The organism is Thermosynechococcus sp. QKsg1 (genome assembly GCF_031586415.1).
Taxonomy (GTDB): domain Bacteria; phylum Cyanobacteriota; class Cyanobacteriia; order Thermosynechococcales; family Thermosynechococcaceae; genus Thermosynechococcus.
Genome location: NZ_CP134200.1, coordinates 1 through 114,194 on the forward strand (window position 1 = coordinate 1; position 114,194 = coordinate 114,194).

Annotated in this window: 105 protein-coding genes, 3 tRNA genes, 3 pseudogenes and 1 riboswitch (1 of these 112 running past the window's edge); of the genes and pseudogenes, 48 read left to right on the plus strand and 63 right to left on the minus strand. The window is 53.1% G+C overall.

Annotated elements, in window-relative coordinates; all coding sequences use genetic code 11:
• Nucleotides 1-1,362 carry a chromosomal replication initiator protein DnaA gene (gene dnaA / locus RHP47_RS00005; protein WP_149816991.1) on the plus strand — a complete coding sequence of 454 codons (1,362 nt, stop codon included), beginning with the start codon at nt 1-3 and terminating at the stop codon, nt 1,360-1,362.
• A gap of 51 nt (nt 1,363-1,413) precedes the next feature.
• Nucleotides 1,414-2,121, plus strand: a complete 708-nt coding sequence (gene ispD / locus RHP47_RS00010) for a 2-C-methyl-D-erythritol 4-phosphate cytidylyltransferase (protein WP_149816993.1) — start codon at nt 1,414-1,416, stop codon at nt 2,119-2,121.
• Here the strand turns inward: ispD and RHP47_RS00015 are convergent.
• Together RHP47_RS00015 and RHP47_RS00020 are read right to left on the minus strand one after the other, a co-directional pair.
• A complete protein-coding gene (locus RHP47_RS00015) occupies nt 2,118-2,507 on the minus strand; it encodes a hypothetical protein (RefSeq protein ID WP_149816995.1) in 390 nt (129 codons plus the stop codon). The two genes, ispD and RHP47_RS00015, sit on opposite strands and share 4 nt — an antisense overlap.
• A 100-nt stretch (nt 2,508-2,607) precedes the next feature.
• The gene (locus RHP47_RS00020) at nt 2,608-3,789 is read right to left on the minus strand and encodes an aldo/keto reductase (RefSeq protein WP_302680072.1); all 1,182 of its coding nucleotides are present in this window, start codon (nt 3,787-3,789) and stop codon (nt 2,608-2,610) included.
• 154 nt (nt 3,790-3,943) lie between these two features.
• Between RHP47_RS00020 and RHP47_RS00025 the strand changes: the two genes are divergently transcribed.
• The 5 genes from RHP47_RS00025 (at nt 3,944) to lipA (ending at nt 8,915) form a co-directional block, all read left to right on the plus strand.
• Entirely contained in the window at nt 3,944-4,978 is a 1,035-nt protein-coding gene (locus RHP47_RS00025) for a PstS family phosphate ABC transporter substrate-binding protein (protein ID WP_286626034.1), read from the plus strand.
• A 95-nt stretch (nt 4,979-5,073) separates the two neighbouring features.
• Nucleotides 5,074-5,778, plus strand: coding sequence for a helix-turn-helix domain-containing protein (locus RHP47_RS00030; protein ID WP_286626035.1), 705 nt, complete (start codon nt 5,074-5,076; stop codon nt 5,776-5,778).
• Between the two features lie 71 nt (nt 5,779-5,849).
• Nucleotides 5,850-6,995 (plus strand): NDP-sugar synthase, encoded by a 1,146-nt coding sequence (locus RHP47_RS00035; RefSeq protein ID WP_286626036.1) that lies wholly within the window; start codon nt 5,850-5,852, stop codon nt 6,993-6,995.
• A 16-nt stretch (nt 6,996-7,011) separates the two neighbouring features.
• A complete protein-coding gene (locus RHP47_RS00040; RefSeq protein ID WP_310840697.1) occupies nt 7,012-8,016 on the plus strand; it encodes a permease in 1,005 nt (334 codons plus the stop codon).
• Between the two features lie 2 nt (nt 8,017-8,018).
• Nucleotides 8,019-8,915 carry a lipoyl synthase gene (gene lipA, locus RHP47_RS00045; protein WP_310840699.1) on the plus strand — a complete coding sequence of 299 codons (897 nt, stop codon included), beginning with the start codon at nt 8,019-8,021 and terminating at the stop codon, nt 8,913-8,915.
• 136 nt (nt 8,916-9,051) lie between these two features.
• Here the strand turns inward: lipA and RHP47_RS00050 are convergent, their stop codons facing one another.
• Entirely contained in the window at nt 9,052-9,582 is a 531-nt protein-coding gene (locus tag RHP47_RS00050; protein ID WP_310840701.1) for a ferritin-like domain-containing protein, read from the minus strand.
• Between the two features lie 105 nt (nt 9,583-9,687).
• Between RHP47_RS00050 and RHP47_RS00055 the strand changes: the two genes are divergently transcribed.
• Entirely contained in the window at nt 9,688-9,954 is a 267-nt protein-coding gene (locus tag RHP47_RS00055) for an Asr1405/Asl0597 family protein (protein ID WP_149817010.1), read from the plus strand.
• Here the strand turns inward: RHP47_RS00055 and RHP47_RS00060 are convergent.
• From RHP47_RS00060 to RHP47_RS00085, 6 genes are all read right to left on the minus strand, one after another.
• Nucleotides 9,951-13,358, minus strand: coding sequence for a right-handed parallel beta-helix repeat-containing protein (locus RHP47_RS00060; RefSeq protein ID WP_310840703.1), 3,408 nt, complete (start codon nt 13,356-13,358; stop codon nt 9,951-9,953). The two genes, RHP47_RS00055 and RHP47_RS00060, sit on opposite strands and share 4 nt — an antisense overlap.
• Nucleotides 13,359-13,743: 385 nt before the next feature.
• Nucleotides 13,744-14,904 carry a PQQ-dependent sugar dehydrogenase gene (locus RHP47_RS00065; protein ID WP_399381635.1) on the minus strand — a complete coding sequence of 387 codons (1,161 nt, stop codon included), beginning with the start codon at nt 14,902-14,904 and terminating at the stop codon, nt 13,744-13,746.
• Between the two features lie 28 nt (nt 14,905-14,932).
• A complete protein-coding gene (locus tag RHP47_RS00070; RefSeq protein ID WP_286626042.1) occupies nt 14,933-15,265 on the minus strand; it encodes a hypothetical protein in 333 nt (110 codons plus the stop codon).
• Nucleotides 15,266-15,275: 10 nt separating this feature from the next.
• Nucleotides 15,276-16,451 (minus strand): RNA polymerase sigma factor RpoD, encoded by a 1,176-nt coding sequence (gene rpoD / locus RHP47_RS00075; RefSeq protein WP_286626043.1) that lies wholly within the window; start codon nt 16,449-16,451, stop codon nt 15,276-15,278.
• Between the two features lie 486 nt (nt 16,452-16,937).
• Entirely contained in the window at nt 16,938-17,711 is a 774-nt protein-coding gene (locus RHP47_RS00080; protein WP_190278123.1) for a hypothetical protein, read from the minus strand.
• 9 nt (nt 17,712-17,720) lie between these two features.
• The gene (locus tag RHP47_RS00085) at nt 17,721-18,770 is read right to left on the minus strand and encodes a PstS family phosphate ABC transporter substrate-binding protein (protein ID WP_286668808.1); all 1,050 of its coding nucleotides are present in this window, start codon (nt 18,768-18,770) and stop codon (nt 17,721-17,723) included.
• 723 nt (nt 18,771-19,493) lie between these two features.
• On the opposite strand from RHP47_RS00085, the gene pstS reads away from it, so the two are divergent.
• The 4 genes from pstS to pstB all read left to right on the plus strand — a co-directional run bounded on the left by pstS (nt 19,494) and on the right by pstB (nt 23,356).
• A complete protein-coding gene (gene pstS / locus RHP47_RS00090) occupies nt 19,494-20,573 on the plus strand; it encodes a phosphate ABC transporter substrate-binding protein PstS (protein WP_310840708.1) in 1,080 nt (359 codons plus the stop codon).
• Nucleotides 20,574-20,668: 95 nt separating this feature from the next.
• Complete coding sequence (gene pstC, locus RHP47_RS00095) at nt 20,669-21,637, plus strand: phosphate ABC transporter permease subunit PstC (RefSeq protein WP_310840710.1); 969 nt, start codon at nt 20,669-20,671, stop codon at nt 21,635-21,637.
• Between the two features lie 8 nt (nt 21,638-21,645).
• A complete protein-coding gene (gene pstA, locus RHP47_RS00100) occupies nt 21,646-22,533 on the plus strand; it encodes a phosphate ABC transporter permease PstA (protein ID WP_149817025.1) in 888 nt (295 codons plus the stop codon).
• A gap of 22 nt (nt 22,534-22,555) precedes the next feature.
• Nucleotides 22,556-23,356: a phosphate ABC transporter ATP-binding protein PstB gene (gene pstB / locus RHP47_RS00105; protein WP_310840712.1), complete on the plus strand. Its 801-nt coding sequence runs from the start codon at nt 22,556-22,558 to the stop codon at nt 23,354-23,356.
• Nucleotides 23,357-23,359: 3 nt separating this feature from the next.
• On the opposite strand, the gene gatA is transcribed toward pstB, so the two are convergent.
• Nucleotides 23,360-24,808 carry an Asp-tRNA(Asn)/Glu-tRNA(Gln) amidotransferase subunit GatA gene (gatA, locus tag RHP47_RS00110; RefSeq protein ID WP_286626048.1) on the minus strand — a complete coding sequence of 483 codons (1,449 nt, stop codon included), beginning with the start codon at nt 24,806-24,808 and terminating at the stop codon, nt 23,360-23,362.
• Nucleotides 24,809-25,011: 203 nt separating this feature from the next.
• Here gatA and RHP47_RS00115 point away from each other — a divergent pair, with 203 nt between their 5' ends.
• The 4 genes from RHP47_RS00115 (at nt 25,012) to RHP47_RS00130 (ending at nt 29,294) form a co-directional block, all read left to right on the plus strand.
• Nucleotides 25,012-25,395 (plus strand): hypothetical protein, encoded by a 384-nt coding sequence (locus RHP47_RS00115; protein ID WP_310840715.1) that lies wholly within the window; start codon nt 25,012-25,014, stop codon nt 25,393-25,395.
• Entirely contained in the window at nt 25,392-26,948 is a 1,557-nt protein-coding gene (locus RHP47_RS00120) for a DUF697 domain-containing protein (protein WP_286626050.1), read from the plus strand. The genes RHP47_RS00115 and RHP47_RS00120 overlap by 4 nt, the downstream gene beginning before the upstream one ends.
• 85 nt (nt 26,949-27,033) lie before the next feature.
• A complete protein-coding gene (locus RHP47_RS00125; protein ID WP_302679639.1) occupies nt 27,034-28,509 on the plus strand; it encodes a hypothetical protein in 1,476 nt (491 codons plus the stop codon).
• 41 nt (nt 28,510-28,550) lie between these two features.
• Complete coding sequence (locus RHP47_RS00130) at nt 28,551-29,294, plus strand: hypothetical protein (protein ID WP_286668812.1); 744 nt, start codon at nt 28,551-28,553, stop codon at nt 29,292-29,294.
• Here RHP47_RS00130 and RHP47_RS00135 read toward each other — a convergent pair.
• From RHP47_RS00135 to RHP47_RS00155, 5 genes and pseudogenes are all read right to left on the minus strand, one after another.
• On the minus strand, nt 29,291-30,433 hold the full coding sequence (locus tag RHP47_RS00135) for a GNAT family N-acetyltransferase (RefSeq protein WP_310840719.1): 1,143 nt from the start codon (nt 30,431-30,433) through the stop codon (nt 29,291-29,293). The genes RHP47_RS00130 and RHP47_RS00135 overlap by 4 nt on opposite strands.
• A 105-nt stretch (nt 30,434-30,538) precedes the next feature.
• The gene (gene petF1, locus RHP47_RS00140; RefSeq protein WP_011056851.1) at nt 30,539-30,835 is read right to left on the minus strand and encodes a ferredoxin PetF1; all 297 of its coding nucleotides are present in this window, start codon (nt 30,833-30,835) and stop codon (nt 30,539-30,541) included.
• A 198-nt stretch (nt 30,836-31,033) separates the two neighbouring features.
• Nucleotides 31,034-34,414 (minus strand): glycosyltransferase, encoded by a 3,381-nt coding sequence (locus RHP47_RS00145; protein WP_310840721.1) that lies wholly within the window; start codon nt 34,412-34,414, stop codon nt 31,034-31,036.
• 156 nt (nt 34,415-34,570) lie between these two features.
• Nucleotides 34,571-34,675, minus strand: a pseudogene (locus RHP47_RS00150) (IS630 family transposase); the annotation flags it as partial.
• A 108-nt stretch (nt 34,676-34,783) separates the two neighbouring features.
• Complete coding sequence (locus RHP47_RS00155) at nt 34,784-35,236, minus strand: type IV pilin-like G/H family protein (RefSeq protein WP_310840723.1); 453 nt, start codon at nt 35,234-35,236, stop codon at nt 34,784-34,786.
• A 234-nt stretch (nt 35,237-35,470) separates the two neighbouring features.
• Here RHP47_RS00155 and RHP47_RS00160 point away from each other — a divergent pair, with 234 nt between their 5' ends.
• The gene (locus tag RHP47_RS00160; RefSeq protein WP_286626067.1) at nt 35,471-35,749 is read left to right on the plus strand and encodes a hypothetical protein; all 279 of its coding nucleotides are present in this window, start codon (nt 35,471-35,473) and stop codon (nt 35,747-35,749) included.
• A 111-nt stretch (nt 35,750-35,860) separates the two neighbouring features.
• Here the strand turns inward: RHP47_RS00160 and psaC are convergent, their stop codons facing one another.
• Nucleotides 35,861-36,106, minus strand: a complete 246-nt coding sequence (gene psaC / locus RHP47_RS00165; protein WP_011056855.1) for a photosystem I iron-sulfur center protein PsaC — start codon at nt 36,104-36,106, stop codon at nt 35,861-35,863.
• Nucleotides 36,107-36,420: 314 nt separating this feature from the next.
• Between psaC and RHP47_RS00170 the strand changes: the two genes are divergently transcribed.
• From RHP47_RS00170 to RHP47_RS00180, 3 genes are read left to right on the plus strand one after another with little or no spacing between them, the layout of a single operon-like run.
• Nucleotides 36,421-36,840, plus strand: coding sequence for a DUF4168 domain-containing protein (locus tag RHP47_RS00170; RefSeq protein WP_310840725.1), 420 nt, complete (start codon nt 36,421-36,423; stop codon nt 36,838-36,840).
• A 4-nt stretch (nt 36,841-36,844) separates the two neighbouring features.
• The gene (locus tag RHP47_RS00175) at nt 36,845-37,612 is read left to right on the plus strand and encodes a glycosyltransferase (protein WP_310840727.1); all 768 of its coding nucleotides are present in this window, start codon (nt 36,845-36,847) and stop codon (nt 37,610-37,612) included.
• Nucleotides 37,567-38,547: a glycosyltransferase family A protein gene (locus RHP47_RS00180; RefSeq protein WP_310840729.1), complete on the plus strand. Its 981-nt coding sequence runs from the start codon at nt 37,567-37,569 to the stop codon at nt 38,545-38,547. The genes RHP47_RS00175 and RHP47_RS00180 overlap by 46 nt, the downstream gene beginning before the upstream one ends.
• Here RHP47_RS00180 and RHP47_RS13075 read toward each other — a convergent pair.
• A complete protein-coding gene (locus RHP47_RS13075; RefSeq protein WP_399381638.1) occupies nt 38,460-38,666 on the minus strand; it encodes a permease in 207 nt (68 codons plus the stop codon). The genes RHP47_RS00180 and RHP47_RS13075 overlap by 88 nt on opposite strands.
• A gap of 93 nt (nt 38,667-38,759) precedes the next feature.
• On the minus strand, nt 38,760-38,927 hold the full coding sequence (locus RHP47_RS00185; RefSeq protein WP_206200560.1) for a metallothionein: 168 nt from the start codon (nt 38,925-38,927) through the stop codon (nt 38,760-38,762).
• A 117-nt stretch (nt 38,928-39,044) separates the two neighbouring features.
• Here RHP47_RS00185 and RHP47_RS00190 point away from each other — a divergent pair, with 117 nt between their 5' ends.
• Nucleotides 39,045-39,437, plus strand: a complete 393-nt coding sequence (locus RHP47_RS00190; protein WP_286626074.1) for a helix-turn-helix transcriptional regulator — start codon at nt 39,045-39,047, stop codon at nt 39,435-39,437.
• On the opposite strand, the gene RHP47_RS00195 is transcribed toward RHP47_RS00190, so the two are convergent.
• Together RHP47_RS00195 and RHP47_RS00200 are read right to left on the minus strand one after the other, a co-directional pair.
• On the minus strand, nt 39,411-39,884 hold the full coding sequence (locus tag RHP47_RS00195) for a type IV pilin-like G/H family protein (RefSeq protein WP_286649746.1): 474 nt from the start codon (nt 39,882-39,884) through the stop codon (nt 39,411-39,413). The two genes, RHP47_RS00190 and RHP47_RS00195, sit on opposite strands and share 27 nt — an antisense overlap.
• Nucleotides 39,885-39,960: 76 nt before the next feature.
• A complete protein-coding gene (locus RHP47_RS00200) occupies nt 39,961-43,290 on the minus strand; it encodes a tubulin-like doman-containing protein (RefSeq protein WP_310840732.1) in 3,330 nt (1,109 codons plus the stop codon).
• Between the two features lie 274 nt (nt 43,291-43,564).
• On the opposite strand from RHP47_RS00200, the gene RHP47_RS00205 reads away from it, so the two are divergent.
• Entirely contained in the window at nt 43,565-44,902 is a 1,338-nt protein-coding gene (locus RHP47_RS00205; protein ID WP_286649748.1) for a MotA/TolQ/ExbB proton channel family protein, read from the plus strand.
• 3 nt (nt 44,903-44,905) lie between these two features.
• On the opposite strand, the pseudogene RHP47_RS00210 reads toward RHP47_RS00205, so the two are convergent.
• The 4 genes and pseudogenes from RHP47_RS00210 to RHP47_RS00225 all read right to left on the minus strand — a co-directional run.
• Nucleotides 44,906-45,213, minus strand: a pseudogene (locus tag RHP47_RS00210) (ATP-binding cassette domain-containing protein); the annotation flags it as partial.
• 212 nt (nt 45,214-45,425) lie between these two features.
• Complete coding sequence (locus RHP47_RS00215) at nt 45,426-45,770, minus strand: histidine triad nucleotide-binding protein (protein WP_149817064.1); 345 nt, start codon at nt 45,768-45,770, stop codon at nt 45,426-45,428.
• A 29-nt stretch (nt 45,771-45,799) separates the two neighbouring features.
• Complete coding sequence (gene ispG / locus RHP47_RS00220) at nt 45,800-47,008, minus strand: (E)-4-hydroxy-3-methylbut-2-enyl-diphosphate synthase (RefSeq protein ID WP_149817066.1); 1,209 nt, start codon at nt 47,006-47,008, stop codon at nt 45,800-45,802.
• A 121-nt stretch (nt 47,009-47,129) separates the two neighbouring features.
• The gene (locus tag RHP47_RS00225) at nt 47,130-47,495 is read right to left on the minus strand and encodes a helix-turn-helix domain-containing protein (protein ID WP_190278126.1); all 366 of its coding nucleotides are present in this window, start codon (nt 47,493-47,495) and stop codon (nt 47,130-47,132) included.
• A gap of 164 nt (nt 47,496-47,659) precedes the next feature.
• Here RHP47_RS00225 and RHP47_RS00230 point away from each other — a divergent pair, with 164 nt between their 5' ends.
• The 5 genes from RHP47_RS00230 (at nt 47,660) to RHP47_RS00250 (ending at nt 51,515) form a co-directional block, all read left to right on the plus strand.
• Nucleotides 47,660-47,875 carry a helix-turn-helix domain-containing protein gene (locus RHP47_RS00230; RefSeq protein ID WP_286626078.1) on the plus strand — a complete coding sequence of 72 codons (216 nt, stop codon included), beginning with the start codon at nt 47,660-47,662 and terminating at the stop codon, nt 47,873-47,875.
• Nucleotides 47,876-48,017: 142 nt separating this feature from the next.
• A complete protein-coding gene (locus RHP47_RS00235) occupies nt 48,018-49,004 on the plus strand; it encodes a GGDEF domain-containing protein (RefSeq protein WP_310840735.1) in 987 nt (328 codons plus the stop codon).
• 91 nt (nt 49,005-49,095) lie between these two features.
• Nucleotides 49,096-49,293, plus strand: a complete 198-nt coding sequence (locus RHP47_RS00240) for a hypothetical protein (RefSeq protein WP_225901602.1) — start codon at nt 49,096-49,098, stop codon at nt 49,291-49,293.
• Nucleotides 49,294-49,308: 15 nt separating this feature from the next.
• On the plus strand, nt 49,309-50,700 hold the full coding sequence (gene argH, locus RHP47_RS00245) for an argininosuccinate lyase (RefSeq protein WP_310840737.1): 1,392 nt from the start codon (nt 49,309-49,311) through the stop codon (nt 50,698-50,700).
• 98 nt (nt 50,701-50,798) lie between these two features.
• A complete protein-coding gene (locus tag RHP47_RS00250; protein ID WP_310840739.1) occupies nt 50,799-51,515 on the plus strand; it encodes a heme oxygenase (biliverdin-producing) in 717 nt (238 codons plus the stop codon).
• A 1-nt stretch (nt 51,516) separates the two neighbouring features.
• Here RHP47_RS00250 and RHP47_RS00255 read toward each other — a convergent pair whose 3' ends face one another.
• Entirely contained in the window at nt 51,517-52,839 is a 1,323-nt protein-coding gene (locus RHP47_RS00255) for a TldD/PmbA family protein (protein ID WP_399381641.1), read from the minus strand.
• Between the two features lie 138 nt (nt 52,840-52,977).
• Here RHP47_RS00255 and RHP47_RS00260 point away from each other — a divergent pair, with 138 nt between their 5' ends.
• The gene (locus tag RHP47_RS00260) at nt 52,978-53,850 is read left to right on the plus strand and encodes an SDR family oxidoreductase (RefSeq protein ID WP_286626084.1); all 873 of its coding nucleotides are present in this window, start codon (nt 52,978-52,980) and stop codon (nt 53,848-53,850) included.
• On the opposite strand, the gene RHP47_RS00265 is transcribed toward RHP47_RS00260, so the two are convergent.
• Nucleotides 53,847-54,713 (minus strand): peptidoglycan recognition family protein, encoded by an 867-nt coding sequence (locus tag RHP47_RS00265; protein WP_310840743.1) that lies wholly within the window; start codon nt 54,711-54,713, stop codon nt 53,847-53,849. The two genes, RHP47_RS00260 and RHP47_RS00265, sit on opposite strands and share 4 nt — an antisense overlap.
• A gap of 69 nt (nt 54,714-54,782) precedes the next feature.
• On the opposite strand from RHP47_RS00265, the gene aroF reads away from it, so the two are divergent.
• Nucleotides 54,783-55,814, plus strand: coding sequence for a 3-deoxy-7-phosphoheptulonate synthase (aroF, locus tag RHP47_RS00270; RefSeq protein WP_286649754.1), 1,032 nt, complete (start codon nt 54,783-54,785; stop codon nt 55,812-55,814).
• Between the two features lie 9 nt (nt 55,815-55,823).
• Complete coding sequence (locus RHP47_RS00275) at nt 55,824-56,324, plus strand: GNAT family N-acetyltransferase (protein ID WP_310840745.1); 501 nt, start codon at nt 55,824-55,826, stop codon at nt 56,322-56,324.
• Here RHP47_RS00275 and RHP47_RS00280 read toward each other — a convergent pair.
• Together RHP47_RS00280 and RHP47_RS00285 are read right to left on the minus strand one after the other, a co-directional pair.
• Nucleotides 56,305-56,631, minus strand: coding sequence for a hypothetical protein (locus RHP47_RS00280; protein ID WP_206200573.1), 327 nt, complete (start codon nt 56,629-56,631; stop codon nt 56,305-56,307). The genes RHP47_RS00275 and RHP47_RS00280 overlap by 20 nt on opposite strands.
• A gap of 3 nt (nt 56,632-56,634) precedes the next feature.
• Nucleotides 56,635-57,183: a thioredoxin family protein gene (locus RHP47_RS00285; protein ID WP_149817090.1), complete on the minus strand. Its 549-nt coding sequence runs from the start codon at nt 57,181-57,183 to the stop codon at nt 56,635-56,637.
• A gap of 203 nt (nt 57,184-57,386) precedes the next feature.
• Here RHP47_RS00285 and RHP47_RS00290 point away from each other — a divergent pair.
• Nucleotides 57,387-57,459: transfer RNA gene (locus tag RHP47_RS00290), tRNA-Val, on the plus strand.
• A gap of 11 nt (nt 57,460-57,470) precedes the next feature.
• On the opposite strand, the gene RHP47_RS00295 is transcribed toward RHP47_RS00290, so the two are convergent.
• From RHP47_RS00295 to RHP47_RS00310, 4 genes are read right to left on the minus strand one after another with little or no spacing between them, the layout of a single operon-like run.
• A complete protein-coding gene (locus tag RHP47_RS00295) occupies nt 57,471-58,169 on the minus strand; it encodes an OB-fold-containig protein (protein ID WP_149817092.1) in 699 nt (232 codons plus the stop codon).
• Between the two features lie 4 nt (nt 58,170-58,173).
• The gene (locus tag RHP47_RS00300) at nt 58,174-58,962 is read right to left on the minus strand and encodes a TIGR03943 family putative permease subunit (RefSeq protein ID WP_149817094.1); all 789 of its coding nucleotides are present in this window, start codon (nt 58,960-58,962) and stop codon (nt 58,174-58,176) included.
• A 33-nt stretch (nt 58,963-58,995) separates the two neighbouring features.
• Nucleotides 58,996-59,448, minus strand: coding sequence for a diheme cytochrome c (locus RHP47_RS00305; protein ID WP_226971977.1), 453 nt, complete (start codon nt 59,446-59,448; stop codon nt 58,996-58,998).
• Between the two features lie 37 nt (nt 59,449-59,485).
• Nucleotides 59,486-59,860, minus strand: a complete 375-nt coding sequence (locus RHP47_RS00310) for a DUF4346 domain-containing protein (RefSeq protein WP_149817099.1) — start codon at nt 59,858-59,860, stop codon at nt 59,486-59,488.
• 119 nt (nt 59,861-59,979) lie between these two features.
• On the opposite strand from RHP47_RS00310, the gene RHP47_RS00315 reads away from it, so the two are divergent.
• Nucleotides 59,980-60,052: transfer RNA gene (locus tag RHP47_RS00315), tRNA-Met, on the plus strand.
• Nucleotides 60,053-60,071: 19 nt separating this feature from the next.
• Here the strand turns inward: RHP47_RS00315 and RHP47_RS00320 are convergent.
• From RHP47_RS00320 to RHP47_RS00365, 10 genes are all read right to left on the minus strand, one after another.
• Nucleotides 60,072-62,741, minus strand: a complete 2,670-nt coding sequence (locus RHP47_RS00320) for a DEAD/DEAH box helicase (RefSeq protein ID WP_310840747.1) — start codon at nt 62,739-62,741, stop codon at nt 60,072-60,074.
• Entirely contained in the window at nt 62,738-67,030 is a 4,293-nt protein-coding gene (locus tag RHP47_RS00325; RefSeq protein ID WP_310840748.1) for a response regulator, read from the minus strand. Before RHP47_RS00325 ends, RHP47_RS00320 begins: the two co-directional genes overlap by 4 nt.
• Nucleotides 67,031-67,048: 18 nt before the next feature.
• Nucleotides 67,049-70,219, minus strand: a complete 3,171-nt coding sequence (locus RHP47_RS00330; protein WP_310840749.1) for a methyl-accepting chemotaxis protein — start codon at nt 70,217-70,219, stop codon at nt 67,049-67,051.
• Nucleotides 70,220-70,418: 199 nt separating this feature from the next.
• Entirely contained in the window at nt 70,419-70,949 is a 531-nt protein-coding gene (locus RHP47_RS00335) for a CheW domain-containing protein (RefSeq protein ID WP_310840750.1), read from the minus strand.
• A gap of 4 nt (nt 70,950-70,953) precedes the next feature.
• Nucleotides 70,954-71,319, minus strand: coding sequence for a response regulator transcription factor (locus RHP47_RS00340; RefSeq protein ID WP_149817109.1), 366 nt, complete (start codon nt 71,317-71,319; stop codon nt 70,954-70,956).
• Nucleotides 71,320-71,399: 80 nt separating this feature from the next.
• Entirely contained in the window at nt 71,400-72,590 is a 1,191-nt protein-coding gene (locus RHP47_RS00345; protein WP_149817111.1) for a response regulator, read from the minus strand.
• A 57-nt stretch (nt 72,591-72,647) separates the two neighbouring features.
• Entirely contained in the window at nt 72,648-73,283 is a 636-nt protein-coding gene (locus RHP47_RS00350) for a MerR family transcriptional regulator (RefSeq protein WP_149817113.1), read from the minus strand.
• Between the two features lie 321 nt (nt 73,284-73,604).
• Entirely contained in the window at nt 73,605-74,927 is a 1,323-nt protein-coding gene (aroA, locus tag RHP47_RS00355; RefSeq protein ID WP_149817115.1) for a 3-phosphoshikimate 1-carboxyvinyltransferase, read from the minus strand.
• Nucleotides 74,928-74,975: 48 nt separating this feature from the next.
• Nucleotides 74,976-75,518: a hypothetical protein gene (locus tag RHP47_RS00360; protein ID WP_310840751.1), complete on the minus strand. Its 543-nt coding sequence runs from the start codon at nt 75,516-75,518 to the stop codon at nt 74,976-74,978.
• Nucleotides 75,519-75,532: 14 nt separating this feature from the next.
• Nucleotides 75,533-76,384: a hypothetical protein gene (locus RHP47_RS00365; protein WP_149817119.1), complete on the minus strand. Its 852-nt coding sequence runs from the start codon at nt 76,382-76,384 to the stop codon at nt 75,533-75,535.
• Nucleotides 76,385-76,457: 73 nt separating this feature from the next.
• Between RHP47_RS00365 and RHP47_RS00370 the strand changes: the two genes are divergently transcribed.
• Complete coding sequence (locus RHP47_RS00370; RefSeq protein WP_310840752.1) at nt 76,458-77,474, plus strand: alpha/beta fold hydrolase; 1,017 nt, start codon at nt 76,458-76,460, stop codon at nt 77,472-77,474.
• 15 nt (nt 77,475-77,489) lie between these two features.
• Here the strand turns inward: RHP47_RS00370 and RHP47_RS00375 are convergent.
• The 3 genes from RHP47_RS00375 to RHP47_RS00385 form a co-directional block, all read right to left on the minus strand.
• A tRNA-Cys gene (locus tag RHP47_RS00375) sits at nt 77,490-77,561 on the minus strand.
• Between the two features lie 59 nt (nt 77,562-77,620).
• A complete protein-coding gene (sir, locus tag RHP47_RS00380; RefSeq protein WP_310840753.1) occupies nt 77,621-79,525 on the minus strand; it encodes a sulfite reductase, ferredoxin dependent in 1,905 nt (634 codons plus the stop codon).
• A gap of 108 nt (nt 79,526-79,633) precedes the next feature.
• Entirely contained in the window at nt 79,634-79,804 is a 171-nt protein-coding gene (locus RHP47_RS00385; RefSeq protein ID WP_190278128.1) for a hypothetical protein, read from the minus strand.
• A gap of 158 nt (nt 79,805-79,962) precedes the next feature.
• Between RHP47_RS00385 and zds the strand changes: the two genes are divergently transcribed.
• Nucleotides 79,963-81,402 carry a 9,9'-di-cis-zeta-carotene desaturase gene (gene zds, locus RHP47_RS00390; protein WP_310840754.1) on the plus strand — a complete coding sequence of 480 codons (1,440 nt, stop codon included), beginning with the start codon at nt 79,963-79,965 and terminating at the stop codon, nt 81,400-81,402.
• Entirely contained in the window at nt 81,399-81,848 is a 450-nt protein-coding gene (locus RHP47_RS00395) for an SRPBCC family protein (protein ID WP_149817129.1), read from the plus strand. Before zds ends, RHP47_RS00395 begins: the two co-directional genes overlap by 4 nt.
• A 7-nt stretch (nt 81,849-81,855) precedes the next feature.
• On the opposite strand, the gene RHP47_RS00400 is transcribed toward RHP47_RS00395, so the two are convergent.
• The 3 genes from RHP47_RS00400 to RHP47_RS00410 form a co-directional block, all read right to left on the minus strand.
• On the minus strand, nt 81,856-82,845 hold the full coding sequence (locus tag RHP47_RS00400) for an inorganic phosphate transporter (RefSeq protein WP_149817131.1): 990 nt from the start codon (nt 82,843-82,845) through the stop codon (nt 81,856-81,858).
• A 3-nt stretch (nt 82,846-82,848) separates the two neighbouring features.
• On the minus strand, nt 82,849-84,231 hold the full coding sequence (gene thiC / locus RHP47_RS00405; RefSeq protein WP_190278284.1) for a phosphomethylpyrimidine synthase: 1,383 nt from the start codon (nt 84,229-84,231) through the stop codon (nt 82,849-82,851).
• A gap of 10 nt (nt 84,232-84,241) precedes the next feature.
• Nucleotides 84,242-84,340, minus strand: a riboswitch (TPP riboswitch).
• A gap of 34 nt (nt 84,341-84,374) precedes the next feature.
• Entirely contained in the window at nt 84,375-85,310 is a 936-nt protein-coding gene (locus RHP47_RS00410) for a septal ring lytic transglycosylase RlpA family protein (protein ID WP_310840755.1), read from the minus strand.
• 519 nt (nt 85,311-85,829) lie between these two features.
• On the opposite strand from RHP47_RS00410, the gene RHP47_RS00415 reads away from it, so the two are divergent.
• From RHP47_RS00415 to RHP47_RS00440, 6 genes are read left to right on the plus strand one after another with little or no spacing between them, the layout of a single operon-like run.
• Nucleotides 85,830-87,635, plus strand: coding sequence for a DUF2339 domain-containing protein (locus RHP47_RS00415; RefSeq protein ID WP_310840756.1), 1,806 nt, complete (start codon nt 85,830-85,832; stop codon nt 87,633-87,635).
• Nucleotides 87,632-88,267 carry a pyridoxamine 5'-phosphate oxidase gene (gene pdxH, locus RHP47_RS00420; protein ID WP_149817140.1) on the plus strand — a complete coding sequence of 212 codons (636 nt, stop codon included), beginning with the start codon at nt 87,632-87,634 and terminating at the stop codon, nt 88,265-88,267. Before RHP47_RS00415 ends, pdxH begins: the two co-directional genes overlap by 4 nt.
• Nucleotides 88,268-88,303: 36 nt before the next feature.
• Nucleotides 88,304-88,609: an urease subunit beta gene (locus RHP47_RS00425; protein ID WP_302680048.1), complete on the plus strand. Its 306-nt coding sequence runs from the start codon at nt 88,304-88,306 to the stop codon at nt 88,607-88,609.
• A 33-nt stretch (nt 88,610-88,642) separates the two neighbouring features.
• Complete coding sequence (locus RHP47_RS00430) at nt 88,643-89,398, plus strand: HEAT repeat domain-containing protein (RefSeq protein WP_149817142.1); 756 nt, start codon at nt 88,643-88,645, stop codon at nt 89,396-89,398.
• A 12-nt stretch (nt 89,399-89,410) separates the two neighbouring features.
• Nucleotides 89,411-90,208: an ABC transporter ATP-binding protein gene (locus RHP47_RS00435; RefSeq protein ID WP_190278129.1), complete on the plus strand. Its 798-nt coding sequence runs from the start codon at nt 89,411-89,413 to the stop codon at nt 90,206-90,208.
• A 29-nt stretch (nt 90,209-90,237) separates the two neighbouring features.
• Nucleotides 90,238-91,401: a glycosyltransferase family 4 protein gene (locus tag RHP47_RS00440; protein ID WP_149817146.1), complete on the plus strand. Its 1,164-nt coding sequence runs from the start codon at nt 90,238-90,240 to the stop codon at nt 91,399-91,401.
• A 6-nt stretch (nt 91,402-91,407) separates the two neighbouring features.
• Here the strand turns inward: RHP47_RS00440 and prmA are convergent, their stop codons facing one another.
• The 9 genes and pseudogenes from prmA to RHP47_RS00485 form a co-directional block, all read right to left on the minus strand.
• The gene (gene prmA / locus RHP47_RS00445) at nt 91,408-92,307 is read right to left on the minus strand and encodes a 50S ribosomal protein L11 methyltransferase (protein ID WP_286626109.1); all 900 of its coding nucleotides are present in this window, start codon (nt 92,305-92,307) and stop codon (nt 91,408-91,410) included.
• Nucleotides 92,308-92,315: 8 nt separating this feature from the next.
• Entirely contained in the window at nt 92,316-93,899 is a 1,584-nt protein-coding gene (gene serA, locus RHP47_RS00450; RefSeq protein ID WP_149817151.1) for a phosphoglycerate dehydrogenase, read from the minus strand.
• Nucleotides 93,900-94,068: 169 nt separating this feature from the next.
• Nucleotides 94,069-94,737, minus strand: a complete 669-nt coding sequence (locus tag RHP47_RS00455) for a J domain-containing protein (RefSeq protein ID WP_310840757.1) — start codon at nt 94,735-94,737, stop codon at nt 94,069-94,071.
• Between the two features lie 18 nt (nt 94,738-94,755).
• Entirely contained in the window at nt 94,756-96,675 is a 1,920-nt protein-coding gene (locus RHP47_RS00460) for an RAMP superfamily CRISPR-associated protein (RefSeq protein WP_310840758.1), read from the minus strand.
• Nucleotides 96,676-96,687: 12 nt separating this feature from the next.
• Nucleotides 96,688-97,077, minus strand: a complete 390-nt coding sequence (locus tag RHP47_RS00465) for a hypothetical protein (protein ID WP_286668826.1) — start codon at nt 97,075-97,077, stop codon at nt 96,688-96,690.
• A gap of 2 nt (nt 97,078-97,079) precedes the next feature.
• Nucleotides 97,080-97,877 (minus strand): type III-B CRISPR module RAMP protein Cmr4, encoded by a 798-nt coding sequence (gene cmr4 / locus RHP47_RS00470; RefSeq protein WP_310840759.1) that lies wholly within the window; start codon nt 97,875-97,877, stop codon nt 97,080-97,082.
• Nucleotides 97,878-97,949: 72 nt separating this feature from the next.
• Nucleotides 97,950-99,071, minus strand: a pseudogene (locus RHP47_RS00475) (type III-B CRISPR module-associated Cmr3 family protein).
• Between the two features lie 47 nt (nt 99,072-99,118).
• Complete coding sequence (gene cas10 / locus RHP47_RS00480; RefSeq protein WP_310840760.1) at nt 99,119-102,169, minus strand: type III-B CRISPR-associated protein Cas10/Cmr2; 3,051 nt, start codon at nt 102,167-102,169, stop codon at nt 99,119-99,121.
• A 375-nt stretch (nt 102,170-102,544) separates the two neighbouring features.
• Nucleotides 102,545-103,069, minus strand: a complete 525-nt coding sequence (locus RHP47_RS00485) for a hypothetical protein (RefSeq protein ID WP_286668830.1) — start codon at nt 103,067-103,069, stop codon at nt 102,545-102,547.
• Between the two features lie 110 nt (nt 103,070-103,179).
• On the opposite strand from RHP47_RS00485, the gene gshA reads away from it, so the two are divergent.
• Complete coding sequence (gene gshA, locus RHP47_RS00490; RefSeq protein ID WP_286669088.1) at nt 103,180-104,319, plus strand: glutamate--cysteine ligase; 1,140 nt, start codon at nt 103,180-103,182, stop codon at nt 104,317-104,319.
• A 2-nt stretch (nt 104,320-104,321) separates the two neighbouring features.
• Complete coding sequence (gene lpxB, locus RHP47_RS00495; RefSeq protein WP_149817168.1) at nt 104,322-105,509, plus strand: lipid-A-disaccharide synthase; 1,188 nt, start codon at nt 104,322-104,324, stop codon at nt 105,507-105,509.
• A gap of 50 nt (nt 105,510-105,559) precedes the next feature.
• Here lpxB and RHP47_RS00500 read toward each other — a convergent pair whose 3' ends face one another.
• The 3 genes from RHP47_RS00500 to RHP47_RS00510 form a co-directional block, all read right to left on the minus strand.
• Nucleotides 105,560-106,000, minus strand: a complete 441-nt coding sequence (locus RHP47_RS00500) for a Spy/CpxP family protein refolding chaperone (protein ID WP_149817170.1) — start codon at nt 105,998-106,000, stop codon at nt 105,560-105,562.
• Between the two features lie 71 nt (nt 106,001-106,071).
• Nucleotides 106,072-106,392: a hypothetical protein gene (locus RHP47_RS00505; protein WP_286668831.1), complete on the minus strand. Its 321-nt coding sequence runs from the start codon at nt 106,390-106,392 to the stop codon at nt 106,072-106,074.
• A complete protein-coding gene (locus RHP47_RS00510; protein ID WP_310840761.1) occupies nt 106,389-106,994 on the minus strand; it encodes a sigma-70 family RNA polymerase sigma factor in 606 nt (201 codons plus the stop codon). The genes RHP47_RS00505 and RHP47_RS00510 overlap by 4 nt, the downstream gene beginning before the upstream one ends.
• A 158-nt stretch (nt 106,995-107,152) precedes the next feature.
• Between RHP47_RS00510 and RHP47_RS00515 the strand changes: the two genes are divergently transcribed.
• The 3 genes from RHP47_RS00515 to RHP47_RS00525 all read left to right on the plus strand — a co-directional run bounded on the left by RHP47_RS00515 (nt 107,153) and on the right by RHP47_RS00525 (nt 109,417).
• The gene (locus RHP47_RS00515) at nt 107,153-107,812 is read left to right on the plus strand and encodes a MotA/TolQ/ExbB proton channel family protein (protein WP_190278133.1); all 660 of its coding nucleotides are present in this window, start codon (nt 107,153-107,155) and stop codon (nt 107,810-107,812) included.
• Between the two features lie 105 nt (nt 107,813-107,917).
• Nucleotides 107,918-108,319, plus strand: a complete 402-nt coding sequence (locus tag RHP47_RS00520; protein WP_149817176.1) for a DUF3110 domain-containing protein — start codon at nt 107,918-107,920, stop codon at nt 108,317-108,319.
• The gene (locus RHP47_RS00525) at nt 108,320-109,417 is read left to right on the plus strand and encodes a glycosyltransferase family 2 protein (RefSeq protein ID WP_149817178.1); all 1,098 of its coding nucleotides are present in this window, start codon (nt 108,320-108,322) and stop codon (nt 109,415-109,417) included.
• Between the two features lie 60 nt (nt 109,418-109,477).
• Here RHP47_RS00525 and RHP47_RS00530 read toward each other — a convergent pair whose 3' ends face one another.
• Nucleotides 109,478-109,852: a DUF4278 domain-containing protein gene (locus tag RHP47_RS00530; RefSeq protein ID WP_310840762.1), complete on the minus strand. Its 375-nt coding sequence runs from the start codon at nt 109,850-109,852 to the stop codon at nt 109,478-109,480.
• A gap of 173 nt (nt 109,853-110,025) precedes the next feature.
• On the opposite strand from RHP47_RS00530, the gene RHP47_RS00535 reads away from it, so the two are divergent.
• The gene (locus RHP47_RS00535; protein WP_310840763.1) at nt 110,026-112,344 is read left to right on the plus strand and encodes an ATP-dependent helicase; all 2,319 of its coding nucleotides are present in this window, start codon (nt 110,026-110,028) and stop codon (nt 112,342-112,344) included.
• On the opposite strand, the gene RHP47_RS00540 is transcribed toward RHP47_RS00535, so the two are convergent.
• Together RHP47_RS00540 and RHP47_RS00545 are read right to left on the minus strand one after the other, a co-directional pair.
• Nucleotides 112,325-112,963, minus strand: coding sequence for a hypothetical protein (locus RHP47_RS00540; RefSeq protein ID WP_149817184.1), 639 nt, complete (start codon nt 112,961-112,963; stop codon nt 112,325-112,327). The genes RHP47_RS00535 and RHP47_RS00540 overlap by 20 nt on opposite strands.
• A gap of 47 nt (nt 112,964-113,010) precedes the next feature.
• Complete coding sequence (locus RHP47_RS00545; RefSeq protein WP_149817186.1) at nt 113,011-113,703, minus strand: HAD family phosphatase; 693 nt, start codon at nt 113,701-113,703, stop codon at nt 113,011-113,013.
• A gap of 350 nt (nt 113,704-114,053) precedes the next feature.
• Between RHP47_RS00545 and RHP47_RS00550 the strand changes: the two genes are divergently transcribed.
• A protein-coding gene (locus RHP47_RS00550) for an ATP-dependent Clp protease ATP-binding subunit (protein ID WP_149817189.1) crosses the window boundary here: on the plus strand, nt 114,054-114,194 show its 5' portion. The gene runs 2,334 nt beyond the window's last position; 141 of the gene's 2,475 nt are visible here — the first part of the coding sequence; its start codon is at nt 114,054-114,056; the stop codon falls past the right edge of the window.

Genomic DNA, 114,194 nt, shown 5'->3' on the forward strand with positions numbered 1-114,194 from the left:
GTGATTAGCTCTGCCGAAGATCTCTGGCACCAAATTTTGGAGCGGTTGCAACTGTTGCTCAGTCGCCCGACGTTTGAAACTTGGATTAAGACAGCAACGGTGCAGTCCTTTGATGGCCAGACCCTTACGATTTGCACCCCCAATCCCTTTGCCCGCAATTGGCTGCAAAAGTACTATTTGAAAACCATTGCCGATGTGGCACGGGAAATTGTCGGTGAGGCGGTGGAGATTGAGCTGGCGATCGCCCAAGGGGCAGAGCATGACACCAGTATTCGCCCCACCAGTCGTGCTGAAGTAGAGGCCACCACCCCGCCCGCTCGTCATCGCGGCAGTGAACTGAATCCCAAGTATGTCTTTTCCCGCTATGTCGTTGGCCCCAATAATCGCATGGCCCATGCGGCCTGCTTGGCAGTGGCAGAATCACCGGGGCGGGAGTTTAATCCCCTCTTTCTCTGTGGCGGTGTTGGCTTGGGCAAGACCCATCTGATGCAGGCGATCGGTCACTATCGCTTGGAAATTGACCCCAATGCCAAGATTTTCTATGTCTCGACCGAGCAGTTTACGAATGACTTGATTGCCGCCATCCGCAAAGACAGTATGCAGAGCTTTCGCGAGCACTATCGGGCGGTGGATGTCATGCTCGTGGATGATATTCAATTTATTGAGGGCAAGGAATACACCCAAGAGGAGTTTTTTCACACCTTCAATACACTGCACGAGGCCGGTAAGCAGGTGGTTTTGGCCAGCGATCGCCCCCCCAGTCAAATTCCCCGCCTGCAAGAGCGCCTCTGCTCCCGCTTTTCCATGGGTCTGATTGCCGATATTCAACCCCCCGATCTCGAAACGCGCATGGCCATTCTCCAGAAAAAAGCGGAGTACGAAAATATCCGCCTGCCCCGCGATGTGATTGAGTATATTGCCGCCAGCTACACTTCCAATATTCGGGAACTAGAGGGGGCACTGATTCGAGCGGTGGCCTACATTTCCATTTCTGGGTTGCCGATGACGGTGGAAAATATTGCCCCCGTTCTGAGTCCAGCCATCCGCAAAATTGAGACCTCCCCAGAGGTGATTCTGAATGTGGTCTCTGAAGCCCTGAATGTGTCCATTAGTGATCTCAAGGGCAACTCCCGCCGTCGCGAAATTAGTATGGCGCGTCAAATTGGCATGTACCTGATGCGCCAATATACTGGCCTCAGCTTGCCGAAGATTGGTGAAGAATTTGGCGGCAAGGATCACACCACCGTCATGTATAGCTGTGACAAGGTGGCCGAACTGCAACGTACCGATCCAGAAATGGGCAGCCTGCTGCGACAACTCAGCGATCGCATTAACTTGGCCAGCCGTCCCACAGAGCCATAGTGCCCAGAGCCTTCCTATGCCAAGATAAAAACAGTCTTAAAAGGGGTATGAATGCACATCCTCATTCCCGCCGCCGGCATGGGTAAACGCATGGGGGCAGGCCACAATAAACTGCGCTTGCAACTCTTGGGTAAACCCCTTTTGGCATGGACATTGGCAGCGGTGGCTGCTGCGGAAGCGATTGAATGGATTGGCGTTATTGGCCAGCCAGAGGATTTTCCCACTTGGGAAGCACTCCTTGGGGACTTGAACCTACGGCAGCCCGTCCAGCTTATCCAAGGGGGTGAGACCCGTCAAGCCTCCGTTTTTAATGGGTTACAGGCACTTCCCGAAAGGGCTGAGCAGGTGCTGATCCACGATGGTGCCCGCTGCCTTGCCACCCCCGATCTGATCAACCGCTGTGCCCAAGCCCTAGAGACCTATGCCGGACTCATTGCCGCCGTGCCGGTCAAAGATACGATTAAAATCGTCAACCGTGAAGGGGTTGTCGTCCAAACCCCAGAGCGGGACTCCCTGTGGGCGGCTCAAACTCCCCAAGGCTTTCGCGTCGAACCCTTGCGTATTGCCCATGAAATGGCGGTGGCCAGAGGCTGGGAAGTCACAGACGATGCTGCCCTCTTTGAACGCCTAGGCTATGCCGTGCACATTGTTCTAGGCGAAGAAACCAATCTCAAGATAACCACTCCCAGCGATCTCCCCCTTGCAGAACGAATCTTGCAGCATCGCCAAGAGCAAGGCCAAAGGGACACGATGCCCTAGGCCAAGGTTTCGGGACAGTAGCCCAAGCCTTGAATGAACTGCTTGCGAAACGCTTCAATGTCGTCGTAGTTGGGGTAGCCATGGGAGACAATCGCCACTTGATAACGGCGCATCACATCCACCATTGACTGTCCGGTTTCCAGTGCCCACAGTGCCATTTTCAGCGAAATCCCTGGTGTGTAGGGGAATCCCAATTCGTTCAAGAAGGCGCGGAAATTCCCTGCTTGTTCGTCGGAGAGGGGCGAATGCATTTTAATGCGAATCACCCACCCATCCACTTGATGAATGACTGTAACAAACTGTATTGGTAGCTTGGCGTATTCATGCAAGAATTGCACAACCCGCAGGGTAAGGCTGGCATTGCTGAGGTGATAGATGAAATCCATGGTGTTGACCTCTTACCCTTGATACTTTTATTGTCGGTGGCACCTAGAGCGATCCCCTAGGGGAATTGTCCGCGATTTACTGGGGAAAACTCCCCTATCCTTAGGATTGAGATAAGCGCTGCTGCGGAGTACCACTGAGCAGATCATGGGCTGCCTGCAAAATCCTTGGAATCTTCTGCCGATGGGGACTCTTTTGCAAACAGGGGTCTAAATCCAAGTGCTTGACCTGTGCTGCATTCGCCCCCGGAAACCAGTGGCCACCGTTGCCAAGCAAGTTATAGCGCATACGGGCGTACTCAAGCAAATCGTAGGCCTGCACCAGATTCCACAGCCAGAGAATGGTGGGGATATTCACCTCACCGGGGGTGTGGCGATAGTCTGGCAGTCCCTGATGCCAAGTGTGGTACCAGTCTTCCCCCAAACGCTCAATGGCGGCTTGCTCCAGCCGTACCAAGATCGGCGGCAAAATTTCATCGGCCCGATCCAACAGATCGAGCACCTTGAGATGCTCATCAAAATCACTGGGGCGAGCAGCACCGACACTCAGGGTATGCACTTGGGGATGGGAGAGGCAAAACAGATCGTTAAAGACCAGCGGGCTGAGGGGGGCACACAGTTCCACAAGGCGTTGGGGTGGTTTGTAGAGCATCCCCCCCTTATCCGCAGGGCTAATGATGAAGACGCCCATATCACGGGCTTGGGCATCGAGAATCGCCGGCCAATTCTGCTGATTGATGTAGTACCAATGTAGGTTGACATAGTCAAACACATCGCTGGCGATCGCCTGCCGAATCACCTCTAGGCTGCCGTGGGTAGAAAAGCCAATGAAGCGAATCTTTCCTGCCGCTTGCCAGTCCCGTGCCACCTCTAGGCAGCCCCCCGGTCGCAGCACCTGTTCCAGATGCTCTGGCAAATTAAGGCCATGAATCGCCAGCAAATCGATGTAGTCCAGCCGCAGATTGCGCAGCGAGGTTTCCAAGGTTGCCCGAAACTCCTTGGCGGTGGGTCGCGGCCCCACTTTGGTTTGCACAATCAGCTTTTCGCGAGGCAGCCGCGGCAGAATTTTGCCCAACTGCACTTCTGAGGTGCCATAGCCCCGGGCGGTTTCAATATGATTAATGCCTAGCTCCACGGCTCGGCAAATCGTCGCCTCTAAATTGCGTTGATTCTCTTCTGGAATCGTACTCGGACTGACATCCTGCCATGAAAACTGATAGCGCATGCCGCCACAGGAAAAGACAGGCATCGGTAATTGGGTACGACCAAAGCGACGGTAGCGCATGTTGAACTCAATGAACGCTTCTTCATCATTGTCGCGGAATTCCCGATCCTTCGCTAACGGGGGCATGAGGGGCTGAGGCAGCGTCACTGAAGAGAGTATCCACAACATCCCTTGGTTTGGGCTAGGCTAGAAAAAATGACAGCAATTATTTTGTATGTTCCAAGGGAAAAGCAATTCTCTCCTGCCTCTACTCCTTTCCCTGCTGGCTACCCTCGGCCTTTTGGGCGTTGGTGCAGGGCTGGTGCTTCGCCTCGTCAATAACGGCGAAATCATTGGCAATGGCGGTCTCAATCTCGGAACCGAGGGTCGATCTACGTTTAGCCAAGTCAAGAACGTCCCCAGTGGCCTTTTTAATTATGGCGGTAGCACCACTTGGGCACCCATTCGCCGCGATGTGGATCCGCTGCTGCAAGCGGCTTGGCCCAATTTTCAACTGCGCTATGTGGATCCGCCCACAGGAACGCCGGGGTCGGGCAGTGGGATCCGCATGTTATTGAATAATCAACTGTCTTTCTCCCAATCTTCCCGTCCCCTCAAAGACGAGGAGTTAGCCAAGGCGGCGGCTCAGGGTATTAAATTAACTGCCATTCCTGTTGCCATTGATGGGCTAGCGATCGCTGTCAATCCGAGGCTAGAGATTGCCGGCCTCACCGTGCAACAGGTGGTGGATATTTACACCGGCAAAGTGACCAATTGGCAGCAGGTGGGCGGCCCCAACCAAAAGATTACCCCCTTCTCTCGCCGCCCGGAAGATGGTGGTACCGTTGAATACTTTATTCAGGAAGTGCTAGGGAAGCAGCCTTTTGGTCGCAATGTGGTCATGGTTCGCGATACCACCGATGGCCTACGGCGGGTCGCCGCGACACTGGGGGGGATTTACTATGCTTCTGCCCCAGAGGTGGTGGGTCAGTGCAGCATCCACCCACTTCCCCTTGGCCGCCAAGCCAATCAATACGTGCCTCCCTATCAGGAACCCTACGTTCCTCCGGAACGCTGTCCCCAAGAGCGCAATCAACTGAATCACCAGGCATTTCGAGAGGGGACGTATCCCATCACCCGCCGCCTATTTGTCATTACCAAGGAGGACAATAGCCTCGATGCCCAAGCAGGACGTGCCTACGCTGCACTCTTGCTCACGGATCAAGGGCAAGCCGCCATTGAAAAGGCAGGATTTGTGCGCCTGCGCTAGCGATCGCCCCTTGAACAGGGCTTTGGCCAAAATCAACATTCTGGCACCGTCACCCCAGATAATAGATCTGGCCACCTGCTTCTTAATCTGGATCCATGACCTACAAGCGACTCAGTGACAGCGAACGCCAGCGTGTCTTTCAACAGTACACTGTCGGACAAACCATCAAAGCTCTGGCTGCAGAATTTGGTGTGAGTGAAAACACCATTCGGCGTGTGATCAAACAAATGGAAGAAGAAGCGGCTGCCCCTGAAGCTCCCCTATTGGCCATGGCTACAACGGATGACATGCCAGAGGAAGAGGATCTAGAAGATGTAGAGACGGCAGAGGCCGTTGTCCTCGATGAGGATGACTACAGTGATGCAGAGGATGACGATCTCGAAGATGACGATGACGAGGAACTTGAGGGGGACATTCCCTTACCGGATCTCGCCGATGTAGAAGTGGTGCAGTCGGTGGAGGTCATTCCCCTTGCCGAAGCGGTGCTGCCCCGTCCCTGTTATGTTGTGGTGGATCGGCGGGCGGAACTGCTCACCCGTCCCCTAGAAGCCTTTCGCGGTTTAGGTGCCCTTTCCAGTGAAGAAGCGCAACAAAGTACTCTACCGATTTTCGATAGCCGCCCCGTGGCTTTACGCTATTCCCAGCAAAATCAACGCCTCTATAAGGCCAGTGATGTCCAATGGCGCAAGACCGTTGTTAAGGTGCCTGACGGCGAAATGTTGCGGAAAGTGCGCAGCTATCTTCAGTCAAAAGGGATTACCCGCTTGCTTTACCATGGGCGGGTGTATGCCCTGGATTGAGGTAAGCTAGGGGGGATAATCATAAGCGGGGATGTCTCCCTTGCAGTGTTGGTAGATTGGGTAAAACCGATATGAAAGCAATGATCTTGGCGGCTGGAAAAGGCACGCGGGTACGCCCGATTACATACACCATTCCGAAGCCAATGATCCCAATTCTGCAAAAACCGGTGATGGAGTTTTTGGTGGAACTTTTGCGGCAGCATGGGTTTAACCAGATTATGGTGAATGTGAGCCACCTCGCCCATGAAATTGAAAGCTACTTTCAGGATGGGCAGCGGTTTGGGGTGGAGATTGCCTACTCCTTTGAGGGCTATATCAAGGATGGCGAACTCGTCGGTAAAGCCCTAGGCTCTGCGGGGGGGATCAAGCGGATTCAAGATTTTCACCCCTTTTTTGATGACACCTTTGTGGTGCTGTGTGGGGATGCCCTGATTGACTTGGATTTGACAGCAGCCGTGGCTTGGCACCGCCAAAAGGGGGCGATCGCTACCGTCATTATGAAGACAGTGCCCAAAGAAGATGTCTCGAGCTATGGCGTTGTTGTCACCGATGAGAGCGATCGCATTGTTGCCTTCCAAGAAAAACCCAGTGTCGAAGAGGCTCTAAGCAACAATATCAACACGGGGATTTATATTTTTGAGCCAGAAATTCTCGACTACATTCCCTCCAATCAAGAATACGACATTGGCAGCCAGCTGTTCCCTAAATTGGTGGAAATGGGTGCCCCCTTCTATGGCCTAGCGATGGACTTTGAATGGATTGATATTGGTAAAGTCCCCGACTACTGGCAAGCGGTGCGTGGCGTTCTTGAGGGCACAATTAAAAATGTCTCGATTCCCGGCCATGAGCAGTCCCCCGGCATTTATACCGGGCTGAATGTGGCGGTCAACTGGAATAAAGTCACAATTCAAGGCCCCGTGTACATTGGCGGCATGACCAAGATTGAAGATGGGGCAACGATTATTGGGCCGACGATGATTGGCCCCAATTGCCACATTTGTAGCGGTGCGGTCGTCGATAACTGTGTGATTTTTGAGTATTCTCGCCTTGGCTCTGACGTTCGTCTTGTGGATAAGCTGGTCTTTGGCCGCTACTGTGTTGATAAAACAGGGACAACGATTGATCTGAAGGCCGCTGCCCTTGATTGGTTGATTACCGATTCACGGCAAACGGATATTCAGCCGAGTCCCCTCGAGTTGAAGGAGATTGTGTCCTAGACCCCGCTATACACCCATGGCATTTGCGAATCAGTTGCAAAGCGGTTTTACCCTTTTTCTGAGCCTACTGGTGGAGGCAGTGCCGTTTCTGCTGCTGGGCATTTTGCTCTCTAGCGCACTGCTGCTGTTTGTCGATGAGCAGGCACTGATTCGTCGCTTGCCGCGATCGCCCCTCTTGGGGGCCTTGGTGGGCAGTTGCATTGGTTTTCTTTTTCCCGTGTGCGAGTGTGGTAATGTGCCGGTGGCGCGGCGATTATTGGTGCAAGGACTGCCTACATCCGTGGCCATTGGTTTTTTGTTGGCGGCACCGACAATCAACCCGATTGTGATTTGGGCAACGTGGACGGCCTTTCGTGATCAACCGGAAATTGTCGTCTTTCGTGTCCTCTTCTCACTGGCGATCGCCACCATTATTGGCTGGGTTTTTAGTTTCCAAAAGGATCTAACCCTCTTTTTGCAGCCCACCGTCACCAGTCTCATGCGTCGTCCCCAGCCTCAGGCAGCCACTATACCGGCCTTGCTCCAGTCAGGCACCTACCTGTTGGGAACCCCCGGCCAACCCCTTGCCATGGAAACTCTCACGCTTGCGCCACCGACTGCAACGATGCCTTGGCAGCAGCGTCTGCCCCAAGTCCTAGAGAATGTGGTGCAGGAATTTCGTGAACTGGGGGGAATTTTAGTCCTCGGTAGCCTAGTGGCGACTATTATTCAGGTGGCCGCCCCCCGCGAACTCATTCTCAGCCTTGGCCAAGGGCCGGTGATCTCGATTGTGGCAATGATGATCTTGGGCACAGTGATTTCCATTTGCTCGACGGTTGATGCCTTTTTTGCCCTTGCCTTTGCTGCCACGTTTACGCCGGGGTCAATTCTTGCTTTTCTTGTCCTCGGACCGATGGTGGATCTCAAGGGGCTGGGATTACTGCTGACGATTTTTCGCCCCCGTGCTCTAATTTACCTCTTTCTGTTGGTGGCACAATTGACGTTTTCCCTTTGTTTGTTTTTGAATTTGCAGTGGAGTTAGCCGTGGTTGTTAAGCCAGAGTGGTTACGGGTCAAAGCACCCCAGTGGCAGCGGGTGGGTTCCGTCAAGGAACTGTTGCGGGACTTAAACCTCAATACCGTTTGCGAAGAGGCCTCTTGCCCCAATATTGGTGAATGTTTCCATGAAGGAACGGCGACATTTTTAATGATGGGGCCAGCTTGCACCCGCGCTTGTCCTTACTGCGATATTGATTTTGCGAAAAAGCCACTGCCCTTGGATGCCACTGAACCCCAGCGACTGGCGGAAGCAGTGGTGCGAATGCAGCTCAATCATGTTGTCATTACCTCGGTAAATCGGGATGACTTGGCTGATGGTGGTGCTTCTCAGTTTGTGGCCACGATTCAGGCTGTGCGGGCGCGATCGCCCCAAACAACCATTGAAGTGCTCATTCCCGATCTCTGTGGCAATTGGCAGGCCTTAGATCAAATTCTCGCCGCCAGTCCCGAAGTGCTGAACCACAACACCGAAACCGTGCCCCGTCTCTATCGGCGGGTGCGTCCCCAAGGCAACTATCAGCGCAGTCTGGAACTGCTGCAACGGGTGCGCGATCGCGCCCCTTGGATCTACTCAAAGTCAGGCATCATGGTGGGTTTGGGAGAAACCCCTGAGGAAGTGGCGGCAGTGATGGCGGATCTGCGTCAAGTGGGCTGCGACATTCTCACGATTGGCCAGTATCTGCAGCCGAGTCCGAAACACTTACCCGTGCAGGCTTTTATTCCACCAGAGCAATTTGAAGCATGGCGGCAGCTTGGCGAATCCATGGGCTTTTTGCAGGTGGTCTCCTCTCCCCTCACCCGCAGTTCCTACCATGCCGAGCAGGTGCGTGCCCTGATGCAACAGTATCCCCGCCAGCGTCCTGCAACAAACCTCCTCGGATAAATTTATTGCAATTTAATCGCAACTAAGCTAGGCTAAGCAATAGGAAAAATCTGCATTAAAAAACCCCCTTGGGTGGGGGCGTTTTATGGACAACCGTAATCTTGCATTAAGGTTCGTTAACCTAAATTGCGAAAGACTACGCCTTCAGGCTGTCATTGGCCAAGAAATGACCAATGTGGTAGGCTCGCTCCTCCGTTTGCAGCAGGATTTGGTCATAGAGGTAGGCAGTGGCGCGATCGCCCAAACTCTCTGCTTGGGTAGCCTGTTGCCGCAGAACACTAATGATTGCCTGTTCGGCCTGCAAATCATTAGTGAGCATTTGGCGGCAGTGAAAAGCCCCCTCCGGTTCAGGGGTAAAGCAGCAGAGCGTGGCCAACTGTTGAAAACCGGCGGCGGGAACACCCCCCAGCCCATTCAGACGCTCACCCAAGTCATGGACGTGACCTTGCACCTGTTCGTAGCAATTTTGGAAAAACTGATGCAGTGGATAAAACTCTGCCCCCTCAACCACAAAATGATGCTTTTGGTACTGCAAATACAGGGCTTGAAAACTGGCCAAGAGGCGATTCATCCCCTCACAGATGGGCGTGGTTGTGGCTTTCTCCAGCAGTACAACCGTATCTTTCATCTCGCCAAAGGCTTGGCGGGGCAATGCACTGGTCGTCATGGCACGATGCTCCTTTGCGGACACTAGTGAGCTAACTAACTTAGCTCTGACAGCCCGATCCTAAACTACCTTTCTGTACATTTTCAATAGTGGAGTGCTTATTGAATGTCTATAAACCCCCACCTTATTGCAGTTCAGTGGCAATTACGCTGGCCAATCTACCAACGGTTGATTGATCTAGAGGTGCCCTGTGACTATGCTCCCTATCAACCCCTGAGGGTCGAGGTCAACTCCCCCCTAGCTGCCTTACAGGTGTGGTCAGTGGTACGCCAAGTCTCTGCCCCTCGCGAGACCTTGATCAATTGGCTCGAACACTGTTGGCAGTGCTCTTTGACCACCTTGAGTGAGTATCACAATCCTGCTGAGTCCTAGGGGAACGTACAACCCGCAGGTGGTGCAGCACTGAATGTGGCAGGCGTGATATTGGTAACTGTTCCAGTTATGTTGATGGCCACATTACCATTGTTCAGGCTGAGATTAAGAGAATCAACAATACGGAGGCTGCTACTACCACTACGTAGTAACTCGAAACCTGCACCACTTGTTTGGACATTACTAAATACGTTTGCACACAGGGTTGCACTATTAACAGCCCGCAGCTGTAAACTTTTCGTGGTAGAATTCCCTTGAGTGAGGGTGTTATTGTTGACTGTGGCATTGAGGCGAGAAGTATTCTGAGCACGCAGTCGCACTGCTTCACCACCAGCTGTTGCTTGGATACTGTTATTGCTAACCTCAAGTTGCAAGCTAGCATTGTTAGTGGTATCGATTTCTATCCCGCGATCGCTGACACCAGAAAGCTGATTGCCAACAATTCTGACCCGTGCCGGTGTTGGACTTGCAGCCGTTGTTGTGAACTCGATGTCAATGCCGTCATTACTATTGCCAATATTTTGGATCACATTATTTTCAATGTTTAGTACCACCTGTCCCGCACTATTCGACTCTAGGGTGATGGCATCATCATTCAGGATATTGCGTATCTCATTGTTGCGAATTGTAATGTTTGCGCTGGGAGGTGCAATTGGAGCCGCACTGCTGACAACATCAAACGTCATCCCCGCATCAGAAATATTGTTAACCACGTTATTTTCTAGAACGGCTGTGAGGTTGGCACCATCGCCAATATTGAAGTCAATACCATCACTGCCATCAGTCCCTGTACCAATGTTGCGAATCTGATTGTTCCGAACGGTCACCGTTGCACTTGCAGGGGCAGCACAATTGGCAAACTGATTGTCACTGAAACGGTCAGCCACAGCAAAGCTATCGCCACGGCAGAGGTTGAATTCAATTCCATCCACACGATTACCTGCCGTCAAGTTGTTTTCAGTCACGTTATCTTCGATGGTAATGTTGGCGTTGCCACGATTGTTGCGAATGAAGATGCTAGCTTCAAGGTTAGTATCTGTTGCTGTTTGGCCAACATTACGGACAGTGTTGCCACGAATAGTTACATTTCCAAGGGCATTATCTAGGCCAATTCCCTCACCAATCCCCCCATCAACAGTGTTATTTTCAATCGTTGCGTTGGTGCTTTCAGTAATGCTGATGCCACGGCGGTTAAAGGCAGGGGCAGTTGTGCTCGTAATTGTAACATTATTATTGCGAACCACAGGGGATTGTACATTTTGCAAGATAATACCTGCGGCATTTGTAACCGTGATGGTATTGTTGTTAACCGTAGGCGTCAATACAGAGTTATTTTGACCACGTAAGCGAATTGCTTCGCCTGTATTGGTTAAGGTGTTGTTGCTGATTTCAATTGCTAAGCGAGCATTATTAGTGGTGTCCACTTCAATCCCGCGATCGCTAATGTTATTCAGTTGATTCCCCACAATTCTGACTTGTGCAGGGGTTGGACTTGCAGCCGTTGTTGTGAACTCGATGTCAATGCCGTCATTATTATTGCCAATATTTTGGATCACATTATTTTCAATGTTTAGTACCACTTGTCCCGCACTATTCGACTCTAGGGTGATGGCATCATCATTCAGGATATTGCGTATCTCATTGTTGCGAATTGTAATGTTTGCGCTGGGAGGTGCAATTGGAGCCGCACTGCTGACAATATCAAACGTCATCCCCGCATCAGAAATATTGTTAACCACGTTATTTTCTAGAACGGCTGTGAGGTTGGCACCATCGCCAATATTGAAGTCAATACCATCACTGCCATCAGTCCCTGTACCAATGTTGCGAATCTGATTGTTCCGAACGGTCACCGTTGCACTTGCAGGGGCAGTACAATTGGCAAACTGATTGTCACTGAAACGGTCAGCCACAGCAAAGCTATCGCCACGGCAGAGGTTGAATTCAATTCCATCCACACGATTACCTGCCGTCAAGTTGTTTTCAGTCACGTTATCTTCGATGGTGATGTTGGCGTTGCCACGATTGTTGCGAATGAAGATGCTAGCTTCAAGGTTAGTATCTGTTGCTGTTTGGCCAACATTACGGACAGTGTTGCCGCGAATAGTTACATTTCCAAGGGCATTATCTAGGCCAATTCCCTCACCAATCCCCCCATCAACAGTGTTATTTTCAATCGTTGCGTTGGTGCTTTCAGTAATGCTGATGCCACGGCGGTTAAAGGCAGGGGCAGTTGTGCTCGTAATTGTAACATTATTATTGCGAACCACAGGGGATTCAGCATTGACTAAAATGATGCCACTGCCATTGGTACTCGTAATTTGGTTATTGGTAATTTGTACACCAGTACTATTCGTTATACTGATGCCGTTGGCATTGATGGTTGTAATTTGATTGTTGAGAATACGCGGTGGATTGACGTTATTACCAATAATCGCAGGTTGGCCGGCAGGCGGTGTAATATTGAAGCCATCAATTGTATTATTCCTAGCTAAAACAATAGTGGCAGCTATAATAGGCTGTTGGTTACTCGGTGTGAGCGCAGGAATCGTAATGGTTCCTACTGTACTTGGTAGTTGCCGATTGACAGTTGTCGAGAGGAGTTGGACGCCATCTCGGAGATTAATTGTGCCCTGACCTGCGGTATTGCCATCGGTGTCAGCAACGCCAACTAAGACAATATCGTTTTGAGTGAGGGGTAAATCATTAATACGAGCCGCGCTGCCAGCGCCGGTATCAACTGTGAAAACGCGATAAGGCTGACCTGTAGCAGGGTTAATTGCCGCAATTTGATCCTCAACAAGTTCGTTATCAACGGTAATAAAGCTGAGACGCTCTGGAGATTCACCTAGACGGGCTGCTACATTTTGACCCTGTTCTGGAGTACGGCGGCGACTACCTGCGACACCGGGAAAAGAAACCCCAATTCCAAACCAAGCTTTCGTGCCAAAGCGATCATCATTTTGCACTGTTGCACTGAGGCTGAGGTACTCAATAGGGCGGGTAGCTAAACGGGCACGGACGCCCACAAAATCAGCAATACTCTCACCGCTGTAGTAGTATAAACCTGCGTAACCCCGCAGATAGTCTTTACCGACTGGAACCAATCGGGTTCCTACTTCAAAGTCAAAACCCGTCAGCGCTTCTTGGAAAAGGCGATCGCGATCAAGAAGAATCTGGTTGTTTTGAATGGTGCCGATTGAACCCACTGCTTGATTGAGAAGGACTTGCCGAGTCCCTAGGGGGATATAGCCGTTTATACGGACATCAACATCTCCCAAGAGTTCCAGACCAAGCCCAAGCTGGTTAAAACCTGCATCTCCCGTGTTGCGAAAATCGTAGGATAGGTAGCCACCAAGGGCAAATTTCTGATTGCCTGTCAGGGCACGGTAGCCAAGGGTCAAATTGTACCCCAAGGCTGTATTGGGCGTGGCCATGAGGAGTTTGCCTTCAAAGAAGCCGACGCTAGCACCCTGCTGTTGAAAGAACGGAATAAATGTTTCTGCACTGAGGTAGTTATCAAAACCAGCGCCTTCACTATTGAAGCGAATCGTTCCACGGGGCTGGATTCGAGGCCCTAAAATTTCCTCTGCTGATGACTGGCCAACGGCTGCATTGTTCAATCCTAAAATGACGCCCAAGCCAACTAGGCAGCTTCCTAGAAGCTTCCCCCAAGAACGCATATACACTCCTCAACACCTAAACTGGCGGTAGCCGATGATGTGCGACCGCCTTGATAAAGATATTGGTTTGCATTTAAGGAGCGATAAAGAACTGCTTAGCTCAACATTAAGGAATCAGCCGCAACAGTCGGCCATTTTGGGGGTCATCCGTGAGAACATATAGGTAGCCATCAGGGCCTTGGCGCACATCCCGTACCCGCTGACCGATGGGGATGCGCCCTTGGCTTGCAACAGCATTATTGGTATTGACTCGAATTTTGCGCACATCTTGGGAAACTAGGCCACCAGCGAAGAGGGCACCTTGCCACTGGGGAGCGCGATCGCCCCGATAAACTGCTAGCCCCGAAGGCGCAATGGCCGGTGTCCACACCACCAAAGGATCCACCATCCCCGGCCGGCGCCGCTCTGGGGTAATTTCTGCGCCCCAATACTCACGGCTATAGGTGACCACTGGCCAACCGTAGTTGGCACCGCGCTGAATGCGATTGAGTTCATCGCCACCGAGGGAGCCGTGCTCCGTTGACCACACCGTTTCTGTGACTGGATCAACCACCAATCCTTGAATATTGCGGTGGCCGTAGCTCCAGAGTTCGGGGGTGGCTGTGGCGTCGCCGACAAAGGGATTGTCCTTTGGCACAGTGCCATCGTCCCGCAGGCGAATAATTTTGCCCAAATGACTGCGGCGGTTTTGGGCTTGCTCGCGAATTAATTTGCCCTCCAGTTCAATTGGGGGATTGCCGCCATCGCCAATGGCCATGAGCAATGTGCCGTCGGGGAGCCAAGCCAAGCGGGAGCCAAAATGCTGTGCCCCAGTTTTCGCTTGCGAGACTTCAAAGAGAACTGTCACCTCTTCAAGGCGATCGCCCACCAGACGCCCCCGTGCTAGACGAGTACGATTCGCGGATGCTGTGCCATGGGCATAGGTAAGATAAACCCAATTGTTTTCAGCAAAGCGGGGGTGAAGGGCGACATCCAATAAGCCCCCTTGGCCTTGGGCAAAGACCGGCGGCACGCCACGAATAGGTGAACCCAAACGCCCTTGGTGAAATCGCCGCAATCGTCCGGGGCGCTCAGTAATCAACGCACTGCCATCCGGCAGCCAAGTTACTGCCCAAGGATGCTCTAACTCTTCAACAACGGTTTCAATGCGTACCGCCAGTGTTGGTGGTGGCTGCGATTCTAACAGGGGTTCAGCGGTTGATAAGGGTAACGGGGTATCCGACTGCGCAATGGGACTACAGCCTAGGAATACCCCGATCGCCCCCATGAGGGGGAGTAATTTGACAAATCGATAACTAGGCAATGGGTGTCACATCTTCAGAACGCTCTGCACCTTCAGACTCCGGCAAGACCACCGGCAGTTCCAAAGAGGTAGCATCAGAAGCAGGGGTCGGGGCATCCGTTTGCTGCTGCCGTTGCCAGAGGGTCACCCCCACTGCCGCTGCTGTAATTGCACCTGCACCCAGTCCAAGGGCGATCGGCAGCTTGCTGCTATCGAAAAATGAGGAATTACTCAGACTTTGACTTAACCCTTTGGCATAGGCACAGGCTTGGGCAGAACTGGGTTGCGGCATTGCCACCAGAGTGGCAGACAGACCAACGGTCAGGGCAATGAGGGGACGCAACATAAACGACTCCTTAACGAATGTATTCTTTGAGGACACTGTTGCGGTTGGGATGGCGCAGTTTCCGCAGGGCCTTGGCCTCAATTTGGCGAATGCGCTCACGGGTGACATTAAAGAGTTGACCAATTTCCTCCAACGTTTTCATGCGACCATCGTCCAAGCCATACCGCAGTTTTAACACATCTCGCTCGCGGGGGCTAAGGGTACACAATACCGTTTCTAAATCTTCGCGCAGCAGGTGCTTGGACACTTGATCTTCAGGGGTTTCACCGTCGGATTCGATGAAGTCCCCCAGACGGGAATCCTCTTCTTTACCGATGGGGGTTTCTAGGGAAATGGGAAGTTGAGCCGATTTGGCAATGAAGCGCAGCTTTTCAATGGTCATTTCCATGCGATCGGCAATTTCTTCCTCAGTGGGTTTGCGCCCCATTTCCTGTGAGAGGAGCTTGGTGGTTTTCTTGATCCGCGAAATGGTTTCGTACAGGTGCACAGGCAGACGAATGGTGCGGGATTGATCGGCAATGGCGCGGGTAATCGCTTGGCGAATCCACCAGGTGGCGTAGGTGGAAAATTTATAGCCCTTTTCGTGATCAAATTTCTCGGCAGCACGGATGAGTCCTAGGCTGCCCTCTTGAATCAAGTCCTGAAAGGATAGCCCCCGGTTCATGTATTTTTTGGCGATCGACACCACCAGTCGCAGGTTTGACTGCACCATTTTTTCCTTGGCTTTGCGACCGACAAAGAGACGATGCCGAAATGCCTGCACCGTCATCCCTAGTTCTGTGGCCCAAGGTTCGGGATTGCGCTCTAGTTCTTCAGGGGTACAGCCCAGTTGTTCGCACAGGCGATCGCGCACTCGCTCCATTTCTAGGAGATCAGCAATTTTGCGCGCCAGTTCAATTTCCTCATCAGCACGCAACAGACGAATGCGGCCAATTTCTTGCAAATAGAGGCGAATCGAGTCCTCAGTGTAATGTTTCTTCTTGACTTGTGTCCGTCGTCGGCTGGCACGACCTTTTGTGGGCTTGCCGTCAAGATCATCGCTGACCTCCTCAAAGTCTTCGCTCTCCTCTTCCTCGATCTCTACAGCCTCTACACCATCAAGGCCATAATCACTGAGCAGAGCCACCTCGTCTTCAAGGGGGGCTGTTGCGGGGTCGTAAACGTCAAGTACATTCACTTGGGTCATGCCGTTGTCCTCGTAAAATCTCCCTAAATGTGTATTGTCAGTGTGTTGTCGACAACCGTTGCCTTTGGTGACGCTAGAATCGTCAGCCACATTTCAATCATGGAATGTAGCCAAGGAAAGCGGTTGGACGGGGGCATAGGCTCTAGATTCCACATCCTCAGGATCTCTGCCGCTGGATCATCTTGAAAAATTTCCTGTGTGACCCACGGGGTCAGGGAGCAGGCAGTAGCGAGCGGTTGAGACTGTGCAGGAATCTTTTGACTAATTTTAACTAAAACCTCATTGATTGTAGCCTTTCTAACAGAAATCGCCCACAGCAGAGGGATAAATTTTTCGGGAATTCAGGGCTAGCGATCGCTCGCGTCAACAACCGCTAACAAATTCTAATTTGCTGTTCTCAGATAAAATTTCTATCCCTGCTGAGGGAAATTTCTTGCTTCTAGCCTAGCTAATTTATCGCCGTTCCGCCGTACCCGTTACGTTTGATCACGAACGATCACGAAACGCCCGAATCGTGGCTTGCAGTGCCTGAGTGCCCCTGACATCACTGCTGTAATAAAACCGCAGGGGAATTACCTGCCCATTCTGCAACTCCAAGGCCAAACGAGCTGATAGTCTACCCTTCTGACCACGGGAGAGCTGTACGACGACATCCTTGAGGTCATGCCAAGGGAAGGTTTTCTTTTCTGTCCTGAGAAGACTGCTATATTGCAGCGATACCACCCCTGCACTTTTATCAAAAACCAGCACCAGCACCTTGGCTCCGATAAAGATCAGGGGTAAGCCTAGGCCCCAGCCAACAGCTAAGATCAAAAATCCCCACCAGTGGTTGTCTTCCACTAATGTCAAAGGGGGATGTTGCGGCTGCTGCAAAAAGCGACGGATGCGTTCGGCAACGGCTTCCCGATTCTGGCGATCGCGGGTAAATTCACCAAAGGCAATAGAACCCGCGGTGGTTTGTAGGTGCACCTGATAGACACGGTAGCGTTGTCCGCGACTAGAGCGCCACTGCTCGATAATGCCCACCCCTTGGAGCCGATTCAGGGGAATTTGGGTGATCTGTACCCCCGTTGCCCCAGAGCGCACCCAGCGACAGCGACTATCAATAACGCGAACCTCATGGCGGCACACCAGCTCATAGCGGGCTGCAAACCAAATCGGTACAGCAGCACCAACACAGAATATCAGACCTGCCAGCCACACCCCCCAAGGGCGACTGCGCAAAATCAGCCGCTGCTGAGACTTCTCGATAATTTCCATGCCCCTATTCTAGGGGGTCGGATTATTGGCATGGGCCTCTTGGAAGATCACCTGACGCCGCAGCACCTCTTCAATTGTTACATCAGGTTCAGGCACCCCCTTGAAGGCAGTCCCCACCTCTAGGCGAATAAACTGAATGCCTGCCAAGCGATAGCCTTCGGGCGTAAGGGGGACATACCCAACCTTGGGAACGACCGTCGGTGCCTGCTGGATGTAATACTCGACAAACTGTCGCAGCAGGGGCTTGTCTTGGGCATATTTGGCATTGACATAGAGGAAGAGGGGGCGCGAGAGGGGCTGATAGGTACTGTTTTGCACCGTTTCCACTGAAGGTAGAATGGCGCCTCGGTCATCACTGACCGGCACAGCCCGCAGCCGATTCTGGTTGGCCATGTAGTAAGCATAGGGAAGGTAACCAAGGGCATTCACATCCCCGGCAATACCCCCTACGATTTCGTTATCGTCTTCGCTGGCTTTGTAGTCGGTGCGAGAGCCGCGCTGATTGCCAAGAATCGCCTCGTTGAAATAATCAAAGGTGCCTGAATCTTGACCCGGTCCCCAGAGCACAATGGGTGCATTGGGAAAGTCGGGACGTAATTGGTTCCAGCGAGTGAGCTTTTTCTCCGCCGCTTTTTCCCAGAGTTTTTTCAGCTCAGCCACAGAAATTTCCTTGAGCCAAGTATTTTGGGGATGGACGGCGATCGTCAGCGCGTCAAAGGCAATGGGCAATTCAATAAAGGGGACACCATTGGCAATGCACTCATTCATTTCGGTAATGAGGATCGGGCGAGAGGCGTCACTAATATCCGTTTTGCCGCTACAAAAGGCGCGAAAGCCAGCAGATGTCCCTGAAAAAGCAACAGCAATATCGGCCTCTTGACCATTGGGCGTGGTCTTAAACTCTTCGGCGATCGCCCTGGAAATCGGATAAACCGTACTCGAGCCATCCACCCGAATCACCTTCAGCATCGGATCATTAGATGCCGCCTCCATGGTGCAGCCCACAAGGGTGATGGCCAAAAGGGGTAAGACGCCACGTCTCAATTGCTGAAACTGCATAACTCAAGCCTCACTCTAAAAATACAGGTATTGTATCAATTAGAAAATTGGCGAATTTAACTACTTTTCCACTAAAGCAAAATCACTAAAAACAATGAAGAACTGGTCAAAAATATTTATAGATAAAATATGCTTCAAAGATGAGTTGATAATATAAATCCTTCTAAGGTTAGTAACTTGAATTCAAAGACTTGGGAATTAAAAAGTATTATCTTAAGGCATTTCGTTAGCTCTTCTCCCCAGAGAAAGTATTGCTGAGAACACCCTAGCGATAATCTTAGGCTGCCTTTGGTCTCAGGAACCTAGAGATTAAGAAAATTTTTATAAATTGCTTCCTTGAAAGTATTCCTCACTACACTTGGCAATAAATCAAACTTAGACTATCCTACCCAAGCTTTGGTTCGGAGCGACAGGCGCTGCAAAATAATAAAAAAACTTAATTAACAGATGGAGTCGTTCTTAACCTAACCTTTACATCGTTCCAGTATTATCGCCCTAGCTTGTTTTTGAGTTGCGATAGATTTGTCGTTGCTATCGAGCAAGCTGTCATGCAGCCCTTGTTCTGAAAACTTATGGAGTACATGAACGGGGATGAGATCCTCGTGCCTGCTGTCAGTGCACAGTAGTTCTAACTACTTTGAGCAGTCTCAATCCTCACGAGAGGGGCTGTAAACACTGATGCATCAATGCATTTGTTCATTGTTCTTACTTGCGATCGCGCTTATGATCTTCAAACTCAGAAAATCTCGAATTCTCATTGCTGTTTGCGCCATCCTCACCGCTGGCATTGTTGTTGCCTGTGGCCCTCAGGGAGGGGGTGGCCCAAATCAAGCGGGCGAGCCGATAAACATTAATGGTGCCGGCGCCAGTTTTCCAGCCCCCCTTTACCAAAACTGGTTCAAAACCTACGCCCAGCAGGTTGATCCCAACGTCCAAGTCAGTTATCAATCCGTTGGCAGTGGAGCAGGCCTCGAGCAATACATTAACGGTACAGTGGATTTTGCTGGTTCCGATGCCCCAATAGCCGGCGATCGCCTGAAGTCCTTTCAGGAAAGATACAAGGCTGACCCCATCCAAGTTCCCATGGTCGGTGGTGCCGTTGTCTTTGCCTATAACCTGCCCGGTGTGGATGAACTGAAATTACCGCGGGCGGTCTATTGCGACATCGTCATGGGCAAAATTACCCGCTGGAATGATCCCAAGCTGGTTGCTGCAAATGAGGGTAAAACGCTTCCCGATAAACCAATTACCTTTGCCCACCGCTCTGACGGCAGTGGCACCACATTTATTTTCACAAACCACATCAACACCGTGTGTCCTGGCTGGCCGGCAGGGGTTGGCACCTCCGTCAATTGGCCTGTGGGTGTTGGTGGCCAAGGCAATGAAGGCGTGGCTGCCCAAATTCAGCAAAACGAAGGCACCATTGGCTACGTCGAGTATGCCTATGCCAAACTCAACAACTTGCCCCGCGCCCTACTGGAAAACAAGGCAGGTAACTTCGTCTATCCTTCCCCGGAAGCTGCCTCCAAAGCCTTTGAGGGCGCTGACGTTCCCGAAGATTTTGCATTGCTAGTGCCGGATCCCGAAAATCCCGAAGCCTTTCCCATTGCTGGCTTGACATGGATCTTGGTGTACCCTGAGTACCAAGATGGCAGAAAATGGCAAGCCCTTGAAAATGTGCTGCTTTGGGCACTGGGCAATGAGGGCAAAAGCATTGCCGAACAACTGGACTATGTTCCCATGCCTGACGACATCGTCGCGCGAGTCAAGGCAACCCTCGATAAGGTGAAAGTTAAAGGCTAAATCATTTAACTGCAGGGGGAGTGTTTCCCCCTCGCAATCCCCTAGGATGAAAAAGAGTCAGTTATGGCAATTGATCAATATTACCCGTGAAACCTATGGCTGTTACCAGCACCCCCCCTGAATTACCGGATTTGGCTGCGATTGAGGCACGGAAAAACCTACGCTACTACCTCGATCAATCCTTCTACTATCTGACAATGGTCTTTGCCCTAGCGGTGGCTGTTGCCCTGCTCTGGATTGTGATTCAAATTGGCCTTGCGGCTATACCTGCAATTACACGATTTGGCCTGCGCTTTCTGGCCAGCACTACATGGGACCCGGTGCAAAATATCTACGGCATCCTACCCCAAATCTACGGTACCCTTGTGAGTGCCCTCATTGCCCTACTGGTGGCAGTTCCCCTAGGAATCGGTATTGCAGTCTTTTTAAGTGAGGACTTTCTACCGACATACCTAAGTACCCCCATCGCCTTTGCTATTGAGTTATTGGCAGCGATTCCCAGTGTGGTGATTGGTCTGTGGGGGATTTTTGTTCTCATTCCCTTTTTGCAACCCGTTTACAGTTTTTTGCATCAGCACTTTGGCTGGATTCCCTTTTTTGGTACCAGTCCCCGTGGTAACAGCCTCCTCACCCTAGGTTTAGTGCTGGCCTTCATGATTTTGCCCTTGATTAGCTCCATTTCACGGCAAACGCTGGTTTCTTTGCCCCCTTACTTACGCCAAGGAGCAATGGCTCTGGGAGCCACCCGTTGGGAAACCATTTTGCGGGTTCTCATTCCGGCTGGCTTTTCTGGGATTGTCGGTTCAGTGATGTTGGCTTTGGGGCGAGCCATGGGCGAAACAATGGCCGCAGCGATGCTAGTGGGAAATGCCAACCGCATTAGCCTCTCAATCCTTGAGCCGGGTTCGACGATAGCGTCATTGATTGCCTCCCAGTTTGGTGAAGCAGGGCGAGAGCAAGTGGCTGCACTGCTGTATGCCGGTTTGGTGCTCATGATCCTGACGCTGCTGGTCAATATCTTGGCGGAAATCATTATTAAGAAGTTTCAAAACGTTGAGCGATAGGTTGCACCATGACAGAGATCAGTAACCGCCCTTCTGCCGCAGAGATTCAACTAGGCAAGGTCTGGACTTCGGCACGAAACCTCTTTGGTCTGTTGATGACAGGTGTGACGGGACTGTTTGCTGTCATTGCGGTGATTCCCTTGGCAGCCATTGTCATCAATGTGGCGTCCCAAGGACTGCTTCGGATCAACTTAGATCTGTTTACAAAACTCCCACCACCACCGGGTCTGGGTGGGGGGGGCTTAGGTAATGCCATCGTTGGTACGTTAATTGTGCTTGCTGTTGCCATGGCGATTAGTGTTCCCATTGGGGTTTTGGGAGCCGTCTGGCTGTCGGAATTCGGGCGCGGCAGCAAAATTGCCTATTGGGTGCGGTTTTCGGCGAACGTTCTCAGCGGGGTGCCCGCTATTATCGCGGGTTTATTTTCCTACACGATTGTGGTCATGACCATGGGCACCTTTAGTGCTTTTGCCGGTGGGGTTGCCCTTGCAGTGGTCATGCTGCCCATTGTGATGCGAACCACAGAGGAGGGGTTAGTCCTCGTTCCTGAAGAGGTTCGTCTGGCGGCATTGGGGTTGGGGGCGACTCGTTTTGAAACCGTCAGTCGAGTGGTGCTTCCTGCGGCGCTACCCTCTATTGCTACTGCGGTGACTCTAGCGGTGGCACGGGCGGGGGGTGAGGCGGCTCCTCTACTCTTTACAGCACTGAATAATAACTTCTGGTCAACGGATTTGTTTCGCCCCATTTCCACGCTTTCAGTACAGGTTTATTTCTTTGCCATCATTCCCTACAAACCCCAGCAGGAACTGGCATGGGCAGGCGCGTTGGTGTTGCTGAGCATCATCTTGCTCGTCAGTATTGTCTCGCGTCTGCTTACCCGTAAGAAACGCTACTAAGGACTTAAAAGGTAACTGTTCTATGACGACTCATCCTAAACCCACTCCCAAAGTCGTTCTCCAAGTCCAAAATGCCTCGATTTTTTATGGCTCATTTCGGGCAGTGCGGGATGTAACGATGGACATCTATGCCAATGAAGTGACGGCTCTCATTGGCCCATCGGGTTGTGGTAAAAGCACACTACTGCGCTGTTTTAACCGCATGAATGACCTAGTGCCAGGTGCTCGGGTAGAGGGCAAGATTACCTACCACGGCAAGGATCTCTACGCCAAGGAGGTAGATCCAGTAGAAGTGCGGCGGCGTATTGGCATGGTGTTCCAAAAGCCCAATCCCTTTCCGAAATCAATTTATGACAATGTGGCCTTTGGAGCGCGGGTCAATAAGTATAAGGGGGATTTGGGTGAGCTAGTGGAAACGGCGCTACGGCAGGCGGCTCTTTGGGATGAGGTGAAGGACAAGCTCAAAGAAAGTGGTCTATCGCTCTCTGGCGGACAACAGCAACGGCTATGTATTGCGCGGGCGATCGCCACCAAGCCCGAGGTCATCCTCATGGATGAGCCCTGTTCTGCCCTTGACCCCATTTCTACCCTCAAGGTGGAAGAACTGATCCATGAATTGAAGCAGAACTACACGATTGTGATCGTGACCCACAATATGCAACAGGCAGCACGGGTCAGCGATCGCACTGCCTTCTTTAATGCCGAGGCCACAGAACGGGGCAACCGGGTGGGCTACCTTGTTGAGTATGATTACACTAGCGTCGTCTTCAATAACCCCAAAGAGCAAGCCACGATGGATTATGTCAGTGGCCGCTTTGGTTAAAGCCTAAAGCTGCGGCTGCTGCTGGTGCCAAGGGGTCGCCTGTTCATAGGCATAGGCCACGTGAAAGAGGGTCTCTTCCCCTAGGACGTTGCCAATCAATTGCAGACCAATGGGCAGCCCTTCCTGATCAAAGCCACAGGGGAGGCTCAAGCTTGGTAGCCCGGCAAGGTTGACGGGAATGGTCATCAGATCTGACAGGTACATACTCAGGGGGTCGGCGGTTTTTTCCCCAACTTTGAAGGCAGTGGTGGGGGTGGTGGGGCAAACCAAGACATCCACCTGTGCAAAGGCTTGGGCAAAGTCTTCTTTGATCAGGGTGCGTACCTTTTGTGCCCGTAGGTAGTAGGCATCATAGTAGCCAGCGGAAAGGGCGTAGGTGCCAATCATGATCCGCCGCTTCACCTCAGCCCCAAAGCCTTGGGCGCGGGTTTTCATGTACATTTCAAGGAGATCGCTGGCTCCTTCAGCGCGAAAACCAAAGTTCACGCCATCATAGCGGGCTAGGTTTGCCGAGGCTTCCGAGGGGGCAATGATATAGTAGGTGGGCAGGCCGTAGGCAAAGCGGGGACAGGAGAGTTCAACAATCGTGGCCCCCAATTCCTGAAGGGTTTTTAGGGCGGCTTCAAGGGCGGATTTCACCTCTGGTTGCACGCCTTCTGCTAGAGTTTCTTGAATGACGCCAAGGCGTATGCCTTTGAGATCGGGTTTGAGGGCTTGGGTGTAGTCGGGAATCGACACGCTGAGACTGGTGGCATCTTTGGGATCATGCCCCGCGATCGCCCCCAAAAGAATCGCAGCATCAGTAACTGTCGGTGCCAAAGGCCCAATTTGATCCAATGACGACGCATAGGCAACAAGGCCATAGCGCGACACCAAACCATAGGTCGGTTTGAGGCCGACCACCCCACAAAAGGCGGCGGGTTGACGAATGGAACCACCCGTATCGGAACCAAGGGCAGCCGCACATTCCCCGGCAGCAACGGCGGCAGCAGATCCCCCAGAAGACCCCCCAGAGACCCGCTCTGGATGCCAAGGATTGGCGGTGAAACCAAAGGCAGAATTTTCAGTAGAGCTGCCCATGGCAAATTCATCGAGATTGGTTTTGCCCACCATAATCGCGCCAGCGGCCTGCAATTTTTGGGTCACGGTGGATTCGTAGGGGGGGACAAAGTGCTCCAGCATCTTAGAGGCACAGGTGGTGCGCACACCGTAGGTGCAAAGGTTATCCTTGATGGCCAAGGGAATCCCTGTGAGCACACCAATCTCTTCACCGGCAGCAATGCGCTCATCCACGGCGGCCGCTTGGGCAAGGGCGCGATCGCCCGTCACGGTTAAGAAGCTATGGAGTGTTGGCTCCACTTGGGCAATGCGATCTAAGTAAGCTTGGGTAATTTCAGTGGCGGAGCGTTCTTTGCGAACGAGTTGACGGTGGAGCTCCTGAATCACTGACATAAATGCAGATTCCCTAGTGACAATGCAACACTGGCGATCGCGGGCATGGCCGCAAACAGGCCAATCTTAAGTTTAGCAATGTGGCTGATCATTTATCGCCCCAGATGCAGCGCTTTGGCACGGCGCTGTCTCTTAATCAATCAGCGATATATTAGGAATCAAGAAGCCCTGACGACGGTGCTCATGCCCTTGGGGAGTATTCGATGGAACCGCTCGACCCCGTGGATCGGGAAGCCTTTACCAACCCGACAGTGCAGCGATTGTGGTTCTTTGTCTATTTGCTGCCCATTTTTGGCATGATTCCAGCACTGTGGCAGTTGAGTCGCCGGGGGAGCGATCGCCAGACCCGTCAAGTCAGTCGTCTTGCTCTTCTCATTGGTCTCATTTGGCTGTTGGGCTATGGCCTGCTGAATGGGGCGGTCAGCGTGAGTGAAGCCCAGTCTCTGCATCATGGCCTATTACTCTTTCTCAATAGTCTCTGGGGATCCGCCTACTTTTTGGTGAACTTGGGGCTAATGGTGCGCCTATGGCGGGGGCGATCGCTGAAATTGCCCGTCTTGCAGCGTCTGATGAAATACCTGCCATGACCCCTAGGCGTTGGTTTTGGCCCCTGTTAGGATTCAGCGCCATTCTGGTGCTCATCCTCTGGTTGATATCGGCACTCACGTGGCTCTATGTGCAGGTGGCCTTTACTGCCCCCTTTTTGGCCAATCTCTTGGTGCTGATTTTCATTGGTCTATTGGGGGGGCTGCTCTATACCTTCTTTCGTTACCTGTACTTACTTGAGCGCAAGGGCAAGCCCAAGCCCGCTACCGCTACGCCCCAAGCCCCCCTTGATAAAACGGAAGCCGCCGCCGAAAACCTCAAAGCCCTACGGCAGCAACTGAGTCAAATTGAAGATGAGGTGGCACGGCAAGCACTGTTGGCACGGGCACGGGAGCTGGAGGAGGATTTTTACCGCCAAGAATTGCGCATTGTGGTCTTTGGCACCGGTTCAGCGGGTAAAACCTCTCTCGTCAATGCCCTCCTTGGTGAAATGGTGGGGGAAGTGGCACCAACAATGGGCACCACCGCAGTGGGGCAAACCTATCGTTTTTGGCTACCTAATACAGAGCGGGAAATTCTGATTACCGATACCCCCGGCATTTTGGAGGCGGGTGTGGCTGGAACCTACCGGGAACAATTAGCGCGACAACTGGCCGCAGAAGCAGATCTGCTGCTTTTTGTGCTCGATGATGACCTGCGCCAGTCGGAATATCTGCCCTTGGTCAACTTGGTGGAAATGGGCAAGCGATCGCTCTTGGTCCTCAATAAAATTGACTTGCGCTCCGAGGCCGATCAACTGGCTCTTTTGCGCCATCTACGGCAGCGAGTTAAGGGGTTGATTCCGCCCCAAGATGTCGTGGGTATTGCCGCCCGTCCCCAACCGATTCGCCTCGACACAGGAGAGTGGTTAGAACCCGAACCCCATATTTGGCCATTGATTCGGCGGCTGAGTGCCATTCTCCGCGAGGAAGGGGATGACCTCGTGGCAGATAATATCCTCTTGCAGTCTCAACGCCTAGGGGAGCAGGCTCGCAAAATCATTGATCAGCAACGGCGCCGCCAAGCCGATAAGGTGGTGGAGCGCTACCAGTGGATCAGTGCGGGTGTGGTCTGTGTCACGCCGATTCCCGGCGTAGATCTACTGGCTGCCGCCGCCGTGAATGCGCAAATGGTGATGGAAATTGGCAAGGTCTATGGCTGTGACCTGAATCGCGATCGCGCCCGCGAATTAGCCCTTTCCTTGGGCAAAACCCTGGTCAGCTTGGGCATTGTTAAGGGAGCCATGAATCTCGTCGGTACGGCCTTGCAATTGAGCATGGGGGGGCTGGTGGTGGGCAAAGCCGTCCAAGGGATTACAGCTGCCTACCTCACTCGCATTGCTGGTAAAAGTTTTATTGAGTATTTTCGCCACAACCAAGACTGGGGCGATGGTGGCATCAGCGAAGTAGTTCAACAGCAATTTGAACTCAATCGCCGCGATGAATTTATTCGCTCCTTTGTGCAGCAGGCGATCGCTCGCTTGCCATCGCAACTTGGAACCGTGATTCCTGAGGCGATGAAAACCCCTTTATCCCATGAGGAAGAGCTATCTTAAGCGATCCTAACAATTGCCCCAAGGACATCGGCAAAAACCGCTACTATGTTGAGTAATTAAATTATTTTCACGTTGCCGATTTCGGATGAGTCTCTCGACCCGCAGTCCTGATCTTGAGGTGGAACAACTGCCGCAGTTATTGCAGGCAGCTCGGTCTCGTTATTTAGCCGGGGAGCGATCGCCCGCTGTGACGAAGCCCCTCTCTCAAGCCCTGCGAGCCATCCTCGAGCGCAACATTGATACCCATCTGAGTCAACGCGGCGGCTATCTCCAACGCCTAGTGGAAGCCTATTTTCGCCTCTTTCCTCGCTGCCTAGAAAACCTGAGCCGCGATCAACTTCAACAGCAGGCGGTGCAAAAAACGGTGCAGCGATTACTGCAAATTCCCGCCACCGTCATTCAAGATGAGTACGATCGCCTCAATCGTGGCCAGTACAATCAACCCCTGAAGCAACTGGTGCTTGCCTTTAGTCGCCCAGTCCTAGCCAACCGCAATCCCTCCCCCGAACTGACAGAGGCCGAGTGTTTCCTCGCCTTCTTTATCCAGTGCCTACGCCAAGAACTCGGCGCAACAGTCCTCCTATCCCCCCAGTTTCGCCACGAGTACCGCGATCTCCTGCGTACCGTATGTCTGGGGAGTTCTGATCCCGAGCAATGCCAAAGTAACCTCACGGGCTGGCTCTGGGAAGCAATGAAGTCCTTTGACCCCCTCAAGCCCTTTGGGGCCACTGGTCATGGTCGTCCCACCTTTGAAGCATGGGTGCGCACGGTCATCAGCAATAAACTGGCGGATGAAAAACGCAAACTCCTCAAGCGCGAGGCTGATGAACTGCTCTTCTATGACAACCGCGCCCTGCAAGTCTTTCAAGATCGTTATCAAGCAGCACCCCCTGAGGTAAAACGGGAGATTGATCCCAAAGCCTGCGCTCAGTTGATTACGATTGTCCAAACGGAAATTACCGATCCCCGTATCCGTGCTTCGACGGCTCGCTTGCGCCAGCACATTGCCCAACTCTTGGGCTGGACGATCGAGTACACCCGCGACATTCATCAACAGGTACGGCGTATTCTTGGACGTTATGTGCAGTCCACTCGCTCTCTGAACATTTGCTCCACCGACAGCAACCAAGAATGGATTGACAACTATCCCGATACCCGCACCCTACCCACCAGCAATGGCCAAGGGGTGGAGTCCATGGTGGAGTTTCTCAATGATCCGCAGACGCCGACATGGGTCAGGGATTGGTGTGAGCGTCGCCGTACCCAAGCGGAAATTGCCCGTGAACTCTTTGTCAGCCAGCCCACGATTTCTCGCTGCCTCGGTCGTGAATATCGCCTGTGGCTCTACCGTAAATTCTTTCAAGATCCCCAGATTCCGCAATGGATGAGGCGATGGTATGAAACCCAATCAATCCCCAGCCCCCATCAACGACGGCAAACCCGCCGTGAAATTCACCCTGACTATGCCCGTGGCCTCTGCACCGCAAAACAAATTGATGAGCAAATAGAGGCCAAACTTGCGCAGTGGTGTGAGCATAACGATATTTACTACCTCCCCTAGGCAGCCTCGCTTTTTCGTACTTGGTTTGGATGACGACGGCTATGACTTCCTTTTTGGCACCGACTGTTCCCATTCGTTCCCTGATATTGGATGCCGCCCATGGGGTGCTTCAGGGATGTCGTCCCAGTCGGCAACGGCAGGTTCTGCCCTATTTGGTTGCCCTCTACTCGTTCATAGACTGGTGGGAAAATGAGGGTGTTCCCAGTAAGCAGGATGATCTGGACGATCTGCCCGATGATCTGACCTTGAGTACCACTTGGTGTGAGCGGCCAGAGGTTCTTGACCTTGTGGACATTGCGGATCTCAACTTGGAAGGGGTGCAGTTATCTATCTATCCTGTCGAGGCGGGAGAGTCTGTGCGGATTCATTGCCCGACATTTTTGGGGGTGATCAACGCCGATTTGGCGGTTGCTGTTGGTTTGGATCGCGATCGCCGTCAGGCACAGATGCTGGGTTTTTGCGATCGCCAGACCCTTCTTGACTACTGGCAACACCATCCAGCGGATGCCCAAGGCTATGGCACCTTTCCCCTAGAGCACCTGCAACCCATCTTCTACTTGCCTGAGCAAATTAGCTTCCTCAACCCGCTGCCCCGAAGCACACCGCTGGCCACCAAGGGCAATACCTACGGTCAACCCCTCGAAACTCTACCGCAGCTCACCCAGCACACGGCTGTTGCTGAACCTGAACGGTTACCCCTCGACAATGAAACCGCAATCCAACGCCTTTTACAAGCTCTCCAAGGCTACACTGAAACCTCAGAAATTTCCCTCTCCCAAGATTAGGATTGGGCTTCTGGGGGCGATGTGTTTTCGGGTGGGTGCTCGCGGTAGTAGGCCTGTGCTCCCTCTTTGGTATGAATCTGACCGGGTTGAGGGCGGCGATGGGTTTGCAGGCCTTGCAGCACTTCTGATAAGGTCAGGCCTTCCGGCAGGGGCGATCGCACTTCCCGCACCTTGTGCCACACCGAGCGCGACATCATTAAACTGCGGCGGATAGGTTCAGCCCAGCTTTCAAGGTAGGCTTCTCGCTCCCCTTGGTAATCCGTCGAAGACAGCAGTAGAGGTACGGGCGGATAGGCCTGCACCAAGCGAGCAATGTGGGTCAGTACCCCTGGATACAGATTTGTATAGGCAGGATGTACTGTTAAGTCTAGCCAGTGGGGCGTGTGTCCATCTTGGCTGGTATGGAGTGTATAGGAGGCGATCGCCACCTTCCGCTGTGGTTCAAACACATAAGCACGATGCACTTGTACCTGTTGCGACCAACTGGCCAAACCGTGGTGTAGCCAATCCAAAAGACTCGTTTGAAAGTCCCGATAGTGGCGATTAAAGACTTGGCGCACCAGTGCCGGCATCGACATCGTATCCAACTCATGCAGCAACCGTGCATCGGCATTCGTGACCTTCAGCAAATTAGGCAAGCAAGGCGTGCCCTGTGCCAGTTCTGCCAACTGATCCGCTGAAATTTGCCAGTAGGTGAGATGCGCCAAGGGTTGAAAGCCATTTTGGCGGTAGAGGTCTAGTGCTTCACGGTGGTCAATATTGATTTCAACCATCCAAGTACGGGCTTCCACAAGGGTACTAAAACAGTGGCGCAGGAGTTGTGTCCCCACCTCCGTAAACTCTTGGGCGGCCAATTGCTGCACCTGCCATGTGGTGCGACTTTCATTAAAGGGAGCCACTTGCACAACGCCTAACACTTGGTTGTCCCGCTCCGCGACATAAATCCGCAGCTTGCTCATCCCCGTTAGCCACTGCAATAGATGCAGCGGTGAGGTCATCAGGCCACCCGCCAAGGACGGCAGACCAAAGGGTTGATCATGTACCCCTTCATGGCACAGCCGCTGTTCCACCACCTCCACATCCCGATAGGCCAAGGGACGGATAATCAAATCACCAGTGGGGGGCAAGTCGGAAACCATCAGCGGGCACCAATCACTACTTCCATCTTAAGGACTCCGTCACCAAAATAAAGGGGCGCTGCCCCACGACAACCGCCCCAGCAAGATAAATTGTGCAAAATCGCCTTAGTAAAGTTCTTCCTCTTGGTTGGTGAGGATTTTACAATCAGAGCGGGGATAGGCGACACAGGTGAGCACAAAGCCCTTCTCGATTTGGTCATCATCCAAGAAGGACTGATCCGACTGATCCACTTCCCCTTCCAGCAGCTTGCCGGCACAGGTCGAGCAAGCACCAGCACGGCAGGAGAAGGGCAGGTCTAAGCCTTGCTCTTCAGCCACATCCAGAATGTACTCATCTTCGGGCACATCAATGGTTGTTTCGCTTCCATCAGGACGCACAAGCGTTACTTTGTAGGTTGCCATGAATCTTGTCCTCTCTTATATGGAAAAGGCAGGGAGCCATCACGCTCCAATTTAGATACTAGGGGAAAACCTCAGCCTTGATTGGCAACTGCAAACCCCTCCTTGTATCGTTTTCGTAATCTAAGGCTTCCAAGGTATCTGAAATACTTATAGACATTGAACTCTATGGAGAAAATTAAGCAAACTCGATGACTGGCTCTATTCTCCGACTCGATGGCGCGGGGGCACAACCAACTCCCCTGTCCGATACCGATTCACCATGGCCGTTAGGGCTTGCTCCATCTCACGGCTAAAGCGTTGGGGATTCCACAGGGGGGCATAGCGTTTAGCTTGCCGCAGTTTCCAGCTGACCTGTTGCCGCAGGTCTGGCTCCGTCCCGAAACGAATTCCCCAATTCACATACTCCTCATCATTGAAGGCAATCCCCTCCTCAACGCCAACATTTTTGAGGAAAGTGTAGGTGTGCCGTGCCACAAACTGCTGACCCACCTTCGTCACAATTGGCACCTCCATCCATAGCGCCTCTAGGCTCATTGCCCCCCCCACATAGGGATAGGTATCGAGTACTACATCTACATCGTAAAGATTGGCACGGTGGATCTCTGGCGGATTTGATGTCAAGAAATAGAGTTTGCTTAAATCAAATCCGGCAGCTTCAGCAACACTACGGCACCACTCCTCAAAGATGGGACTGCTACTGTGATATTTCACAATGAGTACAGCATTTGGCACCGCTTCAACAATGGCAAATTGCAGCTTGAGCATTTCCGGTTGAATTTTACTGGCTCGCTGGGCACAGAGAAAGATTACCGTATCGGCACTCAGCCCCAATTGATCGCGAATCCCAGTTTTGTTGGCCACCTCATAGCCATCAAGGGAGAGATAACAATCCGGCAGGCGCCACAGGGTTTCTGTGTACCATGCTTGCGCTCCCTCAGGCAGAATGTAAGGGTCAACAATAAAGTAATCTACTGTTGGCAAGCCAATGGCATCAAAGCCCACCCATGTCGCTTGTACAGGTGCTGGCTTGAGGGTGAGAACTTGATAGGTAAGGTCACTGGTGCAGCTATCTAAGTCAATGAGAACATCAATTTTATCGTCATAAATCTGCTGAGCAATCTCATTGACTTTTGTGTCACAACTGCGAAAGTAATCGAAACTAACTTGAAACCAGCGAGAAAGTTGGTCTTCCTTACTGGTACGAAACCATGGATTATAGCCATAAAATTCAAACTGCTGGCGATCGTACAACCGAATAAAGGCACGAACCTGATGACCCGCAGGATGCTCGTGAAAACAAGTGCCAATAAATCCAACTTTAATTTTCTCAGTAGATGAACTCTCTATAGAAGAATGTAAAGATAGTTGATGATTAGCATAGTAATTATTGACGGGTAGAAAGTACTGAGCATTTTCATAAAAGACTTTATTACGCCTGTTATAGATTGGTTTAATTTTAGAAGGTTCATCAAATTGATGTGTCAGATGAAAGTAAGAAGAGATAGCATAAAAGATGCTGCCAAAGTCAATTTGTTGACTGCTGATATTCTCTACAAGAAATTGATTACAGCGATCGACGTTCTCAAACCATCTCTTCCACAGATTTGCAACTTCTTCAGAATAATTGAGATCATACTTAAACGTTTGTAGCACGTGCAGTTTAGAAGTGGGGCTGACATCCTCCCCCAAAAGTGTCAGTGGATAATCAAAGAGCTTATTTGCACAGTAAAGTGCCAACTCATGTAACTTGCTCTTAGCACAAATACGGGAAATAAACTCGTACAATCCCCATTTTTCCTCAGCAATTTTTAGGCAAACCTCAGCTAGGGAAGGAGCTAGGCTAGCAGGATGATTATTGAGCATTTCAAACACTGCCTTCTCAAGCGCAGGTTGCAGTGATGGATATTGGCCTAGCGCTTTGATAAACTCAGGCAACCCCTCTAGCTCACTGCTGTAACCTACCAAGTGCTGCACTGTATTAACAACATCATTAGGGTTAATTTCCTCTAAGCCTTTATTTGGTGTCAATAAAGCAGTGAGTTGATGTAACAAGTGAGTAATTTCTTCTGTGCCAAATCGTAATTCAAGTGAGAGGTTTAGTAATTTCAACCCTATCTTGAAGTTAGGGGTAAATTCGTAGGCGTAGCTTGTGAGAGCAAATTGCAGCTCTGAGGTGTTGCGGGGTAAATTTGCAAGCTCCAATAGGATCGGTGCCCATGTTGCGGTAATTTCTGCTTGCTCTTCTTCAGTAAAGTCACTGAGATACACTGACCACAGCAGCTGTGCCTCTGTCTCTTTGTCCTGAAAAATGTACGTGGCGCCTTGATAGGCAACCCAGTAGTGCTCTGCAGGAAACTGCTCGCTCAATGTCTCGCAGGCAGCTAGTACATCCTCATATCGTCGCTGTTCAAGATAATAGCGAAGTCGCTGCTGCCAGTTGCCCAACATTACCACAGACTCTGTCAACACCTGTTCTAGGAATGCTTCCCATTCGCGGGCACGAACTGACCATGTGCAGTGGCGATTGATGTAGTCCACTTGAGCACGGAGATGGGCATCGAGGGCGGCATGGGCTTGAGGGTCTTTAAACCGTTGAATCACCCGATCAAGCACGCAGCCATAGGCAGCTAGATAGTCCTCGTGGGGAAGAGGGATGAGGTCAGCAAAGCCCGCTGTTGTTTCAGGGAGGGCACCCAGTTCACTAGTAATGACGTAGCAACCGCTGGCCATAGCCTCCATTGCGGCAATGCAGGAGGTTTCAGCAAAGGTATTCGTATAGGCCCAAATGGCAGTGGATTTGAGGGCTTGAGCTAGTTCTGGTTGGGGGAGTGACCCAATATAATTGACATTGGCCAAGTCATGGCAGCGTTGGTAGAGGTTTCCATACCGCTGTTGATCCTCAGCCTCGCTGGCTTGATAGACCTTCATGCTGGAATAGACATTGAGACGTACTGAGGGATGGCTCGCCTGCAGCGAAGGCATGAGATCAAGAAGTAGATGCAAACCGCGAAAGGGGGTACTCGTATAGGCCAGTGTCAAAGGTTGCGCCTTTGCCTTAAGGATAGATTCTGTAGGATCAAAAAGGTTTTCAAAACAAGGGGCAATGGCATTACGCAGGACAGCGGTTTTCTCAACAGGAATTTTGAATACTTCAATATATTGCTCTTGCTGCCACTGACTAATTAAGATAATCCGTTGATAGACCTCCTGATGTTCGGATGAATGTAAAGATTGAACATCAAGTTGATCGGCAGCGTGTTGTGTCCATAGTAATAGGGGAGTCTGGGGTGGCAACACTAAACGAAGCTGGTCAGCCGCAGCGGTACTATTCAAAATAATGGCCACATCAGGTTGCAGTTGCTCAAGGAATGGCAGCGTCAGCCAAGCTAGGGGCAGATGGGGAACCTGCCGAATACATTCAATGTGCCGCGTGTTATTGAAGAGCCAAACCTCGTGCCCTCGCTGTTGCAATTGCTCCGCCAGATAACACAACGCCGACTGTGACCCCCCTAAGGGAGCTTCATAGGGTGTGTTGAGTGTGTACTGCCAACCAATCCGATCAATAAAGAGAATGCGCATAGGAGCAGAGGGTAACTGACCAGACTAATTTTCTCTTAAGGTAATAGTTTTTGGTGAAAAAAGCCAAGAATACCTCGTTTTAGCTCTAATTTGGTTTGACTTAGTAAAGCCAACTTTGACTTAAAACTTATAGCTATTCCAATAAAGAATGAGACATTATCCAGCACAATACTTGCGAATCAACTCATCAATCGAACTGTTTGACCCCGTATACATCCGCGCTTGCTTCAGCGCACTAAAGTCATGCTCAATCACATTCAAAATAAAATCTAGATATAAATAAAAGGCCAAGAATACAGAATTCTTGGCACTTCAGCTTTGATCAGTAAAACTCTGCAAAAAAAACTTAGGCAGTCCTACTGCATTGACCTAAGAGCAGTCAGGAGCATTAGCACCGGTGCCTGTCACAATTGTAGAGGTCGTGATACCCTCCTTCACCGTCACACAACCTGTGACCCCTGTTCCTTGGTTGTCAATAGAGGTTGTTTGGGCGATAGCATGTGCCCCAGCATTAGTCGTAATTCCAGGTGTCTTGTATCCATCAGGTGTCGAGACCCCTAGCTTCAGGAGTGTGACATTAGGGGCAAACTCAGTGTTTTCTAGACGGTAGGCCTGTTGGGCACGGTTGATGGCACCGATCGTGTTCTTGGCGCTAGAGAGACGAGCTTTAGCGGCTTGGTTGAGCATGGAGGGCAGGGCAATGGCGGCCAAGATACCGATGATGATCACCACCACCAGCAGTTCAATCAGGGTGAAGCCTTCGTTGGCTTTTTTCTTGGCCAGCAGGTGCTGGAGGAATTTTGCTTTCAGTTCGGTTTTCATATTTTTGAGACTCCTTAGGTCAAGACATATTCGCCTCTAGGCATAACATACCCACCCCCTGCAGCAAAATTAACACCCCTTCCAAAAAGTTTCCGATTTTTTCCTGCTACTACTGGAGTGCCCTCGGTAGGCGTCATTCCCAATCTGCTAAATTTGCGGTAGCTTGCTCCTGTGGTATCTTCGCATGGTGTGCAGTAGGCTAGTCTATAGTTATCAAGCCTGATCAGTCTCTTTATGAATAACCGTGGCAATGGCTTTGGCTGGGGATTTCTAGCAGGTGCCCTCTTTGGTGGCATTGCGGGTTCCCTTGTCACGCTTTTAGTTAAGGATCGATTGAGCGAAGCAATCACCAGTGACTCTGGGCGGCTGAAGGGGGATAAAACTGCTCCCCTCAATGGCAGTGATGACAACTTAATGGAGTCTATGCGCCTAGAGCTAGAGGCCAAAATTGCCCAAATCAATGAAGCGGTGGATGACCTGCAAAACCGCCTCAGCAACGAGGATCAGTCCTGAGCCGTAAGTGAGTATGGGTTGGTTGGTGCTGCAGACAACAAATAAAAGACTTGAGACGTAGGGATATTGCCTCAAGCCCAATCAAGAATTCGAGGAAGATTACACAGGGAACTAGTAGGCTAGGCCCATACTGCGGGTGGTTTCGGCACCCAGATAGACGCGAATACTCAAAAAGTCCGTCGGACAGGCCGTTTCACAGCGTTTGCAGCCAACGCAATCTTCCGTGCGGGGGGAGGAGGCAATTTGACCCGCTTTGCAACCATCCCAAGGCACCATTTCCAGCACATCGGTGGGGCAGGCCCGCACACACTGGGTGCAGCCAATGCAGGTATCGTAGATTTTGACAGTGTGAGCCATGGAATAACCGCTCCTAAAACGATCAGGATGACAGGTGGATGCCCTGCCGCCAACTCAGGAAGCCCCTAAGCTACGACAATAAGGGCAGTCTGGAGATAAATACCGAGATTTAGGATACCGCAGTGGTTGGTTGCGCGGCGGAGTGGATGGGCAAACTTCAAAGAATGTAACTTTTTTGTAAAGTCTGGTAAATTTACCTACTGTGGGGTCAATCTTAGTCATTTAATCCGTGGCGCTTGCCTGGGTTGCGGAACTTGAAAGGGTTCTAGGGATTCCAAGTACAGTGTAGTCGGATGCGTTGTGTGTGGTGGTCAATGTCTTGGAAGTGGTTGCCCCTTGCTGTGTGTAGTGCAGGCCTACTGCTGGTGCCTGTGCCTTCACCTCATTCCTTGGCTCAAACTTCCCCGCGCACAGATGCGATCGCTCCGTGGGAGATCATGAACTATGCCCGCGTGGTTCTGGAAATTGAACCCATTCGTCAAAAATACTACCGTCAAGCTCAGGTGGCTTTCCAAGGTCAAGTGCCCCGCAATTCTTGCTTTGGCATGAATCCCCAAAATATCCCCAGTGGCTTGGAGACCATCTGTGCTAACTATGTGCGTGAGGCAATGCAGGTGCTGAGGAAATATAATATGTCTTTAGAGCAATTCAATGCGATTACACTGCGAGCACAGCAGGACAGCGCCTTGAGTCAGCGTATTCAGGCCGAAATGTTGCGATTGCGGAGACCTTGAACCCATGAAACCCACTCAACCAACTCTAAGTATTATTACTGCGACCTATAATGCTGAGGAACACCTGCCACGGTTGATTGCGTCGCTGATTGCTCAAACCGATCAAGACTTTGAGTGGGTCGTTGCCGATGGTGGCTCTACAGATCGCACTTTAGAGCTAATAGAAGCAGCAAAAGCTGAACTAAAGGCAGTCGTTGTCGACTCGCGACCCGACTTTGGGATCTATGATGCCCTCAACCGTGCTGTTTGCCTAGCCTCAGGAGACTATTATGTGGTGATGGGTGCAGATGACGAGCTCTTTCCTGAGGCAGTTGCCCAATACAAGATCGCTTGCGAGGAAACAGAGGCGGATTTTGTTACTGCTAACTATTACATAGGAGAGCGTGACATAGCGCCTGTTTGGCAGCCAGCATGGGAATGGTTGAAGGGCATGCAGGCTCACGTAACTAGTCATGCTGTTGGCTTGGCAATTCGACGCACACTACATCAAAGGGTTGGTCAATACTCCCACCATTTTCCTATCGCAGCGGATCAGCTTTTTGTTATGCAAGCAATTCGTGCAGGCGCAAGGGTTGCTAGGAGAGATTTTATTGCTGGGCGTTTCCATCCCCATGGAACCAGTGGTAGCGATCCTTTGGGATCGATTGTTGAGTCGTATCGGGTTCAAGTTCGTTTAGGACACTCCCTCCTTGTCCAAACCTTGCTACTCTTTTATCGGATTATCAGATGTTGGCCCCGCATTCAACAACAGAGATCAAAATTTCTGTGGTAATTCCTTTGTATAACAAAGCTAGGCATATTGCTCATACGCTGAGGAGCGTTTTGCAGCAAACCAGCCCAGCAGCTGAGATTCTTGTGGTTGATGATGGGTCAACTGATGCTAGCGCTGAAATTGTTCGCGGCTTTTTGGATCAGGGTGTGCGTTTGATTCAACAGCCAAACCAAGGGGTGAGCGCCGCCCGTAATCGCGGATTACAGGAAGCCAGTTATCCCTACGTCGCATTTTTGGATGCTGATGATGAGTGGCTGCCCGAGCACTTGAGTACTCTTCAAGCATTAATCACGGAGTTTCCGCAAGCCGCTTTGTGGAGTACATTTTGTCTAATTCGGCAACGTGGGGACTACTATTTGCCGCCAAGCGGGTTGCCATACGGCTGGCGAGGCATGGTGGAGCGGTTCTTTGAAACCCATGCCCAAGGACTGAGTATGGTTAATTCCTCAACTGCCTGTGTTTGCAAGGAGGCGCTACTTTCTGTTGGGGGCTTCCCCGTGGGTGTCAAACTAAATGAGGACTACATCGCTTGGTGGCACTTGGGGTACCAATACCCTGTAGCTCATGCAGCAATAGTTACTGTTATCTATAACCAAGATGCAGAGAATCGCTGCAGTAAACTCCCTCAAGCTGCACTCCCTGCTTCATTACCCTTTTTAGTAGAGTTGTTACACTCTCAGCAAACTCCTTACCACCACCGCCGAGGGATTAAGGCCTGTTTTCGCCGAATTGCCATAGCCACATTGATAAACACCAAAATTAATGCAGAGACATTGGATACGAAAACTCTTCTTCGCCTCACATGGCGCAGTGGGTGCTATGAGTTGCTCCTGATCCTTGTTGTCCTTTATTTGTGTCCCAGAAGTTTTCTTGGGTTCCTTAAGCATAGACGCCATCGGCAACAGCGACAGCAGGCTAAGGATCTGTTAGGCTGAGATAGCATTAAATAAATAACCAACCCAGCTTTAACAAAACCGATAAATAAAGGCACGGCAGAACAAGAACAAAATGGTGTTACTGCTCCTAAACTTGCTGCTAAAATATGCCGCTTAATTTGCGTTTTCCCTCTAAATAAACTCTAACTTTTTCAGGTTCTAAGGTGGCAAAGGGCGGAGTTCCCCGCCCATTCAGCTAAAAATTGCGAGCCTTAGCTACAGCCACAGCCTGTATGGCCACAACCACCGCTTTCTTTGCAGGTGCCGTTGGCACAGGCTTCGGAGCAGTAGGGTTTGCCCTCAACCATGATGGCCTCGCTGAGGGAGACAATGCAGAGGCAGTGGGGGCAGGCACATTTCATTTGGGTAACGGTTGTCATGGCTTTTTCTCCAAATGGGTGACACAAGGGAGGTATGCTTCACCTCTCCTTTAATATATCTGAACAGTTGTTCAAACGTCAATTAGTTAGCACCTGATCAACGCCTATGATGGAAGTATGAATACTAAAATTTTTGCTCCTTCTCATCCTCATCATCCAGAGGCTTTGGCACGAGCCAGCGATCGCCTGCTCTCTACGGAGAAAGCCCAACGGATGGCGCAATTTTTTGGCCTCTTGGCGGATGCCAACCGACTGCGGATTGTCGCCTTGCTCGCCCAAGGGGAGTTTTGTGTTGGCGATATTGCCGTGGCACTGGAAATGAGCGAGTCTGCCGTCTCCCACCAATTGCGGATGCTTAAGGCCATGCGACTGGTCAAGTTTCGTCGCCAAGGGCGGCATATCTTTTATCAATTGCTAGATCACCATGTCCTCGCTCTTTATGAGGCGGTCGCAGAACACTTAGATGAAGACGCATCAGACACTTCAGGGAGTGGGAACGGGGCAAGATGAGGGTGAGGCAATTCCTGAACCAGCGGGGGCAGCTTCTAAAATTTGGGTTGTGGTTAGTGTTGTAAACGTAGCATAGGTGCAGCCCGTAAATGCTTTCAATTCTGAACGCTCAGGGGTGGCTTGGAATTCAGCATAGTTACTATTCGCAGCGGTGATTGCGTAATTATAGTCGGGCGTATCACTAAAGCCGATTTGTAAACTTGCAATGTCAGTGGTGAATGTGGGATTGGCCAAACGGTAGGCCTGTTGCGCACGGTTGACCGCACCAACGTTTGTTTTGGCTTGGGATTCGCGGGCTTTTGTAGCCTGATTTAACATGGAGGGGAGGGCGATCGCCGCCAAAATCGCAATAATAATGACAACGACGAGCAGTTCAATGAGGGTAAAGCCTTTCGAGAGGATGAGCGATCGGTAGAACCAAGGCAAATTAAGACGGTAAGGAGACATAGGGCGACTCTCAGGTTAGACTCGTCTTCACTCTCAAGTGTTCCCACAGATCTCTGTGAAATTACAGGGAGCTCCTCTATAGCCCCAGTAGTTTTTTCTTGGCCGCTTGGAACTCCGCTTCTGAGAGTAGCCCCTGCTGATACATGGCCATGAGTTGTTGCAGTTGCTCTAAGCCAGAGGAACTCGCCGAAGCACTGGTTTCAGGTGTTGGTTCGGGTTGCGATGGAGGTGGTTCAGGAGCAGGGGACGTTGGTGTGGGGCTAGGGGCTGGTGTGCCTTGAGCCAATTGATAGGTTTGGATCACCTCTTGGAGAATGGCGGCTTCTCGCTTATATTCAAGGCTGTCGCGTCCCCCAGCTTTGTGGAGTTCTTCCTCGCGTCGCTTCAAGTAGTTCAGTAGATGCTCATAGAGGGCTTGCTTTTCTGCTGGGGTTTCGGCTGCTTTGAGAATGACGGTCACTTGGCGCTGAATTTCCTCTAAGTCGGGACGGCAGGCCAACACCTCTAGGACTTGGGTCACTTCCTCCCAGTTGGCGGCAATGTCCACATCTTCAAGACCAACGGCGGTATGGCGGGTGTAGCGGATGGTGGCTTCGCGGGTGGCGCGGTTTTCTGCTTGTTTGAGGACATCAAGGGCGCGAGCAATCACCACCAGTTTTAGAATTTGGGGGTTTTCTGGAAAGACATCCCAGAAGGGGGGATCCTTTTGCAGATGTACGGGGATGGGCAAATCGCGGTTTTCGCCCCGCAGGCGGGCGCGTTTGGCGGTAATCATTTGGCCTCGCCAATCTTGGTAGGACTGGCGCAGTTCGGGCATGCCCTCAATACAGCGTAGGGAAAAGCCCCCCATCTCTTGGACAAAGACAATGCGGTGGCGTTCGCGATCGCCCAAGGGCTTAATGTCATCACTGGTAATGCTCTGGCCATTCGGTTTGACGAGGTTCTTGAGCAGGGGAATCAGTTTTTTGGCAGCCAAATCAGCCGTATTTTCACCGCCAACAATGGCGATATTGGTATTCACTGAAGGAGTAAAGCCAGCATCACGACCACTCATGACCGCTTGGGAGAGCAATAGCAGTGGCTTTGATTTTTGGTAAGCCATGCGCAGGGCATTGAGGATCTCCGCTTCATCATTGCGATAGAACTGCAACAGGCGATCGCAGGCGGTGAGATCCCGCACAAGGCGGCTCTCTTCTGGGGCATTTTGCACGGTGCGCCGTACGGTTTCTTGGATAATCTCCCGCAGGTCACTTTCTTGGACATCCGCTAGTTGTGCCAAATCCAAGAGACGCATCACCTCATTGGCGGCGCGGGTTTCCTTCCAGAGGGGACTCGCCTCCTGCAACACCGTTGCTGCCGTTGTGGTACAGAGTTGGTTTAGACCAATGGCAAATGTGGACTGCACCCCGGTATTGGCACCCGCATAGCGTTCCACCAAGTCTTGATAGAGGCCATTGAGTTCTTGGCGATCGTAAAGCTTCACCCCATTGATTCGCAGGGCATCGGCACTATCCGCTTGACTATCGGCCATCGCCTTGAAACTATCCCGTAAATTGAGGAGCCGCTGGTTGAGCTTGGCAAGACGTGCCTCCATCCCTTGCAGCCATTCCTCTAGTTTGTCCATCACCTCCTTGGCCAGAAAGCGGGCTTTAGCTTGAATGATGGCATTGAAACTGCCCTCAATGCCTTCTAGAGCCTGCTGGCAGAATTCCTCCATTTTCGCTTGCTTGGAGATGCCAAAGAGAGTGCTAAAGTGCTGGATATCCTGCAGGGCATTTTCGTATTGCCGCTGACGATTGGTGATATTGGGTTGCCAAGTTTGCTGAATTTCGCGGTCATATTTTTCCTTCTGACTGACAAAAATTTGGCGAATTTGCAGCAGAAAGGCATTGGCAAACTTGGGTCCGCGATTGCGATCTTCAACAATGCGGTAGAACTCCTCCTCAAGACTTTGGCGAGCCTGCTGGATAATTTGATTGCGGTTGTCGTACATGCGCTGCAAAAAGTCACCGTGGAGACGCTCATCGGGGCTAAGTTCGCGCAAGTGGGCAGCACGGTAATTGTCCACCTGTTCACTCAGCCAAGGCACAAATTGCAAAATTTTGCCTCTTTCGGCACCAATCATGCCCCCTACCCCCTGTTGGGTACATTCAAGGCGGTTTTCACGGCTAATTTGATTGCGTAGATCATTCACCCAGCGGGAAATTTCCTGCATGTAGGGGCGATCGCCCGCTGCTGCTAAGGCCAGTACCAAATCCACATCCAGCAAGTTCATGGGTTTCAGGAGACTCTGGGTCACCTCTAAAAGCTGGGGTGGCAATTGCACCGATTCGTTCAGCCACCAGTGAATAAAGTCTTGGCAAAGGCGATAGGTCAAGGAGGCGCGAATTTGGGCAATGGGAATTTCGACACTGGAGAGGCCAAAGGCCATAAAGCTCTTGGGATAGCCCCGCCCCCCGGCATCCTGAGAGGCCCAAGCCGCCTTAATGTTGTCGCGAATCGAGCGTTTGTGGGGCGCAAAGTCAGAAGTGAGATCCAAAAAGATATTTTGGGCAATCATCTCACGGATCTCATCGAGCTTGAATTCATTCTCGCCATTTTTAGTGCCCACGAGGTAGGTAAAGTCAAAGGGAGGACAGTTGTAGCGCACTTCGTCGCTGAGGCTGCTACTAAATTGCGCCACGTACTCGGTGCGGTAGTCGGCAAAGTAACTGAGTTCCATGAGGGCGGCATAGCCATTGGCCAGCACGCGATCGCCGACACTAATGGCTGCAAAGGCATTGGGCATGGGCACAATTGCCGTGACGAGGGGACTCGACTGCCCCTTGAGCCAATGGCGCACACAATAGCCCAAGTCAATGAGCATACCGCTACCCGTGCCCCCAGAGAGGGAACCTGTAATAAAGACATTGAGGCTACTATTGTTGACCTTGAGGCCATAGCGGCTTTGCATATAACTTTCGTGGCCTTTAACGCGATCGCTGGCCGCTTGGAACTTTTGTTGAATCGCATGGTAGTTGCAAAAGAAGGCAAACCGACCACAGGCACGGATTTGACCTGCCCCAGCCTCTAGGGCGGTAATGTTGCGCTCCAGTTCCTTGGGAAACCAAGAGGCAATCCACGGGTAGTTGTCGAGGTTTTGAATGATTTGCTGCACGTTTTTGCCACTGACACTGGCCCAGTGCTTTTCGTTGTCCTTGAGGGGAGAGCCAGCGGCGAGGGGGTTACTCACTTTGTAGTCGCGATCGGTGTCAATGGCGAGGAAGCTAATCACGGGAAACTGCTTCAGGCTGCCGTAGGTTTCTTCCACCAGTCGCCGCACCCGCGATAGCACCTCAATGCCTGTACCTCCCACGCCAACAATTACTGTCGGAACAATCGACTTTTCCTCCACCTGTGCAGGCATGATTCCCGTCTCCGTGACCAGTCATCCCCATCCTAGCAAGGATGTCCGCCAAGTCTGGAGTGGCCTGTCCATGAATACCATCCCTCAGGAGAGCAGAGGACCGTGGTAGTAGGAGACTCATTGACTGGGAACTGGTGCGAATCCTCTCACGGCAGTACCCTGTGGATTTCGGGGCTGGTTCATTCCCCGATAGGCAGCAGGGAGCAGCAGCAGTTGCCAAAATTTGAGGCGCCTTCACGATAGATTGAAAAATGTTTGCGCCCTGAGTATTGTCATGACAGCTTCTTCTTCCGTTTCGACAACAACTGCCCCTTCCCTAACACCGGTGGCGGTACCCCGCCGGGATCTCACTGTGCCGCTGTGGTTAGCGCTGGCGATCGCTGCCGTTGCTACGGTGATCCTTTACATTTTCTTTTTGCCCCTTCAGGGCACCTACCTTGGCCAACTGCTCCTCAATCGTGGCTGGACGCAACCCGTGGCTGTCTTTTTTGCGTGGACAGTTTTGGTGTTTACGATTTTGAAGGCGATCGCCCTCGTTCAACAAGCACCCAGCCTGCGGCAAATCTGGATTCCCGCCAACTACCCCTTCACCTCGATGCGGGATATTTTGCAACTGCAGCAAACCCTTGCCCAACGGCGGACGCTGCTGCCCAATCGCTGTGCCCGTGTTTTAGGCGCGTTTCTCAGCAGTGGCCAGCGAGAGATTGCTGTTGAAGCCGCCGCAGAAGAGAGTGGCAGTGCCGCAGCCGCCACCGATGCCTCCTATACGATTCCCCGTGTTCTCGTCTGGGCGATTCCCCTGCTGGGCTTTATTGGCACCGTGGTTGGGATTAGCCAAGCGGTCAGTGGCTTTTCCAGCTTTTTGGAGACGGCTCAGGACGTGAACCAAATCAAGGAGGGGATTGGCGGTGTAACGACGGGGCTAGCAGTGGCCTTTGATACGACCCTCGTGGCCTTAGTGCTGAGTGTGCTGGTGATGATTCCGATGGTGATCGTTGAACGCTGGGAGAATAAGCTGCTGCTGCAAATTGACACCTACATTAACGATCAACTGCTGCCTCGCCTCCCCGTTACGCATACGTCCGCAGGGGTAGATCGCAACACTCTCCAAGAAGTGATTCAGGAAACAATTCGCACGGAGCTGCCCACGCAGGAACGGCTGCAACAACTCTTGGACAACTTAAATCAACTGGCCCGTGCCGTGGTCAGGGATCGGCAGCAATTTGTGGCCACACTGGAGGAGCGCCAGCAACAGTCCATTGAGCAGTTTGAGCGCCTCGTGACCCAGATTCAGCACAGCCAAGGGGAACTACTGGCGCACGTCAATCGGGAACAGACCGCCATTGCCCAAGAACTGCGGCAACAGAGTCAGTACATTGCTCAACTCTTGGCCGAGAGCGATCGCACCCTGCAACAGCGGTTACAACTGTTAGAAACCCTCAACCAAGCCCTGCAAGCCCTCGCCGATACGGGTAATCTGCAACTGCTCCTCGATAGCCTCAACCACACGCTGGGGAATCTGCAACCGGTGCTACGGCAACTGGCACAACCTCGACGGGTAACGCTAGTGGAGCAGCCGAGTTCCTTGGATGGGGGCGATCGCCCGATTTAGAGGTTAGACCGCGAGGAACCGCTGAATCACCTCTTGACTGAGATCACGGGTGGGGCCAGAGGCAACAATGCCCCCTTTTGCATGGCATAGTACCAGTCTGCCTCACGGACAAAGTGGAGGTGCTGCTCCACTAGGAGGACAGAAATGCCTCGGACGGCAATAATGCGACGAACTGCCGCCTCAATCTCAAAGATAATCGAGGGTTGAATTCCCTCGGTGGGTTCATCCAATAGGAGAAGCTTGGGTTCGCCCATTAGGGCGCGGGCGATCGCCAACTGTTGCTGCTGCCCGCCGCTGAGATCTCCGCCCATGGGGTGGAACCTGAGCCATACACCAAAAATTTCGGTCGTCCGAGTCCAAATTGTTGAGCAGTGGGGGCTTGCTGTCTCGTAATAAGCAATAATCCCCCATAGGTTCAGAGGACGTTATTGGCGCAAACTGTATCCTAGGCTACAAGGTTTCAGCGATCGCTCCCCACGGCTAATTACCTTTTGTAAAAAAGTGTATTGACTGCTACGCAACTTCAACCCGGTGGCCACTGCATGGCTCGCCCGCCCAACAGGTGCAGGTGCAGATGATAGACGGTTTGACCGCCATCGGGGCCATTGTTAATGACAATCCGATAGCCATTGGTTAAACCCTCTGCCTCAGCAATGCGTTTCGCCGTCAGCAGCAGGTGCCCCAGCACACGGTGATCTTCCGGTTCTGCCAAGCTGAGTTGGGGAATCGGCTTTTTGGGGATGACCAGAATATGCACGGGGGCTTGGGGGTTGATGTCACGAAAGGCCAGACACAGCTCATCCTCGTGAACAATATCCGCTGGAATCTCGCGGCGAATGATGCGGCTAAAAATGGTTTCCGTGGTCATGGTTTCACTCCTCACACATGTCTAATGGTTTAGGGATCCACCCAGCGGCCATCGGCTTTGATTAATTCCACAAGGGCAGCCACCCCTTCAGATTCCGGCACCTTTTTCACTTCCTCACGACCGCGATAGAGCGAGATGTAGCCAGGTTGTTTGCCCACATAGCCATAGTCGGCGTCGGCCATTTCCCCTGGCCCATTGACAATGCAGCCCATGACAGCAATATTCAGACCCGTGAGGTGTTTGGTGGCTTCGCGGACTTTGTGCAGCACTTCCTCAAGGTTAAAGAGCGTGCGCCCACAGGAGGGACAGGCCACATACTCCACCATGGTTCGCCGCAGACCCAAGGCTTGTAAAATGCCGTAGCAGACAGGAATTTCTTTTTCGGGGGCTTCGGTGAGGGAGACACGAATCGTATCGCCAATACCTTCGGCAAGGAGGGTGGCAATGCCAGCAGTGGATTTGATGCGGCCATACTCGCCATCGCCGGCTTCAGTGACTCCCAAGTGGAGGGGGTAGTCCATGCCCAGTTCGTCCATGCGCTTGACCATAAGGCGGTTGGCGGCAATCATCACGGGTACCCGTGAGGCCTTGAGGGAAATTTCAAGATTGTAGAAATTCAAAGACTCGCAGATGCGGATAAATTCTAGAGCCGATTCCACCATGCCTTCTGGGGTGTCCCCATACGTAAAGAGCATCCGCTCAGCAAGAGAACCGTGATTGACGCCAATGCGCATGGATTTGCCCTGATCCCGCAGCGAGATCACCAGTGGCTCAAGGGTTTCGCGAATTTTGGCACCAATTTCCTCAAACTCGGCTTGGGTGTATTCAGTGCGATCGGGCTTGGGTTTCTCAAAGACGTATAGCCCCGGATTGATGCGTACATTGTCCACATACTTGGCGACTTCGAGGGCAATTTTCATGCCGTTGTGGTGGACATCGGCAACCAAGGGCACAGGTTTGTAGGTTTTGTAGAGGCGATCGCGAATCTCTTCCATGGCTTTAGCATGGGCAAGGCTAGGCACTGTCACCCGCACAATTTCACAGCCAATTTCATGGAGACGACGAATGGCGGCTACTGAGCCTTCAATATCTAGCGTGTCTTCATTGATCATCGATTGCACCGCCACAGGATGACCGCCCCCAATGATGACAGAGCCAACGGGCACAGGACGGGTTTTGCGACGGACAATGGCGGTTTCTGTCGGAGTAGCTTGAACAGGACTCGGCAGCGTTTGCATAGGATGTAAGTGGCCAAATTGCGCAACTTCTCCCTTTCAGGATGCCATAGAAGCGGCAAGCTGCGGCAGGCGATCGCCCCCCAAGAGATTTGCTATAATTCTTTTGGAACCTAAAAAATACTCAAATGTCCCCTTCATTGTTAGCAGCAGCCTTTAACAACCCTAACGCTGTTTCTAGCACCCGAACTGCTGTCGCCGGAGGTAAGTGACGCAATTTGGCAAGAATCTCAGTCACCAGTTGTTCTTCTTCGCGGTTGGTGACATCCGTTTGGTTGAGGTAGGCGATAAAACTTTCTAAATCCTCAAAGCCAAAAACACGACACAACTTTAATAGATTTTCAGTATTTGGAAATGAGGCCATATTTTCCCATTTTTGCAAGCAGGTATAGGAGATTCCCAGCTCGGCGGCAAAGGCACGTTGACTGCGTATCCCCCGTTTTTGGCGTAGCAGCCTAGAGAGTTGTTTTCGAGAGAGTGGACTAACCATGCGGAACCTAAATAGACCCTTGGAAAGGGCACTGCGTCTTTCAATAACTTTACATGTCAACCTCACCAATGAATACTCCCACTACCTTGTCAAAAGTTGTCGCTTGACAACCTTATTGCCCGCAATTAGCATTGAACTGTTGGGCACAGATTTATAACAGCACTATGCATCCTGAGGACATTAAGGCAGAATTGCGAAAACGGGGCTGGAATGGCGCCAAAATTGGCCAAAAGCTAGGGGTTTCCCGTCACTGTGTATCGGCAGTGATTCGTGGCCGCTCCCGCTCGGCAATGATTGAGAAGGAAATAGCAACGATTCTTGAAAAGCCTCTTTACGTTGTTTTCCCTGATTACTATAGTTGTCAATCGCCTCCTGATTAATTTTTTCTATTTAGCAACTATCTTTAGTATAGTCTGATAATTAAAAAAATTTTATTTTGGCAATCAATCTTCACCTAGCCAGTGTGTTCCTGAAATACTGCTTCGTAGCGTAAACGTTATCTTTCACTTTTGAGGAAATTTGATGTCAGAAATAAGGGGCACACTTGTTGAATATATCCGCCTCTTTCCTGAGCCGATCGCGATCGTGAATAGTAGCGGTGAAATTCTAGCAATCAACGATGGTGCCTCGCTCTTTTGGCAACAGGATGCAGAAGCCTTAATTGGTAAATCCCTCGCAGCGCTGCTGCAACAATCGCCGGAGCAGGTAGAGGCATGGTTAAAGCTCTGTCAAAGCAATGCCCAGATGTTGGCTGCCCATTTTCCGATTCCCAAGCCTGAAACGGATCAGTGGGTTATTGAAGGCATTGGCGTCAATCTGGATGATGAACCTGCGATTTTGACGCGGATTGTTCCTAGCTTTTGCCACAATCAGCAGTTACTCGCTGCCCAGTTGCAACAACTACAGGCCGAACTGGCTCAGCAAATCGTCCTTGTGAGGGAATTGCAACAACGCCAACAAACCCTAGAGCAAGAAAAACAGCATTTACAGATCCTTGCAGAACGGGATCCCTTAACGGGGTTAGGTAATCGTCGTTTTCTGGATGCAGCGTTGAATCGTCTTTGGCAGGAGGCACAAGTCCAAAGCCATGCCTTGACACTAGCGTTAATTGATGTTGATGATTTCAAGGCCTATAACGATTGTTGGGGTCACTTAGCGGGCGATCGCGTGCTGCAACAGGTGGCTCAAACCCTTAAAGCCCATCTGCGCTCCAATGATATCATTGCTCGCTACGGCGGTGAGGAGTTTGCCCTTGTGCTCTCCCATGTTTCTGCTGATACGGCTCTACACATTGTTGAACGAATACTCCATCATGTTCGAGAGATGAAAATCCCCCAAGGGGAGAGGGCGCACCATCCCTACATAACCGTCAGTGCTGGGTTATGCTTTGTTCCTGCCAAGGCAAGTGAGGGCACCTTAACGGAGATTTTTGCCATTGCTGATGCCGCCCTTTATCAGGCCAAGCAACAGGGGCGCGATCGCTGTATTCTGCTTGAGTGGTCACAATAATGGGTCTTCTAATCCTCAGTGCTGCGATACTGGTTGGCGATCGCCCCCGCCTCCGCTAGGATAAACTTGAGTTGCGTTTCCGCCAATGGCTATGAATACTGCACCGAACTACTTTATTGCCAGCCAAATGACGATTGAGCCGCAAATTATCGTGGCACAAAAATTCAAAGACACGTTGGGGGAAGACGTTTCTAAGGCGTGGGCAAACTTTGTCGATTCGGGTCAACTGTGGGCACTGATCATTGGTCTGGCCATTGGCTGGATCTTTGGCAAGCTCCTGAATTTTTAGCCCTGAGAACTGCCTGTGACCGCCCAACCCCAGCCTTGGAGCCAGCGCTTTGAACAAGCCCTCCATCCGGCGATCGCCCGCTTTAATGCCAGTATTGGTTTTGACATTCGCCTCATTGAATACGACCTCACCGGCTCCCAGGCCCATGCCCGCATGCTGGCAAAAACGGGGATTATTTCCCCTGAGGAAGCAGAAACACTGATTCAAGGCCTAGAGCAAATTCGCCAAGAATATCGAGATGGCCAGTTTACCCCCGGTATTGAAGCGGAGGATGTGCACTTTGCCGTTGAACGCCGCCTCACAGAACTGGTGGGGGAGGTGGGTAAGAAACTGCATACGGCGCGATCGCGCAACGATCAGGTGGGCACCGATATTCGCCTCTATTTGCGCTCAGAAATTGACCGTATTCTTCAACAACTGCGACAGTGGCAGCGCACGCTTCTGGATCTTGCAGAGTCCCACATTGAAACCTTGATTCCCGGCTACACTCACCTGCAACGGGCACAACCCCTGAGCTTGGCTCACCATCTGCTGGCCTATGTGGAAATGGCCGAGCGCGACAGCGAGCGACTGCGGCAAATTCGTGAGCGGGTGAATGTCTCTCCCTTGGGAGCTGGGGCGCTGGCGGGCACAACGTTTCCCATCGATCGCCACTACACAGCAGCATTGTTGGGTTTTCGCGAACCCTATCGCAATAGCCTCGATGCCGTCAGCGATCGCGATTTTGCCATTGAATTTCTCTGTGCCGCTAGCTTGATCATGGTGCATCTATCGCGGCTCTCGGAGGAGATTATTCTGTGGGCCTCTGAGGAATTTGCCTTTGTCAAGCTCACCGACACCTGTGCCACGGGTTCTAGCATCATGCCCCAAAAGAAAAATCCCGATGTGCCGGAGCTGGTGCGGGGCAAAACAGGACGGGTGTTTGGCCATTTGCAAGCCCTCTTGGTGATTATGAAGGGGCTGCCCTTGGCCTACAACAAAGACTTGCAAGAGGATAAAGAGGCGCTTTTTGATGCTGTGGATACCGTCCGTGCCTGCCTAGAGGCAATGACGATCCTGATGGCGGAGGGGGTGGTGTTTCAACCGCAACGCTTGGCGGCGGCGGTGGAGAGTGATTTTGCCAATGCCACGGATGTCGCCGATTACTTGGCCAGTAAGGGGGTGCCCTTCCGTGAGGCCTATAACTTGGTGGGGCAGGTGGTGAAAACCTGTCTTGCTCAAGGGAAATTCCTCAAAGACCTCAGCCTTGAAGAATGGCAAGCCCTACACCCCGCCTTTGCAGCGGATATTTATGAACGCATTGCACCGCGACAGGTGGTGGCTGCCCGCAATAGCTATGGGGGCACAGGGTTTGATCAGGTGCGCCAAGCCCTTGCTGCTGCCCGCGATCGCCTTAATGATTTTTAATGAAAAATGGTGTCATTTGCCCTTAGCCTGAGAAATAGACTGTACTTACGGTCGCTTTTAGAAACAAAACGTTGCAAATTTTTAAGAAGGATCTCGTGATGACGACGTCTCTAGCGACGAAATTGCGCGAAGGCACCAAAAAAGCTCACACCATGGCCGAGAACGTTGGCTTTGTGCGTTGCTTCCTCAAAGGCACCGTGGAAAAAAGCTCCTACCGCAAACTCGTTGCCAGCCTCTATCACGTTTACAGTGCTATGGAACAGGAGATGGAACGGCTCAAGGACCATCCCATTGTGGGCAAGATTTACTTTCCGGAGCTGAACCGCAAAAACAACCTTGAGCGAGATCTCACCTACTACTTTGGTTCCAATTGGCGGGAAGAAATTACCCCCTCGCCCGCGACCCAAGCCTATGTTGCCCGCATCCACGAAGTGGCCAATACTGCCCCCGAACTGTTGGTGGCGCACTCCTACACCCGTTACCTTGGCGATCTTTCCGGCGGCCAAATTCTCAAGGGGATTGCTGAGCGTGCCATGAATCTCCAAGATGGCGAGGGTACTGCTTTTTATCGCTTTGAATCCATTAGTGACGAAAAGGCCTTTAAGCAACTCTATCGCCAACGCTTGGATGAGCTGGCCGTAGATGAAGCAACGGCGCAGCAGATTGTGGATGAGGCCAATGCCGCCTTTGGTATGAATATGAAGATCTTCCAAGAACTGGAGGGCAACCTCATCAGAGCCATTGGCCAGTTGCTCTTTAATACCCTCACCCGCCGCAAACAGCGCGGCAGCACCGAGTTGGCCACTGCCGAGTAGCCTAGAGCGTAAAGTTAAAGGCCTTGACCAGCATCCCCGGCACAGTCATACCCCCAAGGGAACGACGTTCATAGGTGTCGGTGTGGGCAACCCAAACGGGGGTGTCCGTCAGGGCTTCGAGGTTGTCTCCCCAAAACTCATAGAGACTGTCATCAAAGCGCAGGTCTGTAATGGGTGCAACAATTTTGCCCTGCTCTACCCAAAAGCAGGCATAGCGGGTCATGCCGGTCATGCGGCCATTGGGGCGATCGCTCCAGTTGAGGTAGTGTAAATTGCCCACATAGAGACCCGTATCGAGGGCAGCCAGCACCTCCTGCTCTGGTAGAGTGCCCGGCAAGAGGAGGGGCGATCGCAGGGTTTCTTGGCGGTTGGCACCATTGGCCACGAGGTTGTATTCTTGAGCGGTGCGCCGACTAATGAGTAACGTTTGCAATTTCCCGCGATCAATCAAAGACAAGCAAGGGGGCGCAATATCGCCATCGGCATTAAAGCGGGGCACCGTTCCTGTGGTAAAGTCCTCCTGCAAACTAAAGAGGGGAGAGAGGGTTGCCCCTTCCCGTAATTTGGCGAGGGCACTGCCGCCTTGACGATAGGCCGCCTCACTGACTGCTCCCCAAGAGAGCATGCCCACCAGTTCAGCCACCGCTGCTGGGGCAAAGTAGGTGCGATAGCGTCCCGCTGCTAACTGACGGGGAGGCTGTTCTAATCGTGCTAGTTGCTGGCGATCGCCCTCAATTTGGGCTTGATAAGTGGCAGTGTCCCAATGGGTACTGGCGTAGCTATTTTTCACCGCCTTACCCGCCGCCGTAAAGAGGGAGTAGTCCAAGCAAAAGGTTTCTGTGGCAAACCAGTGTTCCTGTCCAGCGGAGTTAAAGCTGCCACGCGCGATCGTGCCGCCACTGTAAATGCCGACAAAATCAAGGCCCTGGACAGGTGTCAGAATCGTTTCTACGACGGCCTCAGGATCAGGTAAGCGACCAAGGTAGGTATCCTGAATGGAACCGGTATCCGTTGGTGGCACAAGGTAAGGATCCAGAGGAAGTTGCACGGTTTCGGAACGCAATTGCGCCAAGTGATCTAGGGCAGCCGCTAGATCTGCCGTTCCCGTATAGGGAAACGAGGTGCTAGCCGTCCGTTGCTGCGATTGCAACCGCAGGGTCACCACCGTATCTTCTACGGTGCCAATTTGCCGCACCCGCGCCCGATTGAAGCGGATAAACTGGCTAGATTCACTGGCAATTTCAACGAAAAGCGCCTCTGTCGGTTTCAGGGCAGCAAACAGCTCATGGCTCAGGTGCTGAGCAGCAGAAAAGTCAAGGGTCATGCGGTGCAGAGTTGTTGTGAAGATTCTCAAGGGTATTCCTTAGGTTAGCGCATTCCCCCCTGCATATCCTTCAAGAGTCTTGCATTGTGGCTCTGCCTAGGGCACGCTGAGACAAGAATCCCTTAATAGTTCCGCTTCATGTATCTGGTCACGGGTGCCACAGGACAATTGGGTTTGCGGGTGGTGCGCCGCTGTATCACGTTGGGGCTACCCGTACGAGCCTTTGTGCGCCTAACGAGCCAATACGATCTCCTCAAGGAATGGGGTGCCGAGATTTTCATTGGCGATCTGCAACAGCCCCGCGATATTCAGGCTGCCATGGCGGGCGTGGAGGCGGTGATTTGCTGCCATGGTAGTCAGTTACTCAGCCGTGCCATTCAGGCCATTGATTACCGTGCCACGTTGGATGTGATTCAGGCGGCTCAGGAACAGGGGGTGCGCCACGTAACCTTGATTTCTCCTTTGGCGGTGACGGGCGATCGCCAGCAGTCCCCCTTTCTCAAGGCCAAGTACGAAGTCGAGCAGGTGCTCATCAGCAGTGGCCTCAACTACACCATTTTTCGCTGTCCCACCCTTATGTCTAGTTTGCTGCCCCTTGCGGAGCGCTTTCAGCAGACGGGGGTTTACATTGTCCTTGGAGATCCCCAGCACCGCCTGCAACTGCTCAGTCCCGAGGATTTAGCCCGCTGTATTCTCATGGCTAGTCAAGCCAGCCAACCGGCCATTTTTAGCTTGGCACATCCAGAGGTTTTAACCCGCCAGGAGATTGCCGATCGCCTTGGTCGCTTTTTCAATAAACGCCCCTTTGTCATGACGGTTCCCCTAGGCGTGATTGACGGCGCTCGTCAGTTTTTGGGAGTGATGAATCGGGATCTTGAGGCCAGTCTGGGAACCCTGCGGACGCTGTTGGCCTATGAAAGTCTCTGTCCTGCCAGTGAAATTGCCCGTGCCCAAACCTATTTCCAACTTTCCTTTGAATCCCTAGAGACCTTCTTGGATCGCTACTTCTAGCTGGGGATATCCCCACAGGGGCGATCGCGATAGGCCTGCCAATAGCGATTAAACGTTGCCCAGTCAAAACTACGCGGATCCATGCGCTCCCCAGAGCGATCCACCGCCGCATGGGTGGTTACCCGTTGGAGATCAATGCCGGTTTGGGACACTAGCCAAGCCAAGGCGCGGTATTGGGCATCGGTATAGCCTGCGTGCTGGGGACGATCGTGGCGACCTTGGGGCGGTGTTTCCAAGGAAAAGTGGAGGGCAAAATTGTTCACCGAAGGGGCAAGGCGAGGATTGGTCTGCACCGTTTCCCTGCCAAAGACAGAGTTGCCCGCACCATAAGCACGCTTTGACCAAGGCACTAAGTGCAGCAGCCACCCCTGCAGGGTGATCAATTCATGGTAGCTGGCTTGATCTTCATCGCGGGGATGGGGGGTTTGGAAAAAGTTGAGGGTGGCTTGGGCAGAGGCCACGGTTTCATGGAGAACAATCAGGGGCGGGTATGTCACCACTTGACCCCGCATATCGGTACGGTAGCGATCGCCAAAATTGGTGCGGTCGATGGGGACACTGTACCAAGGGGGCGTAAATAAACACTGTTTATGAACTTGGCGGACTTGAGCAAAAAGGCGTTCATAGGCGGCGCCATCACTGCGTTGTAGAGGCAGCAGGGTATTCTCTGGCAGCGGGGGTGAGGGCGATGAGTCCGTTGGCGGATCAAATTGGGGATCATCAATGGAGACCGCTTGACTCAAATCAAGGGGGCGATCGCCACTGGGGATAGAGCCAATCATCACACTCCACAGGGACAGCACAACCACAGTAGCGATCGCCAGCGAAATCATCCACCGCAGGCCTCGGAAACGATGCAGCATAGGCAGAACGGAACCAATTTGGCACAATACAATCAAACCCTAAGCCGAAAATTTGGGATCAGCAAGCGGATGATTATCGTTCTAAAAAGTGGCACCCCCGGTGAAGAGATTGAGCGGGTCAGCGCTGAGATGCGCACTTGGGGACTCACCCCCGAAAAAATTGTGGGCAAGCACAAAGTCGTTATTGGTCTTGTCGGCGAAACTGCGGAACTCGATCCCCTGCGAATTCAAGAAATTAGCCCTTGGATTGAACACGTTCTGCGAGTTGAGCAGCCCTTCAAGCGAGCCAGTCGCGAGTATCGCCACGGTGAACCCAGTGAAGTGGTGGTGCCAACGCCCAACGGCGAAGTTATTTTCGGCGAAGGTCATGATGTGGTGGTGGTGGCAGGGCCTTGCTCCGTTGAAAATGAAGCGATGATCCTTGAAACAGCGCAGCGGGTGAAAGCGGCGGGTGCCAAGTTTCTCCGCGGTGGCGCCTATAAACCCCGTACCTCCCCCTATGCCTTCCAAGGCCATGGTGAAAGTGCCCTTGATCTGTTGGCAGCAGCAAAAGAAAAAACGGGCTTGGGCATCATTACCGAAGTCATGGACGCAGCGGATCTAGACAAAATTGCCGAAGTAGCCGATGTGCTGCAAATTGGTGCCCGTAATATGCAAAACTTTTCGCTTCTCAAGCGGGTGGGTGCCCAGCCCAAACCTGTGCTCCTGAAACGGGGGATGTCTGCCACCATCGAGGAATGGCTGATGGCGGCGGAGTACATTTTGGCGGCAGGGAACCCCAATGTGATTCTCTGTGAACGGGGCATTCGCACCTTTGACCGTGAATATACCCGCAATACCTTGGATTTAGCAGCGATTCCGGTGCTGCGCAAGCTCACCCATCTGCCGATTATGATTGACCCCAGTCATGGCACCGGCTGGGCAGAATTTGTTCCGCCGATGGCCAAAGCCGCCGTGGCCGCAGGCGCCGATGCGCTGATGATTGAGGTACACCCCAACCCAGCAAAAGCCCTCTCCGATGGTGCCCAATCCCTCACGCCGGATCAGTTTGATGAGTTGATGCAGGCCTTGCAACGTCCCCTTGTGAGTCTCAGTCGATAGGCTGCCGAGATGACCGATATGCTGGTCAAGCTCTACGAGCTAGCGGTGGATTGGCCCGCCGTCATGGCGCATCAGCAGCAGGGAATTCACTACCGCCAGCCTTTGGGGTCAGAAGTAGACTGGATTGTCCAGTGGGTGGGCGATCGCTTTAGTGCCGGTTGGCGCAGTGAAGTGGCTCTTGCCTTGAGCCAGAGACCGCCCCGCGGACTGATTGCAGTTGAAAATGGCGAACTTCTAGGCTTTGCCTGCTATGATGCAGCCGCCCTAGGACTCTTTGGGCCAATGGCTGTGGCCGAACCCCATCGCGGGCGGGGGATTGGTCGCCTGCTGTTGCAGTTAACCTTGGCTCAGATGCAGGCAGCGGGCTATGCCTATGCCGTGATTGGCTGGGTTTCCTCAGAGGACTTTTATGCGAAGACCGTTGGTGCCATGCCGATTTCCAATTCGCGGCCCGGACTTTGGCAAACGGCCTTAAACCTTGGGCAGTTGACTAACCCGTCAGGCTCTTAACGAGGAGGCCAAGGACAAATCCCAAACCAGCAAAGCGGACAAAGTGCCAAAAGTTTTCTTGAGCCAGAATGTCCTGCCAGCATTCCCGCGCTGCTTCCCCTAAATGGAACAGGAGGGTCAGGCCAAACTCCGCCTCTAGTTGCCGCAGCTCTTGGACGAGGCGATCGCGCTCTTGATCTAGGGCAGCCTGATTACGTCCTTTTAACCGTGCTTGGGTGGCTTTGATCTGCTCATACTCACGGTAAAGCTCTGCCATCCGTGTTTGCGTCTCTTCATAAACCTGACGCACCTCATCTTGGGGTTCCACAACCTAGCCCCCATGACTGCGGGGATCATCACTGCGTTGGCGGGCGAGGGAACTCGTGAGTTGGGACATTTCACCCGTCAGTTGACCGTAGGGCAAGGGGAGGTTATTGCTGAGGGCTTCAAGATTTTTGGCCATCACTTCCTTGGGTTGGAGGCCAATCGCCACTGCTTGGGGTTCCAATTGCCGATTCAGAAAGACAAAATGGGGAATGCCATCCACATTAAATTGCTCAATTTCCGGTAGCCACTTAGTGTTGTCCACATTCAGCATGACGAAGTTCAGGCGATCGCGATATTGCGCCTTTAATTCCCCCAAATCCTTGGCCATCGAACGACAGGTGCTACACCAGTTGGCGTAAAACTCCAAAAGTGTCGGCTTGCCATTGACTTGAGCCTCCTCCCAAGGGGTGGCTTGGCGGGCTTGCTCGGCGAGGGTGAGGGGTTGATTGCTACTGCGCAGACCCGCCAATAGGGCAAGACTAATGAGAATGGCGACAACAGCAATCACAAAATTCCGTAACCGTTGACCACTGGCTGCCGTTGCTGCTCCCATAGGGCATTCCTTGCACGTCTCAACACGTTGATCCTAGCGGATTTTCTTCGCAAGAGTTGACCCATGTTGACGTACAGCGCTTTTCATGGAGATTGAACGGGCTTGAAAGGTTCAAACTTCTGTAGCACAAGCTCCTATCCGCTTTGTGTACCGTTATTTTATAAATGGGCTATACCTTTGCTATGATAGATATTCTGGAACTTGGGCGGTTAACTCAGTTGGTAGAGTATCTCGTTTACACCGAGGCTGTCGGGGGTTCGAGTCCCTCACCGCCCATCAAGGATTCCCTAAGACTCTTCGCTATCTTTAATCTGAGATTGCCGCTGCTGGCGTAACCATGTGGCTTCATCCAAGCTGTCTTTGGCCACGACGATGTACTCATTCTCTTGGCGATCGATAATTAAAATCTCCTGACCATGCTGGGGGGTGACCGTTGCCCAAGGGGGGAGCACTGCCGGCAGAATCAGCCGATTGCGATTGGCATCCAAAACACTCACTTGGCCAATACCAGTACCACTGCGGGGAATATGGGCAGAACTGACGTGGCCACTGCACCCCAGCAGGCGATCGCGACTGGTATCTTCACTAAACTGCGCAAAAATTTGCCCCAAAGGCCGTGAACACAGCCCCCCAATTGTTAGCGCCAACAGCAGTGCCGCGATCGCAATCACCCCAGACCACACCACCCCCGGCCAACTGCCACTCAGGGTGTAAAAGAGAACATTAAAAAACCAGCCCAGCACGCCCAAAAGGCTAAAGTCTAAGGCGAGCAAGAGAATGAGGGGCGCTCTCCCCACCCCCAACCAATGCAAAATTGTCAGAAATGAGATGCCCTCCTCTAGATCGACCTCCACTTCCAAGGGATCGGCATCTCCCTCTAGGTCGACCTCTTCAGCGCCCACATCGCCAAGGATCACCGTCAAAAAGAGCAAGACCCCCATGCCCAAGACAATCCAGTAGGGAGTGTGAATCAAGTGAAACAGCATTGCCTTAGTACATAAAGGGATTTTCAGGCTCAGGAATCGGCGTTATCGTCTCAGCAACCAATACCAATTGGCGGCGGTCGTTGAGGGTTTCTGTGGTCATCCGACCTTCAACGCGAAACCACTGATCCTGGGGATAGGCTTGGCGCGATCGCCCCAATTTCACGGGCAGTCCCACAGGATAGGCATCCGCTGCACAACAGGTAATGACAAAACGGGTGAGCGTGAGATAAGTCTCTGGCAGTTGGGGACTATGGACCGCAAATCCCTCAACGCGAGCGGGCAACCCCCTATAGGCATCGGGTTCGGGATAGACATCAAGGGTGCGAATCCAGTCAATGAGCGTGCGCTCCTCAGGCCGTTGATTGAGGCGAAAGGCCACTGGACTATTGCGGGTCACTGTCAAGCCATCCTCGAGACCGCGATGAATGGCGGTGGCACTATTGAAAGGACGAGGCGTAATCACCAACCCCACCACTGCCGCAACAATCAGAATACTGAGCGTCCAACGAGCCGGTAAGAGCGCAACATGCTGCACAGGTGTCACTCGCCCCCGCCACAACCGCCACCCTTGCCAACCACTCACAGTAACTAAAAGAAACCCAGCGGCGATCGCCAGTCCAAAGTAGTTGGGGTGAATCAGTAACCCCAGTCGCCCCTGCAACCAATATCGGAGAAACAACATTCCCCAGAGGAGGAGTGCCACAACCGTCCACCACTCTTGCTGTAGCCAGCGACGGCGCATCATCATGCGTTGGACACGCGGAGAATAGCGATTGGAGGCGCTAGAAAACATGGGGCGGTGGAAAATTCGCCATCCCTAAACATTCTAGGGGGAATCCTGCCACTGCGGACTTAGCTCACGAAAGTTAAAGAGGGTGGCCTTGGGATGACACTGGGCACAACCATCGAGGGTGACGGGCTGCGGCACCGCAACACGGGGATGGAGGATACGAAAGAAGGGCGATCGCCCGACGCGAAAGGGAATTTGGGCATCGTTGGGCAGGGGTCGAGAATAGGTGCGCAAATAGTTCCACAGGGGAACCAACTCTGGACGGGGAATGGGTTCGAGGGTTGCGCCGTAGTGATTGGTATCTTGAATCAGTACCTGCCATGCCTGAGTGGGCAATGTTTCCGGGGGGACTGCGAGATGACAACTGCCACAGCGCCGTAGATAGATTTGCGCTCCCAACTGGGCATTCAAGGGCAAAACATCGACGGTACCGCTCAAGTCTGGGGTGGCGATCGCTGCTAAGGCTGTACCCACTAGGGCACAGAGCATCAAAAGAACTGCCCCTACCCCCCAGCGCCAGTGTTGTCTAATCTTGGATATACTCAAGCCCTTCATCCAAACAAAACTGTGCCCGCATCAATTCACGACCGAGATAGGCCGCATGGTCAAACATCGTCACCAGTTGGCGATCCTTTTCAAAGAGTTCAATACACAACTCCTTGGCTGTTCGACCGCTGAGTACTAGATCGGGTTCCCGCGTTACTTTCCCTTTGGTGGGAATGGGTTCCCCCGTATCGGGATCCACCGCTAAGCCCTTCTCATTGATGTCATTGGGATAGTGTTTCATCCAGATCAGTTCTTGCGCAGGGTCAATGTAGATAATGAAATACCCTGCCGGATCGAGATGAATAAATCGCTGCGATAGCTTGTTGTCAAGCGCCGTGCGTTCTGCTTTGCTCAACGCCTATCTTTCCTCTAATGGATCCACCCTTTATTGTACGGCGAACTCGACTGGAATCTGCGGGCGGAGCCTTGAGTTTTGGGACATTCGCGTTATAATGAGAATTGTGCAAAAATTTCGGCTCAGTAGCTCAGTGGTTAGAGCAGGGGACTCATAAGCCCAAGGTCGCAGGTTCAAATCCCGCCTGAGCCACTCCCTATGACGATTCAAACTATACGGTTGCTGCCTCTAGCTCGACTTCTTCTAGCAAGTCATTCACGGGGAAGCGATCGAGGAGGTAGCGTGCCTGCTGGGCGCTTTGGCGTAGTTGGGGACTGGTGTGGGGCGCATGGGGAATCTGGGAAAGAAAATCGAGGGTGCGCCGCAGCAATCGCACAATATCGCCGGCATCGAGATTGGTTTCAGTGCACAATTCATTCCACGGCGTGCCCAAGGCCCACTGCTCTACCAAGCCAATGAGATCCCACTCGTACCAGAGGGGAAAGATGATGTGATGGCGACGCTGCACCTGAAACAGCCGACGGCGAATGGGGCTGAGGGCGGCCAAGCGTTCTTCCACCTCACTGGCAATGGGGTAGTTGCACCAACAGTCGGAACGGGGGGTTTCAGTCACTAGAGCTGCGATCGCTGCCGCCAAGAGATGGGGGGGCAAGTCATCGAATTCGCCAGAGGCTAAGGCTAGGGCCAACCACAGTTCATTTTCGCCCCGCAGGGCAGCGGCCATTTCCCCAAGGGGGGTGGGGGTTAGGTCGTTGAGGCCACCAAAGTCCTGCAGGGCAGCAATGAGGGCAAGAAATTGCTCCCAGTGGCGTTGGGACTGTTGCTGGAGCTTGTGCTGGCGATCGCGCAGTTCCGTTTGTAGCCGTTCTTCGCGACGAACTAAGCGCAGCAGCGAATGGACATTTTGCGGCAGACTGGCTTGGAGTTGCGTGAGTTTGGCCTCAAGGTCAGCGATTTTAGCGGCTTGGGCAGCCACTTCTGGCGCGGCTAAGACAGGTGGCAGATCCGGGAGGGTACCGAGGTAGTGATTCGCCTCATTGCAGGGATAACTTTCCCCTAGACGCAGTTTCATTGCCTCTGGGGGCGGGGGGAGATTGCTACAGGGGGGGCGATCGGGATAGACAGCCAAAATATCATCAATGTCAACGACCCGAAAGCGACCATCGGCCGCAAGACACAGCCAGTGGGGCAACTGCCCGGAACCAGCAACGAGCTGACAGAGGATGGCGGCTAAGGGGGGATGATCCCGCAGGGGGGATTTGATATGGAGCCATGTCCCCGGCGGCACTGCCATCATAAAGGGGAGGAGTTCTTGGGCACGTTCCTGCTCCGCCTGCTGTTCGAGGATTTTCACGAGGCGTTGATCCTGCCGCAGCCGTTCCCGCAGCTTCTGATACTGTGCTAGTTGCTGCCGATCAATGCCTGTGAGGCGTTGTTGCACGGTTTGCAATTCCGTTTCCAGTTGGGCGATCGCCTGCCGCTGCGGGGTCAGTTGCAATGTGGCCAAATACTGCCCAAAACTGCACTCCACCAATTCCCGCGCTTCTTCGAGGGTGTGGCGTTGGAGCAGGTTCAAGACCATGCCATAGCTGGGGGTAAATTGGCTAATGAGGGGATCGGGGGCGGCGGTGGCCAAAAATGCCGCTTCATGGGCGCCCTCAAAGGGGGTTTGCAAGGTGACCACATGACCCACGGTATCCATGCCGCGGCGGCCGGCTCGTCCTGCCATTTGCAAAAATTCAGAGGCCGTCAGGAGGCGATGACCGCTGTCGGTGCGCTTCGAGAGGGTAGAAATCACAGTGGTGCGCGCGGGCATATTGATCCCTGCGGCCAGCGTTTCCGTAGCAAAGACGAGTTTGATTAGGCCTTCTTGAAAGAGGGTTTCCACAAGGGTTTTCACCACGGGTAGCACCCCGGCATGGTGAGCGGCAATCCCTTGGTAGAGGGGGGCAATCATTTCCGGGGCAACAATGTCCTGATGTTGTGCCAAAAAGGCCTCGACCCGCGCCGCTAGTGCTTGCTGTTCTGCCTTGGTGAGGAGATTCATGCCCAGGACCTCTTGAACCGCTTGGTCACAGCCGCGCCGGCTAAAGATAAAGTAAATGGCCGGCAGCATCTCCCGCTGTTGCAGTTGGCTGACCACGTAGCGGATGTTCAAAAAGTCCCGCTTGCCGCCGCGTCGCCGCAGTTCGGGCTGGCCGTGGAGCTTCGGGTTGAGGCGTTTGCGTTGGCCGTCCAAGAGGGGGAAGAGTCCCTTGCCATTGCAAAAGTAAAAGTGCAGCGGTATCGGTCGCCAGTCGGAGTAGATCAGTTCAGCATCCCCATGGACGGATTGAATCCAGTCGGTGAGTTGCTCGCCGTTGGCGATCGTGGCGGAGAGGGCCACCAGTTGAATTTCCTTGGGGCAGTAGATGATCGATTCTTCCCAAACGGTGCCCCGCTGGCGATCGTTCATGTAGTGGCATTCATCGAGCACCACCACTTCAACCCCCGCAAGGGAGGTACCCACTTCGCCAATGGGGGTGCCGTAGAGCATATTGCGGAAAATTTCCGTCGTCATCACCAGAATCGGGGCATCGCGGTTAATCGAGACATCCCCGGTCAAGAGGCCGACCTGCTCCGCGCCAAACTGCTGCTGAAAGTCACGCCACTTCTGGTTTGAGAGTGCCTTGAGGGGGGTGGTGTAAAAAACCCGCTGCTGCCGCGTCAGGGCGCGATGAATTGCATACTCACCAATGAGGGTTTTACCTGACCCCGTAGGAGCACAGACCACCACAGAGCGACCGGCATCAAGGGCAGCGATCGCCGCTTCTTGAAAGGCATCCAGTTCAAAGGGGAGTTGGGCAAGGAAGTCTGCTAGGGCCGGCGATCGCTCACTCATGGGGTAGGTGTCGGCTCCTGCTGCACCAGAACTTCACCCCTGAGGAGCCGTGCCGCCGCATCCAGTAATTGCTCCTCGAGATAGGGCTTCGTAAAGTAGCCCCGTGCCCCCAGTTGTGCGGCCATCTTGCGGTGGCGATCGGCGCCCCGTGAGGTCAGCATGGCGATCGGCAGATGGTTGAGTTTGGGATCCTTTTGAATGCGGGAGAGCAACTCCAAGCCATCCATGCGTGGCATCTCAATGTCACAGAAGACCAAGTCACAGGGCAAGCCCGAGCGCAGTTTTTCCCACGCATCTTGACCATCCCGTGCCTGCTCGACGCGGTAGCCTGCCCGCGTAAAGGTCATTGAGAGCAACTCCCGCACCGTAATCGAGTCGTCGATAATCAGCACCAAGGGTTCGGAGGCTTCCTCGGGTTCCGCAACATCCATGGTGTGACCAAAGCCACGCCAGTCGCGATCCATGCGTCCTAGGGACAGGTCAATAATTTCCAGCACGTCGGCGATCGCCATCGCGCGACCATCCCCTTGAACTGTGACTCCCGCTACCCCCACCGGCTTCGGCACCGGTCCAGACAACTGCTTAATCACGATTTCCTGTTCGCCGATGACCTGATCCACCTCCATGGCCACGAGATCATCGCCGCTGCGCAGCACAACAATTGAGACCATGCCATCGTCTTGACTGCTCCCGCCATAGACATTGCTGCGGCTAATATTGCGGCTGTACTTGAGCAAGTCCCCAAGTTTACGCACCGGCAGCAGGCGATCGTGCCACGAGAGGACACGCTGACCATCTTCTAGATTTTGGATGCGCTCTTGGGGAATATCCAGCATATCCTCCACACCGTCAATGGGGAAGGCAATGCGGCAGTGGTTATCAATGCAGCAGAGGGCTTTGGTAATACTCAGCGTCAGCGGCAAGCGGATCGTAAAGGTGGTGCCTTTGCCCACCGTAGAGTCAATGTTAATCGTGCCGCGAATGTCCTCCAGATTTTTGCGCACCACATCCATCCCCACACCGCGACCGGCAAGGGCATCGGCTTGATCTTTGGTGCTAAATCCCGACTGGAAGAGGAAGGCATAGACCTCTTGGCGCGATAGGTTGGGGGCATCCGCCTCCTTCAGGAGACCCTTCTCGATCGCCTTGCGTTTTACCCGTTCTGGGTCAATCCCCGCCCCATCGTCACTGACGGAGATAATCGCTTGACTTCCCTGATAGAACGCCCGCACGCGAATCAAGCCTTTTTCAGGTTTGCCCAATCGCCGCCGCTCTTCGGGGGGTTCAATACCGTGATAGACGGCGTTATTGATCAGGTGGGTCATCGGGTCAAAGAGCTTTTCGAGGATGCCCTTGTCAATGAGGGTATCTTCCCCTTCAATCTTCAGTTCCACCTGTTTGCCAATGGTACTGGCAACGCGGCGCACGGCACCCGGCAAGCGGACAGACATTTCACGGAAGGGCACCATTCGGGAGCGGCTCAACCCCTCTTGAACTTGGGTAGTGACTTGACGAAACTGCCGTGCCACCTGCTCCACTTCATCAACGACATATTGGATGTCATCGGCGGCCTCCCGCACCCGCACAATTCGCTCAATCACCTCCTGCGAGAGGGTGTGGAAGCCGGTAAAGCGATCCATTTCCAAGGCATCAAACTCGACCCCTGTGGCGTGGGTTCCCCGTTCCCCTTGGCCATTGGCTGCCCGTGCTGTCGTGACGCCCAACAGTGAACTCTCAAGGAGCGATCGCTCGTAGAGGTCTTGCATTTGTTGGCTGACATCCCCCAGTTGTTGGACTTGGTAGAGCAAGTTATCAAGAAACTGCCGCAGGCGTTCTTGGGTGTCTTCGAGGCTATTGCGGTTGACCACCAACTCCCCAACGAGGTTACTCAAGGTATCGAGGTGGCGTACAGGTACCCGCATGGTTTGCTCCACCAAGGAGCCACCTTTTGGCCCTGCCCCGGCTCGGCGAGGGGTGGCCGCCTTCGCACTACTCCCTGCGGGTTGGGGAATTAATTTCTCTAAATCGGCAAAACTATCATCAGCGGTGGCAGGGGCTGGGGTGGGTTGCCCCAAGAGTTGCTCGAGATCCTCAAAGGCCGCTGTAGGTGGTGCCGCCGTCTCTAAAAGCTGATCCAATTCATTGAATGTGGCAGCCTCGGCTGGAGTTGTACTCGTTGCACTTTGCTCAATCAACCCCTCCAATTCCTCTAGGACGCTTTCGGGGCTAGCAGGCACAGTGGCATCATTCACCAGTGCTTCCAGTTCTGCCATGCTGGCTGCTTCAGGGGAGAGGATAGAGTCCTCCACCAACCTTTCAGGTTCCGTCATGCCCGCAGCTTCAGGAGAGGCGAGAGATTCCTCGGCCAGGGCTTCAGATTCAGCAACGGTCGCAGCCTCAGGAGAGGTTAAGGAGGCTTCCATGAGGGATTCTAGCTCGGCAATGCTAGCAGTCTCAGGAGCGGGTACAATCTCCTCCACTAGTGCTTCGGGTTCAGCAATATTTGCCGCTGTGACTTCAGGCATACTTGGCTCAGCGATCGCCGGCGCCTCGGATGGCGTTTCTGCCCAAGGATCATCAGGGCTTGGCGGGGCAATAAATTCCGCGAGGGCTTCTTCCGCCGCATTATCTACGACCAAGTTTTCTAGGGCATCGTTGAGACCCGGCACCTCTTCGAGGAACTCAGCCACATCCTCAGCAACATCACTGAGAGCAGGGATCTCAAAGTCCTCTTCTAGGGGAAGCAGATCGGGAGCCTCAGTGGTTTCCACCTCACCCAAAAAGTCTTCTAGGGAAGCAACTGCCTCATCAAGAGCGGCCACCTCTGAGGGGGCTTCCTCGGTGAATTGTTCAAGGAATGCATCCAGACCAAGTTCGACGGGTTCTGCGGCTGCACTCTCCTCAAGAGGACGGTCAAGTGTCAAGGGCGCCTCAAGGGCCTCAGCCATACTTTCGGCGATCGCTGGCGGCGTGAGGTCATCGAGGGATGCTTCCTCCACCTCCGCAGAGACCAGCTCACCCGAGAGTTCTTCAATTTCATCGAGGATGGCATCAAGGCTGGGTTCTGCCTCAGGCAACTCCTCAGCAGCGGTCATGTTCAAAAAGTCGGAAATCTCCTCATCAAAGGCCGCTTCATCCCCCAGCCCTAAACTGGCCAAATCCTCCTCAAGGGTGTCCTCCAGCCAGTCCGTCGGCAGCGCTGTGGCATCACTAAAGATGTCACTCAATTCTTGGAAATCAGTCCCACTCTCCTCGCCAAAAACAGTGACACCATCGCCACCGCTGCTCATTGGCTCCATTGGCTCGGAAATCTCTTCTTCGGGCACCCTCACCTCTAGCGGAGCAACCTCAGAGGCCATTTCAAGGGGTTGCAGTGGTTCCTCAAGGGTGACGGGAGCTGATTCTAAGACCGCAGGCTCTGGCGCTTCTGGAACAACAGCCGGCGCTTCCTCAATCACAGGGGGCTGAAGCGCCACTAAACTGTCACTGGGACGAATCGCACTGCCTTGACCATTGAGCACCAAGTCGCGAGCCGCCATAATCTCTTTAATCACCACGGGTGCCAAGGCCGTGAGGGGCTGAGCTGTGTTACTCACCGCCTGTTGGGCGATCGCCAGCAATTCAACCCACTGGGGCAGCGCAAAGGTTTCCCCCAATTGACCCAAATTAGAACAGGCCGCCGCCAATTCTTGCCGCACTTGGGGCGAATCGGGCTGCTTAAAGAGTTGTAACATTGCCCGCAGGCGATCGGGCACCTCCGTTTGAAAGACTAAGCGGTAGCTGGAATCAACAACGGGTTGTACCGGCGGCTTAACGGGTTCGGCCACAGGGGGAGAAGGCGCAGCTACAGGGGGCGCCACCTCTGCTCCTTGGGTCAGGTGGCTCAAGTGGGCTTGCAGTTGATTGAAGACTGGCTCCACCCGATTCAGCGTTGCCGTTGCTGTCTCCTCCGTCAAACCAAAGGGGCCTTGCAATTCATCGAGGAGTTCCCGCAGCGCATCAAAGGCTTGCAAAAAGAGTTGCTCTAGGGTTTCATCTACCGTTACGGGGTGTTCCCGCAGAATTTTGAAGTAGTCCTCCAGCTTGTGGGCGGTGTGTTGAATGCTATGGAGTCCGAGCATAGCCGCTCCCCCTTTGACGGAGTGGGCTGCCCGAAACATTTCACTCATCGCCTCGGGGTCATTGACCACCTGCTGGAGATTCATCAAACTGTCTTCAATGGTGGTCAGGTGTTCCTGCGCCTCCTCAATGAAGTAGCCAAGAATGCGCTTTTGTTGATCGCTTTGCATAGCCCCCTCCCGGATTGCTTAGGCTTGATCTTCAGTATTTTCAACGCGGAACCGTTCCACCGATGCCTGCAAGTTGCGCGCCACACTCACTAGACCTTGCAACGAGTCAGACACCCGCTGTGCCTCCTGAGAGGTGGCCTGCGCTGTCAACTCAATAGATTGCATCACCTGAGCCATGGCTCGCGCCGATTCTGTTTGCTCGACCGTAGCGTTGGTAATCGAGCGCACAAGGGTATCAATTTGCGACGACACTTGGATGATGTCCTCAAGGGAGTGCTTGGCCTGTTCAGCCCGCTTCGTCCCCTCAATCACCTGCTGTGTCCCTTCTTCCATGGCGGTCATCACCGCGCCGGTTTCACTTTGAATTTGCAACACAATCTGCTCAATTTCTTTCGAGGCTTTGGCTGCGCGGTCTGCTAGTTGCCGCACCTCATCGGCGACCACCGCAAAACCCCGACCTGCTTCCCCAGCTCGTGCGGCCTCAATACTGGCGTTCAAGGCCAACAGGTTCGTGCGGTTGGCGATCGACGAGATCACACCGACAATCTTGGCAATCTCTTGGGAAGATTCCGCTAGGCGCTTCACCTTGCGGGTAGTCTCGGCCACCGTTTCCCGAATCTGCAAAATACCCGCCACTGTGCGTTCCACCGCCTCACCACCACGGAGGGCTGTTTCTGAAGCATTGCGTGCCACCTCATTAGCTTCTTGGGCACTTTCGGCCACCCGCTGAATGGCGTTGGTCATCATCTGCACCGAGTTCAGGGTGACCGCTAGCTCCTCCGCTTGCCGCAGAGCATCTGCTGAGAGACTACGGGCAAAGGTTTCGTTTTCTGCGGCACCGCGACTCACCTGCTGGGCGGCAATTTTCACCTGTTGCACAATCGTCCGCAGGTTGTGAATTGTCAGGTTAAAGGAGTCGGCCACTGCGCCGAGCACGTCCGCTGTCACTTCCGCTTGTACGGTCAGGTCACCGCGGGCGGCACCCTCCACATCATCGAGGAGTCGGATCACTTGGCGCTGTAAATCATCCCGCTGCCGTTCGTTTTCCTCTGCTTTTTTCTGGGCATCAGCAGTAATTTGCTGGATGGTATCCGTCATTTGGTTAAAGCTTTGTGCCAAGAGTCCCAGTTCATCGTTACTGGTGACCGGCACCCGCGCCGTCATATCACCAGCAATCACGGCATTACACTGTGCCTGCAAATCTGTACAGAAGCGCTTGATGCGGCTGACACTGCGCTGCCCCATGGCATAGACGGCCACCCCGGCGGTGAGACCAGCAGCAGTACCACTCACTAAAGGCGCAGGGCCGGGGGCACTAAAGCCTAAACTAACGGCACCCGCAGCCAAGGCGGAAAGGACACCGCTGGTTACGGCTGAGGTAATGTTTTGCTGGCCAAAGGAACTCGTGGCCGTTGAGGTTGCTGGGACTGTTCTAGCCACAGGACGAGGACTACGGGAAGGTGTTGGCGCAGTAGCCGCTGGTGCTGCAACGGGTACTTGCTCGGTAAAGGCTGACAGATCCTGACTTGCTGGAGGGGGTGGGGTTTCAGCGCGGCTAGCGGTGCTTTGGCTCAGGCTGAGGCTAAAATCGGCCAAGTCCTCAAGACTTTGCTGGCTGAGATCAAATTCATCCGGTAAAACTGCAAAGGTCTCGGTGCCGGCATCGGCCATCACGGTGGCATCTGAGCCAACAGCCCCCATGCCATGTACTTGAGGATTGGCAATGGTCATTTCATCATCAAATCCCGCACCGGAGAGATCTGCATTGCCAAAGGAGAGATCCTCTAGGTCAAAGTCGGCAATGGATTCAAAGGGTTCAGCACCACCAGAGCTCGCTTCCCCTTGCGCGATCGCTGGTGCCTCTGGCTCCCTAACGGTTTCACCTGCGGGAAACTCAGACATGGCGATCGTCTGCTCATCCTCAAAAGTAGCGGGGTCAAAGGCCTCAGGAGACAGGGGTTCTGCCACAATATCTGGGGCTTCAAAAGCCTCAGGGGAAGCTGAGAAGTCACCAAAGAGATCGTCTTCCTCCTCGGCTGCATCAGAAGAACCGAATTCGGGCTGCGGCAACAATTCAATGGCATCTGCCGCCTCATTGGTCAACAAATCACTGATACCAGCGGCAGAGGTAGAGACTTCAGGAACATTGGTCTCAACGGATTCCGTCAGATTTGGCAAGAGGCTCTCTTCAGAAATGCTGGCTGCTGGGGCTTCCTCAATATCGCCAAAGAGACTTTCTGCCGACATATTTGCCGCTGGGGATTCCTCAAGACCGGGAAAAAGGCTCTCTTCAGAAGCGTTGGCTTCTCCCGATTTTGTAAGCCCGCCAAAGAGAGTCTCTTCAGATACGGCTACTTCAGCAGCAAAGGGATCATCAAATGTTTCGAGGGAGGGGGACATCATTTCTTGCAACGGAGCCGCAGTACTTTCTGATGTCTCACCATCAAAAACAGGGCTGGCGGGTTCGGACGGGGTCAAAGGAGAACTTCCCATGAGCATTGTGACATCATCATCACTGATGGACTCTGTACCTAAGAGCTGCACGGATTCGCCAATGGGAATTTCTGGAATGTCCGCGACTGGCTCCTCCAAAGAGTTGGCCGAAAAGGCAAAGGGATCCTGAACCGCCGCCTCTTCGTCGAAGGGATTAAAGGCACCCTGTTCTAAACTGGCGCCAAATTCTTCCTCAATGCCGCCCACCTCAAGATCGTCAAAGGGGTTACTTGTCCCTAAATCGCTACCAAAGTCATCAAAGTGATCAAGACTCAATTCCTCTGAAGGGTTTGCGGCTTGGGGTTCCACAATGGGTGGCGTGGTTTGCAAAAAGGTATTGTCCCCCTGAAGTTGGGTGTGATCTCCTTGCAGGGTGGTATGGTATTCTTCGCCCCCGTTCTTGGCAGGTTCAGCAGCGGGAATCAAATCTTTAATCTTGGCAAGGCTCTCGTTGGCCAGATTGATCAATTCTGGATCCGTTGTGGCATTGAGAACCGCATGGTACTGCTCTTGAGCCTCGCTGTAGCGTTGTTGACAGCAGTAAATGTGCCCCCGCAGCAGCCGTAGGTTGGGATCGCCCGGTCGGGTGCCCACCAATTGGTCAGTGATTTTGGCCGCCTCTTCATAGTTGCCTTGCACATAAGCGGCAACCGCTTTTTGATATTCTTGGGTGTGTTGGGTGCTGCTGGATGCCATGGGCTTACTCCCAGAATGGATGATGACAAGGGGCAAAGAATTCTTAAGGACTACATCAAGGAAGCTTTAATTACAAAGTATGCGCCAATCCTTGGGAAAGATAGCACGGGGGTGTTAATTTTCCTAAAGTGACTGGTGTTGATGAGTTCCATGGTGACACTTGAGCACGAGTGTCCATTGAGATTCTACTTTTTCTAGTTTAGAGTCCCCAACGAGCACTGCGTAAAATGGCGAGGGGATCCAAAAGCTTAACAATGTCCTGTTGCTCGGCATCAAAAACCCATTCGCCACGGACAAAGGGAGCCATCTGATCGCTGACATGGGTCGCGCGCTTAATGGTGTCATTGTTGAGCCACTCCATGCCTCGGACTTGATGAACTGCTAGCCCTACCATTAACTCATCATCTTCAATGGCAATAATCGATAGCTCAGAGCGATCGGTATTCAAGGGGGTGTCATCGCCAAGAAACTTACCGGTATCCGCGACCCAAATCACCTGCCCCCGCAAGTTCAAAATCCCCAGTAGCAGATTGGAGGTATTGGGCACTGGCGTAATGCGATCGGGAGTCACGGCCACAACTTCGCGTACCCCAATAGCCGGTAGGGCTAGGGTATCACCGCTAGGGATGGTAAAGAGGATATGCAAATCCCCCTCTGGGGTTCTGAGGTCATCGATATTGCCACTTTCGATGGGGGCATTGGTTGCGAGTAAGTCTGAGCTACTAAACATTTTTTTAGCCTCGCAAGAGTTGCTTGATGGTGCCAACCAGTTCTTTGGGGTCAAAGGGCTTCGTAATGTACGCATCAGCCCCCTGTTTCATGCCCCAATAGCGATCAAACTCCTCACCTTTGGAGCTACAGATCACCACGGGAATGGATTGGGTGCGGGGGTCGGACTTAATTTGGCGACAGACTTCATACCCATTCATGCGGGGCATGACAATGTCGAGGACAACCACATCGGGCGTGCTCTGCTGCAATTGCTCCATTGCCTCGACACCATCGGTGGCAACGGTTACTTCAAAGCCTGTTTTCGCCAGCAATTCGCTGATCATTTCCCGCTGGGGTGGACTATCTTCGACAACTAAGACTTTACTCATAGGGGGTTACACGTAGAATTAAGGGTTTACTTTATATTCTAAAAGCCTAAGAGGTTGACAGGTTGATGATAGCTAACCTGCTAACGGGGCGTCTCAAGGCCTGATTTTGGTTCTAGCACGTCGCCAAAGGACTCGTCTGTTAAGGAGGTCACAGGTGGGGCTGCACCAATGTAATGGTGCGTAATTGTTAACAATTCTTGAGTTGAAAAGGGCTTGCTGAGGTAATCAGTGGCACCGGCCACTTTGGCGCGCAGGCGATCGCTCCAACCCACGAGGCTAGTCAGCATAATAATCGGCGTATAACGGAAGCGAGGGGTGTGTCGCAGAAGGGTGCAAAATTCGTAGCCATCCAATTCGGGCATGGCAATATCGAGGAAAATCAGGTCGGGGTTGAGTTGGAAAATGAGACTCAAGGCCGTTAAGGGGTGGGCGATCGCCGTCGCTTCATACCCTGCGGCTTGTAGGGTGGATTCAACCACTTGACGGACGGTGGCGGCATCATCCACACACACGACCCGGGGCGATCGCCGCCAAGAGAGGGGGGGAAAGGTACGGGTGTGGCCATTGGTTCCCCAAGAACTGACTTGTAAGTACCCTTGATGGAGATAGGGCAGCAGGAGTTTGCCCACCGTCACGCCATCTCGTCCCAGTTGCCGACTCAGACGGCGCAAGGTGATCCGCTCGCGCACGAAGGGTTCCAGTTGGCGAAACCACTGATCCGCTGGATCGTTGCCTGTGGGTTTAATATCCGTCAGTTCGAGGGATTGATCAAGGGAACGCAACTCTGGATGCAGTTTTTTCCATTCCCGCAGATGACTCAGGCTGTCATTGAGCAGCATTGTCAGGGAGAGATTGTGCCATTGGGGGGTGAGGGGACTCGCACTATAAAACTTGAACCAAGCGCGATTGAGGCTAACAACGTCAAAGAGACTTTCCCGCAGCAGCGCCCGCCACACGCTATGGATTTGATTGAGCTTGCAGTGATCGAGGAGCCACCACAGGCATTCGTATTCCACCCAACTGGCACCAGCTTTGCTTTCGATGAAGCTATCGGGACTCGGCCAAGGAATGCCCTGCCCATAGAGCAGATCCTGCAACCGCTCTAAACTGTGGCTGTGGCGATCGGCAATATACACTAAGTGGCCATGAGTCAAAAAGAGAAGCCACGTCTGACCGGCATCATCTTCGAGGTAGAGTTCCCCGGTGCGCTGGCCAAGGGCAAGGGTTTGGCACAGCGTGTAAATATCCGTATCGTTGAGGCATCCTTCCATGGCGCTATTATAGCGATCGCCAGCGGGCTGACCGCGACACCGGATAGTCAGTCTCAGTTAGCGCTGGGTATAGCTAGAGAGCAATTGCACCAGTTGCTTCACAAGGGCTTCCTGATCGCGATTGATCTGGGGAAAGTTAAAGTCATCGCGAATATGAACCTCAAAGCCCGGCACCACCTCAATGCGCTTCCAAGATTCTGGTTGCGGTGAATGGCTCGGGGGCGGTACCTCGCGGCGGCTGACACTGGGACTGACGCGCATGGGTTCCCCATAGCGATGCTCGGAGCGGTCTTGTACCTGTTGCAAAAAGGCCAAAGCTGGGTTGATCGGGGGTGGATTCAATTGCAGATGAACCCCTTGCTCAAGGAGTGCCCGCAGTTCTGGGGTGCTCATGCGATACACCAGCTTGTAAATGGCACCTGCGGTATAGCCCTCCATCAACAGCCGCCGCACCACCAGCAATTGCACCAGGTGGCGATAGCCGTAGCGCCCTTCGCGGCCAATGCGAGCGGGACGGTCAATCAATTTGCAGGAGGTGTAATGGCGCACCAGACGCGGGTTGACCTCTTCCAAAACACGGTTTTTGGAATCCTCCTGGGGGAGGTGCTGGGGTAAGAGTTCGTTGGCGATTTCCACCAACTCATCTAATGACCATTGATCCTGAACGTGGATGAAATCTTGAATTGTTGCCATGATGAACAAACACAGCCTTTTTTGAACGAAAAAACAAAGAAGTCAGTTAGAGAGGAATTTCCCTGTCCCAGATAGAGCGCAAGGGCGCCCCTAGAGCAGGAGTGAAACTATATTATCGTATTTTTTTGGTTCTGTATCATTTTGGGTCTCATGTAGTCTTACAATTATCAAGGAAAGTAAACACCTGAATATTACAAGGCTACAGAGAATTCAACGCAACGCGAAGCTGCATTGTGACACCAAAACAATTTATTTGATGCTAGCATACAGCGTTTGGTGTTGAGTGAAGTTGTCCCAAAAATTACTGGGATTTTTGTGTTGTCAAGCAATTTGTTGCAGAATTGTTACAAATTCAGGATAGGAGACGGCTGCCGCACTGGCGTTGTGAATGTGGCTGGTTCCTGTGGCATTGAGGGCAGCGATCGCCAGACTCATGGCCATGCGATGATCGCCGTAGGTTTCCACATGGGTGCCTTGCAGGGGTACGCCCCCCTGAATATCGAGGCCATCACTGAGTTCAGTGACCTTAGCGCCCATTTTTTGCAATTCTGTGGCCACGGCCTTGAGGCGATCGCTCTCCTTCACCCGTAGTTCTGCTGCATCGCGAATTTCGGTGATCCCTTCAGCAAAGGCAGCAGCCACAGCCAAAATCGGAATCTCATCAATCAAGCGAGGAATCAATTCACCGCCAATACGGGTTCCCTGCAGCCTCGCCGATCGCACCCGCAGATCTGCCACTGGTTCGCCTGTGACGAGCCGCTCATTTTCAAGGGTAATCTCGGCCCCCATTGCCCAAAGCACATCGAGAATGCCGGTGCGGGTGGGGTTAACTCCCACATTGGTCAGCACTAATTCTGAATCAGGGGTAATGGAGGCTGCCACCAACCAAAAGGCGGCTGAACTGATGTCGCCGGGCACAATCACCTTCTGACCCTTTAAGACCGCAGGTCCTTCAAGACTCACCGTACAGGTGGCCTCATCCACGCTCAAACAGGCACCAAAGGCCTGAAGCATACGTTCACTGTGATCTCGTGAGCGGTGGGGTTCGCGAATAATGGTGGTGCCTTCGGTGTGGAGGGCGGCGAGCAATAGCGCTGATTTCACCTGAGCGGAGGCAATGGGACTGGAGTAGGTGATTGGCTCTAAGGGCTGCCCCAAAACGGCCAAGGGGGCACGGCTGTGGTGTTGACGCCCCCAAATCTGGGCACCCATCTGCATCAAGGGTGTGACGACCCGTGCCATGGGGCGCGATCGCAATGAGGCATCCCCAGTCATCGTAAAAAAGCGACCTGTTTGCGCTGCCAATACCCCCAACAACAACCGCATCGTTGTACCAGAATTGCCGGCATTCAGGACATCCACGGGTTCTTGGAGATGGCCAATTCCCAAGCCTTGAACCGTGACTGCTGTGGCATTGAGATCTGAAATCTCGGCACCAAGGGCACGAAAACAGGCGGCGGTACTACAGGTATCTTCACCCACGAGCAGGCCTTCAATATGGGTAGTGCCCTCTGCCATTGCCCCCAACATCAGGGCACGGTGGGAAATGGATTTATCTCCCGGTACCTGGAGGGTGCCCTGCAGGGGATGGCCATCGGCCTGAATTTGCCAAGTGTCGTCGGATGTAATCTGAATCACCGCCATGGGACATTTGGATAAAACCGCGTTCTCGATTGTCCCACGTCTGTTGCGCTATAGCTCCATTGAGCGCTTCAGTTCCTCAAGGGCAGTTTGCAGTTCCAAGCGGCGAAACTCAGCTTCAATTGGGTCATTCAGGTCACTGGTCATGCGTGGTGGCGGTGGGGGCGGTGGGGGCGGCGCACTGGCACTAGGCACACGGTTCATGATTTCTCGCCGGCGATCGCGAATCTTTTGCAGTAGCTGCTGTGTCACGGAAATTTGATTGAGGGCGTCGAGGCGTTGCGTCCACAATTGTTCCCCCCGTTGGCGCAATTCTGCCTCCCGTTGTCGGGCCAATTCCACAAGGTCGGGGCGTTGAGCTGTCATCGCCGTTTGGATGCGATCGCGCCAGCGGCGAATCTCGGAAACAAGGCCTAAAATTTGCTGTTCGCAGGTATTGACTTCCTGTTGCAACCGCAGTAATCGCTCTTGGGTTTCCCGTTCTTGATCCTCTAGCTCAAGGAGCAGTAGATTGAGTTCAAGCTGCGGATTGGCACGAATAAAGTCCTCGAGTTTTTGCTCTAGGAATGCATTCAAGTCGCGGAAAAAGCTCATGAGTGCCCCTTTTTTTAAAAACTTTGGCCAACGGTGAGGGAGCGCACTTCCCCTTGACGCCGTAGCACCGCCCGCTGATTTTGAATCTGTACCAGTTGCCAGCCGTCGTTGCCAATTGTATCGCCCACACTCAAGCGCAGTGTTTGGCCATTGCTTTGAAAAAGAGCCACTGAGCGATCGCCCAGTTCTAAGATGCCCACCAAGGTATGCTGCGGCGGTGCGGGTGCAGGGGATGGCGGGGTGGGTGTGGGGGCAGGGCTAGGGGCTGTGACTGTAGGTAAATTGGGCAGGGTCACCGTTGGCGCGCTGGGGGCTTGGTAGACGGGAACGTAAATGCGTTCAACCGTCGGGGTGGGGGTTGAGGGGGTGGGAACCGAATTGCTGGCGATCGCCGGCGGCGAAGGGGTTGGGGTGGCGGCCTGTTGACTGAGGAGTTGAAGGGAGGTTTGCAGATACTCAGCGAAGGCCATATCGGCAGGGCTGGTGGTTGTGGTCACCGCACCCTCAGGGGCAACTGCGACCGGTTGGCGATTCAGACTGATCCAAAGGCCAACTCCTAGGACAAAGGAGGCAATGCCAACCCCCATCAAAAAGCGATCGCCCCAAGAAAAGGCCTGCTGCGGTTGAGATCGGTGCAGCCAGCGAGAAGGTTCCGCCGGCGGTGGAGGGGGAGGAGGTGTCGTTGCTTCAAAAGGGACAAGGAGGGAAGGTTCCGGTTCTAAGACCGCTGCTAGGGATTCTGGCTCATTGAGGTCGGCCTCCACAGCGGCAAAGACTTCATCCAGCAAGCGATTGGCTTGGACATCTGTCAGACAGGTTTCCATGGTATAGGGGTCTGTCCTCTGCGGATCATCGCTCCGTGTCATCACCCATGCCTCACAATGATCACCAAAAACGCCCAACCTTGCCTATTTTGTTTACGATGGATGACTAAATTCTATGCAATCCCTATCCTATTGGCCACCACTGCCGCTGCACTCTGGCGTGATCCACACGGTCTTTACTGCCTATGTCCAACGCTGGGGGTGCCTCTACCCTTGGCAACCGCAAACCAGCCATGTTTTCCATGGGGCGGAGGGCGTGCCCCTGTACGGTGAGGGGTATCGGGTTGGCCAAGCACGCGGAACCATCATTGCCACCTACGGCATTACGGGTGATCTCAAGAATCAATGGTACTTGCATACCCTTGCCCATTGGGCGATCGCCCGCCGCTTTGATGTGGTGCTTTTCGACTGGCGTGCCCATGGCCGCAGTGCTGAACTTTCTCCGGCGTTGACCAGTGATGGGCTTTACGAAGGCCAAGACTTTGTGGCGATCGCCCAACAGTGTCAAGAACTGGGCTATACCCCTCCCTACTGGTTTGTTGGCTATTCCTTGGGGGGTCAGTTAGCCCTTTGGGGGGCGTGGTATGCCCAACAGCAATGGACAAAAGACATTGGGGGGGCGGCTGTGATTTGCCCCAACCTTGACTCCAACCGTTCCCTCGCCCACCTTGGCACAACCTTTTGGGGACGGCAATTTGAACGCGCCATCAGCCGTCAACTCCGACACTTGGCTTACTACCTCCATCGCCTTCATCCTCAGATGTTTGATCTCAACACCGTTGCCCAGATTGACACCATTGCCGGTTTTGATGCCGCCCTCGTCATTGACCGCCTTGGCTTTGGCAGTGTGGCCGAGTATTACGCTGCCAGTAGTCCCTTGCCACTGTTGCCGCAACTGACAATACCCGTATGGATTCTCTATGCCGCCGATGATCCCCTATTTGATCCCTGTCTGGTGCCAGAACTCCTAGCCATTGCCGAGGCGAACCCTGCCCTCACCCTGCTGATGACAGAGCAAGGGGGTCACGTGGGCTTTACCAGCGATCGCAAGTGTCAACGCCTCTGGGGCGATCCCGACTACTGCTGGGGGATTCATCGGCTCTTGGACTGGCTAGGGCAGCAACCTAGATAACCCACGAAAGTATAAAGGCGGCACCCGGATTCGAACCGGGGGATAAAGGTTTTGCAGACCTCTGCCTTACCACTTGGCTATGCCGCCCTATTTGGCGATTTCTCATTATAGCCGATAGCGCTCTTCCCATCCTTGATTGTTTTAGCTTACTGACCAGATTGCTCAAGGTAACGCTGAATCGCTTCCCGGGTCACTGCCGCCAGAGACATGCCCTTGGCTGCTGCTAATTCCTTGAGTTGCTGGTATTGATCAGCCCGCACATCCACACGATAGCGCTTCGTTGTGGCTGTGGGAACGTAATTCGCGGCAAATTCTCGCAAGGCCGCAAAACCAACCCGATGGCAAAAATCACCAAAGGATTCTCCCTGCTGTCGGCGATCGCGATAAAAAACTAGCAATGGCTCTAGGGCTGTTTCCAGTTCGGCAATCGGTAACCGCTCAATATAGACCTCCGCTAAGCGGGTTTGATCGGGACTCCCCCCCAACCAAGTCTGATAGGCGCCGGGGACAATGCCAACAAAGCCCAATTCCGCTAAGTAGGGGCGGGCACAGCCATTGGGGCACCCCGTCATCCGAATCACAAAGTGCTCCTCTTGGAGTCCCAGCCGATCCATGAGGCGACGAATCCGCTCCAGTACCCCCGGAATTGCCCGTTCCGATTCAGTAATGGCTAAGCCACAGGTAGGCAACGCCGGGCAGGCCATGCTATAGCGTTCGAGGGGATCAATGGCATTGACATCACGCACCCCGTGCTGCTCAAGGATGTGCTGAATTGCATCCTGTTGATCGGGAGAGACATCACACAGGAGCAGATTTTGGTGAGGCGTGACCCGCAGGGGGAGCTGAAAGTCCTTGACGATTTTCTTGAGGGCCGACTTGAGTTTGAAGTTCCCCTGATCAAGGATGCGGCCATTGGCAATGGAGAGGCCATAGAAGAATTTGCCATCTCCTTGGGGGTGCCAGCCCAAAAAGTCCTGATAGCGCCACGGCGGCAGCGGGCGAAAGGGTTCGAGGGGCTTGCCAAAGTATTCTTCCACCTTGGCCTTGAATTTTTCGACTCCCCAATCGTGGATCAGGTATTTCAAACGGGCGTGGCGCCGATTATAGCGATCGCCATAGTCCCGCTGGGTGGCCACGATCGCCTTCACCGCCTCATAGACATCTGCCGCGCGGACAAAGCCAATTTCATCAGCCATGCGGGCAAAGGTTTCTTCTTTGTTGTGGGTGCGCCCCAAACCACCACCAGCATAGATATTGAAGCCCTCAAGATGGCCTTGGGCATCTGTAATCACCACCAGTGTCAAATCTTGGGAGAAGAGATCTACGGAGTTATCCCCCGGCACCGTGACACAGCACTTAAATTTGCGGGGCATATAGTGATCGCCATAGATTGGCTCTTCGTTATTGGCGAAGATCGTGCCATTGCCATTGCGCTGCCGTGCCGCCTTTACATCGGGGTGCTCTTCGGCGGAGATCACCTTTTCACCATCGAGCCAAATCTCGTAGTAGGCACCGGTTTGTGGGGTCAGCAGATCGGCAATGCGGTGGGCATACTCATAGGCAAGGGCATATTCCAGGCGATCGCGAAAGGGGGCGGGTGGCGCCATGACATTGCGGTTCAAATCACCGCAGGCGCCCAATGTGGATCCCATGCTGCGGACAATGGCGGCGATCGCTGCTTTCAGATTCTTCTTGAGAATGCCGTGCAACTGGAATCCTTGCCGCGTTGTTGCCCGCAGGGTGTGGTTGCCATACTCATCCGCCAAGCGATCCAAGGTTAAATAGAGCTGCGGCGGAATATACCCTCCTGGACTGCGGGTGCGCAGCATGAACTGGTAGTCTTTTTCCTGCCCTTTGACGCGGTTATCGCGGTTGTCCTGCTGATAGGAGCCGTGGAACTTGAGGATCTGCACCCCCGCTTCGCTAAAATGATTGGTTGGTTCTAGCAGTTCTGTGGCTAGGGGTTCTCGCAGATGTTGGCTCCGTTCCTTGAGAGCCTCAATTTTTGAGCGTTTCAGGGCAGCATCAGCAGAGGGGGGCGAAGCAACCATAGTGTTCTTTTTTCCAGCAGGTGAAAGTAACTAAAATGACGACAGCCAAAAGTCCCTAATCTTGATCGGGAAAGTGAGCTATCTCATTTTAGCGAACCTGTGGAACGATTAACAGGAGGGTTCTTCCTTGGAGGCACAGTCCTTTTGCCAGCAGCGTTCGAGGTAAGCATCGTAATACTGCCGCCAGAACCGTTTGGGATTGAGGGTAAAGCCCGGACTAAATAGCCGTTGGTTCAAATACTGCCACAGGGGAAAGGCGAGGACACGACGCGTAGCCATAAGCACACCGTGAGCGTGAGCGATTCAAAAACTTCAACTTACCTTGATCATAGACGAGGGTTCTGGGGGGCAAGAGTCTCTGCCAAGTTTCTTAACGCGCGAGAAACCGTCCGAGGGGCGAAAAATGTTAAAATCTGTAAAGTTTTCTGGGATCACTGATGCGGGTTGTCATTGTTGGTGCAGGGTTAGCTGGCTTAGCCGCCGCAGTGGATTTGGTGGATGCCGGTCACAGTGTTGAAATCTATGAATCCCGTCCCTTTGTGGGGGGCAAAGTCAGCAGTTGGCAAGATGCCGATGGAAACCACATTGAGATGGGGCTGCATGTTTTCTTTTACAACTACGCCAATCTCTTTGAACTGATGACCAAGGTGGGGGCGATCGCCAACCTACTGCCCAAGGAACATACCCACACCTTTATTAATCGCGGTGGTCAGGTGGGAGAACTGGATTTTCGCTTTCCCTTGGGTGCCCCCTTCAACGGTCTCAAGGCCTTCTTCACCACCAGTCAACTCTCTGCTGCCGATAAATTCTTTAATGCCATTGCCCTTGGCACGAGTCCTGTGGTGCGGGGTCTGGTGGACTACGAGGGGGCAATGCGCCAAATCCGCGCCTTAGATCAGGTCAGTTTTGCGGAGTGGTTTCGGCGGCATGGCGGTTCAGAAAATAGCCTCAAGCGCCTTTGGAATCCCATTTCCTACGCCTTGGGCTTTATTGATACCGAGCACATGTCCGCTCGCTGTATGCTGACGATCTTTATGATGTTTGCCGCCAAAACAACTGCCTCACGGCTCAATATGCTCAAGGGATCACCGGCAGAATACCTGCTCAAACCCTTGGTGAACTACATTGAAGCACGGGGGGCTAAGATTCATCTACGGCGACGGGTGAAGGAAATTCTCTTTCGCGGCGAGGATCCTAGCACTTGGCAGGTGGAAGGGTTGGTGATTCCCCTAGGCGAAGAACTAGAAACAGTTACAGCGGATGCCTATCTATGTGCCTGTGATGTGCCGGGGATTCAACGCCTGATTCCAGAAGCATGGCGATCGCACCCGACCTTTGACAACATCTTTAAGCTCGAGGCCGTGCCTGTGGCCACGGTACAACTGCGATTTGATGGCTGGGTTACGGAACTGCAAGACCCCAGTAAGCAAAAACAGGTGGCGGCAACGGGTATTGATAACCTGCTCTACACTGCCGATGCTGACTTTTCCTGCTTTGCGGATCTGGCCCTCACTAGTCCAGCGGACTACTATCGCGAAGGTCAAGGCTCCTTACTGCAAGTGGTGCTTACTCCCGGTGATCCCTTCATCAAAGCCAGCAATGAAGAAATTGCCCAACATGTGCTGCGCCAAGTCCATGAACTTTTCCCCTCGTCGCGCCATCTGAACATGACATGGTACAGTGTCGTCAAATTAGCGCAGTCCCTCTATCGCGAAGCCCCCGGCATGGATCCCTATCGTCCGCCCCAAAAAACACCCGTTCCTAACTTTTACTTGGCGGGCAGCTATACGCAGCAGGACTACATTGACAGTATGGAGGGCGCGACAATGTCCGGACGACAAGCCGCCCAAGCGATTTTGGCAGGAGGTCATGGATGAGTTGGTTAGAGCATACGGTTCAGATTGAAGTGGCAGCCGATGTCGATCGCGTCTGGGCACTGTGGTCGGATCTGGAGAAAATGCCCCTGTGGATGAAGTGGATTGAATCTGTGGTCATCACTGAAGAAGACCCTACCCTATCGCGCTGGACATTGGCTACGGGCAACTGGCACTTTAGCTGGCGATCGCGCATTTGCCGCCAAGTGAAGCACCAAATGATTCAGTGGGAGTCCGTGGATGGGCTGCCTAATCGGGGTGCAATTCGCTTTTACGATCGCCAAGACAGCACCATTGTCAAGCTGTCGGTCTCCTATGCCATTCCGGGAATTTTGGGACAAATGATGGATCGCCTTTTCCTTGGCCGCGTAGTTGAAAGTACATTGCAAGCAGATCTCGAACGCTTTCGTGAATATGCCCAACAGATGCAGCCCACACAGGTTTCCTGAGGTTGACTCAAAGTTGGGATAGACCAAAAGAGATCGCGATCGCCAGCAGGGCTGCACCGGGAAACGTGAGTACCCATGCCATGAAAATTTGCGCCCACACTTGCCAGTTCACTTCCCCTTGATGGCGATAGCCAGCACCCGTAATCGCACCCACCACGACTTGTGTCGTACTGACGGGAAAGCCCACCAGACTTGCGGCTCCCACGGTCAAGGCGGCACTGAGATTCGCTAAGCAGCCACTCACAGGGTCAAGGGGTGTAATTTTCTCCCCCGTGGTGCGGATAATGCGTTCGCCGCCGCCATAGGTACCGATCGCGATCGCCAAGGCACAGGCAGCCATCACCCAGAAGGGCACACCCGCATCCGGTGACAGTTGTCCCCAACTCACAAGGGCAAGGGTGATCACCCCCATGGTTTTCTGGGCATCGTTGGCACCGTGGGCAACGGCCATCAATGTTCCGGAGAGAATCTGCAACCGTTGCCAGTGCTCTGGGGGAATGTCTTGGGATTGCCGCCATTTCTCGACAAGCGTCATGAAACTCAGGCCAATGGCGATCGCCACCAAGGGGGACACGACCATGGGAATCACCACCGCCTCAACAATCCCCTGCCAATAGATGATTTGTGGTGACACTTGAAAGAGGGCTGCCCCCACCAAGCCACCAATGAGGGCATGGGAAGAACTACTGGGTAAACCCCAATACCAAGTGAGCAAATTCCAGCCCATCGCGCCGAGGAGTGCGGCACTAATGACGCCAAACCAATGGGCACCCAAGGCACTGCTGTTGAGAATGCCGGCTTCAATTGTTAGCGCCACCCGCGTACTCAAGAAGGCACCACCAAAATTAGCGACAGCAGCAAAGATGAGCGCCGATCGCAGGGAAAGGGCACGGGTGGCCACCACCGTTGCAATGGCATTGGCGGCATCATGGAAGCCATTGGTGACATCAAAAAGGAGGGCGATCGCAATCAACCCCCCCTTGAAATCAATGGCCATGCCCTAGGCAGAGGCACTCACTTGATCTTTGTCCTTGGCGAGGAATTTCTCCAGTTCAGCAAGGGCGTCGGCATCGACCTTCGTTTGCATGGGGCAGAACTTCGGCCCGCACATGGAGCAAAACTCAGCCGTTTTATAGATATCTGCCGGTAGGGTTTCGTCGTGGTATTCCCGTGCCCGATCCGGATCGAGAGCCAGTTCAAATTGGCGGTTCCAGTCAAAGTTATACCGTGCCCGCGACAGTTCATCATCGCGATCGCGCGCCCCCGGACGATGACGGGCAATATCCGCTGCGTGAGCCGCAATTTTGTAGGCAATCAAGCCATTGCGCACATCTTCAGCATTGGGTAAGCCAAGGTGCTCTTTGGGGGTCACATAGCAAAGCATGGCCGTGCCATACCAACCCGCCATCGCCGCGCCAATGGCACTGGTAATGTGGTCATAGCCGGGGGCAATATCCGTGACCAAGGGCCCAAGGACATAGAAAGGAGCTTCAGAGCATTCTTCCATCTGCTTGCGCACATTGAATTCAATTTGATCCATGGGCACGTGGCCGGGGCCTTCCACCATCACTTGGACATCGTGTTCCCAAGCCTTGCGGGTGAGTTGACCGAGGGTTTTCAATTCCGCCAATTGAGCTTCATCAGAGGCATCATGGAGACACCCCGGCCGCAACGAGTCCCCTAAGGAGAAGGAAACATCGTATTTTTTGAAGATCTCAATAATGTCGCGGAAGTGGGTGTAGAGGGGATTTTGCTTGTGGTGATACAGCATCCACTTGGCGAGAATGCCGCCGCCGCGCGACACAATTCCCGTGATGCGGTTTTTCACCAAGGGCAGATATTCAATGAGAATCCCCGCATGGATCGTCATGTAGTCCACCCCCTGCTGGGCGTGCTTTTCAATGACATGGAGAAAGTCATCGGGGGTAAGCCGCTCAACGCTACCGTGGACGCTTTCAAGGGCTTGATAGACGGGCACCGTTCCAATGGGCACGGGTGAGGCATTAATAATGGCGGTGCGAATGGCATCAAGGTCACCCCCCCCGGTGGAGAGATCCATCACCGTATCGGCACCATACTTCACTGCGAGACGCAGTTTGGCCAATTCTTCCTCGAGGTTTGAGGAGTTAGGAGAGGCACCAATGTTGGCATTGACTTTGCACTTGGCAGCAATCCCGATCGCCATCGGCTCGAGGTTGGGGTGATTGATATTGGCGGGAATAATCATCCGCCCACGGGCGACCTCATCGCGAATCAATTCCGCAGGTAGGTTTTCCCGCCGTGCCACATAGTGCATTTCTTCGGTGATAATCCCTTGGCGGGCATAATGCATTTGGGTGACATTGTCGTGCCCCTTACGGGCAGCAATCCATTCGCTACGCACCATTGATAGAATCCTCTCTAGACAGCTTCCCTGCGCCAGCATGATCTGGTTCAGGTTCTAAGGGTTTGCTCTCAGCCTGCTCTGACCGCAGACACCCCTAGCATGTCGTTCATTCTACCACTTTGCCCTTGGGGGGGTGGGGATCAGTCTAAAACGTCAATGCGTACAGGCCCGACACCGGCACCAATGAGGCCAATGGCAGCCGCAGCGCCCCGCGAGAGGTCAATTTCCCGTCCCCCCGTAAAAGGCCCGCGATCGTTAATGCGCACCACTACTGAGCGGCCATTCTGGAGATTGGTCACCCGTACCCGTGTCCCAAAGGGCAGTGTGCGATGAGCCGCCGTCAGGGCATCCTGATCAAATCGCTCGCCATTGGCAGTGCGGGCACCATGGAAGCCGGGGCCATACCACGAGGCAATACCCGTCAACTGCATCCGAATTGGTCCCATGGCCACAACGGTATTTGGGCTACCCTCTACGCTGGTTAGGGCAGGGGCATTCCCCAGTTGGCGGCGGATCAGGTTAGTAATGCGCAGGGCGTTTTCATCATTGCGTTGTGAACTATTGGGAAGCGTGACTTGATGGTTCAGAGTCAGGAGAGGTTCTTTGTCAGCGTAGATGCGATAGTTCTGTTGTTGGGCATCCCAACCCACGCGCACAAGGTTGGCATCAAAGCCCTGTTCGTGGAGCTGATTGAGGCGAGCGGTGAGAAGGGTTGCCTGTTGGGCTGCTTCTGAGAGGGTGGTTTGCTCTGGCATTGCGGCGCCGTTGGCGGCAGCGACTTTGACGCCCTCTGTGGCTGCTACCCGTTGACCCAAGAAGGTGAGTACGGGAATCCCCCGCAAATAGACGGTTACGGCTTCGCGGCCTTGCTGTTGGTGACGATGGAGACTGGCGATCGCCCGTGTGGTGGTGGGGGCGGTGGATTGGCGTTCCCCGACTTTTGTGGCAACGACGGGGGAAGAGGGGGCTGAACCTGACTCTATGGCTGGTGTGGTTGTGGTTGCACGGCTACTGGAAAGGATTCCCAACACAGCCAAGGTGGTTGTTGTCAGACCCACATAAAGCGTTTTTTTCATAGGCGTCCGTTAAAAAGGGCATCCATACGGCTGGACAGTAGGGCACCAACATCACACAGGGGTTACCCCTACTGGTGCCGCGTTCGCTCTCATCGCGGAACTGTTTCAACCTACCACGAAGGCCTAGAATCAAGCATCAGGAGCATTTTGTTCATTACAAACATTTTGAAAAAGAATAAAAAAGCGCTGAAGGCGGTGAAACCTACGCAGACTGGCATATTAACGGAATTTACGGTTGGCGAAAGAAAATAAGAAAATTTTATAAACTTTTAACAAATCGTTTTTAATTTCTGAAGATTTCTGTGACTCAGATCACCGAAAATAAAAATTTATCTAAAAGAGAAAATTTGCTTTTTGTGACCTTTTCTGTGTGCCATAGGACGATTTCTCACCCAATTTTGTTTCCCGTTTTACCCCTGTTGGGATGCGCCTCTAGCCACTTCATAAAGTGCATTGCCCAAGGAATGGCTCTCTCCTCTAGCGCATAAAACGGGGATATAGTCCGTAGGGAGCCGAACCATGGAAGATAGGGATGACTTGCGGCGTCGTCTTGAAAACTTAGAAGCCGCTGTGGCTGCCCTGCAGCGATCGCTCGAGATTCTGCAAAGAGCCATTCTCCGTGAAGACCTCTCCTCTTCTGGAGTCCCAGAACCTGCAACACCATCAACGCCACCTGAGGAACCGACGGCGATCGCTCCTGCCCCTGCTGCTGAACCGCAACCCCCAGCGCCTGAATCTCCAGCGGTGCCACCGTTACGCCCAGTGAGGCCTTCCCAAGCTGACTGGCTACAAAATTGGGAACTGTGGCTCAACCGTCTCGGCATCGGCCTGCTGCTGTTGGGGATTGGCTTCCTCTTTCGGTACGCCGTTGAATTGGGCTGGATTACCGATGCGGTTCTTGTGGCCATGGGCTTTGTCATTGGTACGGTGCTGATGGGGTTGGGCTGGCGGTTGCAGCGGCGAGCCATCTTTAGCCAGTTTTTGCAGGGGGGCGGCCTTGCGACCTATTACCTGACGATCTTTGCGGCCTATCAGTTTTTGTCCGTCATGCCTTGGGGTGTGGCCTTCCCGGTGATGGTGTTAGTGACCCTAGGGGCATTTTTCATCTCGTTGCGCCAAAATCGAGCCATTTTTGCAGTGATTGGCGTGGTTGGCGGCTTAGCAACCCCTTTGCTGCTCTACAACACAGAGATGAGTCGTCCTTTGGCCTTGGCCAGTTATACCTTTTTAATTCTCTTGGGCAGTTGGGCAATTTACGCAGTGAAGGGCTGGCGATCGCTGCTGCTGTCAGCTTTTTGGTTGGGATGGCTGATGTTAACGGTGTCTATTACTGCTCAACGGCTTGATCGGGTCGTGGCATTACAGACCATTCTGGCGTTGACTTGGCTGGGCTTTACGGTATTACCCCCTTGGTATCAGGGGCGCAATCACGACAGGGCAGGGGAGCTGTATCGCCCTCAGGAGACTTCCCCACCGTCCTATGGTCAGACGATCGCCCTCTTTAATCCGCTGATTGCTTTGGGCTTAAGTGCCTTCCTCTGGGATTGGTCGGCAACGCTAACGGGTCGGGTCTTGATCCTATTTGGCGGCCTTTACCTAGTGACTAGTGTACTGTGGCGACGCATTCCCCAGCCTTGGCGTTGGGTCTATAGCTTGACGGGGTTGGTGCTAATTGCCTTTGGAATCGTTGTGCGTTACAACAGCAATCGCTTTATCCTCGCACCGCTGGCGATCGAGGGGTTGATTTTGCATTATCTGAGCCAACACTATGCCTCGCGTACCCTGCGGGTTATTGCCCATCTTTGGTGGGGACTACTCGGCCTTGGTTTTGTTGGGCAACTGCTCTTTACCGCTGCCGATCGCCCCCCGCTGTTGAATCTGGCTTTTTTCAACCATTTGGTGGTGCTTGCAGCCGCAGCCGTCAGTATCCGTTTTTTGCCCCCACCCACCCGCCCCCTCTACTGGATATTGGGCTATGGGGTGACGATGATCTGGATGCAGCACGAACTGGCGCCCTTTGGCACCGGGGCAGCCACCCTTGTCTGGGGACTCTTTGGCGTTGGACTGCTGATCTATGGGTTGCGACGGGACACCTCAGCGGTGCGCACGGTGGCTTTAATCACGTTGATCATTACTTTGGTGCGGCTTTTCTTCGTTGATCTCATCCATCTTGCGTCGGTGTGGCGAGTGCTCCTATTTATGGGGTTTGGTTTGATTTTTTTGCTGCTGAGCTATTTTTTCCGCGCCCTGTGGCGGCGATCGCCCGTGGAATCCTCTAGGATCAGTGAAGAAACCCCAAGCAACGAGTCCGAAGAAACCCCATGACCCGCATTGCTGATCTGCGCCGTGATTACCGTCGTCAACGTCTCCTCGAAAGTGAGGCGGCTGAGGATGCGATCGAACAGTTTCGCCTCTGGTTTACGGATGCGGTCAACGCTGAATTACCGGAACCCAATGCGATGACACTGGCCACCATTGGCTTAGATGGGATGCCCGCTGCGCGAGTGGTGTTGCTCAAAGATGTGGACGATCGCGGGTTTGTCTTTTTCACGAACTATCGCAGTCGCAAAGGTCTAGAATTAGCCGCCCATCCCAAGGCCGCCCTTGTCTTTTGGTGGGCAGAGCTAGAACGGCAGGTGCGCATTGAAGGCACTGTTGAGCAAATTAGTGCAGCGGAGTCCGATGCCTACTTCCAGAGTCGTCCTTTGGGTAGCCGTTGGGGGGCATGGGCATCCCAGCAGAGTGAGGTTTTAGAATCCTACGCCGATTTGGAAGCCCGCCTTGCCGAAGTGGAAGCCCGCTACGGTGAAAATGTTCCCCGGCCAGAGCATTGGGGGGGCTATCGTGTCCTGCCGACGCTGATTGAATTTTGGCAAGGGCGACCCAATCGCCTCCACGATCGCCTGTGCTATCGGCGCCAAGGAGACCACTGGCAGCGGGTGCGCCTCTACCCCTAGGATTAGGGATACCTTTAGAGATTGGCTGAGATGCCCATGATTCCCGGTGAACTTATCCCCGCAGAGGGAACCATTGAACTCAATGCTGGCCGGCCAACGGTGACGTTAACGGTGGCCAATACGGGCGATCGCCCAATTCAGGTGGGATCTCACTACCACTTTTACGAAGTCAATCCAGCCCTCCAATTTGATCATGAACAGGCACGAGGAATGCGCTTAGATATTCCCGCTGGCACCGCCATTCGTTTTGAGCCGGGGGATGAGCGGGTGGTGCAACTGGTGGCCTTTGGTGGCAGTCGCCAAATCTATGGCTTTCGCGGCGAAGTCAACGGTGCGCTCTAGTCGGGATTCCAAGCATCCTGTAGATTAAACAGTATGGATGACAATGATTTCCCCCTTCTCGACACTTCAGAAGATGCACTAGCGGCGCTGCCGAGTGAGGAGAGCGATCGCCCCGATCCCGAAGCCATGTTGCCCCTGCTGACCTCCGCCGATGTGACGGAGCGGATGTTGGCGGCTCGCGCCTTTTGCGAATTGCAGGATGAACGCGCCACACCCTATCTCATCAATCTCCTGCAAGAACCCTGTCCCCTTGTCCGTGTCAGTGCCGCCTATGCCCTTGGCCGTAACCCCAGTTTGGCAGCGGTGGATGCCCTCATTCAGCAATTGGAGCAGGACTGGAATGGCTATGTCCGCAAAGGCATTGTTTGGGCCTTGGGTAACTGTGGCGTCCGCTTTCCCTTGCCAGAAATTTATCGGCGCACCCTTGATCCCTTGATTCGTGCCCTGCAAACGGATATTTCTGCCGTGCGTCTGTGGGCAGCGAGTTCCTTGGGTCAGGTGGCAGAAGCTAGTGAAGAGGCGGCGACGGTTGCCATTCCTGCCCTTGCCCTTGCCTTGGCTCAGGACGCGATCGCCGCTGTGCGTAGTAACTGTGCTTGGGCCTTAGGTCATGCCTGTCGCAAAATTCCCCTTGGGCCTCTTTACACCCAAGCCATTGATCAACTCATTGCTGCCCTGCGGGACAGTGATATGGGTGTCCAAGAAGATGCCAAAGCAGCGCTGTTCAAGCTGGGGGATGCACGGGGACTGCAAGCGATCGAAGACCTGCAACTAGAAGCCTTTGGCTAGGGGATGCCTCAGATGGCCAAACCACTGGTAGAGCTGCGCGGTGTCTGCAAATCCTTTGGCAATAAGCATGTCCTCAATGATGTGGATTTAGTCATCTATCCCCAAGATGCCCTTGTGATTCTCGGCCCCTCTGGCACGGGCAAGTCAACAATTCTGCGCATTATTGCTGGGTTACTCGCTCCCGATAAAGGCGAAGTTTATGTGGCCGGTGAACGGCGTCAAGGGTTGCGCCAAGATGGCCTGTGCCGGTTGCGGATGAGCATGGTCTTTCAGCAATCTGCCCTCTTTGACTCCCTCACGGTTGCTGAGAATGTCGGCTTTTATTTATACCAGCACACCCGTTTGCCCGAAGCCCGCATTCGCGAAATTGTCAGTGAAAAACTGGCGATGGTCGGCCTCTCTGGCATGGAAGACCTCTACCCAGCCCAGTTGTCTGGGGGGATGCGCAAGCGAGTCAGCTTTGCCCGCGCCATTGTGGATAATCCCGAAGACCCCGATGATGATCCCTATCTCCTGCTTTACGATGAGCCAACGGCAGGGCTAGATCCCATTGCCTCAACAGTGATTGAGGATTTGATTCGCGAATTACGGGAAAAGACGGGTCATGCTTACGTTGTTGTGACTCATCAAAACAGCACAATTGAGCGCACGGGCGATCGCCTGATTCTCCTCTACCAAGGCCGCATTTGTTGGCAGGGCACCCATGCCGAAGCCCGCACGACCGATAATCCCTACCTGCGGCAGTTTCTCAGCGGTGATGTCAACGGTCCGATTCGGATCATTGATCAAGTGGGTACCGCTGCTCTATAAATAACGTAATAAATAAGGAATCAATAATCGTGGCTTTACACATCGCATGGCTTGGCAAAAAATCTCCCCCCTGCGGCAATGTCACCTATAGTCGTGAAATTACCAATGGGCTATTGGATCGCGGGTACCAAGTGAGCTTTCTGCATTTTGCCCAAGAGGATGAACAGGACGCTGAGAACGAAGGGGAGATGCCAGATGTGACGCTCCCTTGCCTCTATAAATCGCAAGTCTATACCCTGCCCTCCCTGCGAGCCAACAAAGTTCTGGTTGAATCCCTCAAGAAGCTCAAACCCGATATTGTCCACGCCTCATTGACTCTGTCTCCCCTCGATTTCTTTCTGCCGGACATCTGCGAAGAGTTAAACATCCCCCTAGTCGCCACATTTCATCCTGCCTACAGCGAAAAGTATCGTACCCTAACGACGGGCACCGCCTTGATGACTTACCAACTGTATGCCCCCTTTTTGGCTCGCTATGACCGCGTGATTGTCTTTTCCCAATCGCAAAAGGAACTACTAATTCGTCTTGGGGTCGGTGCTGAGACGCTGCGAGTGATTCCCAATGGCGTCGATACGCGCAAATATACACCGGGACCTTCTACGGCCAAAGAGGACTTTAAGGCACGCTACCTCTATATCTATCAAGGCCGGATGGCTATTGAAAAAAATGTTGAAGCGCTGCTGCGCTCTTGGTGTGCAGCGGAAATGCCGCCTGATTGTAAGTTGCTAATGGTGGGTGGCGGTGCCCTGATGCCCTCCTTGATGGCCAATTATGGTCCGGATCAAAATATTCTCTGGCTGGGCTCAATCGTTAATGATCAAGAGCGGCTGCAAATTTTACGGGGCTGTGATGTGTTCATTTTGCCCTCGCAAATTGAGGGGTTATCCCTGTCGCTCCTAGAGGCAATGGCCTGTGGCTTGGCCTGCTTGGCCACCGATGTCGGTGCTGATGGTGAAGTGCTCACTGGAGCAGGGATTGTCTTGAATCCCCAGTATGTGAAAACCCAGTTGCAAACGCTCTTGCCTATTTTTTATCAGCATCCGGAAATGATTCGCCTGCTGGGGGACAAAGCCCGCAAACGGGTGCTTGAGCACTATAGCCTCAGTCACAACTTGGATCGCCTCGAAGCCTGCTACCAAGAACTAATGGCTTCGTATTCTTTGGCGCGCCCGGCGGCTAAGGTGAAAAGCTAGCTCTCTCTAATCTGGCAAACGCTCAAAGCGAGCATTGAGACAACACCACTCCTGCCGTCGCCAGACACTGCCTAGGCTCCAGCCCTGTTGTTCCAGTTGCGCCGCTACGCGATCCGCTTGATCCAAAAGAATCCCACTAAAGATGCCCCAACCTTTGGGTTTCACAATTGCCGGCAAGTGGGGCAGAATCTCGATAATCACCGGTGCCAAAATGTTGCAGACAAGGCCATCCACCAGTTCGAGGACTTGCTCCCAACTCCCTTGGCGGATAATCAACTGGTCGGCTCTGATGCCATTGAGTTCTGCATTGCGTTGGGTGGCAGTGACCGCAAGATCCGAGGTATCCACAGCATAGGCTTTTTGTGCCCCTAGCAAGAGGCTGGCGATCGCCAGAATGCCGCTACCACAGCCAATATCAGCCATCACCGTGGGTGGCAGCGGCTCAAAGGTTTGATCCAATTGCATCTCTAGAGCCTCAAGGCAAAGCTGGGTGGTTTCATGGGTGCCGGTGCCAAAGGCCATGCCAGGATCGAGTTTGATCACTAAGCGGGTGTTGCCGAGGGGTGGGGTTTCCCAAGCCGGACAAATCAGCAGGCGATCGCCCACCGGTATTGGATGCCAATAGGCTTGCCAACTATGGGCCCAATCCTGTTCATTCACCAACTGCCAGTGGAGTTTTGGCGAGAGGTAGCCCTGCGCCACCACATCTTGCTCAATCCAAACCCCTAGGGCAGCAATGTCCAGTAGTGTCACCTGCTGCTGCGGCACATAGCCTTGGATCAACACCCGCCCCTGCTGTTGCTGGGTTGCCGTACCTTGACAGCCAAAGGATTGAAGGCGCCAATAGACCAGCTCTTCCGCTTCAGCTTGACAAGTGACGGTAATTTCCCACCAACGTTGTACCACAGCCGTGCCTACAGATTCACGATATAGGCATCACGAATACCGGGGACTTTCAAGATTTCCTCCAAGAGGCCTTCGGGTAGGGGATCGTCCAAGCTAATCACCATCACCGCATTGCCACGTACCATCTTACGTCCCACCTGCATACTGGCAATGTTGACATTGAAGCTCCCCAACTGGGTGCCAATTTTACCAATGATGCCGGGCATATCGCGGTGCAGCGTCAGCAACATATAACGGGTTGGCGCCACACTAATGGGAAAGTCATCAATGCTGGTGATGCGCAATTCACTGTGAGCCAGCAAGGCACCAGACACCGAGCGGGTTTCCGAGGGACTCTTGGCAATCAATGTCAGCGACCCCGCATAATCCCGTTGCGATTCATCGCGGGTTTCGACAACGCGAATTCCCCGTTCTTTGGCCTCTAACCCAGCATTTACATAGTTGACCCGCTCCCGCAGCGCTGGTGAGAGTAGCCCCTTCAAAGCGGCAATCACAATGGGTTGACTGTCATTGGTGGCTAGTTCCCCTTGCAAACGGACTTCCAGAGACTCGACCCGACCGCCCGCCAACTGCCCCACCAAGTTACCTAGGGTTTCTGCCAACTGCATGTAGGGCGCCAATTTCTCAAGAACATCGGGACGCAGACCGGGAATATTCACCGCCGATCGCGCCGGCAACCCTAGGAGCACATCCCGAATCTGTTCGGCAACGTCAATGGCCACATTTACCTGTGCTTCTTCCGTGGAAGCCCCCAAGTGGGGAGTCAAGATGGCTTCCATCCCCAAGGCACGCAGCGGAGACTCCGCCTCAAGGGGTTCAGTTTCAAAGACATCGAGGGCAGCTCCCGCCAACTTACCTGTCTTGAGCGCCTCCACAAGCGCTGCCTCATCAATAATGCCGCCCCGCGCACAGTTAATGATGCGGGCTGTGGGCTTCATCTTGGCAATGGTTTTGGCGTTAATCAGATGCTGGGTTTCCGGAGTTTTTGGCAGGTGCAGTGTAATAAAGTCGGACTCAGCAAAGAGAACATCCAACTCCACAAGACGGCAGCCCAGTTGTTCGGCGCGTTCCGTAGATAGATAGGGATCGTAAGCAAGAAGCTTCATGCCCATAGCACGGGCAACGGTGGCCACGTGGGAGCCGATTTTTCCTAGGCCAATAATGCCCAAGGTTTTCTTATAAATCTCTACGCCCGTAAAGCGTTTGCGATCCCATTGACCTGCTTTCACCGCAGCATTCGCATCCGGAATATGCCGAGCAAGGGAGAGCATCATCGCCAAGGTGTGCTCCGCAGCAGCAATGGTGTTGCCCTCTGGGGAGTTGACCACCATGATCCCTTTACGGGTGGCCGCAGGCACATCGATGTTATCTACACCAACCCCTGCCCGACCGATAATCTTCAGTTGGTTGGCGGCCTCAATGACCGCCTTAGTGACCTTGGTTCCCGATCGAATCATCAGGGCATCGTACTCGGGAATGATTTTGATCAGTTCTGCCTCTGAGAGGCCAAGTTTGACATCGACTTGTGCCACTTGGGCAAGCAAATCAAGCCCCACCTGTTCAATGGGATCGGAAACCAGCACTTTGGGCATAGGTAAACACTAGGTATAATGCCAGACTAGTTATGCTATCACATTTTATTTGCCTAAGGGTAGGGGTAGAATGTGTTTCAGCAAAACTCCTGCGATAGGGGGGGCGATCGTTCCTCCCTTCCTGTTTTTCTTGATTGCGCTCAGATTAGAATGGCTCACCCAGAAAGAGTTACGACAGCAGTAGAACCACACCCGCTGCTGCAGCAATCTCTACACCGGCTGCAACTGTGCGCGCCCACTGCTTATCATCCTCTTTTTCTTTGATGGCCAAGAGCAGGAAAAACTGATCTTCATCACTTAAATTTTGAACAAAGGATTCTGAAAGCATTTCCAAGGGTAGAGTTTTGAAATAGTCAATGTGACGACGAATGTAACTAGATTGCTCCTGTAATCGTCGTTCTTTTTTCTGCGCAGCAGCGGCCTTTGCTGCTTCGGTTTCCTTATCGTTAATCTTGAGGCCGTGGCAAGCTAGCTTTTGCCGCTGTTGTTGGTCAATAGCATTGATTGATTGCTGATACTGCCGTTGAATGGTCTGCCGCTCTGTCTCCAGTTTCCGAGCTACGGCTTCCATACGAGCGGGATCGAAAATGGAGCGGGCAGTTCTAACATCTGTTGCTGGTTGGGTAGGTGGGGGCGGGCGATCGCCCTGCTCCATGAGGTAGGCATAGGCTTCGTTGATTTGCTTGAAGTGCTCCTCGACGATTTGCCGCGCCTTTTTGGGGGTCTCAGGAGGCAGTTTATCAGGATGGCACTCTTGGCAGAGGCGGCGATAGGCTGCTTTGATCTGCTCTTTGGAAGCACCCGGCTGCAAGCCAAGAATGTCGTAGTAGTCGGTCATGGTTTCTTAGGTATTTATTCAAGGAAATAGTTGCAAATATAGTTGCAAATATCCTCTAGACGTCTTCAAGTGGTTCAGAAACTTGAGTCGTGGATTTTGGGTGACCCCAAAAATCGTGATGACTTGGTATTTGCCTCGGTCAGCCACCCAAACTGGCGAGGGTTTGCCAGTGGAACCACAGAGGTTTTTGTCGTAGTTACCATTCACCTTAAGGCTAGGGTCATGAAGAAGGGCAAGGCCGTAGGGCTTTCCTCCGCTGGAATTACCACTGCAAAGGACGATACAGCAGTTTGCATCAATTGCTTCTGCCCACTGCCCAGGGGTGACGGTGCCAACGGATAATAGTTGAGTCGGGTTGATTGAGCAATTACCAAGCTGCCCTAAAGCTGTGTAAAAGTTTCGAAGTCGCTGTTGAAAAATTTCTTTGAATTCCTTGGCACTGCTGGGGAGTTCCCAAAAGGGATCATCGTTTTCAGGAATCAGATTAGAACCACGCCACCAGGGTGCTTGGTTACGGGTTTTACGAGAGTAGCAAGGGCGACGTGCCCCTTGACCAATGCCACCCAAGTGAAACATGAGCCACGTCAAGTTGCTTGCCAGCTCTTTTAGCGTTTCTTTGTGGGCATCAGGAACTTCAGAAGAAAAGTCTAATACCAGTGTCCCCTGTTCTTCTCCACAGGGATCGTTTTTACCTTGCTGATTAGGGCGTGCCTCAGGTTGGGTTACCTCCCCATTAATCACCCGTACCCGCAGGTAGCCATGTTTGGGTTGCGGCTGAATTGCACCAAAAATCATTCCTTCAAGGCTTTGGACTTCTGCTGGGGGCAACACCCCCCGCGCAAAGGCACGAAACCAGTATCGCAGCAGGGACTTAAAGGCTGTGGCTCGCACCTCGGCCTCTGGTTGCCCGCGCATCTGCCACGCTTGATTTCTAATGTTCCATTGCCATGACGTAGACGTACACTTTTGGCAACCGTGGATGAGTTGGCCTTGAACGGTAAAATCCACACTAAAGAAGCCACGCCCCACCTGTTTTTGGGGTTCGACTAAAATGCCGTAGCCTGCATTCACTTGCGAACCAATTCCTTGGGTCAGGCCGCGAATCAACCAGTCCTTGACCTGTTTAAGCATTTGAGGAGAGTAATGATTGGTAGGTTTAATACCAATAAGAAATGAAGCTTCTCGCAGGGAAAAGAACACGTTTGGGTTGGCAGCATACTTGAGGTTGCCATTATCCCATGACCAGAGATTATTGGCCATGTCCACTGCTAGTCCCCCGTTCTCTTTTTCAGGCAAGGGGTAGGCATCGAGGAAAATAATTTTGCCAGCTTTTTCGCTAGAGTCCCTGCTGTCGAGATAACCAAAGTAACGCTGGCCGACGAGTTTGTCTGCTTCAGCCCAAGGTACACCTTCGTTTTCCATCACCTCCCGAATGGCTTGGGCACGAGCAACACCTCGTAAGGTACTGGAGGGAATATAGGGAATGCCTAGGTTATCAAAGGCAGGCAGAAGGATACTTTCAGGACCACGGTGGCCACCAACACGGATGCGCCATGGGCAGGTGACTTCAAAACAATTGTCTTTGCCGGCAATTTGGCGGGTGCGCTCTGTTAAGACCTGCAAACGTTGGCTGTAGTTACCACGCTGCTCTGCCATTGTCATTAGTTCCACTTTCGTACCATCTTTGGCGGGGCTATCGGGCGATCGCATCCAGCGCAGATACTCGACAAACCCTGCAGTTTGATCGGGCTTGGGATTTGGATCAAGGGGATGTTCGAGCCATGGGGAAGGACGGGGTGGAGTGTTCCCGCCCTTTTGGGAACCACCACTATTGCCTCTGCCACCTTTACCACTACCGCTATTGCCAGCGTTTCCTGAGTTGGGGCGCTGTGTTGCTTTATGCGTTTGAGGTCGCTGTAATGCAGGGTTATTTGTCATGTTGTACTCCTCCTAGTCTGCATTTCCAATGCCAACGTACAGGGCAGTTGTCCAGAAGCTAAATTCACGGGCAATTTGTAACCCTAAGCCGGTTAAGCCAAGGTAGGATTCTGTGTCAAGGTTCTTGAGGGTCTCCAAGCCTTTGTCATCCGCCAAATTCTTAACATGCGCTGTTTCTTCAAGGGCACGGAAAAAGGCTTTGACAACCTCCTTCTTCCCCTCTTGACTGAGAGCAGCTTCTTCCGCTTTTAGGCGCATCAGTCCCCAAGTGGCCAAGTAGGTGTAGAGTTCAACGGCTTGGCTTTTTTGCTCCCGCAGCCGGGTGTCATCTGCTGTGCGATGCCGTAGTTCGCTCAAGGCTTTATAGACTGGCTGTGCCATTGTGCGTGGATCAAAGGCCATAACTAACTCCCAAGAGTAACAAGTTGGACAAAGCCGCGACCAAGGCTTTCTTGACCACCAATTTGGAGAATTGGGTGGCTATCGAAAACATCCCGCAGATCGCTTTTCACTTTTTCTGCGGCGCCATTGAGCTGGGCAACCGTCCCCCACGGGAAGTACATCAATGTATCGGGGGGAATGGCTTCCTCGTAGCGAAAACCGCCTTCAACGGTTTTATGTTGATCGAGTTTCACCTTCACCTGTCGCCACAGGCTGGTTTCAATGAGGGTTTTGCAGTGCTGATCGGGTAGAACCAAGACCTGTTGAATTTGGGTTTGCTCGCGGATCGGAATCCACTTTTGCCATTCCTCCCAAGGCTTGAGCTGATCGCCTTTGAGAATCGCGTCCTTGAGATAAACAGATTTGCTGGTGTCTAAACTGGTGCTGTAGGCAGCGACTGTTCCTGAGGACTGACCAGTGAGGCGTTGCCAACGATGCAGCAGCATGGGGCAGCTAATCCAGATCACGCCATGGCTGAGGGAGGGAACTGGTACCCACAGGAGTGAACCATCGCCGACCCACACTTGCCCTTGGGTAAGGTTGGTGTTTTCGCCGCCCATGACATCTTCAATGGTGTTGCCCCAAAGGCGGTTGCGGTCTTTGGGGGGGGTACTGGCACGCAAGCGACCCCGAATCGTGCTGGAGGGAATGTAGGGCAACTCTGTGTGGGACTCCCGCGCAATGCCGAGAAGGTTGCCCTCTTGGGTGGTGCCACCCGTGTGCAGGGGGGAGAGAAGGTAGAGGTAGGCAAGGTTAAACATTGTTGATCATCCAGTCTCTTTGAGGTCAACGTGTATCGGTGCTCACCTATTTATCCATTCGTATTCGGGTGGTTATGCAGTGCCCCAGAGCAATTGGCCGTAGTGAAGTTTTTCAAACGTGGTGCGAGCTTTGGGGGCTACACCGCCGAGGAGTTGTTGGGGCTGGGGAGAGGGAGGCTGAGCAAAGCGATAGATAGTTCCCGGCCTGACATAGGCACGCTGTGCGGAATAGCCCAATTGGAGCTGCCCGTTGCGACGGGTGAAGGTACTGAGGCCACCGGCTAGGAGGGGGCGATCGCCCACCACACCAATCAGATGCTCTTGCCAATCATGGGGATACAGTCCATAAACAGGTGCGTCAACCACCACGGGCGCCAAGCCGGGAGTCAGCACGTAGGCTAGGGTTTCTTGACCGGTGCCTTGAAACCGCTCTAGGTCTGCAAAGAGATGTTTCTTTAGGGCATGCACCTGTGCCTGATGCCCCTCACCCCCAATGCGCACGACTCCCTCTCGATTGGCAACACTGATGCCGGCCACAAAGCCCCAGCCCGGATGCAATCGGTTGGCCACCTCGGTAAAGTAGCCAGCCTCCTCTTCCACCGTGCGACTTGTCGTTTACATTTTGATGTGGGGGAGGACTTGGGTTGACCACGGCAAATCATGGAAGTGCTCTTTGGCGTTGAGCTGATCCAGCTTTCCTTGGAGATAGAGGACAAGAGCATCCAAGCGCATCAGGGGAGCCGGTCGGCCTTGGGCTTGCTCATTCTCCCTGAGGGTCGGTTCCACAATAGGGCGTAACTTTCCCGGCAACGGATGGCGGACATCTTTCCAAGCAGGGTCGTCGGTGGCAGCGGGTTGAGTGCGGGCAAAGCCCTTGACTTTACTGAGGTCGGCACGATCATTGATGTCGGCTTCCTCGTTGCTTTTGTTGCCAATGCACACCAAATCCTTGGGCGTGTCTACCCAGACTTGGTTTTTGGCATCAATGAGGAAAGGCCCAAGAAACTCCAGATTTTGTGTGTAGGGATCACACAGGGAGCGTAAGGCTTGAAAGACCGTAATCGGCAAGGGCGGAAAGAGACTTTTTGCCCAAGAGCCTTCTCCAGGTTGAAAGGGTCGGGAGTCACGAAAAAGGAGGACATCTAGGGGATCTAGACGATACCAACTTAATTCAGTCATGATAATCAACCTCATGTGTCTTTCGTTATCCTTGAAGCAGAATAGTTTTGCCCAAATGAGTTTTAGAACCCTCTGCTTTCATCGATGCCATCCTGATTACTCCCTGGGGGTACAAACCGTTTATCAATGAAGAAGGCCATGAGCCGCAACAGGTTGAGCAGGTCTTGCAGATCTGTTCCTAGCTGACCTTCATGCTGGAGCGCCCAGTCTTCCCATTGATTGCAACACTGACAAAGCTGCTCAATCAGTTCTGAAGGGATGTCTTTTTCACGGCGATTGGCAATGCTGGCGATCGCCTTCTCAATGACCCGCTCTTTGCTCAACCAACAGTGTTGGGGCAACTCTGTCACGAGTCGGTACAGCAGCGGACTCACATCGTCATTTGCTTGCTCAAGTAATTCTCGCCAAGCCGCTAGCAGTTCACCTTTCAACACTGCTTCGAGGACATTGCCAGACCCATAGAGCACCCGGAAACAGAGGCCATCTTTGCCGGGGAGTTTTTTCGCCCGTTCCTTTTCGGCTTGCCAGAGGTTTTCTAGAACCGTGGGCAGAGGAACACTCCTGTAGGCAATGACCACGCCCATACTCATTGTTGCCCCTTTGCCCATCGTAAACAGGCGACGCATGCCCAAGACCTCAGCCGCTGTACTGTCCTGAACGGTTTGCCAGTAGTCCCCGTGGGGTTCAAACTCCCCGGCTGGATCCGTACCGCCGCACCATGCTTGGCGTAGGAGATGAATCACCGAGAGGGCATCCTCCAGAGGCAAGACGGCCATGACATCATCGCCACCGCTATAGACCACACGGCCACAGTGACGTTGCTCCACCAAGTAGGGCACCAGACGATTCGAGAAATCTAGCAGGGCACGGTTAAGTCCCACATGGGTAGCAGGTCCCATGCGTTTGGGGGTCTGATTAATCAATGTTTTCCAAGGTTGCAAGTTAGGATTCTGATTGATCTGGCTCGCAATATTAGTGGCAAGATACTCACGGTATTTCTCCAATTTATGGCCGCGCACATAGTTGCCCATACCATCGCCATCGGCCAAGAGGATACACCACCAGTCAGCAGGGGAGCGATCGCCCCAACCCACTCGTTTTTGTGTCTGATTCACCGCCCTCCGAAGTTCGGCCAACTCCTGTTTACTGTCAAGACCTAAGGCTTCTGCCAACCACTTGGCCGAGAACATGACACCGTTGTAATCCCCTAGCTTGGCATCTACTTGGGGAATCTGGGTTGGGCGGCCAGTGGTGCTGCCAAAGCGATCGCGATAGGGCTGTAAATCCAGATCGGCAGTAAATTCATGGTTCAATTCTCGCCAATACCGCTTGACCTGATTGGGATACCTCACCATAATGCGAGCGGCAGCGATACTGCTGGCATTGGGAAAGCGCACCAAGTTTTCATAGTCCTCCTCAGGGCACGCAACCCCCAAGAACTCAGCGACACCGCCATGCTTCCACGCCATTCGCTTGGTGACCTCAATCGCATTCAAGCGCTCACTGCCATTAAATAGCCCCGGAAAGGCTTGGCTCATCACATACCAAAACAGGCGCAGGGAACTCGCCGGCAGGCCATGCCCCTCGCGAAAGGGATCGCGGTACAGCAAATTCGGGTGCAGGGCACTGTAGGCCCCAGAAATCGAGGAGCGCTCACCCGGTGAAGCGGGAAACTGCCAGTTGCGAGTGTTTTTGACAGCGGAGAGAGCCGCACCAAGGCGTTGTTGCAGCAATGGCCACCATGTACCCACGTTAATCGTGGCATACACGTTTTCCTCAACCTGAGTGGGCAGGGGAGCCTCGGCTTTTGCTAACGTGGTTTGGGCGGTTTTCCAAGTTGGGTAGGTGGATGCTCCACGCTGGCAGGTTAGAGGTTGGGTTGGCTCCCCAAGGGGCAGAGCGATCCAGTAGCTTTCCCAAAAATTCTCTAATTGGGCTTGCCAAAGGGCATTCCACTCCCAGCGTCCTCCCTGCTGCCAACTGAGAAACTCTTTCTTTAGCTCCTCTTGCTCTGCCGCAGGAAACTGTGTATCAATCCACGCTTCAATGTGAGCAATCCAGTGACAATCTTCATAGCCACTCCGTACCTTGGTTTTGATGGCTTCGCGCACATTTTTGCCAAGGTTGAGCCATGTTTCCCGCAAATGGTCTTGAAGCTCTTTGCCAATCATGTCTTTGTCTTGTTCAGGAATGAGTGCCGTAATCACGTTGGGAAAACCCGCTGTCACCAAGCTGGAGGACGGCTGCCCTTGTGCCTCAACTGGTTTGGGGATACCAAATTCCTCAAAGTAGGGTTCAAAGTCTGGGTATTTTTGCAGCAGAAACGCATCAATGATCGTTTGGTTGTAGAGATTGGGGGTAATCACAACATCAGGGCCATAGCGTTCGGCAAGGAACCAGCAGGCCTTGGCACTTAGGTAATGGAGTAGATAGGAGCCTGACCAAAAGTCCAGCAGCTTGCGTGAAGATTTAATGAATTCCTGCACGGGGGAAAAGGAAAACATCAACAGCCATGGGTGCTGCGGTTTATCCCCATTGCTGGCGTTTCGGGGAAAGAGGGTGCCGGCAAGGGCAGCGGTAATCGAGGCGTGGGCTTCGAGGGGGCAGTCGGGAATGCGTGTGTCTGAGGGTAACAGCAAGATATCTTTGGCATACACCGCTTGACCTTTGATGCCGCGATCGCCAGCAATGGCTTCGCCATAAAATCGCCAAAACCACCAGAAGACCTTTTCAGCATCGGTTTCTTGGCGAATCTCGCTCCAGATGGACTGCGCCTCAATTTCAGCTAAATTCTCATCGCTGAGACTCCCTACAAAGGCAAAGTTCAAATTACTTTTGGCACCAGTAATCGGGTGGCGAATTTCCACTTGGGTGATATTTGCAGTGGTTGTTGGGGGGGTGCTCATGCCGCGCTGAAAGCTCAGGCGATCGCTGGCCGAGGCAATATGGTCTGCCGTAACACCGCCGTGATGATTCCACCAATTTTGCAAATCCTGGGCATGTTGATTCAGGCAAGACACCTGTTGCCATGGGCCTTTGAGAGCTTTGTTGCGGTACAACGCCTTGAGGTAGGGGTCGTGGAGGAGGGCAAAGAGTTTGCGTTCGTAGTACATAGATGGCCTTCCTAGAACAATTGACTCCACTGCGAACACCTAGCAATGCGCCTTGGGCGATCGCAGCTAATGTTTTATCCAGTGTCGTGAGTTGGGATATGCAGTGGAAGCAAAATAAAAATTCTTTTGTAATATTTAACAGTTTTTTCTACTAGCTATAAGAATTGAAACATTTGGGTCTTGCTTCCGAGAGATCTGCCAAGTTACCTCCAACCCTGATGCTTTCGTTGAATCCCTTAGCGTTTCTCAGGAAGCGGGTTTGAGCATTTTCTAGTATTTCAGATGAAAATGACAATCCCTACCTAGGGGCGGAGCATTCAGAAGCTCCCCACTGGCCTCAAACCCTGATTTTAAGGGGACTCACTGCAAACTAACCTAGAAGCGATCGCCCGCCTCAAGAACTTTTTCAAGTTCGTCTGCCACCTCAAGAACCACGCGGATACTGGTGTAAAGGGCTTCGGGGTCACAGTCAGCAGCAACCTTCGTACAAAATACAGCGATATACCTATTGTCAGCAAGGGGACGCAACTCCCAAGCGCCAATTTTCTTATTGGCATTTTCAATTAACAGATAATTGGCTATCTCTTGGTCAAGAAAGCCCTCGCAACTGTAGCCCACAGACCAGACATCCCGAATTTCATAGCTTCCTAGCTGCTGGGTTTTGGAGTCAATAAAGGCCTGTTGCGTTCGACCGTTAGATAGCTCAAAGACAACGCGGTAATCACCATCCTCATCCACTTGATAGCGGATTCCCAGGCGATCCAAAATGCGACTGACACGGACATCTGCTTCGACTCGCCGCTGACCAAACATCTTGAGATTCTCACTATAGGGGTGATTTGTGTAATTGATAATACAGGTTAACTGATCGAGTTTTGATTGCCACAGGAAGGGTTTCACGAATGTTCATATGTGCAGCAGGGACGCGGGCATGGTATTGTGGCTAAGTAGCTAAAAACTCCCACTTTCTGCGAGGGGGCTTGCTGACCCAAGTTAGCCAAAGGGATGCCATGTTGTCAAAGGGCTTTGAGGTTGAACTCTACACGGGTAAGCCCACGGGCGAGATTGTGGGACTGTCGGATCGCATTGTGAGGGACTTGCCGGGGTTTGTGCGCGAACCCGATAGTCGCAATGTTGAATTCACAACGCCCCCTGTGTATCTCTATGATCAAGCCTTCTGTGACCTGCTGCGCCCCCGCTTTCGGCTGCGCGCTTATTTGCAATCCCTAGGGGATTTAACCCTTGTCCCCGGTAGCACCCTGAGTCTAGGGGACAGTCAACGCTTTTATCGCTCTGACCCCCAGAATCCCTATCACACCTACATTGAGCAAACCTATGGCACAAGGGTTGTCACCGCCAGTGTCCACATCAACATTGGCCTGCGGGATCCAGAAGAGTTGATCCGTGCCTGTCGGCTGGTGCGGCTGGAGGCACCGCTGTTTCTAGCGCTGAGTGCTGCGTCGCCGTTTCTCGATGGCAAGGTAACGGGCTATCACTCCACCCGTTGGGCAATCTTTCCGAAGACCCCACCCCAAGTGCCCCTATTTACCAGCCATGCCCACTTCATTGAGTGGACAGAGGCACAACTTCAACTGGGCACGATGCAAAATGTGCGGCACTTGTGGAGTTCTGTGCGCCCCAATGGCGATCGCCGACCCTACGATCTCAATCGTCTTGAATTGCGGATTTGTGACCTAGTTACGGATGCCATTGCCCTACTGGCAATTACGGCTCTCTTGGAAGCGCGACTCCTACAATTGCTCGACACCCCTGACCTTGACCCGCTCCGCTGGGGCGATGGCGAGATGCTGGCACAACTAGCCGATGAAAACGAGCAGATTGCTGCAAAAAACAGCCTAGAGGCCGTGCTGACCCATTGGCGCGATCGCCGGCAACTAACGGCAGCCGCTTGGATAGCCGAACTCTACGAAGAGGTTTGGCCGATCGCCAAAGCACAGGGCTTTAGCTGCTTTCTGGCACCGATCAAGAAAATCCTGCGCCAGGGAAACACCGCCCAGCAATGGCTGGCTCAATATGCAGCGGGGCAATCGATCCCTGAGATTATGGCCACCGCCGTACAGGAAATGGCCGCTACGGAACAGGAATTTGCCGATCAACTCTGTCAACCAGTGGCGGCAGTGCGGGGCTAGGCATGGCGCATTTGTTCATTAGCACCGGCGAAGTCTCTGGGGATTTGCAGGGCGCCCTGTTGGTCAAGGCACTCTATCGCCTCGCAGCAGAGCGGGGGATTCCCCTAGAAATTTCTGCCCTTGGGGGCGATCGCATGGCTGCTGCGGGGGCAAAGCTACTCTTTAACACCGGAGGAATTGGCTCCGTGGGGCTACTAGAAGCCCTGCCATTGATCAAGCCAACGATCGCGCTCCAACTCAAGGCTCGCCGCTATTTACGGCAGCATCCCCCTGATTTAGTGGTTTTAATTGACTACATTGGTGGCAATGTCGCCATGGGGCGGTTTATCCGCAAACATTTTTCTATTCCCATGGTTTACTACATCGCTCCCCAAGAGTGGGTCTGGTCCCATAGTTTGAAGGCCACTCGGCAAATTGTTGCCCTCAGCGATCGCCTGCTTGCCATTTTTCCAGAAGAAGCCACCTATTACCGCCGTCATGGTGCCAATGTCGTTTGGGTGGGACATCCCCTGTTGGATCGCATTGCTGCCGCTCCCAGTCGTGAAGTGGCACGCCAAAGTTTGGGCATTGCTGCCGATGAGCTGGCGATTGCCCTGTTGCCCTTGTCCCGCAAACAGGAAATCAAATCCCTCTTGCCTCTAATTTTAGGGGCTGCCACGAATATCGCGAAAGCCTATCCTGAAGCCCGCTTTTGGTTACCCCTTTCGCTGCGGCAGTATCGCCCAGCCATTGAAGCAGTTCTCAAGGAATATCCCATTCGCGTCACATTGGCGGAAGACTCCCTGCAAGTCCTAGCGGCCGCAGATCTGGCGATCGCCAAATCCGGCACGGTGAATTTAGAAACCGCGCTGTTGAATGTGCCTCAAGTCGTGATCTACCGCGTTCATCCCCTGAGTTTGTGGCTTTATCGGCGTTTCCTGAAGTTTGACCTCAAATTTGTCTCTCCCCCCAATTTACTCGTGAATAGAGACATCGTCCCCGAACTCCTGCAGGAACGAGCCACTGTTGCCAACATTACCGCTGCTGCCCTTGCGCTATTGGATCATCCTGAAAAACGCCTAGCCATGCAGGCAGGCTATGCCAAAATGCGAGCTGCGATGGGCACCCCCGGCGTGGTCGATCGCGCCGCCACAGAGATTTTAGATCTGCTGAGCAACAAAAAAGTGCAGGATCCGCTGTCCCACACTTAGGGAAGTCATGAACTCCTTTAGAGCTTTAGAGCGTTGCCAAGTTTAATGGGTTACTGCTGGGGTTTCATGGGGCGATTGCCCGGCCGCCGCTGCTGCATTTGGGCGGCCAAGGCTTGCCGTTGTTGCGGTGTGAGAATGCCCCGCATGGCCAGCATGCTTTCAAAGCGCAGGGAAGCCAGTTGATTTTCCAGTTGACGCACTTGCTGATACTTGCTGCGGATTTGATCCTCCGAGGCATTGCCACTCATCATCTGCCGCAGTTCTGTCTTGGCGGTGCGCAGTTGGTTGCGGGTTTGCTCCATTTGGCCTTGGTATTGTTGCTGCACGGCTTGTAAACGTTGCCGCTGTTCAGGTGTGAGGTTTAGATTGTCCAGATTGGCTCCCCAGCGAGGTCCGCCATAACCGGGGTCAGCGACGCTCGGGGGAGCGATCGCCAGTAGGGGGCTGAGGCTACCACATATAAGAAGCGTGGCTAAAGATTTTTTCAACATAGCTGTGTTCTCCTTTGTCAAAACTTAACTTGTCAAAACTCAACAAAGAGTAAAAGTAGGGTGGACAGAATTTAGTCGAAGATGGCGGGTTCTGTGTCCTGAAACATTGCTTGCCAATTGGTGGTGATGAAGATAGCCACTGCATCCGGGGACGTCTGCTTTGCCACTTGAGTTGAGGGTTTGAGGAACCACACACTGGTGGCGGTGGCGATCGCGCCAGCCCCCAAAAGAGACACGACTTGCCAGCGTCGCTTACTCAGTTGGTGTTGATGCAGAGCGGCTTGGACAATGCGCTGCTCCAAATGGGGGTGGGGGGGCGGGGGCGTCCCCGCATAGGTTTGTAAAAACTTAACCAAGGGTGTATCCTCCACAGGTGGGGGTTCACGTTTCATAAAGTGATTCCAGCCTCCGTAAAGTAAGTCCGCAATGTGCCTCGGGCACGAAAGAGGCGGGATTTCACTGTACCCACCGGAATCCGCAGAATTTCAGCAATTTCCTTTTGGGGCAAGCCCTGCAGATCATGCAGGACCAAAACACTGCGGTACTCCAAGGGCAGGGTGGCTAAACCGCGCTGAACTAAATCTTCGTAATGCAATTGCCGTAGATCCAGTCCAGGGGTGAGTGGCTCACTTTGAGACAGGTATTGCTGATGTCGCGATTTGCGCGTTGCCAGTTGACGGCGATAGTCGCAAGCCACATTCCAAGCAATCCGGTAGAGCCATGTCGAAAACTTTGCCTCATGCTTGAGACCCTTTAGCCCCTTCCATGCCCGCAAGAAAACCTCCTGCACCAAATCGTCAAGGGCAACCGCACCGCACAACTGAAACAGGAGCGATCGCACCCGTTGCTGATGCCGTTGATAGAGTTCCCGAAACCCATTTGGATGTCCGGAAAGGCACTGCTCAATAATCCGCCGATCGGGATCGATCACTTGGGGTCGGGTCACGATAGCCGTTGATGCCGTTGCCGCTGATAGGGGTACAGATACACTCATGCGAGGTATCACTCCATTAACGTAATCGTCTATTTAGACGGGACATCGAAAAGAGCGGTTCAAGACCCTTGGCACCACGGTTCGCTAGAATTTGGTAAACAATTGCGGCTACTGGCTGGACTATACTAAACGTCGGATGCTCTGACAGGGAACTGATCGTGAATATCGCTGAAATTTTTAACCGTGGTGGCTTGGCCATGTGGCCACTACTGATTCTCTCGATCTTGACCTTAGGCACCATTTTTGAGCGGCTTTGGTTTTGGAGCATTGTTCTCCAAGGAGAGACGAAACTGGCCGAGCAGATTCTGGATGCCGCTCGCCACGATTGGCAAGAAGCCATTGAATTAGCAGCCAATGCCTGTGACCAACCGATTGGTCGCTTCCTTTATACCCCTTTACAATTGATTGACACCAACCCAGAAATCTTTCGCCTAGCCCTAGAAGCTGCGGCTGATGAGGAGCTGAGTGCCATGCGGCGGGGAGAAAAGGTCTTAGAGGCAACGATTACGATGGCACCTCTACTGGGTTTGTTGGGAACGGTGTTAGGTCTGATTAGTGCCCTCAGTTCTATTCGCTTGGGGGATATTGGCACACCGGCCACCATGGGCGTGGGTCTCGGGATTAGTGAGGCCTTGATTAGTACTGCCTCTGGTCTGGTGGTGGCGATCATTGCCCTTGCCTTTCAGCGGCTCTTTCAAGCGTTTCTCTTGCAGCAGGCACAAATTTTTCGCCGCACCGGCAATGAATTAGAACTCACCTATCGTCAAGCTTGGCTAGAGCAGCGGATCAAAGGGGAACCTGAAAAAACATTGTTCTAACTCAAGCTATTTTTGCCCCTTTGACAGTTTTGAAGGAGAAAATCCTACGGGTAGGGGGAACCAAAATCGTTATAATCGCTGTTGAGATTTCATTAGCGAGGCATCATGCGCGTTTACGTGTTGCTCTACAACCCGGGGACTGAAAATGAGGGCATTCATTCTCTGCAACTGGGCGATCGCAACCTTATTCTGATGTTTGAAAGCGAAGACGATGCCAGTCGCTACGCCATGCTTTTAGAGGCACAGGATTTTCATCCCCCCAGCGTTGTCCCCATTGATGCCAAGGAAATCGAAGAATTCTGCGAATCCTCAGGCTACACCTGTCACTTGGTGCCCGAAGGATTTGTGCCGACAAACGATGCTGAGCGTCTCTTCTTGGCGCCTCCCGAACGCAATGTCGAAGAAACCGACTGGGAACTAGAAAATCGCGTGCCCCCCGCTGCTGAGAGTGAGTTCTCCGAAAGTGAACTGAATCAGTTGCGCCAACAATTTGAAAAGCTGCTGTAGATGGTGCGGGTCTGTGCCTGTCTAATTGTCAAAAATGAGGCAGCCCATTTGGCACGCTGTCTGGGCAGTGTCCAGCCTTGGGTAGATGAGATCGTTGTGGTAGATACTGGGTCAACGGATGAGACGATCGCGATCGCCCGCCAGTTTACAGAGCGCATTTTTACCTTCCCTTGGCAGGATGATTTTGCCGCTGCCCGCAATTACTCCCTAGAGCAGGCCACGGGCGATTGGATTTTAGTGATTGATGCTGATGAGGTGCTCGTGACCTTGCGGGAGCCGCCTGTGCCCCTCGGCCAACAACTGGAGGGCAGCACCCTCACTGCCTACCAACTCCTACGGCGGGAAATCGGCACGGGGCAGCAATTTTCTGACTTTGCCATTGTGCGACTCTTTCGCAACCTGCCGACGCTGCGCTATCAGGGACGCTTCCATGAGCAGTTGGTTTCGACAGCCGCAGAACCGCTGACCATTGGTACTCTGGAAACGCTGCGCATTGACCACTATGGCTATCAACCCGCACAAATTCAAGCCAAGATGCGCGATCGCAACATCCCGATTTTGGAACGTATCCGCGCCAGTGAAGGTCTGCCTTTGAATCTCCTTTTTGCCTTGGCGGATATGTACCACGCTGTGAATAACCCCACGGCTGCGGATGACTGCTACCAAGAACTTTTTGAGCGGCTCTTGCCCCATCTCCTCACCGGCCAACTGCCTGAGAATGCCCCTGGCGCCCTGCCCGAAATTCTGAATCAACTGGGGCGGCGTCTGCTGGCTATGGGGGATCACGAAACATTGCAACTCCTCTGTCAGCAAAGTCTGGTGTGGTTTCCCACCTATCCTCCCCTCAATGATTTGGCCGGGCGCTGGCTGATGGCTTTGGGATTCCCCTTGGGAGCAACGGCTTACTTTGAGTATTGCCTTGAACTGGGGCGCACCAATGGCTACAGCAAGCAGATGATTTTTCCCTTGGGCTATGTGCGGGAGATTGCCGCCGAACAACTAGGGCGTGCCTATGAAACCTTGGGCGATCGCGAGCGGGCGGCGGCGGCCTTTGCCCAAGCAACAGCTTTTCGCCAAGAAAGGGGCAATCACCAATAGAAAATAAAAAAGTGCCGCTGTTAGCAACGGCACCGCAGTTTGGGTTTCGGTGATCCAACCTTAGGCAAATTGCTGCCACTCTTCTTCCAGCAGACTAATGAGGTCTTCGTTGCCCTGACTCCGAGCCACTTGCAGCCGCCGCTCAAGAGTTTTCAGAATTGCATGGCGATGGGCTTCGGCCAAGGAGTCGCGCTTACGCTGGGGAAGTACTGAAGGGGCAGTACTCGTCGTCGGAGCGGTTGTGGTAACTGGTGTACCGTTGGTTTGGTAGGTTACCCCCCGCCAGCAGAGGACATGATTGGGTTGAGGAACCGGTTCAGCCGCTTTGTGCCCTACCCATTGCGCCCCCCGGTAGAGACCCTTGGCACCCGATTCAACAAGGGGAATGTGCTGCTCAGAAGTTTCGTATTTAACGCCGCGATAGATTAGTTGCATAATTAAATCAAGGCTCCTAGGTGAATACTATTGACTCGTTATCAAGCTTTAGGTGGTCTGCGCTAGGAAACAACTTGCCTCTAAATTTCTGTATTCTATTATACGATTTTTCGATCTTCATTGGGTAGAAGCCGGTTTTTTTAACAAATCTTTAGCCCTCCCACAGTCCTCCTATGAACGTGTTGTCACTCCCTGCCAATGCCAGTCACCTTTTAAGGACGTTGCGTCCGGGTCAACGGGAAATCAGTGAATGGCAAGGGGGTCTCTTGGCGGTATCGGCAGTGCCCGGAGCAGGCAAATCCCATGGCATGGCCGTAGGAGCAGCGATCGCCATCGCTCGCGAAAAACTCCATCAACAGCGGCAACTGGTCGTAGTCACCTATAGTCGTTCGGCAGCGGCCAATATCAAGGTGCGGATTCGCCAGTACCTGCGGGAAATGGGCTTGCCCCGCAATGGTTTTAGTGTGCAGACGCTCCACAGTTTGGCCTTGAAAATTGCCACCAGTCACCCCACAGCGGGTCTGCGTTGGAGTGGCGAGAATTTAATGAGTGAGCATGAGCAGCGACGCCTATGTATTACCTGTGTTAAGGAATGGGCGCGATCGCACCCCGATATTCTCGAGCAATTGATCCAAGGCTGCGATACCAGTCCCCTGAGTGACGTTGAACACGATGGTCGCAGAAGTGCGCTTTTGACTGACATCTTGGTGAAGTTGGCACAAACCGTTATTAGCAGTGCCCGCAGTATGGCGTTGACGCCCCATGATCTGCGGCAGTTGTCCCAGCAGTTGCGCTCCCAAAGTGCAGCCGCAGCAGAATCCTACCCCTTTTTAGAAATTGGTGCCGACCTTTTGGCACTGTACCAGCACCATTTAGCGCAGCGAGAGCAAATTGACTATGATGAGATGATTTTGGCAGCGGTACAACTCCTAGAGGGCGATCGCCAGTGCCGCCAAGAATGGCAACAGCGGGTGTATGCCGTCTTTGAGGATGAGGCGCAGGACTCGACCCCCTTGCAATCGCGGTTACTGCGACTTCTCGCCGAGGACAACACCACAGGGCAAGTGAATTTTGTGCGGGTGGGGGATCCCAATCAAGCCATTAACTCCACATTTACGGCGGCAGACCCTCTCTTTTTTAATGAATTCTGTGACGAATGTGCCCAGCAGCAGGCCTTCTATAAAATGACCCAAGCGGGGCGATCCACCCCATTGGTCATTCGATCGGCCAACTTTTTAGTGAACTGGGTCAATCATGCCCTCAAAGGCCAAGAACTGCCCTTTCGATCCCAAGCAATTCAGCCCGTCTCACCGACAGATCCGCAACCGGGGGCGAACCCACCCCCCTGGGGAGAAGGGGTAGAAATTGCCCGACCAGCAACCGTTTTCGAGACCGTGCGCGAGCTAGCAGCACGTATTTCTGAGGTTTTAGCAGAGTATCCTGAGGCCTCAATTGCGGTACTGGTGCGTACCAACCGCCAAGGGGAATTTGTCGCGGATCTGTTGCGATCGCCCGCTAGCTTCAGCATTGATACCGACCTTGCTGCTCAGGGGATTCCGATTCTCGATGTATCGGGCATTGAACGGCGATCGCAGGTGCCCAAAGAATTGCTGGACATTCTTTATTTTCTCCACTGTCCCTATTCTCCCGAAGCGGTCAAAGCAGCCCTGACTGTTCTTCAGGAGCGCAAACGCATTTCTGTCCAAAATTTGGATCGCTTAGCCGCCCAGCCAGAGGTGTTTCTCTACCCTGGTCCTTTAGACCCCCCTGCCGAGGAACCGGTACTCAAGGCACGGCACTACTGTCAACGTCTCCTCAAAGCCCGCCTAGAGCTGTCTCTATTTCCTTTGATCGCGTACTGCGCTCAGGAATTGGGCTATGATGCCGCTGAATTGGCCACCAGCGATCGCCTGATCTGCCACTTGGCACAGCAGGAACCAACGCAACTGTGGGAGCGTATCCATCCCCGTTGGCAGGAGTTGGTGGCAGCGGATCGCTTTGACGCTGTTGAGATGGAAGACCTCCATAGCCGTTTAGTGCGATCGGGGCAGGTAACGATTATGACGATGCATCGCGCCAAGGGTCTGGATTGGGATGCCGTCTTTGTCCCCTTTTTAGAGGCAAGAACCCTCCCCGGTGAGAGCTGGGTGGCGGCCAATGCCAAGTTCCTCAGTCCAGAGGTGGATTTTACGGATGTGGTGCGATCGCAACTGCGGGCCTACGGCCATCAGCAACCCCTTCCTGACTGGCAAACCGCCTATCAAAAAGCCACAGAGGCCAAAGTTGCTGAGGAATACCGCCTGCTTTACGTGGCCATGACCCGTGCTAAGCGTTTACTGTGGCTCGCCGCCGCCCACCAAGCCCCCTTTAACTGGCAGAACTTTGACTGGCGAGGGTTTTATCAACTGCAAGACAGTGACCCTTGTCCTTTCTTAGCTGCCCTAGAGCAGAAGCTAAAGAAACATGCCAAGGCTACTCGCGGCGATCGCTAAGGCTATCACGCCCCGGCAAGCGTTCCATGGCTGCCAAGACGGCCCGTTCTGCTGCCAGAATATCCCGCTCCGCGCCCCCCAAAAAGAGTCGGCCAAAACTGCCCACGGCTGAAATCTGCAAGATATTAATGAGTGCTGCCTTTTCCGCTTCATTGGCGGCCAGTGCAGCATAGGCGGCAGGTTCTACTTCAAACACATAGAGGGTTTGCCCCGCCAAAATCATATTGCCCCGCCGCGAGCGGTTAATTAGTTGGGTGTGGTGGGCATCAATATTGCGAATCACCTGACTCGAAATCACCCGTGGCCGCAAGCAATCCTGTACCCGAGCGCCAATGGCATCTAAAATTGCTTGCCCTGCTGCGCGTACTTCCCCCTGATTGCCCGAATGCACCTCCAATAGTCCGTAGAGTCGCTCGATAAACAAAACTCCCGGCCGCACCACCGCAGACTTCAAGGCAATATCCAAAAGGCGATTGACATCAATCCCCGGTGAAATCTCCACCCAGAGGGAGCAATCCCCCGGCAAAGGCAAAAACCCTTGAGCCACGGTTCCCAAGTAGGCCGCGTGTTGCGGTTGAATCGAGTCGAGATAGACATAACTGCGCAGATCAACGCCCAAGGTGGTGGATTCCTAACGCGCCAGTACCCATGATCGCCGAAAATGCCCTAGGACAATAGCCATTGCAGGCGTGGATCCGTAAAGTCCTCAATGCAGACCTCTGCTCCTGCGGCTTGCAGTGCCGTTTCCGATTGCGTTGTTAACACTCCCCAGCAGAGCATCCCTGCCCGCACCGCTGCCATCACCCCTGCCACGGCATCCTCAAAGACAAGACAATGCTGCGGCAACACCTGCAACCGCTCCGCCACTAGGAGATAGCATTCTGGATCGGGCTTGCCCCGCTGCACATCCTGCTCCATCACCACCGTATCGAAAAAGTTGCCCACCCCCTCACAGGAGAGCACCAATTCCACATTGGCAGCACAGGCCGAGGTGCCTAGGCCCAAGCGATAGCCCTTTTCTTTAGCACTTTTGAGAAAGGGCAACAGCCCCGGCAACAGTTCCAAATTGGGTGCCAGCAATTCCCGAAAGACAGCCTCTTTGCCGGCGCCCCAGCGTTCGACTTCCGCTTCAGTGACCGATCGCCCCAAGAGTTCTGGCAGGAGTTCGGCATTGCGTTTGCCCCCCATTTGCCGCAACTGTTCCAGATTGATCTGCTGCCGCAGTTCAGGGGTGCGATCGACATAGACCCGCCAAGCTTCAAGGTGGTAGGGCATGGTATGGCAGATCACCCCATCCATATCAAAAATCAGGGCACGCTGCGAGGGTTCAACGGCAAGAAACTGGGAAAAATTAGCCATTGGCGAAAAAGTTGGGCATCAGCAAGTGTAGTCTATCGTCTTTTGAGACTAAAGAGGCTGGCCAATCGATCAATGGAATTTTGCCGCAGGCTAGCCCCCAAAATCTCAATTAAAATACGGGCAACCACACCTGCAAAAAAATGAGTCAACATCTACAGTAGGAGTACAGCCCTTTATCTAAGCTATAGGGTACGTCAAGGGACGTTGATCCTGTTTAAGAGTGGATTTGACGGTTCTGGGTCTGTTCCATCTTTTGGGAAGAGGGCTGTAAATTGGCATACAAAAACACGCCAAAGTGGACGTGTTAAGATGAGTGTTACCAGCACGCAGGAGCCATTAGGGGAAGGGTCATGTTTGAACGGTTTACAGAAAAAGCCATTAAAGTCATCATGCTGGCACAGGAAGAGGCTCGCCGCCTCGGCCACAACTTTGTCGGTACCGAACAAATTCTCCTCGGATTGATTGGTGAAGGCACCGGTGTGGCTGCGAAG

Bases quoted from the DNA above. Each gene is read 5' to 3' on its own strand.
- RHP47_RS00120 (WP_286626050.1), top strand. From the start codon at position 25,392: ATGACCCCTAGGCGTTGGTTTTGGCCCCTGTTAGGATTCAGCGCCATT.
- ispG (WP_149817066.1), bottom strand. From the start codon at position 47,008: ATGCAAACGCTGCCGAGTCCTGTTCAAGCTACTCCGACAGAAACCGCC.
- RHP47_RS00300 (WP_149817094.1), bottom strand. From the start codon at position 58,962: ATGTTTTCTAGCGCCTCCAATCGCTATTCTCCGCGTGTCCAACGCATG.
- RHP47_RS00340 (WP_149817109.1), bottom strand. From the start codon at position 71,319: ATGAGTAAAGTCTTAGTTGTCGAAGATAGTCCACCCCAGCGGGAAATG.
- RHP47_RS00430 (WP_149817142.1), top strand. From the start codon at position 88,643: ATGGATGACAATGATTTCCCCCTTCTCGACACTTCAGAAGATGCACTA.
- RHP47_RS00325 (WP_310840748.1), bottom strand. From the start codon at position 67,030: ATGCAAAGCGATCAACAAAAGCGCATTCTTGGCTACTTCATTGAGGAG.
- RHP47_RS00360 (WP_310840751.1), bottom strand. From the start codon at position 75,518: ATGAGCTTTTTCCGCGACTTGAATGCATTCCTAGAGCAAAAACTCGAG.
- RHP47_RS00195 (WP_286649746.1), bottom strand. From the start codon at position 39,884: ATGTCTCCTTACCGTCTTAATTTGCCTTGGTTCTACCGATCGCTCATC.
- psaC (WP_011056855.1), bottom strand. From the start codon at position 36,106: ATGGCTCACACTGTCAAAATCTACGATACCTGCATTGGCTGCACCCAG.
- RHP47_RS00525 (WP_149817178.1), top strand. From the start codon at position 108,320: ATGGTGCGGGTCTGTGCCTGTCTAATTGTCAAAAATGAGGCAGCCCAT.
- RHP47_RS00130 (WP_286668812.1), top strand. From the start codon at position 28,551: ATGACTTCCTTTTTGGCACCGACTGTTCCCATTCGTTCCCTGATATTG.
- RHP47_RS00040 (WP_310840697.1), top strand. From the start codon at position 7,012: ATGGCATTTGCGAATCAGTTGCAAAGCGGTTTTACCCTTTTTCTGAGC.
- RHP47_RS00115 (WP_310840715.1), top strand. From the start codon at position 25,012: ATGGAACCGCTCGACCCCGTGGATCGGGAAGCCTTTACCAACCCGACA.
- RHP47_RS00175 (WP_310840727.1), top strand. From the start codon at position 36,845: ATGAAACCCACTCAACCAACTCTAAGTATTATTACTGCGACCTATAAT.
- RHP47_RS00465 (WP_286668826.1), bottom strand. From the start codon at position 97,077: ATGGCCTTTGATCCACGCACAATGGCACAGCCAGTCTATAAAGCCTTG.
- petF1 (WP_011056851.1), bottom strand. From the start codon at position 30,835: ATGGCAACCTACAAAGTAACGCTTGTGCGTCCTGATGGAAGCGAAACA.
- RHP47_RS00185 (WP_206200560.1), bottom strand. From the start codon at position 38,927: ATGACAACCGTTACCCAAATGAAATGTGCCTGCCCCCACTGCCTCTGC.
- pstS (WP_310840708.1), top strand. From the start codon at position 19,494: ATGATCTTCAAACTCAGAAAATCTCGAATTCTCATTGCTGTTTGCGCC.
- aroF (WP_286649754.1), top strand. From the start codon at position 54,783: ATGATTATCGTTCTAAAAAGTGGCACCCCCGGTGAAGAGATTGAGCGG.
- RHP47_RS00275 (WP_310840745.1), top strand. From the start codon at position 55,824: ATGACCGATATGCTGGTCAAGCTCTACGAGCTAGCGGTGGATTGGCCC.
- RHP47_RS00055 (WP_149817010.1), top strand. From the start codon at position 9,688: ATGTCTATAAACCCCCACCTTATTGCAGTTCAGTGGCAATTACGCTGG.
- RHP47_RS00295 (WP_149817092.1), bottom strand. From the start codon at position 58,169: ATGCTGTTTCACTTGATTCACACTCCCTACTGGATTGTCTTGGGCATG.
- lpxB (WP_149817168.1), top strand. From the start codon at position 104,322: ATGGCGCATTTGTTCATTAGCACCGGCGAAGTCTCTGGGGATTTGCAG.
- RHP47_RS00025 (WP_286626034.1), top strand. From the start codon at position 3,944: ATGTTCCAAGGGAAAAGCAATTCTCTCCTGCCTCTACTCCTTTCCCTG.
- serA (WP_149817151.1), bottom strand. From the start codon at position 93,899: ATGCCCAAAGTGCTGGTTTCCGATCCCATTGAACAGGTGGGGCTTGAT.
- RHP47_RS00155 (WP_310840723.1), bottom strand. From the start codon at position 35,236: ATGAAAACCGAACTGAAAGCAAAATTCCTCCAGCACCTGCTGGCCAAG.
- RHP47_RS00455 (WP_310840757.1), bottom strand. From the start codon at position 94,737: ATGACCGACTACTACGACATTCTTGGCTTGCAGCCGGGTGCTTCCAAA.
- RHP47_RS00265 (WP_310840743.1), bottom strand. From the start codon at position 54,713: ATGCTGCATCGTTTCCGAGGCCTGCGGTGGATGATTTCGCTGGCGATC.
- RHP47_RS00170 (WP_310840725.1), top strand. From the start codon at position 36,421: ATGTCTTGGAAGTGGTTGCCCCTTGCTGTGTGTAGTGCAGGCCTACTG.
- RHP47_RS00015 (WP_149816995.1), bottom strand. From the start codon at position 2,507: ATGGATTTCATCTATCACCTCAGCAATGCCAGCCTTACCCTGCGGGTT.
- RHP47_RS00080 (WP_190278123.1), bottom strand. From the start codon at position 17,711: ATGGAAATTATCGAGAAGTCTCAGCAGCGGCTGATTTTGCGCAGTCGC.
- RHP47_RS00365 (WP_149817119.1), bottom strand. From the start codon at position 76,384: ATGACACGGAGCGATGATCCGCAGAGGACAGACCCCTATACCATGGAA.
- RHP47_RS00065 (WP_399381635.1), bottom strand. From the start codon at position 14,904: ATGGGGGCGATCGGGGTATTCCTAGGCTGTAGTCCCATTGCGCAGTCG.
- RHP47_RS00030 (WP_286626035.1), top strand. From the start codon at position 5,074: ATGACCTACAAGCGACTCAGTGACAGCGAACGCCAGCGTGTCTTTCAA.
- RHP47_RS00410 (WP_310840755.1), bottom strand. From the start codon at position 85,310: ATGAAAAAAACGCTTTATGTGGGTCTGACAACAACCACCTTGGCTGTG.
- RHP47_RS00020 (WP_302680072.1), bottom strand. From the start codon at position 3,789: ATGCGCTACCGTCGCTTTGGTCGTACCCAATTACCGATGCCTGTCTTT.
- RHP47_RS00460 (WP_310840758.1), bottom strand. From the start codon at position 96,675: ATGACAAATAACCCTGCATTACAGCGACCTCAAACGCATAAAGCAACA.
- RHP47_RS00235 (WP_310840735.1), top strand. From the start codon at position 48,018: ATGTCAGAAATAAGGGGCACACTTGTTGAATATATCCGCCTCTTTCCT.
- RHP47_RS00205 (WP_286649748.1), top strand. From the start codon at position 43,565: ATGACAGCTTCTTCTTCCGTTTCGACAACAACTGCCCCTTCCCTAACA.
- RHP47_RS00260 (WP_286626084.1), top strand. From the start codon at position 52,978: ATGTATCTGGTCACGGGTGCCACAGGACAATTGGGTTTGCGGGTGGTG.
- RHP47_RS00425 (WP_302680048.1), top strand. From the start codon at position 88,304: ATGATTCCCGGTGAACTTATCCCCGCAGAGGGAACCATTGAACTCAAT.
- RHP47_RS00190 (WP_286626074.1), top strand. From the start codon at position 39,045: ATGAATACTAAAATTTTTGCTCCTTCTCATCCTCATCATCCAGAGGCT.
- RHP47_RS00535 (WP_310840763.1), top strand. From the start codon at position 110,026: ATGAACGTGTTGTCACTCCCTGCCAATGCCAGTCACCTTTTAAGGACG.
- gatA (WP_286626048.1), bottom strand. From the start codon at position 24,808: ATGTCAGTGATTCAGGAGCTCCACCGTCAACTCGTTCGCAAAGAACGC.
- RHP47_RS00135 (WP_310840719.1), bottom strand. From the start codon at position 30,433: ATGGTTTCCGACTTGCCCCCCACTGGTGATTTGATTATCCGTCCCTTG.
- RHP47_RS00530 (WP_310840762.1), bottom strand. From the start codon at position 109,852: ATGCAACTAATCTATCGCGGCGTTAAATACGAAACTTCTGAGCAGCAC.
- RHP47_RS00160 (WP_286626067.1), top strand. From the start codon at position 35,471: ATGAATAACCGTGGCAATGGCTTTGGCTGGGGATTTCTAGCAGGTGCC.
- RHP47_RS00180 (WP_310840729.1), top strand. From the start codon at position 37,567: ATGTTGGCCCCGCATTCAACAACAGAGATCAAAATTTCTGTGGTAATT.
- RHP47_RS00145 (WP_310840721.1), bottom strand. From the start codon at position 34,414: ATGCGCATTCTCTTTATTGATCGGATTGGTTGGCAGTACACACTCAAC.
- RHP47_RS00085 (WP_286668808.1), bottom strand. From the start codon at position 18,770: ATGCAGTTTCAGCAATTGAGACGTGGCGTCTTACCCCTTTTGGCCATC.
- RHP47_RS00330 (WP_310840749.1), bottom strand. From the start codon at position 70,219: ATGGCATCCAGCAGCACCCAACACACCCAAGAATATCAAAAAGCGGTT.
- RHP47_RS00035 (WP_286626036.1), top strand. From the start codon at position 5,850: ATGAAAGCAATGATCTTGGCGGCTGGAAAAGGCACGCGGGTACGCCCG.
- RHP47_RS00345 (WP_149817111.1), bottom strand. From the start codon at position 72,590: ATGGAAGGATGCCTCAACGATACGGATATTTACACGCTGTGCCAAACC.
- RHP47_RS00505 (WP_286668831.1), bottom strand. From the start codon at position 106,392: ATGAAACGTGAACCCCCACCTGTGGAGGATACACCCTTGGTTAAGTTT.
- RHP47_RS00200 (WP_310840732.1), bottom strand. From the start codon at position 43,290: ATGCCTGCACAGGTGGAGGAAAAGTCGATTGTTCCGACAGTAATTGTT.
- RHP47_RS00435 (WP_190278129.1), top strand. From the start codon at position 89,411: ATGGCCAAACCACTGGTAGAGCTGCGCGGTGTCTGCAAATCCTTTGGC.
- RHP47_RS00215 (WP_149817064.1), bottom strand. From the start codon at position 45,770: ATGACCACGGAAACCATTTTTAGCCGCATCATTCGCCGCGAGATTCCA.
- RHP47_RS00305 (WP_226971977.1), bottom strand. From the start codon at position 59,448: ATGCTCTGTGCCCTAGTGGGTACAGCCTTAGCAGCGATCGCCACCCCA.
- RHP47_RS00395 (WP_149817129.1), top strand. From the start codon at position 81,399: ATGAGTTGGTTAGAGCATACGGTTCAGATTGAAGTGGCAGCCGATGTC.
- gshA (WP_286669088.1), top strand. From the start codon at position 103,180: ATGTTGTCAAAGGGCTTTGAGGTTGAACTCTACACGGGTAAGCCCACG.
- cmr4 (WP_310840759.1), bottom strand. From the start codon at position 97,877: ATGTTTAACCTTGCCTACCTCTACCTTCTCTCCCCCCTGCACACGGGT.
- aroA (WP_149817115.1), bottom strand. From the start codon at position 74,927: ATGGCGGTGATTCAGATTACATCCGACGACACTTGGCAAATTCAGGCC.
- zds (WP_310840754.1), top strand. From the start codon at position 79,963: ATGCGGGTTGTCATTGTTGGTGCAGGGTTAGCTGGCTTAGCCGCCGCA.
- RHP47_RS00415 (WP_310840756.1), top strand. From the start codon at position 85,830: ATGGAAGATAGGGATGACTTGCGGCGTCGTCTTGAAAACTTAGAAGCC.
- RHP47_RS00520 (WP_149817176.1), top strand. From the start codon at position 107,918: ATGCGCGTTTACGTGTTGCTCTACAACCCGGGGACTGAAAATGAGGGC.
- RHP47_RS00230 (WP_286626078.1), top strand. From the start codon at position 47,660: ATGCATCCTGAGGACATTAAGGCAGAATTGCGAAAACGGGGCTGGAAT.
- RHP47_RS00285 (WP_149817090.1), bottom strand. From the start codon at position 57,183: ATGGGAGCAGCAACGGCAGCCAGTGGTCAACGGTTACGGAATTTTGTG.
- RHP47_RS00255 (WP_399381641.1), bottom strand. From the start codon at position 52,839: ATGACCCTTGACTTTTCTGCTGCTCAGCACCTGAGCCATGAGCTGTTT.
- pstB (WP_310840712.1), top strand. From the start codon at position 22,556: ATGACGACTCATCCTAAACCCACTCCCAAAGTCGTTCTCCAAGTCCAA.
- RHP47_RS00125 (WP_302679639.1), top strand. From the start codon at position 27,034: ATGAGTCTCTCGACCCGCAGTCCTGATCTTGAGGTGGAACAACTGCCG.
- rpoD (WP_286626043.1), bottom strand. From the start codon at position 16,451: ATGACCCAAGTGAATGTACTTGACGTTTACGACCCCGCAACAGCCCCC.
- RHP47_RS00370 (WP_310840752.1), top strand. From the start codon at position 76,458: ATGCAATCCCTATCCTATTGGCCACCACTGCCGCTGCACTCTGGCGTG.
- RHP47_RS00385 (WP_190278128.1), bottom strand. From the start codon at position 79,804: ATGGCTACGCGTCGTGTCCTCGCCTTTCCCCTGTGGCAGTATTTGAAC.
- RHP47_RS00545 (WP_149817186.1), bottom strand. From the start codon at position 113,703: ATGGCTAATTTTTCCCAGTTTCTTGCCGTTGAACCCTCGCAGCGTGCC.
- RHP47_RS00225 (WP_190278126.1), bottom strand. From the start codon at position 47,495: ATGGTTAGTCCACTCTCTCGAAAACAACTCTCTAGGCTGCTACGCCAA.
- RHP47_RS00400 (WP_149817131.1), bottom strand. From the start codon at position 82,845: ATGGCCATTGATTTCAAGGGGGGGTTGATTGCGATCGCCCTCCTTTTT.
- cas10 (WP_310840760.1), bottom strand. From the start codon at position 102,169: ATGTACTACGAACGCAAACTCTTTGCCCTCCTCCACGACCCCTACCTC.
- RHP47_RS00250 (WP_310840739.1), top strand. From the start codon at position 50,799: ATGACGACGTCTCTAGCGACGAAATTGCGCGAAGGCACCAAAAAAGCT.
- RHP47_RS00070 (WP_286626042.1), bottom strand. From the start codon at position 15,265: ATGTTGCGTCCCCTCATTGCCCTGACCGTTGGTCTGTCTGCCACTCTG.
- ispD (WP_149816993.1), top strand. From the start codon at position 1,414: ATGCACATCCTCATTCCCGCCGCCGGCATGGGTAAACGCATGGGGGCA.
- RHP47_RS00350 (WP_149817113.1), bottom strand. From the start codon at position 73,283: ATGGCAACAATTCAAGATTTCATCCACGTTCAGGATCAATGGTCATTA.
- RHP47_RS00240 (WP_225901602.1), top strand. From the start codon at position 49,096: ATGAATACTGCACCGAACTACTTTATTGCCAGCCAAATGACGATTGAG.
- sir (WP_310840753.1), bottom strand. From the start codon at position 79,525: ATGGTTGCTTCGCCCCCCTCTGCTGATGCTGCCCTGAAACGCTCAAAA.
- RHP47_RS00335 (WP_310840750.1), bottom strand. From the start codon at position 70,949: ATGTTTAGTAGCTCAGACTTACTCGCAACCAATGCCCCCATCGAAAGT.
- RHP47_RS00050 (WP_310840701.1), bottom strand. From the start codon at position 9,582: ATGACGACCAGTGCATTGCCCCGCCAAGCCTTTGGCGAGATGAAAGAT.
- RHP47_RS00320 (WP_310840747.1), bottom strand. From the start codon at position 62,741: ATGAGTGAGCGATCGCCGGCCCTAGCAGACTTCCTTGCCCAACTCCCC.
- RHP47_RS00510 (WP_310840761.1), bottom strand. From the start codon at position 106,994: ATGAGTGTATCTGTACCCCTATCAGCGGCAACGGCATCAACGGCTATC.
- RHP47_RS00500 (WP_149817170.1), bottom strand. From the start codon at position 106,000: ATGTTGAAAAAATCTTTAGCCACGCTTCTTATATGTGGTAGCCTCAGC.
- pdxH (WP_149817140.1), top strand. From the start codon at position 87,632: ATGACCCGCATTGCTGATCTGCGCCGTGATTACCGTCGTCAACGTCTC.
- pstC (WP_310840710.1), top strand. From the start codon at position 20,669: ATGGCTGTTACCAGCACCCCCCCTGAATTACCGGATTTGGCTGCGATT.
- pstA (WP_149817025.1), top strand. From the start codon at position 21,646: ATGACAGAGATCAGTAACCGCCCTTCTGCCGCAGAGATTCAACTAGGC.